This window comes from Anabaena sp. FACHB-595 (assembly GCF_048568275.1).
In the GTDB taxonomy this organism is placed as follows: domain Bacteria; phylum Cyanobacteriota; class Cyanobacteriia; order Cyanobacteriales; family Nostocaceae; genus Trichormus.
This window is the reverse complement of the sequence record NZ_CP183473.1, coordinates 4,638,843-4,754,185: the sequence shown is the minus strand read 5'-3', so window position 1 is coordinate 4,754,185 and position 115,343 is coordinate 4,638,843. Positions and strand designations below refer to the sequence as shown.

Here is a 115,343-nt window from a genome sequence, read left to right as displayed (position 1 = left end):
GGGAGCTAAAATTGGTTGACTACTAACCAGAACTAAAGTAGAAGTATTTGTTCCTGGCTTATCCCCTAGAAAACTCCGATAACGTTCTAATAAAGGTTGGGGATTAACATCAATTAACTGAGCCAGCTTTGCTGTAATTTCTTCTAAAGACTTCCATGTATTTATTTGAGTCAGTAAGGTGGGAATACCTAATTGTTGGAGTCTTTGAATTGGTTGATTAGAAAAACCTTCTGCACCAATGACTAAATCAGGCTTGAGCGCCACAATTTTTTCCAAATTGGGGGGACTTTGACCTTCGCTGATACGGGGTATATCTTGGAAACGGGGGTCATTTTTGAATAATGAGCTACCAGAAATACCTACAAGCTTTGTTTTATCCAGTTGAAAAATAATATCTGTGGTTAGAGAAGAGAGTGTCACAACTCTTTTAGCAGATAATTTTGCTAATTCTTGAGATGGAGTATTAGGTGTTGTAATACTTTGCGTAGCTTGTGCTTGTGGCTGCTGAGTATTTGTAGTATTACACGCGATTAAAATTATGCTCAAGAAAATTCCAAAAGTAAATAATATCCCGCGACGCAGCATATAATAATTCCTTTTTGACTAAAGATATAACTATCAGCCAGTTATATAGCAATGCTAGATCAAAAGTCTATCTGGATATGACAAATTTCGGTATTACTCTGCCTACAAATCACGTAACACCGCTATATTACAAATATAAAAAAGCGAGTATAGACACTAGTCAATGTCTTCAAAAATAAATTCTGATGACTGTGCTACTCGCTGTGAGATATACAAGGTTTTTGAGAAAAGCTTTACTTAATATATAGTAAGAAACCGAAAATTAGATGTTAGATAGATAACAAATCATGATTTTCTTGAAAATTTATTAAGTATAATTTTTTACTTTTGCCAACAGAGTATGACAGTTTAGTATTTTCAGCCTCATGAGAAGAGGAGCGAACATTCACAAATTCCAATTACGGCGCAAATAAAAGAGATTCTCCAACCAATCTTGCCAAGCTGTGTTGTTATTGAACCTGTGTTGGCTAAAATCTCGTGCTGTTTGTTCTAAAAGTTCTGAGAAACTTGGATAGACAGCAGATAAATTCCCTAAGTGTTTGACAGAAATATTGCGAGACATTGCCAAAGCAATGAGATTAATTAACTCTCTGGCTTGTGTACTAAATATAGTAGCTCCTAAAATTTTTCCGTTGCCTAGCACCACTAATTTACAAATACCTGTAATTTCATTTTTCAGTTGGGCTGCTGCTATGGATTTATAGTAATGCCTCAAGACGATAACTTCTTGTTGACTAAATTGGCGTTTTGCCTGGTTCTCCGTCACCCCAACCTGGGCTAAAGTTGGGTGGGATAATATCGCCCAAGGAGTATTTTGGTAATTAACTTGCAACCTGGGAAGAAACAGAGCATTGTTCAAAGCAATTCGAGCTTCGTAATTAGCTACGTTAGGCAAGTCGTAACCGCAAATGACATCACCACAAGCATAAATTCGGTGATTGGTAGTCTGTAGTTTTTCGTTGACCAGTAAACGATGCTGCTGCCATTTCACTCCTACTTCTGGCAAATTCAAAGATTCAATATTTGGTTTCTGGCCAATTGCTACTAGAATCTCATCAGCTTCTATTGCTTTTTCTCCTGCCTGAACCCATTTTTTATCGTCGATTCGCTTGACTTGTGTCACCATTTTTTGAGTTAGGATGCGTACACCATCGATTTCTAACTGTGCTTGAAGCAACTGGGCAATTTCTGGGTCAAGCTGAGGTAGAAGATGAAGAGATTTAACTACCAAAGTGATACTGCAACCCAGTCTGGCTAAAGTTTGCGATATTTCGATGCTTTGAGGAGTACCGCCAATAATTACCCAATTTTGGGGTAGTTCCGAAGATGGAGAATGTTGTTTGTATAAATATTGCCAAATATTTGCTGGTGTCAGGTAGTCGGTAGCTTGTAATCCTTCAATTTTGGGAATTGCTGGTAGGGAACCACTAGCAAGTAGATAAGTGCGACCGCGTAGTAGGCGCTGACCTACAACAAAAGCTAAATGGGGTGAGCGTTGAAATTGTCCACTGTCAACAATGACATCGACTCCTTGGGCTGACAAGTGAGCAAGAGACATTTGTTCTTGGACGTTAGCGGCAATACCTTGAGCCGAAAACAATGCTGCTGCCCATTTTAGGGAAATTTGGCACTTTTCAGAAGTATCAGGGTGTACAGCATCGATGCCACAGCCAGCCAAATTATGCAAATTTTGGGTTAGGTTGGCAATTTCCCCTATGGCTTGGTGAACAATCAAACTGTTATTTAGCTGGGATTCTACCAATGCCACTTTAGCCCCCATTTGGGTGGCGGTAAGGGCGGCATAGCGTCCTGCGAGACTGCCGCCAATAATCACGACATCGTAGTCAATAGTCATTAGTCATTGGTCAGTAGTCAGTGGTCAAAAGAGTTTTGGACTATTGCGCTTAGTGCTTTTGTTAAGCGTTGATTGTCTGTGTGAGAACGGACGGCGACGCGGAAAAAACGATCGCCTAGTTCTTTAAAGCTAAGACAATCACGAATTAAAATCTGGTGCTGCTGGAGTAATTTTTGCTGTAAGTCTAAACTCGATTGTTGTGTTTCCACCAGTAAGAAGTTAGCAGCGCTAGCTTGGGGTATTAATCCTGGGATGGCGGTTAGGCCTTGGAATAGTTCCTCTCTTGCAGGTGGTAGCCATTGCCAAGTTTGTGCTTGGAATTCTCGATCCTCAAGGGCAGCTATCGCCGCCGCCGCCGCCAAGGTATTGACCGGCCAGGGGTCACGCCATAATTGCCATTTTTGCAGACGATCAGGGTGAGCGATCGCATATCCTAATCTCAGCCCTGGGAGACTGTAGAATTTTGTCAGCGATCGCAATATCACTAGGTTAGGATATTCTGCCACTACTGGAATCAGGCTTTGTTCCTCATCAGGAGGGACAAAATCCATAAATGCTTCATCCACCACCACCAAAGCAAACTGTTCCAGCAGAGGCAAAATCGCCTCTCTTGTGAATAGCTTTCCTGTTGGGTTGTGGGGATTGTTGAGTAACAAAGCATAGTTAGTGATGAGTCCTGAGTGCTGGGTGTGAAGTTGCGTTAAGTGACACTCTGTACCCAATATTCGTGACTCAGCACTAACAAGGGGAAACTCCAGTACTTTAGCGTGGTACGCCCTTAAGGTGCGGTAGTAATCGCCAAAGGCTGGAGTGATTAAAATTGTTGCGGCTAATTGAGCTAATTCCCTACCTGCGAGAGTAAGTAATTCTGCTGAACCATTGCCCGGCAGAATCCACTCTAAAGGTAATTGATGGAAATGACTTAGAGCCAGCCTCAGTTCACGGTAATCAGGGTCTGGATAGTGCCTAAGATTACTAATTTGTGACTGAATAGCAGCGATCGCATTTTGAGGCGGCCCCAACGGGCTGATGCTAGCAGAAAAATCTACAATCGCATCCGCAGGACAACCAGCCAATGCTGCTGCCCAAGCTAAATTTCCCCCGTGATTTGGTTGCCGCATCAAATTCAGATTCCTAATACTAGAACCTATGCTTTTGGGGGTGCTACTTTTTCTCTGAACAACTTACCGGCAGAGAAAGCAGGAACCCTTGTCGCTGGAATTTCCATCTTTTCGTTAGTTTTGGGGTTACGACCTTCACGAGCTTTACGTTCCCGTGATTCAAAAGAGCCAAATCCTACCAGCGTAACTTTATCGCCAGAAGAGACAGCTTCAATAATCGTTTCCAAAGCAGCTGTTAAGACGGCATCAGCTTGTTTTTTAGTAACACTAGCTTTTTCAGCTACGGCATCAACCAATTCACCTTTGTTCATTTGGAACTCCTTAATGTTTACTTGATATTCAGTACAGTTGCACCTTGTCGCATCTTTACTGAAGTCTCTGTTTGGAGAGATACAAAAGTCATCCTTTGGGAGTATATATACTCAAAATGGCTGTACATCCCATCGGCTCTACTTTTCAATGAATCATTCTAAGGTGTTGTAGCCAGAAGTGGATAGATGAAACCATTAATTTATATGGATTTCGGCATTTTTTTTATTTTTTAGCTCATTGTTGCACTCAAAACCACCCCAAAAGTAGGAAAAAATACCTAGTAAATACCCTTGTGGCTAGGGGAACTTCGACTAAAAAACGTTGCCAATCATCTGAATTTAAAATTCCAAATTTAAAATTCCAAATTTCAGAAAGCTAGATTTACTCTGAGTTTCCGGGTTTAAAGTTCTCATCCTTTTTGAGCAAATTGTGATGACAGAATAGGTTACTCAACTACTGAATGTTAAATTGTGTTAACAAAATTAATCTCTGTCATGTTTAACCAGGGTCATTTGGCGATCGCCAAGCCTTGTCATCACCTAATATTTAGTACATATGCACTAAATCAATGGTTTCGCCAAAATAAGCGCACTGCTGAATAAACTGCCGGGGAATTTCTCCACTCTCTCCCCAGTGAAGGTGAACGTAAGAGGCATGGATATTTTTCGGGAAACCCCATCCTTCACAACCCATATTTTCTGGACAATCATAGCGGTAAGTTTCAAATAAGGGCTGAGTGGGCGCTGTAATCAGCCGTGAGCGATGAAACTCGTGTCCGTAAATGTGGGTGCCTACATTCACTAACAAGCTATCTTGCAAGGCTACAGCACGGCGATATCCCAAAGTTAAACGTCCACCCATTGCCGCAGATGTTGGTAAAACTCCCACCATCGGCCAGGATTGCCCCTCAAAATCGATAATTTGCTCACACAAATACATCAACCCCCCACATTCAGCAATCGTGGGCATTCCTGCGAGAATAGCTTGTTTCACCGCATCACGGGCGCTACTATTTTCGGCTAGCTGTGAGGCAAACACTTCTGGAAAACCGCCACCAAAGTACATTCCCCGTACACCAGATGGTAGTTCCCCATCTGTTAAAGGACTCCAGAAAACCAGTTCCGCCCCCAACTGCTGCAACAAATCAAGATTGTCTTGGTAATAGAAGTTAAAAGCGCGATCGCGGGCAACGGCGATTTTAGGGGGATGGGGGACTGGGGATTGGGGATTGGGGATTGGGGATTGGGGATTGGGCGAAAATCTTGCAGTCAGTTCTCCCCCTGCCTCCCCTGCCTCCCCTGCTCCCTGCCCCCTGCTCCCTGCTCCCTGCTCCCTGCCCCCTACCTCTTTCGCCTGCAACAGAGGTAATAAATTTTGCCAATCGAAACAAGTATCACCTAAATCAGCAAGACGATTGATGACGGCATTTAACTCTGGTAGTTCGGCAGTGGGGATCAAACCGAGATGGCGATCGGGAATGGTAATGTCATCTTGACGACGTAGTACACCGAGTATAGGTAATTGCAGAGGTTTCAGGGCATCTTGGAGGAGAGAGAGATGGCGATCGCTGCCCACGCGATTTAACACCACCCCAGCCATTTTAATGCGCGGATCAAAAGAGCAGTAACCGTGGGCGATCGCTGCCACAGAACCAGACAAGCGACTACAATCAATCACCAAAACCACCGGCAAATCTAAAAGCCGCGCCACATGAGCCGTACTAGCAAAGTCAGTAGTGAGTGCTGAATGGGAAGTACTAAAGTTATTCTCCCTGCCCCCTGCCCCCTGCCCCCCTGCTTCCTGCCTCCCAATTCCATCAAACAACCCCATCACTCCTTCAACCAGAGCATATTCACTCTCTTGGTAATGACGAGCAAAACATTGCTGAACGTAAGCTTCTGAAGTTAAAACTGGATCTAAATTGCGGCAAGCACGACCAGTAACATAGGTGTGAAACATCGGGTCAATATAGTCTGGCCCGACTTTGAAGGATTGCACTATGGCACTACGCCGACATAAAGATGCTAAAAGGGTGAGCGTGACTGTTGTCTTGCCCACCCCACTACGTTCCCCAGCAATAACTAAAGCCATAACAGGATAGAAGTCTTGATTCGCTTAAATCTTAGAAGAACGTGAGTTCGACAAGCCTTTTTTGACCTCTCCCCCAACCCCTCTCTCTTGAAAAGTTCTGAGCGGAGGAAACCTGCGCTCAGACTTTTCGCTCCGACGCGGAGAGGGGAGTAAAGACCATGACATATTGACGAACAATAAAGGTTCTGAAGCCTCTCTCCTTGCAGGGGAGCCAGTGCGTTGGGCGGCTTTGCCGACTTGAAGCAACTGGCGTGAGAGGTTTGGAGAGGGGTTTTTCCAGCCGTCGAACTCACGTTAAAAGAGTAGTATATCGTCCTAGCTAAAATTCTGACTTGGCACTACTTAGTCATTATTTGCGTCAACTTCATAGTTAGGGCTTGCCTAAATCTTCAAGTCCTGACTAAAAACTATGTAGCGCAGCAATCAATAGATTGTTGCCTTGAATCAAAATATTCCCAATTAAGCATCAATTTTGAGCCAGTAATGCCAATTGAATTCCAACCCCAAAGCATTCGAGTTAACACTTGGTTAACTAAGTTATTATCCATACCTAAAAAATTGCTTTTTGTTCTTCAAGGTTGGCGGTCAATTAAGCGACTTCTTCCAGTCTTGTTTGCACTGTCATTTACCACAGTACTGTTACTACAAAACCTCACGCCAGCAACGGCTCAATTTTTCCAATCACCACGCCAAGAAATTCGGGGAGTTTGGCTAACAAATAATGACTTTGACATCCTCAGAAATCGCGCTAAAGTGCAGGACACACTTGCTCAATTGCGGCGGTTGAACTTTAATACAATTTATCCTGTTGTTTGGAACGATGGCTATACCAAGTATCCCAGTGCTGTCACCCAACGCATGGGCATTCCTTATTTCTTTCGAGGGACAGAAGGGCAAGACGTAATTGCAGACATTATTAGTCAAGCGCGTAGTCAAGGTTTACTAGCTATACCTTGGTTCGAGTTTGGTTTTATGGCTCCCTTAACTTCCGAACTAGCATCCCAGCATCCAGATTGGCTAACGCAAAAGCGGGATGGAACCCAAACCTCCATTAGTGCTGCGGGTGAAGTAGCTTGGATGAATCCCTTCCACCCAGAAGTACAGCAGTTTATTACTGACCTGGTAGTAGAAATCATTACCAAATACAACGCTGATGGGATTCAATTTGATGACCACATGAGTTTACCCGTTGATTTTGGGTATGACAAATACACAATTAATCTGTATAGACAGGAAACTGGGAATCCGCCGCCGTCTAATCCTCAAGCCCAAGCATGGGTCAAATGGCGGGCCGATAAAATTACAGCTTTCATGGTGCAACTAAATCAAGCTGTGAAAGCCAGAAAACCCAATGCCATTTTTGCGGTTTCGCCTAATTACTATGACTTTGCATACAAATTGCAACTACAAGATTGGCTCAACTGGGTCAGGTTGGGTGTTGTAGATGAGTTAGTCGTCCAGGTTTACCGGAATGATTTGCAAAGTTTTAATAGTAAACTCATCACTCCAGAAATTATCGAAACACAGCAATTAATACCTACTGGTATAGGTATTATGACTGGCTTAAGAAATCGCCAAGTTTCCATGTCACAAATTCAGTCGCAAGTCAGGGCAGCACAAGAACGTGGCTTGGGAGCGGTTTTTTTCTACTACGAAAGCCTTTGGGACTATGCACCAGAACCAGTGGCGCAACGACAGGCTTCTTTTCAACAACTGTTTCCCAATCCGGCTAGGCGTGATACTTCTCAAATCACAGCCCGAAAGCCCAGTTTTAATACTATCTCAGTTCCCTTATATACAAAAGGTTCTGTCGGTCAACGAGAGCGGGGTTATTTTCTCGAACTAGCAGTTGCTGGTGGTCAGCCAAGGCGTGTTCTGATGGATACAGGCTCTGGGGGGCTGAGAGTGCCGAGAGAGTTTTTAGGCAATGCCCCTATCACTAGAACTGGTCAGATAGTCAGAGAAGTGCTAAACGATGGCACTATCCTCGAAGGAGAGTTAGTTTACACAAGTATGCGTATTGGGTTAATTGCCACTGAAGAACCTGTGCCGGTGCAAGTTGTCACCAGTCGCCAATGTATAGCCCAAAAACCTAATTGTTCTGCCAGAGGTAACACACCATTCTCTGGTATTATCGGTGTCAACTATGCAGAGCGCTCACTGCCCTACAATCCTTTCAGAAAACTACCAGGGAATTTAAGTAACGGATTCATTATTGCAGGCGATCGCGCTAGTGGTAACAGTAGCCTCATCCTGGGTTTAACAGCACCGAATCGAGGCGGGTTCAATCTAGCTTCCCTGACTCAACAACCCGTGATGAATAGTATTCCAGGAAACAGATGGGACTCTAGACTCAACGGAGTTTGTTTAACTATTTCTGGCAGTGCTATGAAAAATACCTGTAATGCCAAAATGATAGCGGATACTGGCATAATCAGTAGTTTTATTGACTTCAAGTCTGCTTCCCTCATGGGTAAACTAAAACCCGGCAGGTTGAACCCAAAAAACACACTCAAGTTATCCATTCCTCGCATCTTTGACTACAGCCTCACCCCAGGAAATCGCAACGGGTTAAATGTATGGAATCTCCATGTGTCACCACAGCTAGATCAAGCTATGGTTGTGAATAGTGGCATAGCACTTTTTGACCGATACAATGTACTTTTTGACCCGGTGAATGGACGGGAAGGTTTTCGTCCTCGCAGTTAAGTAGAGATTTGGTAATTGGTAATTGTGTAAGGCCATTACCAATTACCTACCAAAGACCGGAAATACTATAAGTTTTCAAGCACAGATGATACTATTCGTATGCCTTAGCAGGTACCCTAAAGGCTACATACTTCCATTCATCACCCTCTAAATATTCAATTTTAAATTCGCCTTTAGTTAATAAAGTTAGATCTGGGAATTTGAGAGTTCCATTTTCTCCTAATACAACACAGTCTCCATTACTAGGAGTAGCTTGACTAGAAGTTGTACCTATTTGATTGATGATTTTGCGCTGCAATTCTTGATATTGTGGTTCTGTGATCAATTTGGAATCATACAATCTTTTAATTTCCCGTAGTTGGTTTTCTGTATCTGATCCACCTTGGGTTTGTGCATTATTTATTTCACAAGAATCTGGTTTAAAGGCAATTTTTCTTACTGGATGATCCCACCATTTAGAAAACTGAGTTAACCAATTGGTGGTTCTTGTAGTGTGTATTACTCTTACTTGACTATCCCCAATTTCTAAACGAACCCAATCAGTAGACCTTTTTTGGATCAAGCCACCAAATCCCCAAGTGATTATGCTACCGACTGAAACACCACTATCTGCTAAACGAAGTTTAATAACTCTAGGTGGTAGAGCCTGTGTAATTTCTGTATGCTTTTGATTGAAGGAGCCAGGATTATTAACAATCAACCCACTATTTTTTGCTGTAGCAGAGGATGAATTTACTACTATAAAATTAGCCAACAATGCTATCGCTATCAAAATTTTCACTTTCATGACTTATTATTATTTTTTATTTTGCATAATTTTATACTCTTAGAAAGAGTACAGTATGCCAGATAAAACAGCAATAACAAGTAGATAAATCTCTTCTACCGTCAGCATAGTAGTTTCTTATCAAGATTATGTGATTGCGACCAATGAAGCAATCACATAATAGAATAATCAAAAGCTCTAGATTTGGATATAAACGAGGTTGATTCGCTAACACCCAATCCCCCGGTTTGGCTATTAGTCCCGTCTAAACAAACCAAATATAGGGGCAAGAATTATGCCAAACACAAAACCACCAATGTGCGCCCAATAAGCGACACCCCCTGTTTGTACACTCATGTTAGCGGCTGCTTGTAGGCTGACAAGACCGGATATAACATTTTGCACAAAGAAAATGCCGATAATCACTAGGGCTGGAACACTGATTGTTGTTACAAAGAAACCTAAGAAAATTAACGTTGTCACCCTAGCTTGGGGAAAACGAATCAGGTATGCACCGAGAACCCCGGAAATGGCACCACTAGCACCCAAGGAAGGAATGGTGGAAGACATACCAATAAACCACTGACACAAGGCAGCTAAAGCACCACAAGCCAAATAAAAAATTAAATATTTGAAATGCCCCAGGCGTTCTTCAATATTGTTGCCAAACACCCAAAGAAACACCATATTCGATATCAAATGCCACCAACCACCGTGCAAAAATTGCGAGGTGAATAACGTCGGCCATTCACCAGCTAAATTGGAGGTTAACTCTTGAGGGACTACTGCATACTGACTGAAAAACTGATTTAATTGAGCATTAGACAGACTCACTTCGTGAAGAAAAACTAAAACGTTCATCCCAATTAAACCGTAGGTGAAATAGGGGGTGATTCGCGTCGGATTTTCGTCGTAGAGGGGAAACACTAGTGTTTTTCCTAATCATTGATAACTGCAATATAGCTTGAATGCTTAGCAGTTGTTTAGTCTAGGTAATTAGGCTTACGCGGCTAGCAGGACTACTGTAGCGAAAAAAAGCAAATATCAGCTGAGTGTGTTCTCTATAAAGTCTTTGCTATTTGCTGTGTGTAGTCAGACAGTACCATGTTTGCACTCCCACTATTCCATCAACTGTTAAATTTTGTTGCTCCTGAAAGGCTTTTACAGCAATTTCTGTGACTGGCCCAAAAACCCCATCGACTGGAATAGGATAGCCATTAGCCACTAATAACCGTTGTAATACTCTGACAGATACACCTGAATTACTAAAACTTAGATTAGGTGATATTGGGTTCGTCAACGTTTGAGAACTGGCAATCACAATATTATTAATATTTCGTTGTTTGCGTGCTAACTCTTGACTATTAGGAAAACTTGACTTTTTAAATTTTGTAAAATTGAACTGAACTCTGCGTCGTTTTGCTATTAAGTTTTTTCTTTTAGCAAACTTATTTTTTAAAGATGCAGAAGAATCTAATTCAGAAAAATTACCTAAATTCTTGGCAAACATTTTCTTTATTTTTGCTATTCTATTTTTTTGAGGATGGGATTGAGGTGTTGCTGAAATACCAGATGAATCATTATTTTTCCAAATAGCATCAGATGACTTAGCCTGAGCCTCTGATAATAGTTGATATGATTGGCTCTCTATCAAGTTTTTCTTATTTGCATCTATCTGAATTACAGATAGGTTGGGCAAATTTGATGATGCCAGTTGATTTGTCATCAATAGCCCTGTCATTAACATTGTGATATCACTCATTTGACTTTATACCTAAATTTCAACTATTCACATAAAAGATCGGTAGATGTTTCGGTGAAGACACAGAAATTGTTGATGTAGCTACTAACTCATTAAAGCCATTATATGCTTCACGTTATAGTTTATAAGGGAGAAAAATGCTAAAGTGTATGTTCTCTAAGAGTGACAGCTTTTAAATTCTGATAATGAAATACCTAGTTATTCCGAACGGAATTAGTAAGTGCCTCATTACTCAAATCAATACAAATCTTTGTATTGGAATCTGATTTAATTATTGTTGGTTTAGCCTGCGCTTGTGCATAAATATCTAGGTATCTGTAGGGTGTAGGCGATGCCCATTGCCACTTGCTCCAAGTCAGGGAACCCGTCCAAGGCAGTGGTTCACCTACGTATAATTCACCAATCAAATACCATTCCTATACTAAAATCAACTGTAATTCTGCGTATTCACAGAAAATAAAATTCTTCAACCACTTATAAGCGCTTTATGGCTTCTTTGAAATAGACTTATATTTAGTTGTGCTTATTAAACTTTTCAAACAACCTCTCAGCTCGACTTTATCAGAGATTACGAACTTGGTGTTCTTTATCCGGCAAAAACCCAGACTTTTTTGCAAATATTTTTTCCACATCATAGATTATCAATGAAATGAAAAAAGTAAGAGTCCCGTTATATAAAGGTTTCAGTGATAGCAATCACGTTACGAAAAAAATGGATAAAGCCAAGCTCAGATTTTAAATGAAAAGCAGCTAAGTAAGTGGGCATAATTAAACATAAGATGTCATGGCGAGGAGTAATGACAAAGCAGTGGCAGTAACTGGGATGGCTTTGCTACTCGCTATGGCAGCCCAGATGATATTTATTTATACCCATCTAGTTAGTTACTGGATGGAAATTAATACTGCCTTAAAAAGTGATTTGTCAAATGAATTAATTATTTGCCTTGTAGGGGGGTTTCGCTGTAATTGTCAGTATGTACTACGATAAGATAAGGCACCAAAAACTAGTTATCAAAAATCTTTATAAAACAAGCTCGGACTTTTGATAGGCAATTTATTTTTCTTTCCATCAAACTCTGATGAACCCGGCGTATGGACAATACCTTTCTCCGAACTGATATCCTTTATATAGATTGCTTTCCAAGATATGGGGAGCCTTCTGCTACATTAATTTCACCTCCCAAGTATTTCGGGCAACGCATCATTAATGTTTGGAGATGTCTATTACTCAATAAGGTTTTTTCTCAGAGAATTAGTCAGTTATCTATCTGCAAAGTGTTGGAGAGGTAGCATGAAAAGATTTAGATTAAAAAATATATTAGCTGGTATCGTGGCAACTGTAGTTGCGTTGAGTTTCGGATACTTGGCAGTTCAATATTTGGGAAAACACATGATGGTTGTTATCAGTGTAGGAATGTGTGGTTTAAGTATAGCTGTACATCAAATGCAGAAATCATCGCGTAAGAAATATCTACCAAAAACAACGATTTTAACAGAAACTCAACCCAGTTTTACACACTTAGAAAAAAAAGTTAAAAAGCCGGATAATGCTTCAATTACAACTGCGTCCAAGTCTTTTAGGCATGGATCAAAAATTATAAAAGTTACGAGTAAGCCTCAATCTTATGGCTACTGTCGCAAACGCCTTGCACTATGTCATAGAGCTAAGATTGAGTCTGCAAAAAAATATATTCCCAAAGACTAGAAATATTTGCATCTCCTACTAGCAGCATTATAATTATCATACAGGCTATTTTTTATACTTAAAAGGTACTGCAAAATTAACTTGCTATTCTTAAAAAGATTTTACAAGGGAAATATTTAAATTGGGTACCTTGAAGAAGGTAGAAAGTCTTAGGCAGAGAAATGAACAGTCTGTCAAAAGTAAGCCATCTATATTATATTGATTGATGACTGTGACATAATTTTGTCAAAGCTTAACAATTGAAGGGAATGTGGGTGCGTCTGATGAGTCCAGAACAGATGTTATTAACAAAGTGGCAATCTCTTTCGCAGGATAAACAAAAACAAGTTTTAGTTTTTATGGATTTTCTTTGCTGGCAAGATGTTCCGAATGAAAATTATCCTAGTAAAACTTTTGTAGAGCAACGCCTTCAGCAAATTCGTACCAAGATTATCAACTATGGGAAACCATATTATACGAATTCTGATGTCTCTGAATGACAAGATTAATGGTGCTATGGGTTTGAACTTGCAGATACTAGGTGTTAGCGCTAAATCTATACAAACGAAGTTTCCTGCTATTTTATGTAAGCCTAAATATTAAACGTAAAATTAGGCTCTTGGCAACTTTTGGTGATCAATGAAGGCCTAGTTTAGGCAGAGGGCAGAGAGAGGTCTGACGGCAGAAGGTTTAAGAAAGAAAAATTTCCTAAATTATTGCGGTGCAAGCCTTACAAAATATCTGCCTGACAATCTCGTGTTTAAACTGGAACAAAGTCTTTGTCACAAGTTCCACCTAATATAAACCAAAAGAGAGACAAAATGTTTACAACCCTTGTGCCTCCTGTCTTCTGCCTTAAAGTGCGTAACCGGACATCATTACCAAAATCTGACAAGACCCAAAAATTATTGCCATTAATTAAGAGAAGGTGAGGGAAGATGAGTTCCTTTTTCTCCTCTCTACTTTTAGACTCACCATGTTTATGCGGGTTTATCTCCATAACTATATGTATTGGCACGATATGATAGAATTTAACTTGTTTTAAATCTTTATATATGATATTGTATCTGACTAAAGAAGTATTGATAAAATTTCTCTATATTTAAGCTCTTCAATTCATGAGCTATAAGATTTATACTTAATTCCCAAAATACACGTAGGTAGGCATTGCCCACGCTAACTACTAATACTTAGACTCACTCAATAATAAAATCGGATTCCTGTATGTCTTCATCATGGCAGATGTACTTCCAAATATACCTGTCAAAAATCAAACTAAAATCCTAGACATAATATAATCTTCAATGGGAGAATACTTAAGGACAGGTGCTTTATAAAGTCAAGATGAAATTCTCTAATGTTTTGAGCTGCTGTGCCATTACTTTTACAAAAAACTATCTATATTTCAAGAGGTATGGTTTCCAAAAAGTAAAATTTGTACGTACACAGACTAGACGAGTTCTTTACTTTATAAATGACCTCTCAATAAGAGAAAACGTAAGAGAACAAAAATTCATTCATACCGACATGGTATCGGTCAGGCAATTATTATTTTGTTAAATGTATCTGAAACAAAATATTCCATCAAGCTAATAGAGAATAATTATTCATGAATACATTATTAATTGGAGACCGGATAGTTAGTTCTTTATCAAAAATTACTGGTCAAAATATAAGTAAAAGCGATGCTACGCCACAAGTGATATTTATAACTAATCTGATTGTTGTCCTGTTAGGATCAATGTTTATTGATGGCATCGGTACGGATAAGCAAAAACAAAAAATGCTTGAAATACTGTATCGCTTTATTGAACCAGAAAGTGATACATATAAGTTAGCATATTTAATAATCAAAGGAGTAATAAAACATCAGATTTATCGCAAATTTGATGAGTTAGTAATTATAAGCAGCCTTCTTTCTGAATCAGAAAGGTTGTTACTAATTGGGCTTGGTTATGAAATGTCTACAAGTGATAATAAATTGGGTTTACGTGAACAAAGGTATTTAGAGATTTTGGCTCATTATTTGGGCGTTAAAACAGAATATTTGGCAGTTCTGGCATCTGCATTTAGACCCCAAGAGAGTTTAGATATAGCAGTTTTGAATGAGGTGGAAATTTTACTAGATACACCACGTAATCAAGGATTTAAAAATGTAGAGATTAAACCACATTCCAATAATTGGAAGACTCTGATTTCCAACTCTAAGACTAACACAAATCAGCCGCGTGTTTCTATATACTATGAAGGGTTGAAAAAATTTCAAGAGTTTAACCAACAGTTAGGTAATTATTGCAATCAGATTTCTCAAATAGTTCAAACTTGTCATGAACTTGGATTTCTAGCTAAAGATTTAATTGACGAAGTGAATGGGTTATCTAAAAAGTTCCAATTACATCGGTTTCGATTGGCTGTTATTGGTGAGTTTAGTCAAGGAAAATCAACTTTACTAAATGCTTTACTAGGCGAAGAAATTCAACCAATGCGAGAGATTCCCTGTAATGGGAATATAGTAGTCTTGAAGTATGGAACGCAAAAACGTGTAATTTACCGCTATAAAGATGGAAGCGAAAAAGAAATACCATTTGATGAGTATCGACAAAAAGTAAGTATTTCTGAAGATATTGCTCTTAACTCTTTAAATAAAGAACTCAAACAATCTGATATTAAAGAAATCATAGTTGAACACTCTAATCTGGCATTATGCAATAGTGGTGTAGAAATCATCGATTCACCAGGATTAAATGAGAATCCAGAACTCACAGCTATTACTCAAAACTTACTTCAAGATATAGATGCTGCAATTTTTGTTACTAATGCTTCACGCTCACTGACGCAAGGTGAACGTCAATCATTAAATGAATTGAGGCTTAAACTCAATGGTGGTAAAGATCAAGAGCCAGCAAATAACTTATTTATCGTTGTCAATTTTATGGATTTAGTGAATACAGAAAAAAGTCGTGATCAGATAAAAAAGAGAATTTACAACTTTGTTGAAGGTGAAAAACCAATAATTACCGGAAAAAATCGTGTTCACTTTATTTCAGCCCAAGCAGCCTTGAGATCGGTTATGTATGGCTATGAAGACGAATATAAAAAAAGCTTTGATACTTTTATTAAATCAATTGAAAGATTTTTGATCCTCGAACGTGGAAGGCTAAAACTACAGCCATTACCTGATCAACTTAATAAAATAATTCAAAGAATTATTAATAATTTGAGAGAATTTAAAGATGAGTTAGAATCTAAAATAAAAATTGCTGAGGAAGGAAAACGTAAAATTTTAGAGCAAATTGGAGAGTTTAGTGGACGTGATGTAAAAATATGCTTATTGACCATTCAACTAATAGAAAAATCCCTTGAAAAAGCAAATGTTTCATGGGGTGAGTGGTATGAAGGTTTAGAAGAGCGTATGTTATTGAAAAGTGAACGTTGGAATTCCGAATATAAGCTCTTTTGGAAACAAGACAAGTTAGTTCGTGATTATATTCAGTGTTTTGTTAGCGATTTATCTGATGAAATTGATGACTGGGTTAATAGTCAACTTAAAAATATAATATTAGAAGAAAATTTACAAAATTTAAATCGAAATATCAAGTATGAGTTAGATGCAATTCAAGCAGAATTTAATTTATTAGACATGAGAGATAATACTAAATTCAGCGAAAAGTTAAAGCTTTCTATTAATGAGATTTCTGACCAATTAATTGAATTAGATAATATTGATTTTAGTACTCCATTAAAGGGGGAATTAATGGAGTTTACAAGAATTGGCTTTATCCCGACAGCACTAGCTAATGTTAGTGCTGTAATAGGTAATTCTTTTGCATCTATGATGATGGACAGCGATAAATTCCATAGCGAAATTAAATTGTCTGTCTTAGAAATTGGGTTGGAAAAGTTTGACGAATCCTTTGATAAAGTTTACGAAAAAATCCAGGAAAATATCGAGATATTTTTTGATACTAAGGTTGAATCAGTAAGTCGAGTTATTGAAGGAGCTATATATATGTATGAAAAACTTTTAGAGCAGCAAGAAAAATCTAATCAAGCAATGCTAGAGCAACATTATGCAACTAAATCTTTGATTTTAGATAAGTGTGAAGAACTTGAAAAACTAAACAGTAGAATTAGCAAAGATATTGCACTTTGGTATTCAGAGGAAATTAATAAAGTAGTTATTAAAGCAGCGCATAATTGACAGTGCTTAATTACGCTTGCGTCAAGTAAGTTGAGTATTTTTGTATATCACTAACTTGAAATTCGCCATAAGTTATGACGAAATTAATTTCGCCAAAAAATCAGCAATGTTGTACGTCTAATTTGTACTTATACTAACGGCTTGATTAATTTACTTGCCAACAAGCCCTAAATTTTTTAGAGAGATTATGCTGTTATTGCCTCTAGAGTTTCTTCTATATTAGATTCATCTCTTACCTTAAAATAGTAATAAAGATTTGCAACAGTCATATCAGAGACTTGTTGTAGGTTTTTGGGAATTAATATCTTATGACCCGCCGCTTGAGCTTGTTGATTGATATAAACTTCGTACTCCTGACGTAAAACAGGCTTAAACATAAATATCATCTGATCAAGCAGAGAGTAAAAATGGGATTTTTCTGCTAAATCTTCATATACTAATTGTTCGGGTGGTACTGATAACACAATTTTAGTTTGATTAGTAACTAAAGTATCTGCAAGTTCAGAATCGTTGCAATTGTTTTTTGCTAAAAGTTTTATCTCCACTGGCGAAAGTGACCTGAGCCAATCAACTCGTGCTTGCCATACTTCCAAAATAGGTAAATCATGTTTACAAACGCGACTTATTTCGGGAAACAGAAAATTCAGCTCATCGTAGGTTTCACAATTGTTAATCACTGTACAGATGTGTTCTTTAATTTTATCGCGGAGATGGCAGAGGCGATCGCTAACAAATGCCACCTGATTCTGTACTTGGTATGTGATAACAATTGCTTGTTCAATTGCCCAAGCACATTCAAATCTGCGAAGTTGTCCCGGCGCGGAGACTTTTTCCAATATTTGAGGATTAATGTAATCGGCTAAAACCTCAAGGAACATTTCTCTTGCACTATCAATTTCGGACTTTCTTTGACTGATATCTGGTGATTCCATCGCTGATTGTAACCGATTACACGCCTGCATAAACAGGCTATAGGCACGTCCTAAAACTGTACAATGTTGTTCAAAATTAATATCATGGACTACTTCTTTGACTATTTGTCTAACTTCTGCTCCTTGAGCTTTGAGAGCTTTTTGCAAATCAATAAAGCCGTTTTTAAGTTCAAGTTGCATTTCTTCAACTTCTTTTTTAAGCTTGAGTGTCTGGCGTAAGTTGACTGCTTCTAATGCGACACTCGGTATTTTACCTAATTCAATCAAGGCTATAGTTGCTTGCAGAACGCTTATATTTGTTTGAAGTGATTTTAATACAGTTTGTAGAGAACTACTTTGCTGATAACTTTGTGGAAAAGCTATGTAATCCTGTACCATATTTACTCCGGGGATTAGGAACTGAATAGGTACAGTTAGTGGTAGTAAAGGATGATTACTAGCTATAGCACCAACCGCATAAGCAAGAAAACTTCCACTTGTAGTATCACGTACTATACCAATGGGTATCCCATTACTCAATATTTCCAAGTATTGACCAGAGTCAATGCCCGCTTTAATAGTAGAGATAAATTCAAACAGCATATTTTACTTTATGAAAGGTAGATGTTGCACCTGAACCGAAAAACCCTGAAGAAGCAACCAGACAGTAAAAAACTGTGATCACAAATAAAATAATTACTAATACAAATAAAAACCACCGTATAAGCACGGGATCGATGCCATACATACTTACTAACGGAACTTAATAAAAAAGAAAGATGGAAAAAGTATAAAGCTTTTTCGGCACAGCTTTCACCTCAAAGTAAATACCGTCGAAAAAGAATACTGCCATAGTAAGTCCGTCTTCAACAACCTTTGTATGTAAGTTCTGGGACAAGCAATCAAGTAATGTATACCCAGGCTAAAATACCGAAATATTATTAAGAGCGTCCCTTGCCTTTCCTCAATACTCTGACTACATGATCGCCTCAGTTGGTAAATTCTCTGTGTTGCAAAGCATACGCTTGAAGCCTTTACCAGGCGATACAAATTTACCCATTGACTCCATTATCTCGCTAGTCTGCTTGTCGCGGAGTGTTTTTGGCTAAAGCGATCGCGCTCTGAGACATTACCTGCTAGCTTTGACCGTTTTCTCAGCAAGGATTATGAGCATCTCTCTGAAATAAGTGATGCTGTTGTGAGTTGTATTATGCTGCGTCGTCTAAAGGTTTATTTTATAAATGGTCTCTAAAATAGGGAAACCATAGTAGAGATGACCGAATTTGTATTTTTCGCTTGTGGATTTTGGTTTGAGAGTAAATTATATTTTTCGCGTCTCATATTATTGATTTGAGTTAATATGACCTCATCTCGTTGTTGCCAAACTGAAAATATGTTTTGCCTCTCATCGTTAAATGTCTCTAAATCAATTTGATAAATATTGTTAACTCTTTTCAATCTCAATCCCAACAAATTGAGTAACCGGCTAAGAACCTTGATTGCTGTAATTTTTTCTTGGCATCTAATAAAGTCAAGACCCAAAACTCTTTTAATATGCCTACTATGTTGAAAGACCACATCTTTCAACCAGATTAAGTCAGAGGCATTTTCAGTAAATTCTCGTTCTATGTCAATAAATTGTGGCATTCCTAAGGCTCTCATTGCCTCAACTTCTAAAGTATACGTTTTTAAATCTGGCAGAAAAACTTTACCATTACCCCAGGATAATTGTTGATGCCATTCTTTTTGGTCTCTGATTTGAAAGTACTCACTTTCATGGGTCAGGTAGTAATGAATTAACAGTTGAGTGTAATATCCTTGGTCATCTCTTAACTTGAGCGAAGGAGTGACTAAGATACCGTATCTTTGGTGGAGATTATATTTTTGAATTTGATGGCGTTCTTCATCAGTTAGAGAATGCTTGCCTGAAAGATGTTCGTATTCTAAATAATCAATATCTTTAGCATTGGCTACATTAGTGGCTGCGGTTATTTGATTTTGCTGCTTAATTTTCTTAATCTGACGCTTAATTTCTTTACCCTTTTGCCTTTTCTCTACCCAATCCTTCTGGACTTTGACAATTTCTAAAACTAATCTTTGACGTTCTCTTAAATCACCTGGCTCAGTTGCGAGGAATGCCAAGCGTAAATCTCGGATAATATTATTGTGAACTGCATTACTCCGCAAGCGAATTTGATGCCCATCTGTAGTTAATCCCTCTTCCATCGATTGGCGATAGAGACGAATAGAAGAATTAACCCTTGCCGACAATTTAGCCCATGTTCGTAAATGAATAGGGTCATAAACTAAGGGTAAGTCTACATCTATTTTATGTAATGGACTAAGCAAAGCTAAATTTTCTTTTTGATTTTCCTGATACCAATCAGATAGTAAACGATAATTTGTACTACCACTACCAATTAAACCAATTCCCCGTTTAGCACACCAGACAATTCTTGGCACATTATCCCTAACTCTAGCTAATGCTTGTCGTGCTTCTGAATCAGGAATTACGCCTTGGAAAATGCCATATACGCGGTCAAAATGCTGCACATCAATACTAATACCGGTTCCCAAACTAGGAGTTACAAACACATTACTATATTCAGTAATTTTTTCGTTAATAGCTGCAACAAAATCGACAGCCGCATGACCGGGAGTATTAGTTGTGTGGCTATTCACTACTAGGGTTTTGGGAAACTCATATCGCAATTTTTCTAAACGTTCCTTGAGATAACGTTCAATAGTTTCGCAGCTATAACGTCCAGCACGGCTATCAGTAGTTACGTAACATTTACGTCCTGCAAGTAAATCTAATTCCAACTGCTGAATTAAGGGTATAGGGTTAGGAGAATCATAAAAGGTTACTTCCCATCCTCGTTGTGGCTTCCATTGATTTACTAATACCCAAGGTATGATTTTACAGCCTGATAAACCTTGTAAATATTCTAAAGATACATCCGATAAATCAGCATCTTGGGCAATTACTAAGCCACCTGTCGATAAAACTAGAGAAATTAATTGTTGAAATAATTTTAAAATTCTGACGCGTTTATGTTTACAAGTATTACTGTTGAGGAGATGCCACAAAGACTGCTCAACTTCGTCTAAAATAATAATTGCCCCTTGCCACTCTTCTGGGCGTAATTTCCAGATAGAGTCAACGCATAATCCTACAGATTGTGGCTCTATTTTTCTTAGCCAATCCCTATTTTTTGTTAAACCTTCTGCATGATTAATAAGACCCCATTGAATACCAATTTTTTCACAAAGGAAACGCCCTAACTGAATTCTATGAGTAATTAATAATACAGGTCTATTTATACTTTTAGCTTGCTGGACGACCGCTTGTAACGATGTCGTTTTTCCTGTACCTTTCGCTGATTTGACACCAACTAATCCAGAGTTAGGGAAGGGGATTTCTTCTAAATATGGGCGATTTACTGTGATGGCTGCTGGAATCGTTAATTCGCTGTGGGGTTTGATTTGAGCGAGATAAATTTCTAAATCCACACTTTGACGATAAACTTTTTCAAAAACACTTGCGCCTTTAGCAACAATTAACTCATCTACACCCTTTTCTAAACCTGGAAGTTCGATAACTTTTACAGGACATTTTTTTGCTTGGAATAAACAACCAAGCTGGGAAATAGCGTTACTAACAGCTGCTATTTTTCTCTGTTGAGTTTCATAATCAAAGCAGATATAAAAAGTACGCTTTATGGTTGTAAATGCAGCTAAATCAGGGATTAGCTGGCGACTAGTGACTTTACCAAATTTATCTTTAACAACTCTATAACCACTGGTAATCCCCGGAATAGCGATCGCCACATATCCCTGAGATAATAATGTTGCAGCTTTCTTGGCTCCCTCGCAAATGATGACTGGTATGTTGCGTTCCATCACCCATTGCCAAAAGCCTTCCGCTTCACCTTGGGAATTAATTGTGATATCTCCAGGGATAGGAAAATTGTAACGCCCTGAGACTTGTCGCCATATCTCTAATGTCACTCGTAGACAGAATATCCGTGTTGCTGTGCTGGGGGGATGTTCATATTTAATAGACTTGCCATTTTGATTCGTGCGCGGTTGATTTGGCTTAAAGCACCCCCATTCCATACCTTGCCAATTGTTGAGAGGATCTAACCCAGAACACCACCAACCTCCAGCCGTAACATGACTATAACGCTGCAACCAGCCACTTTTCACCATTCCCGTGTTGGTACGGGGTAGGTGTTCGGAAATTAATAGATGCTCATAGGCGCTTACGCCTTGGAGGGATCTAAAGTTAAGCTGTGACAAGTGTAATTCTATACCACTACCCTTGACTAATTCTTCCAGGTGTTGTGGGTGTAAATCTAGCAGACGCATGAGGCAAACCGCGAACGGAATTAGGAATGAATTTAAAACTTAGCACGCCTTGACTAGTTTGTTATGGAAGAAAATATGATCAATACTAGATATTTTTATTACACAGTCTTGTGAAATACATCGGTATAGGTGACAGTGGTTGATTTTGTCAGATCCCATTGCTCAAGTAATAAGTTTGTATTGTAATATTTAATTCTATTAAATTTTATAATTCAGTAATTTCTCTAGTTAAGTTCAAATAGCATAGACTTATAAGCTTTGTCAATTAAAAGTTTTCCAAAAATAGTAGATATAGATGGGTTACTCAAAGAATTTATTCTTTAATACAAAAAAATCAATATTCATACTTATGTCAATAAATAAAACTCTGGTGAATTTACTTGACAAAATTATTTATACCTAAGTACAAAACAAAAATTCACGTAAGACATTTTACGAGAGATGAGACGGCAAGCTGTATAATGTCCCAGTGATTTGATTGACGATGGCACAGCACCCAAATATGAAAAGTTTCAGAAAAAATAGTTTGTATCAGGGAATAAAGATTACCGTAATTATGCTAGTGGTGCTATGTATATTATTGTTGGGATTTTTATTCTATACTGTACGGCGTTCTTTCCCTGTAGAAAATGGAGCGATCGCTTTATCCTCAATCAAATCTGAAGTTACCATCAAACGCGACCAATGGGGAATCCCCCACATCTACGCCAGCAATTCCCATGATTTATTCATGGCTCAGGGCTATATTCATGCTCAAGACCGCTTTTGGCAAATGGACTTTTGGCGGCACATCGGGTCTGGGCGACTGGCAGAAATGTTTGGTGCTTCCCAGGTGGAAACTGATAAATATCTACGCACGATGGGCTGGGGAAGGGTAGCGCAGCAAGAAATCCAGCAGATGGATGCAGTAATGAAGGCTGATTTGCAAGCCTACGCTGATGGTGTCAATGCCTATATCCAAGAGCATCAAGGTAGCGCCCTGAGTTTAGAATATGCCGTATTGCAATTACTCAATCCTGGTTACAAACCCGAACCCTGGCAAATCTTGCACTCCCTGACTTGGGGTAAGGTGATGGCTTACGACTTGGGGCGAAATTTTCAAAGCGAAATTGAACGGACAATTTTGCTGAAAACTCTCACCCCTGCTCAGGTAGAAGAACTTTTTCCGCCTTATCCCGCAAATTTGCCAGTAATTTTGCCTGATTTACAAGCTCAGGCTTTGCCGGAGAAACAACTAATTACAACTGTCATCAAAGAAGTTGGTGAAATTGCTCCTGTCTTAGAATCAATCAAAAAACCGATGGTGGCGTTAGAAAAACTCATCGGCCATACAGGAGTAGGAATTGGCTCGAATAACTGGGTAATATCTGGTGAACGCACAGCTACAGGTAAGCCGATATTGGCAAATGATCCCCATCTAGCAGTACAAATGCCTTCTATTTGGTACGAGGTAGCACTACACTGCATAAAACAAACGGATGATTGCCCCTACAACGTGAGCGGGTTTTCTTTTCCTGGTATGCTGGGCGTGATTGTGGGACATAGCGATCGCATCGCTTGGGGTGTGACAAATACTCAAGGCGATGTTATGGATTTATACATTGAAAAAATTAATCCCAACAACCCCAACCAATATGAAGTCAATGGCAAATGGGTAGATATGCAGGTTTTGCCAGAGACAATCAAAGTTGCTGGGAAAGAGTCTATTGTGCAGACAGTTCGTTACACCAGACACGGGCCGATTCTTTCGGATGTTTCACCGAATTTAAAACAGTTTAATCAAAAATCAACTGTCAACTTACCACAAAATTATGCTGTGGCTTTGCGGTGGACAGCTTTAGAACCATCAAACTTAGCATCTGCAATTACCCAAATAAATCGCGCCCAAAATTGGCAAGATTTCCGCACTGCTGCTAATAAATTTGATATCGCTGCTCAAAATTTAGTTTACGCTGATATTGAAGGAAATATTGGTTATCAAATGCCAGGAAAATTTCCTATTCGGAATAAGGGAAATGGACGTTATCCTGTTCCTGGTTGGACAGATGAATATGAATGGCAAGGCTATATTGATTTTGAAAAGTTACCTCAAAGCTTCAATCCATCATCAGGTTATATTGTCACTGCAAATAATTTAGTCGCCAATCAATATCCTTATGTAATAACTACAGACTGGGTTTATGGCTACCGAGCAAAGCGGATTGTAGATATGATTGCCCAGCAAGATAAACAGATTTCGCTGCCAGATGTACAACAGATACAAGGTGATAATTTCAATTTAAATGCACAGAATATTGTGCCGATACTACAACAAATATCATTTAATGATTCCCGGTTGCAAACAGCACAAAAATTATTTCAAAATTGGAACTTACAGCTAGTAACTCAATCATCTGCTGCTGCTTTATTTGAAGTATTCTGGAAACATTTGTTAGCAGATACATTCCACGAACAACTACCAAAAGAATACTTTCCTGATGGAGGCGATCGCTGGTATGCTGTCATCGAGAATATTATCCAACAACCTAACAGTAATTGGTGGGATAATCGCCAAACTAGTCAAGTAGAGAACCGTGACCAAATATTTCGTCAAGCCTTTACAAAAGCTGTAGACGAACTAGAACGCCTCCAAGGTAAAAATCCTCAATCTTGGAATTGGGGAAAGCTGCACACCATCACTTTTCGTAACGCCACCTTGGGTAAGTCTGGAGTTGCACCAATCGAAGCTTTATTTAACCGTGGTGCCTTTACTACGTCGGGTAACGGAGAAACCGTCAATGCCAACCGTTGGCGAGCAAATCAATCCTTTGAAGTCACAGATATTCCTTCACTGCGGATAATTGTAGATTTAGCAAATCTCGATGACTCAGTAGCTATTCACGCCCCTGGACAGTCAGGTCATGCCTTCCATCAACACTATGACGACATGATTGAGTCCTGGCGCAAACTTGAATATCATCCAATGCTTTGGCAACAGCAGACGGTAACAGCTAACACGTCGGCAAAATTGCAGTTAATGCCCAAATGAGTTACTGGATACCTGACTTCTTGAAGAAGTCGATTATCTGACCATAATCATCAAATCTATCTATAGAGCAATGCAAAAATAGCATCAACTATTAAATAAACAGCCTATGTTAATATCTTGTTGAACTAACGTCCCAAAACCAGTCTATAGGAGGACACACAACACAATTGTTCACCAAGTGTATCCTCTCTTTGTAGCAATCTATGTATAATTATCTTCCACCACTTTTGGAAATCTAACACTAGTCAGTACGGTATTTATATGGCACGTACTCGTTCTAAATCTGACCTGCCTACAAAAATTTGTCCGGTATGTCAACGTCCCTTTACATGGCGGAAAAAATGGGAAGATTGCTGGGACGAGGTGAAATATTGCTCAGAACGTTGTCGCCGTCGCCGTTCTGAGGCTAAAACCGGGGATTGAATCAGTTGACAGTTAACTGACACACCCAATATTCAAACTAAAACGCAAATAGCACAGGGTATAAATGAAGTCACAGGTGCAACCAAAATTAATTATTCATGGGGGAGCAGGTAGTTCTCTCCACGGCAAAGGTGGATTAGAAGCAGTGCGCCAAACGCTTCATGCAGTAGTAGAGGAAGTCTACGCTCTATTATTGTCAGGAGTGAATGCTTCTGTGGCAGTGGTACGCGGTTGTCAACTGTTGGAAGATGAACCCCGCTTCAATGCTGGTACTGGTTCGGTGCTGCAATCTGATGGGCAAATCCGCATGAGTGCTTCCATCATGGATGGTGCATTAGGACGCTTTAGTGGTGTAATAAATGTTTCACGGGTAAAAAATCCGATTGAGTTAGCACAATTTTTACAAAATTCTCCAGACAGAGTGCTGTCAGATTATGGTTCGGCTGAATTAGCCAGGGAAATGCAAATCCCTAGTTACAATGCTTTAACTGAGCTGCGATTACAAGAATGGATACAAGAACGGCAAGATAATTTTAAAAGAACAATGGCTGGGGTAATAGCCGAACCAGAACTATTGGAAACTAGTAATGCTGGGCGCGGTACAATCGGTGTAGTAGCTTTAGATACCTATGGTAAATTAGCAGTAGGTACTTCTACAGGTGGCAAAGGCTTTGAGCGCATTGGGCGCGTCAGTGATTCTGCTATGCCAGCAGGTAATTATGCTACTAGTTATGCCGCAGTCAGTTGTACTGGCATCGGTGAAGACATTATTGATGAGTGCCTAGCCCCCAAGATTGTCATTCGTGTCACAGATGGATTGTCCCTCCAAGACTCTATGCAGCGATCCTTTGCCGAAGCACACGACAACAAAAGAGATTTCGGAGCGATCGCCTTAGATGCCAATGGTGCGATCGCCTGGGGTAAAACTTGTGACATCATCCTCGCCGCCTTCCATGATGGCGAAAAGATTGGCGATACATTAGAACTTGCGGTTGGTACGCAGGTGGGTAGTATCAGTTAGGGACTGGGGATTGGGGACTGGGCGAAAATCTTTAAGTCAGTTAGGGATTGGGGACTGGGGACTGGGCGAAAATCCTGAAGTAATTTCTCCCCCTGCTCCCTGCTCCCTGCTCCCTGCTCACGATTCCCCGCTCTTCCTCCGCCATCCCAGTTTTATCACCTGACGAGTCCGGGCAATTACTAAGGAATCATTGGGTACATCTTCGGTGACAGTTGAACCAGCTGCTACATAGACATCATCACCCAAGGTTACAGGGGCAACCAAGACACTATTAGAACCTGTTTTAGTGCGATCGCCTATTTTTGTGCGATGCTTTTTCACGCCGTCATAATTGGCAGTAATTGTCCCTGCACCAATATTTACCTGTGTTCCCGCAGTAGCATCACCCAAATATGATAAGTGCGCTACGTTGGTGCGATCGCCTAATTCTGTATTTTTCAACTCGACAAAATTACCGATACGGCAATTAGCACCGACTTGAGCATGACCGCGCAAATGGGCATAAGGGCCAATTTTAGTGCCATCTTGGATGGTACTATCTGTCACCACAGAATAGTGGACTGTGACATTTGCACCCAACTGGCTATTTTCAATTAAACTTCCCGGCCCGATGCGGCTCCCGGATTGGATCACAGTACTGCCCCGGAGGTGCGTTTGGGGTTCAATAATCACATCAGGCTGTAATTCTACAGTGTCATCAATTGTGATGCTATTAGGGTCTATCAGAGTGACACCAGCCATCATCCATTGTTCTTTGACTCGCCTCTGCAAAATTTCGTAGGCTGTAGCTAATTGCAGGCGATCGTTAATCCCCAAAATTTCTTGATAATCTTCTACATCTACTGCCATCACCTGACCAACTTGAGTAACAGCGTCTGTCAGGTAATATTCCTTTTGAGCGTTGTTTGCTTCCAGATGGGGTAGAACTTGCGCTAAATTTTCCCAACGGAAGCAATAAATCCCGGCATTAATCCGGTGATTTTGCCTCTGGGCTGGAGAACAATCTTTGTCCTCAACAATTTGCTGCACAATATTGTTACCGTTACAAAAAACTCGTCCGTAGCCTTTGGGGTTAGGTAGGTGGGATGTCAGGATAGTAGCGGCGTTCTGATTTGTTTGGTGAGTTTGTAATAGCTGTTCTAAGGTTTGAGTGCGTAACAGTGGCACATCACCATTGAGTACTAGCAAATCCCCTCTGTAACCCTCAAGGTGGGGGAGCAATTGTTGGATAGCGTGACCTGTTCCTAACTGCACAGTTTGCTCCACAAACTCCAGATTAGGAGACTGGAGACCTGTTTTAACTTGTTCAGCCTGATAACCGACAATGACGAGTCGCCGTGAAGGTGAAAGCGGTTCTACACTGTCAATAACTCTTTCAACTAGCGATCGCCCACCCAAAGAATGTAAAACTTTGGGTAAGTCCGATTTCATTCTTGTGCCGCGTCCTGCTGCTAGTATTGCTACGACTACCATAATTAGCTATTAGCTTTCAATAAATAGCGCTTTTGCGCTTGGTACTTTGAGATTTAGGCTCAAATCATACCAGCTAATGAGGGAGCATGGGGACTAGGGATAATTCCTTACTCAGCATTCACTACTCAGCACTCCCCGAATCCTTATGGTGTGAGAGAATAAACTCCGCAAACTGCTGCATCAATTTAGGATTACGCCATCCCGTTTCAGTTTCATCCAGCATTATACACAATGCTTCTTCTGGAGTATAAGCTTTTTTGTAGGGACGTTCGCTAGTTAACGCATCATAAATATCAATAATCTGAAAGACTTGCGCCAAGTAAGGAATTTCATCCCCTTTGAGTCCATCAGGATAACCTGAACCATCCCAACGTTCGTGGTGATGACGAATGATGGGAACTACACCCTGCATACTGCGTAGAGGTTGACAGATTTTTTCGCCGATTAAAACGTGTTGCTTCATAATTACCCAATCTTCAGGGGTAAGTTTGCCTGTTTTTAGCAACACAGCATCGGGAATTCCTACTTTGCCGATATCGTGAAGATAGCCACCCCACATCAAATCTCGAATTTGGTGGCGCGAAAGAGTGAGGTACTCACCAAAGGCTTGTCCTAAGGTAACTAAGCGTTCGCAGTGGTCGCCAGTATTGGGATCACGACTTTCAATAGCGCTAGCTATGGAAAATAGTACTTGTGCTGCATGGTCTAAATCTTCATTCAAACGCTTTTGTTGCACCAAAGATTTGACACGCGCTACTAATTCCACTCGGTCAAAAGGTTTACTTAAGAAATCATCTGCACCTACTTCAATACCTCGGATGCGCGATCGCCTATCATTCAAGGCCGTAATAAAAATTACGGGGATCAATCGAGTATGTTCATCTTGCTTGAGTAATTGGCATACTTCAAACCCGTCCATTTCCGGCATCATTACATCCAGCAAGATCAGATCAGGTTGTTGTTGTCCTACCAGTTTTATCGCCGTAGCACCACTATCTGCTTCAATTACTGCGTAGCCTTCCATACCCAAAAGAGCAGCAGCCGTCATCCGACTAGCACTGTGATCATCGACTACTAAAACTTTTGGCGATTCTGCATCAAAGCCTTTCACTTGAGAAATTTGGGCTTGTAAAGTTCCAGAGATTAAAGAGTTGTAACCAGAATTAATCCCACAGGTCAGCCAAGTAGTACTTTGCGTGCTTTCACTAACCAGAAAATCTTCTTTGGACAATGCTAAGGAACTATCTTTGGCGTTTTGTACTCCGGAAACGCGATTTGAACTAATACTATTTAATTTGTTTGGGGGGTCTGACCCACTAACATTATGTTCAGTAGAGGTTGTATTATCACCACTCCTTTTAATCACAGAAGTACCCCAATCGTTTAAAAAATTAATAGCGCCCGACTTCAAACCAAACTGCGTAGCCGAATATATCCAGCCGACTTTTCAAAAGTTTTAGATTCTATGTAAAGCTGACTGCTTAAGTTAACACACCAGAATTTTTATGCGAGGTCAAAAGCCAAAAAATGTACTGAAAATAATTCTTCTACTAACTTCCCTATTTCTAACTCCAGTATGATGAATTATCGCAAATGTTAAATCAGGTTTTTTACTGATATTTACTAACATAATAGCGCCAGAAAAATTCATAATTGTTCAATCCATATACAGGTTGGGAGGTTTGAGTTTCTTTGTTTCTATTTCGATGGCACAAAATCGGTGTTTATTTTCTTTTAAGAGCGTTAAGTAAATCATCACATAATTTCAATTCACAGGTAATATTGTATATTACAATACATAAATTATACAAACTTAATATGCACACCTCAATTTATTTAGGAAAATTTGGAAATCTTGTTGAAATTTTTACATTTGTTCTCGGCAAATCTTTTTAAACTACAACTAGTTAAGTATTACTACTGAATTGATGCCTCTGAATATATTAGAGGCCACTGGACATAATTTCCGGGAATTTACCCAGAACTTATAGCTCAGGACTCATTACGGATCGCGGTAAACACCGTTTCCGCCAACGTGATGTAGGTTCCAGGGAACTGGCTTGTTGTTCCTGTCTTCGGCGCGCCACTATTACATGAGCAGGATCATTAAGTTTTGGATCGCGGTAAGGAATTGCTGCGCGAGTTAAAAGGTGTTCCTCTTCCGCTTGAGAAAGGGGAGGAAGTACTGAGTGGATATTGCATTCAAAGCTGTTAGGGTGCGCTGCAACAGTACCAGGCGATCGCCTACCGACTGGTGGAGTCGAACCTATATGCAATCCTGCCATTAACAGTGCTGTACGTACCGCAGCTGCACAAGAATAAGTTGCTAACAAGCCACTCGCGTGTAAACACAGTGCTACTTGCTGAATAAATTCCACACTCCATAATTGCGGACATTGAGGAGGTGAAAAGGGGTCTAAAAAAATAGCATCAGCTTGAAAATTTAAATGATTTACTTCACAAATAGCATTTCTAGCATCACCAATGATCAGTTTTGCTTTGAGGCAATCTGTTTGCACCTGTTGTTCAAAAGCTAACCTAGTCAAAATATCTGTGTAGGGGTAGTTCCAGTTATCGAATAACTGATGCTCAATAGCTGCTTGGGGTACAGAGAGATTCAGTTCTAAACCAATTAATTCAACAGAACAACTGGGATTCACTTCCCAAATTGTCTCCAAAGCTGCAGCTGTGTTGTATCCTAGTCCATAACAAATATCTAATAAGCGCAAAACTGGTTGGTGAGCAGCTATAGCCAACTGAGTAGGACTGACAAACTTGAAAAAACTTTCCTGTTTGGCTCCGAAATGGCTGTGAAAAGCCTCATTAAATTCTTGGGAGAAAAAAGTAAAAGAACCATCTCCTGTAGATTGGGGTATAAATTTTTGCAATTCTGACATGAGTAGATAAACGTTAATATTTATAGTTTAGATAAAGCAGGAGACCATACTTCAGCACTGCTCAGTAAACAGGATATTTTTTAGTGGAAAAGTCCCTTATGACAGATACTCAATTGGTTGTTTCATCGAGTTGGCTTTTGCAAAACCTTCACAATATAGATGTTGTGATTGTTGACTGTCGCTTTTCTCTAGCCGACCCACAGTTAGGAAAACAGCAGTACCAAACAAGTCATATAGAAGGAGCCTATTACCTAGACTTAAACTTGGATCTCTCAAGTCCTGTGGGTGAGCATGGTGGAAGACATCCTTTACCCAACCCGGATGAGTTAGCGCAGAAGTTAGCAAGTATGGGGATAGAGTTTCAAAAAACTTTGGTTGTTGCTTATGATGACTCCCGCTTTGCTTTTGCTTCTCGTCTTTGGTGGTTATTGCGCTATTTAGGACATGAGCAAGTTGCAGTATTAAATGGAGGTTTTAGCCAATGGGAACAAGCTGGCTATCCTATTACTGATGTTATTCCTCAACTCAAAACAGCTAATTTTGTGCCGCAAATACAAACACAACTGTTAGTAGATATTGAAGATGTCAAAAATCGTAAAGATTTACCGACGGTCGTTTTGGTAGATTCAAGAGAGAGCGATCGCTACCGAGGTGAACGAGAGCCAATTGATAAAATTGCAGGCCATATTGCTGGCGCAGTCAATTATCCTTGGATGGAAGTTACAGATAGTAGCGGCTACTCAATTCCTCTAACAAAACATCAACAAAGATGGCAAAATCTGGCGACCGCCGAAGAAATTTTAGTTTACTGTGGTTCGGGTGTAACAGCTTGTGTGAACCTTCTCTCTTTGGAAGTAGCCGGGATTCATACAGGTAAACTGTACGCAGGTAGTTGGAGTGATTGGATTAGTTATTAGTCATTGGTCATTGGTGTACAACCTTTGAATTGACCAAATCTAAAATTCCCCAATTTTCAAATGATAGTTAATATTCAAAAACCAGCTTTCAAAATCAATGTTACTTGCTGTAGAATCACCAAAACTAAAGCCAGTCTGAAGATTCAGGCTACTAGAACCAGATACACGGTAAATAATGCTGCCATATAAGCGATGATATTGATCGGTGCGATGGGCTACGCCCTGGCGATCGCTCTCCGTAAAATCTGATAAGTTTAACTGATAGTTCAACCCAACCTGTAAAGGCTTTTGCAGGGAATAACTTAAAGATAACCAGAAGGAGTTCATGATCCGACTACGATCATCCGGGTCAGCTAACTTCCAACTCAATTCGTAAAAGCTATCTAGCGTGAGTTTGTCGGTGAGAGGATCTCTCCTTCCTAAAGATAAATGCAAGGAATTTTCATTTAGGAAGCGATCGCCCACTTGGAAGACATCGCTATTTTTAGCATGAAAAAACTGTTGATTACTCCAACCGATTTCACCATACATTCGTTTGGAAAACTGTTGATAAATCCCCAAGTTAAATACTAATTGGTTGTAATTGTACTTTGGTTGATCTACATAACGAATCAAGTTGCCATCAATCGATCCACTTAAATAAGTACTCCTTCCCAAGGGGAAATATGCTGAAGCGAGTCTTAACCCATAAAAAAATAACCCATCTTCTATAGGTGAAGTATCAGACGAAAAAATATTATCTGTATGAAAATAGCCTACATAAGCTTGTAACGAACCTATGGGCTTAAACTTATCTCTAGGTCGCTCTGTCGGAGGTTGTGGAGGTTGTTCAATCGGTGCTGGTAATGCTCTCTCTCTCACCCTTAATCCTAATTCCCGGTAACTTTCCGCTTCCGAACTTGGCTGTTTTGCTTTCCGCAACCTTTGTCTGAGTCTCTCTAACCTTTCACTATAATTTAGTGGAGGTGAGGTTAATAAAGGTTCCATCGGTTTCTGGTTAGGTTGAGGAACAAACCCAGGTTGTCCTTCTAACTGCGGAGATTCATTATTTTGCTGACTAATACTAAGATTAGGAAGTTCATAAGCGGGAATAACCTCAGGCGTTAGCGATTTTGCAGCTATGACATCTAACAGGATCTGTCGTGTAGATACCCTATCAAACCCATCTAACTCAGACAAAGACGAGTTAGTGCTAACTTGGCATATCGTTGAATTTGTGTTTTCAAAATAAAAATTTTTTTCTTCGTTGCCTATCTGATTCTGACAATATAATCTATCAGACTGTTTAACCTTTGCTGCATCTGCTTTGATGCAAAAGCCGCTTCCGCTAATAGAAGCAACCACAATCGTCAGTAAAAAATGTTGCCAGCCTTGAAGATACATCTTGATGAATCGATGTAAAGATGAATCTTAATATTATACTTAAATGTACACAACCTCATATTATATTTAGTAGATAAAAACGAGAGAACTTATAGTCAAAACGAACTAGAATATAAAATTCACAAAATCATAATTTAAAAAACTAAGTTTGTTTTGCGGGGTTAGTTTCAGTTAAATTTTCTAAATTCAAAATTATGCGCTTGAACCTTATCCCATTATTTTGCTTTGGATTGTGCGGGGTGATGGTATTGATTTCGCCACCTCAAGTAAATGCCAATACTCCCTTAACTCGTGCTGAGATTCAGAGCATTCGTAACTTTGTCCAATTAATTCAAAGAGCATCTAGAAATAAACGTCCAGCACAAAAATCGGATGCAATTATTCCAGGGGATGGGTTATCAACTGGTCGAGCTTCTTTAGCGGACTTGCGTTTCAACGACGGTTCTCTGGCAAGGGTTGGTGAACAAGCAGTATTTCAATTTATGCCCAGGACGCGGAATTTTCGATTGTCTAATGGGACAGTATTACTGCTAATTCCACCAGGAAGAGGACAAACACGTATTCAAACACCAAGTGCAACAGCCGCCATTCGTGGTTCCGCGCTATTCATTCGTTATGACCAAAAAACGGATACGACGATTATTGGTGCGCTAACAAATAGTGGGATAGCAGTGTCTAACAAAGACGCATCTCAAACTCAACCGCTAAAAGCAGGACAACTTTTAGTTCTTGTCAAAGGCAAAATTCAGAGTTTATATGATTTTGATCTACAAAATTTCTATGAAACAAGTGATTTGACTGAAGGTTTGGATTTAACTGGCAAAAACTCTTCAGCAACACTAGATCCAGCTATGATTGCTGTTCGAGAGGAAATTAAGGCCGCCTTGGCAGCACAGTCACCTGTTGCGGGTCAAGGGGTGATGGAAAACCCAGCTTTTTTAGAACTAAGTACTACCTCCTCTGAGGTAATAGATGAAGATAATGACGAAGATGATTTCATAACAAATGATTTTCCCATCAATTCGTTAGTAGACATAGGAGAATTTCTATTTCAGAATGGTCAACAATTAGGTAATGATGGCGATATAAACGATATCAATAACAATATCAATAACGTACAACCAGACCCGCCACCGCCATCAGACCCACCACCACCGCCAGACCCACCGCCACCGCCAGACCCGCCACCGCCAGACCCGCCACCGCCAGACCCACCACCACCACCAGACCCACCGCCACCGCCAGACCCACCGCCACCGCCACCGCCAGACCCACCACCGCCACCAGACCCACCACCGCCAGACCGACCGCCACCACCACCACCAGAACCACCACCACCGCCCTAAAAAGTTGGGACAAGGATTAGGAGACTGGGGACTAGCAAAGCCTAAGCACCGCACTACTACGGCGCTCTAGCTGCTATTCCCCTGGTGTTCGCATATAAATTACTTGATCTTGGACATTATAAATAAACAGAGGCAAGTTGGCGTTTTCGCTAATTACTGTTAAAGCTTCTTGTAAGGTTTGCCAATGATTAGTAATGCCAACCGCAAGAGAAGAATCTTGAGCATTATTATCGGAAATACTACTTTGTAGTACTTGTTCATATTCAGGGGTAATTTTGACGATGATTCCTTTATCGTCTACGGTAAAGTTACAAATCCTAATTTCACTAGAACAAGTTTTATTTAAGTCAGCACGGGTTTGTTGCCAACTATTATTTAAAATTAGTTTTTCCTGTGCCTGTTGAAGGGAAGCTGAGTATGGTGTGATTAAACTCTGAGCTTGATTGTAATACAAGCTATTGTTAGAAATTTGTTTAGCTGCCTGTAAAGCTTGTTGCCAATAAATAACAGCTGCCTGCCATTCTTGTTTTTGCTCATAAGCTTTAGCTTGGCTGGCTATACCAAGAAGTTGTTGGTAGCTTTTAGCTGCTAGTTGTTCGATGGTAACGCGATCGCGCGCTCTTGCAAGTTTAGGTTTATATTCTAGTAATAGTTGTTGTGCCTCTTGAGATGCCGGACTCGACTGAGGTATAACATTCAAGGCATTAATTACTACTTGCCAAGTAGACTGCACCCTTTGCCAATCTTTCAAAGATTTGGCTGTTGTTTCCCACTTATTGGCTACACTGGCCACGCCCTTAGCATCTGCTAACTTTTTCACCCACTTTTCTTGAGCGAGTAATTGCTGATTGATGGTTTGTAAATGAATCCGATATTTAATTAATTTTGGCTGTACCAGTCTATAGAGTTCATGATTAGGGCTGATTGCTTCCAGGGGCGTTATCGCTTGTCGCCACAGTTGTTGTCTAGCTTGTAATTCGTCTTGACTAGTAGCAGGAGTTTGCATTTTTTGCTCTGCAACTGAAGCCGCCTGCAAAGCTTTGTTGACTTGGCTAATTTTTTCGGAACGTCCAGACAGATTAGTTTTGAGTTCTGCTGCTTGTTGGGAATAAGATGACCAAGGAGGGATTACCCCTAAGGCTATGCTAGTCGTTTCTAGCTGTTGTTGTAATGTTGTCAAATCTTTTTCTGACCTGGCACGACTGATCAATTGCCTAAATTGAGTGTTGAGTTGCTGGGCAGATTGGAACTCTTGACACACAGACATCACACAAGGACGAGTTACTAGGTAAGCACCACCACTACCTAAGAGAGAAATTCCCACCACAGCCCCTAACAGAATCTTTTTCAAAGGGCGCTGAGACGGGTTTGTTAATAAATCTGGTGTACCAGCTAAGGGGTCAAATACTCCTTCTTCATATTCGACGGCATCTGTTGCAGTTGAATGACTTAAAGGTAATGCCAACGATGAAAACGACGTTGCTTCCTCGTCTTCCTGGTCTTCATCATCTTGTTGAATGATAGGGCTTTCCGTCTTTCCGTATCCCTTCATAGTCAGGGAACGTTTAGCGTAAGGGAGTTTTTCCCCCACAATTCTCAGAAAACATTGGACTTGCTGATCCTGATAAGGTGGTAATGATTGCAGTGCTTCCTCAAGTACTGCAAAAATTTCCTCTGTATTAACTTTTACGCTAACTGGATGTTGAGTTAGGATCATTAACTCATCTTTGTTGACCGCACACTTAATCTGGAAAAATTCGCCAGAGGGAACTTCGGCAAGAAATTGTTCTTGCAAAGTTCTGCTTAATAGCTGTAAATCTTCCTGCTGGACTGCTACTCTCATAGAGTCTTCCTGCTGGTCTTCTAGACTATTTCCTGTATCGGTGAGAACCGAAAAAGAAGGGTGTTTGTTTGTTGAATACAGATGCACAGTGTAACCAACCATAACCGTAATATCTGATAGACCAACTTTTTAACACAATTTCTGAGTTTTCACCAAAAGAAAAATAATCCTCCAGGACTTAGTGCTATTAGTGTTTGAGAATGTTGATTATTAAATTTTATAATCTGACTTGTAATAGAAATTACAATTCAAAAATGGGAATAATAAATTTTCTGGGAATTAAAACCGGGTATCAGGAGGAGGAATATTATCGATCATTCTCTACTCCCTATTTTTAAGCTGATTTGATTGTGCAACTGTATATTTACTGATAGGATTAATTACTCCAGGTAGACACAAGCTTATAGTATGTTGAGCAAGTTTTGTCCGCGTTAGCATCTCCGTAGGAGCAAGTCATAGCTTGTTTGCCTGTAGAAGTATGGAGGCATAAGCCTTTTTGTAGAGTACCTCTGATGTGAAAGTAGTGAGTAAGCAATAAGGAGGGGGATACACGACTTTCAAGTCTTTTACCTTCCAGGAAACAAGTCTAGAGCCTTCTGAGCGTTTGATGTTAATAACAATAATTTTAAAATATTGCTTTAGGAGTTAATCCCAGAAATTAATTTGACCTATTTAGGGAATTCGATAAAATTGATCCGTAAAAAATAAGTTTTAATAGTAGGACAAGACTTGATTATGTGATGAAGGTGCGGTAAAAAATGGAGAATAGCACCAGAGAAATTTTCTAAACGTATAAATTAAGGTGCATAGCAATGGATTTATTGGAGTACCAAGTTAAAGAATGGTTTGGGGAAATAGGCATTCCTGTATTGCCATCCCAAAGAATTGACCATCCTACAGATTTAAAACGCTTAAAAATTCGCTACCCAATTGTGCTGAAATCACAGGTTCATGCGGGGGAGAGGGAAAAAGTCGGTGGTGTGAGAATGGTAGAAACCACAATCGACGCGATCGCCGCAGCTCAAACTATCTTTAATCTATCAATATGGGGCGAATTACCAGAAGTTTTATTAGCAGAATCTAAGTATAATTCCCACCAGGAATTTTATTTAGCTGTCGTTTTAGATACGGCTGTTTGTCGTCCGGTACTTTTAGGTTCCACAGAAGCGGATATTGATTTAGAATTAGCTGATCAAAAAATGCAGTATGTGGTTGTTGAGCAAGAGTTTTCACCTTTTTATGCTCGTAGGTTGGCTTTAAAAATGGGTCTGCAAGGTACACTGATGCAGTCGGTCAGCACAGTATTAGAAAAAATGTACCAGCTATTCGTGCAGAAAGACCTGGATTTAGTAGAAATAAATCCTCTGGGTGTCAACCTTGCTGGTGAGGTGATGGCTCTCAATGGTAAAGTTGGAGTCAACGAAAGGGCTATCGGGCGACATCCAGAAATTGCCGCAATGGCAGCCAAAATAGTCCCTCGCCATTATGATAAAAGTTTTAGTAATGGGCGTGACTGGAATAATTTAGAAAAACAACGCAGAATTAGTATTTTAGGTAATGGTACTGGTTCTATTTTGGCGACCTATGATTTAGTTGCTAGTGGCGGCGGTAAACCAGGAATTTGCCTAAATCTCCGCCATGCGGCAATTACTGATCTGTCACCAACTAAATTTGGCGATCGCCTCACTAAAGGTCTAAATACCTTGTCTGCTGACAAAAACACTCAGGTGATCTTGATTAACCTACTAGGAAGTATTCCTCAACCAGAAGAAGCAGCACAAGCGATCGCTCAATTTATACAACAGAACAAAGGTGAATATCCGCCATCAATTGCCAAGTCTAATGGTAAAAACCTTAGTCAACATCAGTCACCACAATTAGTCATTCGTCTAGCCGGTTCAGAGTTGAATGTAGCTAAGGAGGTTTTAGCGGCTCTACAAACCCGTGAAGAGGGACTGATATTAGTAGAAGATTTAGACGAAGCAGTCGCCACCGCAGTTCGTTTGACTAAATCACACGCGTATAAAAAAGTTTCCTGAGTGGATGAATTATAAGTGCTATAACATGGCGTTGAGCAGCTTCCTGAATGCTGAGTTAAGAAGATATCATTAATTCGTATGTTCCCCTCTGCTCCCTGCTATCCTTCCCCAATCCCCCATCCCTGACCTTATGAACTTAACGCCAGATAGTAAAGTTATTATTCAAGGCTTCCATGAATTCATTTCTGAAAATCATATCGCCCAGATGAAAGCCTATGGTACAAATTTGGTAGCTGGTGTTCAGCCTGGATACGGTGGACAGGAACTTTATCATCTGCCAGTTTTTGATTTGGTTGAGGAAGTAGTAGGGCAATTTGGCAGTATTGACACCACAATTATCTGTGTCCACCCTTATCAAGTACTAGATGCGGCCTTAGAAGCGATCGCCTCTCATATCCGACAAATTATTATTATTTCTGCTGGTGTGCCACCCTTGGATATGGTGGAATTACTCCGCAAAGCTGAAGCGGGTGAAACGCTGGTAGTCGGGCCCAACAGTCCCGGAATTATCGTCCCAGGCAAAATCCTCTTGGGTACTCAACCAAGTGAATTTTACACACCTGGAGTAGTGGGTATTGTTAGCCGTAGTAGTACTTTGACTTATGAAGTGGCGCGAGAATTAACTCAAGCTGGCTGGGGACAATCAATTAGTGTGAGCATTGGTAGTGATGCAATTGTGGGTTCATCGTTTCTGCAATGGTTACAAATTCTCGATGAGGATGAAACAACTGAGGCGATCGTTTTAGTAGGACAACCAGGCGGGGGTAGTGAAGAAGCAGCCGCGCGATACATTGCCGAAGCAATCGATAAACCAGTAATTGCTTATATCGCCGGCAGACAAGCACCACCGGGAAAAACTTGGCGACAAACGGGGACTTTAGCTACTGTTGTCGGTCGTCCACCTAATTTTGGCACTGCTCAAAGTAAAATTACAGCTTTTGAAGCCGCCGAAGTTCCTGTTGCAGAACGTCCTTCTTTGATTCCCCAATTATTAAAAAAAGCAATTCATTAAGTAATTCAAGATGACGGATTTATGAGTTGCTTTTCAGTGAACAGCATAGCAATTCCTTTCTCGTAATAAGCGGCTTCGTTGATAAATATGGGGTAAACTGTTGATGTACCTTCGTAGGCGATCGCCTTACCATCTAAGGTTAAGAATAAAGGGTCGCCAGGATTTAGAGGTTCATAATCTCGAAATTGAATGTCTGGATGAATCATCCCTTGAATGTCACCATTTTCATTTCTGGGGTAATCAACAGTACCCGTAAATTTATACAGAGCTAGTAGATTATTTATTTTTGGAATATTGCCTCGATTATATTGTTCTAAATAATCCAAAATCGTATATATTAATTGTTCAGTTTTTTGGAATAATTCAGCATTTAATACACCTTGAGCTACAGCCCCTACCTCAATCACAAAACCCAGTTTATTAAGAGAGCGCAGAAAATTACTACCCTTTTCGGGGATAGTATAGCAAACCTTTACTAAAGGGTTGATGTCACTTAAATAAGCACATAGCTTTAATAAAAATGGATCTTGGTTACCTAAAATAATACTCAATCCCATATTTGCAGTTGTACTGTGTAAATCAATAACTACATCTACGTTGGGTTTATTCTCTGCTCCTAAAACTCCGGCTATTTGTTTTGCCCTGATGTCTTCATAACTAGAAAGATTTGTATTTTGCAAACTTTCGGTTAAAAAGCAACGGTTTAAATCTTTTTCTATATAGCGCTTACCAGCCTCGAAAGCTTTGGGATTACCCAGTATTGTTAACGTTTCAAAGCTAGGTTTTTGGATTACCTCTGGAAACTGCTGAAATTTTTTAACCAGGAATGCGCCTGTAAATTCATTCCCATGAGTACCACCAACAATAGCAACACGATTGATTTTGTTCATAGACAGGTTATATCATTTTGGATTTTAGACTTAGAAGTCCATCTGTAGATAGAGATCCCAGCCATCCGGACAAAACCCGCGCAGGCGGGTTGAACAAAGCTTGATTTTTTTGTTAGTCCACCTGCGTAAACTTCTTATCTACAACCCTAAACGATCCAAAATAAAAGCATACTCAAAAGCAAGTTCCCGTAGGCTTTCATAACGTCCAGATGCGCCACTATGACCAGCATCCATATTAGTTTTTAACAACAGAACATGATGATCTGTTTTAAGTTCTCGCAATTTAGCTGTCCATTTGGCTGGTTCCCAATATTTAACGCGAGAATCATTTAAGCCAGCAGTAATTAACAAATGGGGATAATCTTTGGCTTCGACATTATCATAGGGTGAGTAAGATTTCATATACTCATAGTAGATTTGATCATTAGGATTACCCCATTCTTCCCACTCCATTGCTGATAAGGGCAAAGATGTATCTAAAATTGTTGTCACTACATCTACGAAAGGTACATCGGCAACTACAACTTTAAACAATTTGGGACGCAAATTAATCACCGCTCCCATCAATAAACCACCTGCGCTACCGCCTGTAATAGCTAGGCGATCGCTTGTTGTCCAACCTTCTTTGATTAAATACTCAGCACAGGCGATAAAATCTGTAAAGGTGTTCTTTTTCTGCAAAAATTTGCCATCTTCATACCATTTACGCCCCATTTCTTCACCACCACGAATGTGGGCAATAGCAAACACTACTCCTCGGTCTAGCAATGCTAGTCTAGCTGATGAGAAAGATGCCGGGTAAGATGCACCATAGGCTCCATAACCTGTCATTAGTAAAGGATTTTTCCCATCTTTTTTAGTAACTTTTTTGTAAATAATTGATATGGGAATTTGCGTACCATCTTCAGCAGTAGCAAGTAACCACTCACTCTGATATTGATTTTTGTCATAGTCCCCCAGAACTTCTGTCTGTTTTTTTAACTCCTGTTCGTGGGTTTCCATATCATAATCAAATACAGATGGCGGTGTAATTAAAGAAGTGTAATTAAACCGCAAAATATTAGTATTAAATTCGGGGTTATTCCCTTCATAAAATTGATAAGTTGGTTCTGGGAAAATAATATTACTTTCACTACCTGTAGATATATTTTGCACTCTAGCAGTTTGTAGTCCATCTTTTCTTTCATAGATGACTAAGTGATTAATAAACAGGCTCACTCCAGATAACAGCACATCTTCACGGTGGGGAATAACAGTTTGCCAATTCTCCTTGGATGGCATAGTTAATGGAGTTTTTACTAATTTAAAGTTTGTAGCAGCTTCATTTGTGACTATATAAAAGTAATCACTATGATGCTCAACGTCATATTCTACTCCAGGTTCTCGTGGATAAATTATCTGAAAATTACTCTCAGGATTGTTGGCATCTAAATAGTGAACTTCTGTAGTGATGCTGCTTTGCAAAGTCATCAATATATATGCTTGACTGCGGGTTTTCCCTACATATAAAGCATAAGCATGATCTGGCTCGTGGTAGATTAATTCATCTTTTGTAGGTGGCGTTCCTAAAGTGTGCTTAAAAAGCTGGTAAGGGCGATTTGCTGCATCAATTTTTGTATAAAATGATGTTTGATTATCGTTACACCAACAAAAAGAAAAATAAGTATCAGCAATAGTTTCTGGATATAACTCACGGGTCGTTAAGTCAAGAAATAAAAGCGTATATTGCTCCGAACCACTGGTGTCATAGGAATAAGCTAGTATCTGATGATTGGGGCTAATAGCAAATATTCCTAATTCAAAAAAATCATGTCCGGCGGCTAATTCATTTTCGTCTAAAATGACTTCTTCTGGAGCATCTAAATCGCCTTCTTTTCGGCAATGAATTCTATAGTCTTTGCCTGCTTCTGTTCGAGAGTAATAATAATAATTATCCTTGCGGTAAGGTACGGATAAATCAGTTTCTTTGATTCGTGAGAGCATTTCATTATAAAGAGTTTTTTGCAGCGTTTCTGTGTGCTGCATCATGACTTTTGTATATGAATTTTCTGCTTCTAGATATGCAACTACTTTTGGGTTATCTATATCGCGCATCCAAAAGTAATTATCTACTCGGCGATCGCCATGCAATTCTAAAACTTGGGGCTGTTTATCGGCAATGGGTGGCGTGATTTGATTTTGCGAAATCTTGTCCTTATTCATCATATATGCAACCTGTACTCTAGATCCAGCAAATAGCCACTTAAGATGAGCTAGTAATTCCGATTTTCCGATGAGATTTTCTTCTTAAACTACATAAGCCAATTGCCGGGATAATTCCTAGAATAATAGCGGTAAATCCTTGTTGACTCCAATACAATATAGGAGTTCGGTAATTTTCGGGAAATAAATTTTGCCCCAAAGAAAGCAACCAAACTAACACACTGATACACAAGAAAGAAATGGAAGGGAAAAAAGACCACCACCAAGATTTAGCCGTATAGCGTCGAAGAACTAACCATTGAAACAATCCCAGCCAAATTCCGGAAAAAATGTATAAAAATGTTGACAAAAAAGCCAAGATAAAGGTTATTTCTAAGGTTAAACTTTCCTTGAGGGAAGTTGCAATAGATGAAATATAATTATTCCAACCAGTCGCCACACTATGGGCAATCAACCAACCTATGCTGGTAGCCAGCAGCCACAAGCGTCCAGAAATATAACGGCGGATAACTAAAGCTTGATCGGCAGCAAAAACTACAGCAAAAACAACATTACTTAGTAATTTTACCCAAAAACTCCAAGTTTCCGGTGCAGAAGCAAAAGCATTCGGTAGGCTTTCCCAGAGAACTTTTTCTAAAGCGATACTAGCAATACCACCTACAACCCAGCCCATAAGAGTCATCAAGGTAAATTGCAGAAAGAATATCCGACGTTGGGAACGTGGTATCAATAACTTACTTACGTAGGAATTAGTGTTAGCTGATGCAACACGAGGTGAGCTATGAAAATTGGCTGGCATATTAAGTTTAGTAAAGCTATTAAAAAAGGCAGAAGCTAGAAGACAGAGGACAGAATTTGACTAAAGAGATTTATAACTCAACTACTGAATTTCCCTTTTATCAGCGTTTTCAAGTTATTTTGACTTAAGCAAAAAAGCAATACTAAACCACAAATTTATTTCCCATCTCCTGCCTCCTGCCACCTGCGCCCTAACTCCCTTCGATAAAGCGTAATCCCAGAATGATAAGCTAAACAGTGACATAAAAAAGTGACTTAGGATGAAGTGTTAAATGGGTGTTACTTCAACGGCTCCTCACCTTTTGCGGGCTGCTCGTGGTGAAATTGTAGATCGTCCCCCTGTATGGATGATGCGCCAAGCAGGACGATACATGAAAGCTTATCGGGATTTAAGGGAAAAGTATCCTTCATTTCGCGATCGCTCTGAAATTCCAGAGGTAGCGATTGAAGTTTCCCTGCAACCTTGGAAAGCCTTTCAGCCAGACGGAGTAATTTTATTTTCCGATATTGTCACCCCCTTACCCGGCTTAGGGATTGAAATGGACATTGCGGAAGGTAAAGGCCCCATCATTCATGCGCCCATTCGCACTCAAGCACAAATTGAACAACTGCGCCCCTTAGAACCAGAAGCAGCTTTACCGTTCATTAAAACCATATTGCAGGCTTTACGCCAAGAAGTAGGTAATCAATCAACGGTATTGGGCTTTGTAGGTGCGCCTTGGACGCTAGCCGCCTATGCTGTGGAGGGTAAAGGTTCCAAAACCTACTCCATCATCAAAAACATGGCGTTCTCAGACCCTACGATACTGCATCAACTGTTAAGTAAATTAGCAGATGCGATCGCCATTTATGCTCGTTACCAAATCGACTCCGGCGCACAAGTAGTACAGATGTTCGATTCTTGGGCAGGGCAACTCAGCCCCCAAGATTATGACACCTTTGCCTTACCCTATCAGCAACGAGTATTCCAGCAAATCAAGCAAACCCATCCTGATACACCCTTGATTTTGCTAGTTAGTGGTAGCGCCGGCGTACTAGAACGCATGGGACAATCTGGTGCTGATATTGTCACTGTAGACTGGACAGTGGACATGGCTGATGCTAGAGCCAGATTAGGCAAACAGATGAAAGTACAGGGCAATCTTGACCCTGGTGTACTTTATGCCTCTAAACAGTTTATCCGCGATCGCATCATCGATACCGTTCGCAAAGCTGGTAACTGGGGTCATATTCTCAACCTTGGACACGGTGTACTACCAGACACACCAGAAGAAAACGTCGCCTTCTTCTTTGAAACAGCCAAGCAACTAAATGTTTTGGTGTAGTCAGTTGTCAGCTGTCAGTTGTCGGTTGTGAGCCAGTGCGGTCTTGGGGGTTTCCCCCATAAGCAACTGGCGAACCCGAAGGAACAGTTGACAGTTGACAAACTCTCTTATTTTCTCTCTGCGCCTACCCTACGGGTTCCGCTTGCGGTATGCGTCTCTGCGTGAATAAATCATACTTAGGAACTTAGCGTATTTATTAGTTGTCAATTTATCACTACAACTAATAACCAAACTGCAAACACATGACCAAAAAAAGAATTTTTGTGACCGGTGCTAGTGGCTGCATAGGTCATTATATTAGCGAAACCTTAATTCAAGAAACCGATTACGAACTATATTTACTAGTTAGAAACCCCAGTAAATTACAAGTTGATACTCAGGTTCGTCCGGGTGTCACCGTCTTACAGGGTGATATGCAAAATATTAGTCAATTTGCTGATTTATTATCCACAATTGATATAGCCATCCTCACCGCAACCGCTTGGGGTGGTGAGCAAACCTTTGATATTAATGTATCTAAAACTATAGAGTTACTTAATCTATTAGACCCTGACCGTTGTCAACAAGTTATTTATTTTTCTACAGCCAGCGTTTTAGATAGTCAAAATCAGCCACTTAAAGAAGCAGGGGAAATCGGCACAGATTATATTCGTTCTAAATATGAATGCTTACATAAAATATCAGAATTAGGTATTGCCTCTAAAATCACCACAGTTTTTCCCACATTAGTGTTAGGTGGTGATAGCAAAAAACCTTATTCTCATCTCACATCAGGTATCCCCGAAGTTACCAAGTATGTTAATTTAATTCGCTTTTTACAAGCTGATGGTAGTTTCCACTTCATCCACGGCAAAGATATTGCCAGCGTAGTTAAATATTTAATAGCCAATCCTCCTCAAGAAAATACATCACGTAGATTAGTATTAGGTCAAAAGCGTTTAACTGCTAACCAAGCAATAGAACAACTTTGCTCCTATCTAGGCAAAAAGATTTCCTTCCGTATCCCCCTATCTTTATCATTGGCAAATCTCATCATTGCCGTCTTTCGCATTCAGATGGCAGATTGGGATAGATTCTGTATGAACTATCGCCATTTCACATACAACACTGTGATTAATCCCGATAGTTTTGGCTTGCCAAATTACTGTGCAACTATGACTGATGTTCTAAAAATTAGCGGTGTTGATGCTTCTCACCAGTAATTCTCAATCTATGCAAAAATTGGCTGTAAATTTAAAATAAAACCAGGAAGAACATTTTCCCCAGATAAACTTATAGGAGATTGTAATACTTCTGGTGCTTGATGAGGACGATAAATTATCACTAGCTTATCTTTGGGGTTAATTAACCAACCAAGTTGTAAACCATTTGCTAAATATTCCAGCATTTTGGCTTGAGTATCTTCTACATCATCAGTTTCTGAAACCAACTCCACGGCAAAATCTGGACACAAAGGAAGATATTTTTTTCTTTGTTGTGGTGTGAGAATCTCCCATCTTTCCATCTTGACCCAAGAAGCATCAGGAGAACGGGTTGCACCATTGGGAAGTTTAAAACCAGTGGAAGAATCAAAAGCTTTACCTAAATTATTCTGACTGTTCCACCACCATAGTTGACCCAATAAATCAAAATTGCGGTTTCCTGTTTCCCCCCCAGTGGGTGACATGATGACCAATTCCCCTTCCGCAGTTAATTCCAAACGCAACTCTTGATTTACAGCCACAATCTGTTCAAATTCCTCATCCGTAAATTTGAGATGAGGCGGTAACTGTAATGTTAAAGCAGTCATAATTCATTCCACTCTACTAAAATTCGGCGTTGCGGCAAACCCAGATGCAGTCAACGAGGAAGATTTAGGCTCTACCTCTACTTTAAAAAGTATCGTCAATAAATGCCTGCTTTTGCCAGCTAACTTTTGCCGATGCTGCCGACTTTGGTGAAAATACGCCACGGTTTTGAAATAATACAAACGCTGCTACTGCTAGGAGAAAATAGCCAAAACTCTTTTGCAATTGCGTCGCTGGTACAAACTGAGTCAAGTACGCACCAACTAAAGTCCCACCGCTAGCAGCGAGGATAAAACTAAATATGAGACTCCAGTCTAGGGTGATGTGTCCCAGGTAACCAAGAAATCCAGCGATCGCATTCATGGCGATAATGAATAAAGATGTGCCAATTGCTGCCTTCATCGGTAATTTAGCGAGTAACACTAAAGCTGGAATAATCGCAAACCCGCCACCAACACCAACTAACCCCGTCAAACCACCAACGATAATTCCTTCACTCATCAACCACAACCAGCAATGTTTACATACTGGTGGTGGGTAAGGTAACTCATCATGAGTTGTTTTAGTTCCCATACTGCGTTGAATCATGATGATACTAGCCACCAACATCAACAGCGCAAACAGCAACATCTGGATATTATCGGTAATAAATGGCAGAGTTGCCAACCTAGCACCGAAGAAAGCCCCTAACATTGTCGCCCCACCAAAAATATAAGCAGTTTTCCACCGGATATTTCCTGCACGCCAATGGGAGATACTTCCTAATAAACTAACTGTACCAACAATTACTAAAGTCATAGCGATCGCATTTTTTGGGGCAATTCCCATGACATATACCAACACAGGTAAAGCCAGCACCGAACCACCCCCACCCAGTAGCCCCAAACTAATGCCAATACCAACGGCGAGAAGATGACCAATTATCCAAGTCATATTTACGCCATCCGACGGTTATAAGGTAGTTTCGCCAGTAAAATACCCATCGCACAGGTATTCGTCACCCCAGCAAACACCAACCCAGCACCAACAAACCCACTCAAAATTAAGAACCAAGGTGAGACAAACGCACCTAATACTGTTCCTAGAAAGACTAAGGAACCTGCAACAATTTGTACTTGTCGCATCAAGCTAATAGGGGCGCTGAGGTTAATTTTTGTGGGTAAACCTGCTGCTTTCCAGGTGGGTAGACCGCCTTGGAGTTGATAGACGTTGCTAACACCCGCATCTATCAATTTCTGCAAAGCTTGATTGGAACGATTCCCTGAACGACAATATAAAACGATGTTTTCACTTTGTGGTGTTACTTGGTCAGCACGAAAATTAGATAAAGGAAGTAGCTTTGCATCAGGAATATGTTCTGCTGCATACTCCGCCGCTTCGCGCACATCAATTAATATAACTGTATTATCCTCTATCCATTGCTTAAGTGTGATTGCATCGATTTCCGTCAAATTTTTAGTGTTTGTCATTGTTTTAATTCCTTGTCAAAAATACTAATCTCTAAACCCTGAAACTCAAAGAGTAGTCATCGCCACATTGCCGCAGCGCTGGTTTGCTGGCACAGCTTCCATAATTTTCTGCGGATTTGGCAGATTTAAATTGCCCATCAACTCGATAAATTCTGAACGACTGCGCCCAACCAATCGCAGATTAAACTTTTTCTCTTCGCCAATTGTGGACACTGTTTGTCCGTGATAATCGTGACCTGGATAAACGAGTGTCGTCTCAGGTAGTGTCCAGAGATTTTTGGTAATACTGTCGTAAAGTACTGCTGCACTACCACTTTGAAAATCCGTGCGTCCACAGCCACGAATCAGCAGGGAATCTCCTGTGAGTAAGTGGGTTTTATTGACCAAATAAGCCAAGTGACTATCCGTGTGTCCTGGTGTAGCAATAGCTTCAATGACAACTGACCCAAATTGCAGCACGTCACCAGGCTGCATTTTTTTGTTAGCACAGGCAGCATTTGCGCCAAAAGGCACAATGTTTTCACATCCTATTTTCTCTCGCAGTTTCCCCGCACCTGTGATGTGGTCAGCGTGGATATGTGTCTCCAAACAGTAGCCTAGTGTCAAATCCAGTTCTGTCAATAACTTCTGGTCACGTTCTACTTGTTCCAGCACTGGGTCAACCAATGCCGCAGTTTTAGTTTCCAAGTCTGCAATCAAATAAGTGTAAGTGCTGGTCTCTGGGTCAAAAAGTTGCCGAAATAACATAGTTTTTGATAAATAGGGGCTTGTGTCTACTATACTACTATATAGTAATATAATATTTATGTTTTATAATGCTTTAATATAAATTGTCAATCAAAAATATACTGAAATTGCTCTCAAGTATGATCGAATCGTCACCAACTGCACTCGCACCAGTAGCCGAGTATTTCAAAGTATTGTCTGAAGTGAGTCGTTTACAAGTATTGTGTGCGCTTAAATCTGGTGCAAAAAATGTGACTGAAATTATAGAAATTACCCAACTTAAACAAGCTAATGTTTCCAAACACCTGCAAATTTTGGCGCAGACTGGTATTATCAAACGTCAACCCCAAGGGGTGAGTGTCTTTTATGAAATTGCTGACCCCATAATTTTTGAATTGTGTGAGTTGGTTTGTCAGCGATTGGCACTGCAATTATCAGAGAAATCGCAGCAACTAAAACAACTAGAAAATAGTGCATTAGGACTCAAAGATGGAGTGACCGCACAGCGTAGCTCATAGCCAATATCACATAAAATACTTTTTGTCAATTATAAATGACTTGAATTTTGCCATCTTCATGGAACACCACCCTGTGAGATCAAGTCAGATACGTAGTGTATTGTTTGAATAATTGCCAAGCAAAAGCATTAACGGTAAACTGAAGCCAATTTAGAAAACAAGTTAATAAGTAATTATTTTTGTTAGCGTGGGATCACAATCACAGCGTGAGGATTGATACAAGATGCGAATTCTACTAGTTTATCCAGTATTTCCAAAAACCTTTTGGTCATACGAAAAAATTCTAGCCTTAGTTGATCGCAAGGTGTTGTTACCACCCTTGGGTTTAGTAACAGTGGCAGCGATTCTGCCCCAGGAATGGGAATTTAAGCTGGTAGACCGCAATATCCGTCCAGCCACCGAAGAAGAATGGGCTTGGGCTGATATCGTCATTTTCTCAGCGATGATTGTCCAGAAACAAGATTTACTTGAGCAAATTCAAGAAGCAAAACGGCGTGGTAAGTTAGTAGCTGTCGGCGGCCCCTATCCCACCTCCACACCTCATGATGTGCAGAACGTCGGGACGGATTTTCTCATTCTCGATGAAGGGGAAATCACCCTACCCATGTTTGTGGAAGCAGTACAAAGGGGGGAAACTTCTGGGACTTTCCGCACCGCAGAAAAGCCAGATGTCACAAGCACACCCGTACCCCGGTTTGATTTACTAGAACTGAATGCCTATGACATGATGTCGGTGCAGTTCTCGCGCGGGTGTCCGTTCCAGTGCGAATTTTGTGACATCATTGTTCTCTACGGACGCAAACCACGTACCAAAACCCCAGCACAGTTATTGGCAGAGTTAGATTACCTCTACGAATTAGGCTGGCGGCGTGGTGTGTTCATGGTAGATGACAACTTTATCGGTAACAAGCGCAATGTGAAATTGTTGCTGAAAGAGTTGAAAGTCTGGATGGCTGAACATCAATATCCCTTCAAATTTGATACAGAGGCTTCCGTTGACCTAGCACAAGACCAAGAAATGCTAGATTTAATGGTCGAGTCTGGCTTCTCTGCGGTCTTCTTGGGAATTGAAACACCAGATGAAGATAGCTTACAACTAACCAAAAAATTCCAAAATACCCGCAGTTCCCTAACAGATGCAGTGCAAACCATCATTAAAGCTGGACTGCGCCCAATGGCTGGGTTTATCATCGGTTTTGATGGTGAAAAAGCAGGTGCAGGCGATCGCATTGTCCGTTTTGCTGAACAAGCCGGCATTCCCTCCACCACATTTGCCATGTTGCAAGCCTTACCCAACACAGCATTATGGCATCGCCTGAAGAAGGAAGGACGACTACGGGAAAATCAAGATGGTAACATCAACCAAACAACGTTGATGAATTTCCTCCCCACCCGCCCCCTAGAAGATATTGCCAGGGAATATATTGAAGCATTTTGTACTCTATACGACCCGGTAAATTACTTAGACCGCACCTATCGTTGTTTCCTCATGTTGGGTGCGCCACGTTACAAAACACCATTTAAAATGCCGGAATTGGTAGTAATTAAAGCCTTGTTAATTGTCATTTGGCGACAAGGTGTCAAACGGGAAACGCGCTGGAAATTCTGGCATCACTTATTTAGCATCCTCAAGCGTAACCCTGGAGTTGTTGAACATTATATTTCCGCCTGCGCCCACAATGAGCATTTTCTAGAATATCGCCAAATTGTGCGCGACGAAATTGAAAAACAACTAGCTGAATATCTAGCCCAAGGTGCGGAGAAACCTTATGTTCTCCCTCCTGTAGAGACACAAGAGACAAAAGCTGAGGCTGTAGTTAGTTAAATAAATAGAAAATAATAAGCGATCGCTCTCTAATTATCACAGATTAGAAGGCGATCGCTTTCATCTTTAATTGGGACTAAGACTAATCTTGCTTTTGCGTACCTTAGGCAGGCTCAAACTTTAACGATACACCATTCATACAGTAGCGCTTACCGGTGGGGGCAGGGCCATCATCAAACACATGACCTAGATGTCCACCACAACGACTGCAATGTACTTCAACTCTAGTCATGAAAAACGACCTGTCTACAGTAGTACCAATTCCACCTTCAATGGGGTTGAAAAAACTAGGCCAGCCAGTACCACTGTTAAATTTAGTATCAGATGTAAACAAGGGCTGATCACAAGCAGCACAAACATAAGTCCCCTGACTATATTCTTTATCGAGTGGACTAGTAAAAGCCCTTTCAGTGCCATGTTTCCGCAATACACGGAACTGTTCAGGGGTTAATATTGTTTGCCATTCTTGTTCAGATTTAGCGATTTCAAACTTGGTATTAGAAGTTGCCATGATGCTTGACCTGTGGAAAATATACGGTGGTAACAAAGCTGTGCCAACTAATGCAGCACTAGTTTGTAAAAAATAGCGTTTTTTCATATGCGCTGGATAGTTTTAATCAATATTAGAGACCATAGGTGATAGAAAGCAGGGAAAATGATTAAAAATTGCTTGGTGTCGGTATTTGTATGATGGGCGACTTCTTGGATTATGAGTTTTTAACAAGTCGGCGCGGTCTTTTGTACAGGATGCTTGTACAAACAAATGTGACTCAAACCCTGACTAGAGAGCCTATAATAATTTTACATTACTTAACATAATTTAATTTATTTCCATTGACTTGAAAAGCTGTGAGTGCTGAGTTGTGAGTAAGAATCGTTGCTTTTTCCTCCTCCTGCCTCTCTCACAGGTGTAGGTTTTTAATCAAGTGATGAGTGACGACTCTCACACTAACGAAAGAATAATAGTTTGCTCAATCCCTATACCCCTACACCCGTATTTTGAGGGTGAAGTGTCAAAAACCTACATCTGTCAGATCCTGCCTCTTCCACGCCACTACTGATTAATAGACTTGGCAATTACCCCCAATTGCAACCCTGGCGGATAACTACCCTCTTCTTTGATGCGCTTAATTTCTGCGTCAGTCATACGCAAACCTAATTTTTGTGCCAATGCGCCGACAATATCTCCTCGGTCAATGATTCCAGCAACAGCGCCAGCCGGAGTAAGTACGGTGACACGCGGTAACTGTTCATTTTCTAACTTGTTGATGACTCCAGCTATGGCAGTTGATTCCGCGACTGTAGGTATTTCGGTTAAAGGATGGGCGATGCTGTGGAGAGTTTGAGTTTCCCATTCGCTTCTTTCCACCAAGCGTAAATCCTCAATGGCGACCATACCGCGATAACGTCCATCGGAAGCAGCAAAATAAACTTCTGGGTTGCTAGTTGCCAATAGGTAAGAATCAGCAAAGGAACGTAAGGTCTGGTTGGCATCAATGACACGAAAATCACGAGTCATGGCATCCACAGCTTTTACCTCCAGCAAGGTTTCTTGTAATGTGGTTACGCGGTCGTAGCTGTTGGCATTGCGAACCCCAAACCAACCCAACAGGGCAATCCACAAGCCTGTGACTAATTCTCTTGTAAAGAAGTCTACGGCAAAACCTAAGGCGATCGCACCATAACCTAAAATTTGTCCGGCTTTGGCTGCCCAATGTACCGCTTGAAAACGATCTCCGGTAATTTGCCAGAGTGCAGCTTTCAACACTTGACCCCCATCTAAAGGTAAACCAGGAATTAGGTTAAATAAGGCAACAACTAAGTTAATCCGCGCCAAATCACCCACCATCATACTGACTGGGCTACTATCAGATACTACTGTACTCCCCAACCTTAAGAGTAAGAATAAGCCGATACTCACCAAAGGCCCAGCAATAGCTACTTGAAACGCTTTACCCGGAGTTTTGGATTCTTCCTCAATGGCGGCAATCCCACCAAACAGAAATAAAGTAATAGAGTTAACTTTAATCCCTTGCGATCGCGCTGCCAAACTATGACCCAACTCATGTAATAACACCGAACCAAATAGCAGCAACGACATAATCAGCCCAGCCGTCCATGCTGTCACCGTTCCCCATTCTTGGTAAGCCACGCCAAAGTTCAGTGTTGCTAAACCCAAAATCACAAACCACAAAGGATCTAAAAATAGGGGAATACCAAATAAAGACCCGATTCTCCAATTTGTCTGCATCACATTGTCCTGAAACTAAATATTTTTATTGAATACATCACATATACTATGTGTGTTTTTTTGTATACGATTTTTCTATTTTCTTCATACCAGTAGGTGGCGTAAACTCACAACTATCTACCTATAGGAGTAACAAAATCATCAGTTACTAATTGATCTGCCCCAGATTCTAGAATAGACAACGCCACCTAATTGATCATGCAAAAAATAGAAAAATACAAGTTCTCAGTTATGAGTTACATCGGTTTTAATCTATGGCGATCGCCTCATACTATTGCTCTTGAATCTGGCTAATGTATAGCCAAACACAGTAAATTTATTTGTAAATAAAAAGAAAGCTTGATATCTTAAAAAGTTGATATCTCATTATGAATGTAGTTAAAATATATTTGCCAAGCACTAACATATATTTGCATTATATATTATAATGCAAAACTCAACTCTTAATGAGCTGAGATTGTGCGAGTGGTAGACGGTTAAAAAACTCAACCATAGATATTTTTAGATTGAACGTTATTGCTTTTTTTAAATCACCAATCCAATCTACACGTAGTTTGTGGCGTATTGGACAAACGGTATTGGGTATTATATTCCGTCATCCCATTACGGGAACCAGTATCATCCCAATACTATCCGATGGTCGGATTGTCTTAATTCGTAGGCGAGACGATGGTTTATGGGCATTGCCCGGCGGTATGGTGGACTGGGGAGAAGATATTCCTACTACAGTCCGCCGTGAGCTTTTGGAGGAAACTGGCCTAGAATTGACAAAAATTAGGCGTTTGGTGGGAGTTTACTCTTCACCAGACCGCGACCCCAGAATCCATTCGATTTGTGTTGTGGTTGAAGCCGAAGTAGAAGGGAAAATGGACATTCAGGATACCTTGGAAGTCATGGAAATCGAGGCTTTTACCCCTAGTTCCCTACCCCAAGGGCCAATGTCTCATGATCATGCTCGACAAATACAGGATTACTTAAACGGATTAACAACGCTAGCATAAAAACTTATGTGAAATTTTGGGTTAAAGTTAACGATTCTGGATAAAGTCTGAATATTCTAATTAAGAATCGCAAATCCACAGAAAGATAAACACTACATTAAAAATGGATACGCTATTACGTAACGCCCGGAGAAAACTATCTCAAGGGCTATTATTCTGGCGTGAAGCTGGTGAGGGGATTCCTGTAGTTTTGTTACATGGGGCTTGGCATGAGAGTAGCCAATGGGTGGAAGTAATGGAATCGCTTTCACAGAGTTTTCATTGCTTTGCGCCAGATTTATTAGGTTTTGGAGAATCAGAGAAACCTAATATTAATTATTCAATTGATTTAGAAGTAGAGTGTATAGCTGAGTTTTTCCAAGCTTTAAAGCTAGAAAAAGTCTATCTATTGGGAGATTCACTAGGTGCTTGGATTGCCGCTAGTTATGCCTTAAAGTATCCGGAACAAGTCTATGGCTTAGTTTTGTTAGCGCCAGAGGGTGTAAAGATAGAGGGACAAGTACAAAATTGCCAGAAAATGCGGCAGTTAATTAAGCGATCGCCATTATTATTTAAAATAATGCGATCGCTCAGTTTTTTAACTAAGATTTTTGGGCTAGACAAAAAAATAGAACAAGATTGGCAAACACGCCAAATATTGCTGCAAAACCCTACAGCTGCCAAGCTATTATTTCAACGGCAGCAACCAGAAATCGAAGCAGAATTATTGCAAAGCTATTTATCTAAATTAGAAATCCCAGTGTTAGTTTTGCAAGGTGGCAAAGACACGCCAGATGCCTTAGCTAGAAGTCAGGTTTATACTAAACTGATTCCTCAAGCAGAGTTAAAGATCATTGCTCATGCTGAAAGTAACTTACCAGAATCCTGTGTTGGGCTTGTAGCTGGAGAAATTCGGGAGTTTATCACCAATTCCCAGTCCTATCCCTGCTGAATTTCCAGAGGACACATCGAGTCCATAATGGAAGCACCACCGTCCACATGAATGATTTGACCTGTAATAAAGCTAGCTTCCTGCATACATAAGAGCATAGCTGCATTAGCAATATCATCTGGAGTTCCCACCCGTCTCATGGGTGTCCATCCACTCTCATGCCAATTTTGAGTGGCTTCCTGTGCTGCTGTTGGTAAAGAACGCAAGACTCCTCCTTCCAAGGGGTTTGGTTCACCAAAGATAACTCCAGGGCTAATTCCATTAACAGTAATACCACGGGAACCAAGGGCAACGGCAAAATAGCGACAAAGCGATTCTAAAGCAGCTTTAGCCGTTCCCATTGCCATCCAAGGCTGCCAGCTACCAGTACGCCCACTTGGTGAATAGGTGATGGCGATGATTCTGCCTCCATCTCGCATCAGATTGGCGGCTTGTTGAGTTCCCAATAGGAAGGCCTGCGCTTGAGAATCCATAGCCGCACGCCAGTGGTCTAATGTCATCTTCATGGGAGAACTGTAGAAAGTTGCTAAGTCTGGTCTGGCACAATTGACAAAGATATCTAGACTGCCAAATTTATCCTTAACCTGACTAAACATCCGATTAATATCTTGAGGCTGTAAAACATCGGCTTGCACGATAAAGCCGTCTCCACCTTGTTCTCGTATTTGTACTAGGGTATTGTTCGCCGCTTCATCATTTTTGTGGTAGTGGATAGCTACTTTCACCCCTTGTTCGGCTAGTTTTAATGTGATTGCTCTACCGATACCGCGTGAGCCTCCGGTAACTAATGCGTGTTTACCGTTAAGCGACATCTCAAAACCTCATGTACATGACAATAATTTCAATCTAGTACGTAATAGAGGCTAATATGATTTCCTGGCGATGATAATACCTTAAATTTTCTGTTAAGCAACACCTGCTACTATTGTTTGCATACCCCAAAAAATTAGGTTTGGTTCCACTATTAAACGCGCTGCTAGGTCAGGATAGAGAGCTTGGAGGTAGTTTAATAGTAAGATGCGATCGCCTCCTTTAATTGCCACCTTCCCATCAGGAAATAGAGACAACCACTCTTCCGTAAAATCCCTCATTCCCGCTATTAAGGTATAAATCACACCGCTTTGGATTGCTTCTGTCGTATTCAGCGCAAAACGTGGAGGTAGAGACTTGATGGCTTCCATCTCTACTTGCGGTAATTGTCCAGTTTGTTGACCTAAACTCGCAAATTGTAAACCCACCCCCGGCAAAATTGCCCCACCAACCAAATTTTTTCCACCATCCGCAGCCGTGAAAGTTAGCGCCGTCCCCGCATCAATCACCAACACCGGAAAACCCCAACTCATCCCCGCACCCCACAAAGCCAAAGCCCGGTCAATTCCCAAGGTAGGATATATATTGTTAAGCGGTATCTGGTCTAAAGTAATTACGCGAACATTAAGGTAATTTTCCCAAAGAACAGTTTGCTGCGGAACAACAGAGGCGATGAAAAGAGGTAGGGGGCAGGGGGCAGGGGGAAGGGGGAAAAAAGTAAAGAAAATTTCCTTTTCCTCGCTTCCCACTTCCAATTTTGTCTCACCGTTACCTAACTGCTGTATAACTGACTCAGGTAGATATTCTGTATCCCACGTAAACTCAAGGGATTCGCCCATGAATAAAGCCCAATGTAGCCGGGAATTACCGATTTCCAAGGCTAACCACTGATTTTCTATGTGTTTTGCAGACTGCTGTGATATCACTTTTTTATATTTTTTAAGTTATCTATAGGTTTTTTAATAAAAATTTACAAATATTCCGTGTCACAATAAGACTAGAGGAATAAATACTCATTGTGTAAAGGAGAGAGTTATGGTAGCACTCACCGAGAAAACTGAAAAACGGCTCACCATACAGACTGCGGACATTGCTCAAGATACTACGGCAATTCGCTCTCTAGATTGGGAACGCGATCGCTTTGATATTGAGTTTGGTCTGCAAAACGGTACTACATATAACTCATTTCTCATACGCGGTGAGCAGATAGCCTTAGTTGATACGTCTCATGAAAAGTTTCGTCAACTTTACTTTGATACTCTGACAGGGCTAATCAATCCCACAGAGATCAATTATTTGATTATTAGCCACACTGAACCAGACCACAGTGGCTTAGTCAAAGATTTGTTACAAATGGCTCCAGAAATTACAGTGGTTGGCTCAAAAGTTGCCATCCAGTTTCTAGAAGATTTAGTACATCAACCATTTAAGCGGAAAATTGTTAAAAATGGCGATCGCTTAGATTTAGGTAACGGTCACGAATTTGAGTTTGTCATCGCCCCCAATTTACACTGGCCAGACACCATTTTTAGCTTTGACCACAAAACCCAAACCCTATACACCTGCGACGCTTTCGGAATGCACTACTGTTCCGATATTGTCTTTGATGAAGACTTAAAAACCATTGAACCAGACTTTCATTATTATTATGATTGCCTGATGGGGCCGAATGCGCGCTCGGTACTATCTGCCCTCAAGCGTATGGGAGAATTGCCAAGCGTGAAAATGATCGCTACTGGTCACGGCCCATTACTCTACCATAACGTTGAGGAACTCACCGGACGTTATCGCACTTGGAGCCAAAACCAAACCAAAGCAGAAACCAGCATAGGTGTATTTTACGTTTCGGAATATGGGTATAGCGATCGCCTAGCCCAAGCAATTATTAACGGTATTACGAAAACTGGTGTGGGTGTAGACGTTGTAGATTTGGGTGCAGCCGTAGATTTACAAGAACTACGCGAACTAGTTGGGCGGTGTACTGGACTGGTAATTGGGATGTCTCCGGCTGCTAGTGCTGCTAGTATTCAAGGCGCACTCAGCACCATTTTAGGGTCTGTTAACGAAAAACAAGCCGTAGGTATATTTGAAACTGGTGGCGGCGATGATGAACCCATAGACCCGTTATTAAGCAAATTCCGCAACTTGGGCTTAACAACCGCTTTCCCCGCCATTCGCATTAAACAAACACCCACGGAAAACACCTACAAACTGTGTGAAGAAGCAGGCACAGATTTGGGACAATGGGTAACACGCGATCGCAGCATCAAAGCAATGAAATCCTTGGGTGCTGATTTAGACAAAGCACTAGGGAGACTGAGTGGTGGCTTATATATCATCACAGCCAAAAAAGGCGACGTTTCCAGCGCCATGTTAGCCTCCTGGGTAAATCAAGCCAGCTTCAAACCCTTAGGATTTTCCATTGCCGTAGCTAAAGATAGAGCAATTGAATCACTAATGCAAGTAGGCGATCGCTTCGTCCTCAATGTATTAGAAGAAGGCAATTATCAACCACTCATGCGCCACTTCCTCAAACGATTCGCCCCTGGTGCAGACCGTTTTGAAGGAGTCAAAACCCAACCCGCCGAAAACGGCGCACCCATCCTCGGCGACGCTTTAGCATACATGGAATGCGAAGTAGTCAGCCGTATGGACTGCGGCGACCACTGGGCAGTATACAGCACAGTCTACGCCGGACGCGTTTCCAAATCCGAAGCATTGACAGCCGTTCACCACCGCAAGGTAGGTAATCATTATTAGTGAAACGCGACTCCATTTATTGCACTTCACGTGTCAGTTGTTAGTCGTCAGTTGTCAGTTGTGGAAATGATCTGGTCTAATACCCCAACCCCTAATGGGTGGTTTTTACATATCTTTGCCACTGACTACTGACCACTGACCACTGACAAAACTCTATCCCCTTGTGGGTAGAGTTTTTATATCATCGCTTTTTTACCGAGTCGCTAACCTATTTGTACCGTAATCAGTCCCAGTATGATGACTGGTATTGTGTGGTGATTTTTCCAACTCGCAGTCTGGAACCAAGGGACACAATAACTCATCGCATATTTTTAAACAGCGACCAAGTGCAGCGCATTTATTTGGATGAATTAGTTACTTCTGATACTCTGCCAATCAGCATCAACTTAATGCTGTTAACAATTGCATCCTCTGAAACAATGGCAGAGCAAGCCAAGCAACTAATTCAACGAGTAAAATTAGAAGAAACAGGTAGGCTACCAAAAAACGAAATCATCGAAATTATTACGACAATTGCTGTTTACAAGTTTTCGTCTTTGAGTCGACAGGAAGTAGAAGCTATGCTAGGAATAACTTTAGAGCAAACAAGAGTATATCAAGAAGCTAAAGCTGAGGGTCGAGAAGAAGGTCGAGAAGAAGGTCGAGAAGAACTGTTGAAAGTTGCTGTCCCACTGTTACTAAAAACTGGGATGAGTGTAGAACAGATTGCTCAACAATTTAATATTGCTGTGGAATCTGTAGAGAAATACAGATAAGATTACCTTTGATGAGTCATGGCGATCGCACTTTATCTTACCTAATAATTGACTAAACAGCCGCCAAGAGCGATCGCCTTCACATTTGGCGTATCAGTAATATCACCACTAGAATATATACAGACAAATTTTGACGCTATTTTAGCCTATTTATAGTGGATATATGACCATTGAGAGCTTATTGATTGCTGTAGCTACCGTATTTTGGACTAAAGCACAAGAGAAAATCGGCGAAAACATTGGTGATGTTTTATGGAATGCTCCTGGTCAGTTGATAGAGTTGCTACGCCGAAAGAATCAAGCACCATCTCTTACCAGTGATGAACCGGAGAGATTAGATTACGGTCAAGCAGTGTTAGAACTGACACAAGCAGCACAAGACCCCGAAATTGCTCAAGCTGTCGTGGATGTAGAAGCAGTAGTTAATAATGACAAGTCTGAGGCCGCTAAGGAAATTAAAAAGTTAGCAGATGAAATCAAGTCACACCCATCAGTTGTTAAAAATTTTACTAAGATGGCAGAGACAATAAAAGCAGAGAAAGGTGCTACAGTTGCTCAAAATATCGAACATTTCACACAAAACAATACTTACAACTGACCGCAGTCGTCTCCAGGGGAGGAGGGGACAAAGTTAACTCCCGATGACTGGCGTGAAATCTGTTGTGAAATAATTGCAGAACGGCGCAAGCTGACTACAAATCCTCTGACATCAACGGAAGGCGTAACGCTCCAAGTTGATGATGTTTATGTACCACTGGGATTAGTTGAGCGTAAAAAACAGCCTAAGCCTCAAGGTGATATTTCTCCAGAACAGGGTTCAGAACTGTACAAGGAGACAGAAATCACCAAAACATTTGAGCATGATGCTTTTTTAGAAGAAGTTCTCAAACAGAAGAACACGCCTAAAAGTCAAGGTAAGCGAATTGCAATTATTGGTGAACCAGGTGCAGGAAAGACAACACTCTTACAGCAGATTGCTAATTGGGTATCTCGTGAGATTCCCCAGTCGATTGTCATTTGGGTATCTTTAGCAGATTTGCGAGGAAAGGAACTCAAATCTTATCTGTTGGAAACTTGGTTGACTCAGGTGGCTGAGAAAGTAGATAAAGCTGAAGCCACTAAGCAACTAAAGGAGAATTTTGTTGCTTTATTTAAGCAAGATAATGTGTGGCTGCTGCTAGATGGGTTAGATGAAATGTCTGCATCTAATCCTCTAACAGAGATTGCACGGCAATTTCGTGAAGCAGGGTTAATTTCTCAAGCGCGAATTGTGCTGACTTGTCGAGTTAATCTGTGGGATGGCAGCATTAATGCACTTGATGATTTTGATACCTATCGCAGTTTAGATTTTTCTTATCCAGAACAGGTAGAGAAATTTATTCACAGATGGTTCGCTGCTATTCCCGAAACTGGAAAGCAGTTATGCACTGCTCTAAAAGAATCAGGTAAAGAACGGATTCAGGATTTAGTAAAAAATCCTTTGCGGTTGACGCTGCTGTGTTTAAATTGGCAATCAGGAGATGGCAAATTACCCGATACTCAAGCGGGACTCTATCAGCAATTTGTTAATGACTTCTACAAGTGGAAAAAAGAGGAATTTGCTACAACATCTGACCAGCATCAGCAACTCAATATCAAACTAGGGGAATTGGCTAAAGCAGCAATAGATAAAGAAGCAACCCGTTTTCGATTGCGGCAGGATTTTGTTAGTCGGTTTTTGGGAGATGCTGAAGATGAAAAATCACTGCTGAAATTGGCACTAAATCACGGCTGGCTGAACCGTGTAGGGATAGATACAAATAGAAAACCTGTTTACGCTTTCTTTCATGCTTCATTTCAAGAGTACTTTGCTGCTAAAGCTATCAATGACTGGCATTTCTTTCTCAACCACGTTCCTAATACTCCCAATCAAGGAACTTATCGCATTTTTGAACCGCGATGGAAGCAAACAATATTACTTTGGTTAGGGCGAGAAGAGGAAAACCTCAAATGGCAAAAACAACAGTTTATCAATGCTTTAGTTAGTTTTAAAGATAGATGTGGCAAGCGGAATAGAGAAGATATAGATAAAGGATTTTATGAATATCGCGCCTATTTTTTAGCCGCCGCAGGAATTGCAGAGTTTAAAGGTTCTTATAGAGACAATGAAATAGTAGCGCAAATTGTCAAGTGGAGCTTTGGTTATTTAGATAAAAAGAAAGAGTGGAGCAGCTTTCCCAAAGCAATTGAAGAGGAAGCTAGATCAACATTACAAAAAATCAACCGTACAAAAGCGATCGCAGCTTTGTTGCAACTCCTGCAATCAAAGAATGTGAAAAACTACACCCGTTGGCAGGTGGCAGAAAGCTTAGGGAAAATCGGCAAAGGCAATGAAATTGCGATTACAGCTTTGTTGCAACTTCTGCAATCAAATAATGTGGATAACGGCATCCGTTGGCAGGCAGCAGAAAGTTTAGGGAAAATCGGCATAGGTAATGAAAAAGCGATCGCAACTTTGTTGCAACTCCTGCAATCAAAGAATGTGGATGACTTGACTCGTAGCCTAGCAGCACATAGCTTAGGGCAAATCAACCCTGGCGATGAAATTGCCATCGCCGTCTTGCTACAACTGGTGCGATCAAAGAATGTGGCTGTGTTGACTCGTAGCCTAGCAGCACATAGCTTAGGTCAAATCGACCCAGGCAATGAATTTGCAATCGCTGCTTTAGTGCAACTACTGCAATCAAATAATCTGGATGACGACACCCGTAGTCAGGTAGTATACAGCTTAGGTCAAATCGACCCAGGCAATGAAATTGCAATCGCTGCTTTAGTGCAAGTGCTGCAATCACCTGATGTAGATAAATACACCCGTATGTCCGCAGCATCAAGCTTAGGGAAAATCGACCCAGGCAATAAAGAAGCGATCGCTGCTTTATTGCAACTGCTGCAATCAAAAAGTGTGGGTGACTTCACTCGTAGCCTAGCACCAGATAGCTTAGGGCAAATCGCCACAGGCAATGAAAATGCGATCGCCGCCTTGATGGAACTGCTGCAATCAACTACTGTAGATGACTACACCCGTAGGCTGGCAGCATCAAGCTTAGGGAAAATCGGCATAGGCAATGAAAATGCGATCGCCGCCTTGATACAACTGCTGCAATCAAAAAGTGTGGATGACTTGACGCGTTGGCAGGCAGCAAAAAGCTTAGGGCAAATCGGCGCAGGCAATGAAAAGGCGATCGCTGCTTTGGTAAAATTGCTGCAATCAAATAATCTGGATGACTCGACCTGCCAACGGGTAGCAGAAAGCTTAGAAAAAATCGACCCAGGCAATGAAAATGCGATCACTGCTTTGGTAAAATTGCTGCAATCAAAAAATGTGAAAAATTACACCCGTAGACAAGCAGCAGAAAGCTTAGGGAAAATTGGCACAGGTAATGGAAAAGCGATCACTGCCTTGATGCTAGTCGTACTATTAAATCATGTGGATGACGACACCCGTAGTCAGGCTGCATTTAGCTTAGGGAAAATTCTACAAGACAATAAGTATTTCTTTGAGGCAGTCAAAACTTTAAGTGGTTATCGGCGATTGTATGGTGATAACTACGATTTAGCCTGGGAATGCGCCCAGAATATGCCTTACTCCAAATTCTATCAAGCTTGGCATCAGCATGATATTACTACTCGTACAATGCAAAGCTTAAAGCAAATCCTCTTCAGAATCATTTAAGCACTTTTACAACAGTGACGTTACAAATCAAGTTCTTGTGGTAACAACAGCTTGTTCATTTGTTACCAACACAGAAACAGACGTTACGAATAAAGTTTTTGTCGTTACCACAGCTTGTCCGTTCGTTACGAACACAACTTGTGTCGTTACGAACGTTTATCTATTTGTGGCAAATGCTTATGTTGTCGTTACGACAGCTTAAGTAAAACTTATAAATCAAAGCATCGTGTCATCTCACCAGAGTTCATTTGCGTTTGCGGATTTTTTTCTGGCGCAATAGTCATAGGATGGATACGGCATCGAGTATGGTTTTATTTTAACAGCGTTGTTTGAGGCGATCGCTTTTTTAATAGATGATGTAGGGTGCGTCAGTGTCAGAAAACCTCACTACACCAAGAAATTATTCATACTGACGCACTCTACTAAAACTATAATCGCTCTCAGTGGACAGAAATAAGCCTAGCGGAGTGGAAAGACGCGATTAATCACGAGATATCGGGAATAATTACCCTGCCACAAGCCTACTCTTCTAACAAAAGTGAAGATTATCTTATCCATAATAAATACCGCAAATTCAAACAAACAAATTAGGCTTTAATTGTAAATGTGTAGTTATTTGTAGCAATTGCCGTTTAATTGCTAAAAAATGTTTAAAAACAAAGCACTTATTTAAAAACTATGTCACAAACCAAACCACGAGACGTTCAAGTCCTACCCATTGGTACAAATACTACAGTACTGCGATCGCGCAGTTGGACAAGATTAAGATTTGAAATTGAGTATGCTTTAGCTAAGGGAACCACGGCTAACTCTTATTTAATCCAAGGTGATAAGCTGGCTCTGATTGACCCGCCAGGGGAAACCTTCACGCAGATTTATCTGGATGCGTTGCAGAAACGACTAGATGTCACAGAAATCAATTATGTTATTCTCGGTCACATTAACCCCAACCGTGCGGCTACCTTAAAAGCTTTACTAGAAATAGCACCACAAATTACCTTTGTCTGTTCTAATCCAGGGGCGATTAATTTGCGTGGGGTGCTAGAAAACCCGGATTTACCAATGCTGATTATGCGGGGTGAGGAAACCCTCGATTTAGGGAAAGGGCATAATTTACAATTCATCCCCACACCTAACCCCCGCTACGCCGATGAATTATGTACCTACGACCCCCAAACCGAAATTCTCTATACAGATAAGCTATTTGGGGCGCATATTTGCGGCGACCAAGTATTTGATGAAGGTTGGGCAACAATCAACGAAGACCGCTGTTACTATTATGATTGCTTGATGGCTCCCCATGCCAGGCAAGTGGAAACAGCTTTAGATAAACTTGCCGATTTCCCTACACGCTTGTATGCAACTGGTCACGGCCCCTTGGTGCGTTACGGCTTAATTGAACTTACCCACGCCTACCGCGAATGGAGTCAACAACAAACCTCTGCTGACTTGACAGTCGCATTGATTTATGCGTCAGCTTATGGAAACACAGCGACATTGGCACAGGCGATCGCTCGTGGTATTACTAAAGCTGGTGTCGCGGTAGAATCAATTAACTGTGAATTTGCCGACCCGGAAGAAATTCGCGCCGCAGTCGAAAAATCTGCTGGTTTTGTTATGGGTTCCCCCACCCTTGGCGGTCATGCACCCACACCAGTGCAAACAGCTTTAGGTATAGTTTTATCAACCGCCACCAATAACAAATTAGCTGGCGTGTTTGGTTCCTTTGGCTGGAGTGGTGAAGCGGTTGATTTAATTGAAAGTAAACTCAAAGATGCCGGTTATAGATTTGGTTTTGACTCTATTCGCGTCAAATTCAAACCCAACGAAGTCACCTTGCAAATGTGCGAAGAAGCCGGAACCGACTTTGCCCAAGCCTTGAAGAAAGCCAGGAAAGTCCGGACTCAAAGTGTACCAGCCACAAATGTAGAACAAGCCGTGGGACGAATAGTCGGGTCACTTTGCGTTGTTACCGCCAAGCAAGGGGAAATATCCAGCGCCATGTTAGCCTCTTGGGTGGCTCAAGCCAGCTTTAATCCGCCTGGCTTAACCATCGCCGTTGCCAAAGACCGTGCAGTAGAAACGCTGACCCATACCGGGAATAAATTTGTTCTCAATGTTCTAAAAGAGGGTAATCACCTGGGATTGATGAAACACTTTCTCAAACCATTCGGCCCCGCACAAGATAGATTCGCTGATGTGGCGACAGCCGAAGCTGAAAACGGTAGTCCTGTACTGCAAGATGCTCTAGCATATTTGGAATGTTCAGTCCAAAACCGTATGGAATCAGGCGACCACTGGCTGGTTTATGCAACTGTAGAAAATGGCAAAGTCCTAAATCAGGACGGTGTTACAGCCGTGCATCATCGCAAATCAGGTAACCATTATTAAAGACTGTTTTAATTACTTTTTGGATTGAACTAAGCAGTGTTAATGAAGAGAAAAACACTGTAATTTGTATTTTGAAAAAAAGGTGATACAACCCTGACAGCAAAATTAAACCTACAATTCGTAATTACGAATTATCAACTCAGCTACAGTTAACTGCTGAAGCTGAACTTACGCTTCTTAAGTTGGCTGCAAATGCAACTGTGTATTTAAAAGGTGATGTACCAGAACAATTCATGCGAGTTTTATCACGACGGCGAGGAGACCACCAGGAATCAGCTTTCACCGTCAAATTTGTGCCATTCCATGCCAGACTAGTAACCGCCAAAGAGTTACTTTTACCATCCATCTTGATAGCAGATAGATAAGTCGCCGAGGTAACACTACCATTGCTGGGATTAATCCGAGCGATTACCGCCACTTTTGCACCGCCACCTCGACCATAGCTAGTCAACCAACCTTGAGTAGCAAAACGACGAAAATCGTTGCCTGTTTGAGTACCTGTAGAAGTGAAAACACCATACAGATTACTTCCTCCATCCCAATACAATCCGTAGCCTGTACCGTCGTCCCCTGTAGTTTCATAGTCACTACGACACCATGTTCTAAAACCATTATCAAAACGGATAATGCGTGGGTCTTTGTTATTGGATGATACTTGCTGATAACCGATGTAAATATTTGTCAGTCCAATCGTCACCTTAGGACCTTTTTTGGCCTTGATAGTCGCCTCAGAGTCATTGCAGGTGAAGGTTACAGCCTTACCAACAGATGATTTGATAGTCGTTTGGGCAATAGCTGAAGGAATTGCTAAATCAGTTCCCAAAACTGCGGCTGAAGATAAAACAGCCAGATACTTTGACCATTGGCGATATTTAATCATTTAACCTGTCCTAATTATTTTCAAAAAAGAATTTAAGAGTCAGGAGCCATAAGTAAACAGATAGTCTGTCGCCGCCAGCTATCCTAACTCTTATGGGTTTAGAGTGTAAAACAAGACCTTAACATAATTTTCACAAAAGGCAAAACTTTTTATAGTTTGCTATTTTGTATTGATATGCAAGCTTCTCAAAACGCTTATATATGATTTTACACAGTATTTACACTTAAGTGTTTTACGGGCTGTATCTGAGTGTTGATAGTTTTATCTCAGTAATTAATTCCTCTCATACCCCGCTTTTTTATCCTAAATTCAAGGGTTTCAATCCCCGACTCCAACTGTCTTTAATTTTGAATTTTGAATTGTTAAGGCTAGTTGCCATTGACACAACCAAATTAAATGGGGTAGGATTGTATGCTGTTCAAAGATTTATGACAGCTAAACTAGGCCAGAGCTTTATCAATAACGTTTGTGGCTGATATTCTCTAAAAAATGCCTAGCAGCCATTTTTTGTTGTTTATTAACGAGGTGAATATGGCAAAGCGCCGTAACCCGAAAAAAGAAAAGGCGCTACGGAACCAGGCATACGCCAGAAAGTTTCGTAAACGGACTACAACGGGAAGAATGCAAAGAAGGTTCCAACAAAGAACACCTAAGAGTGAGGAAGAAGAAGGCGCAGCAGCAGTTGATGCTGAATAATTCGTCTATTCAGATTTTGATTCTTTAAGTGTTTTGTTTTTTAGGGTGTACGTCTTGTACACCCTTGTTTTTTATTCCGCTTTGCGTGTCAGTTGTCAGTTGTCAGTTGTGTTTGGATGTACGCTAATAACCCCTACACCCCTATTCTCCAATTTCCTTACGCGCCGCGCTGACGGCTTTACTCACCTGGGCAAAACCAGTACCACCGTAACTGTTACGTGCAGCTACAACTTGACGAGGGGAGATGGCTTCATAAATATCGTCGGCAAATTTTGGGTGTATTTGTTGCCATTCTTCTAAGGTTAAATCCTTTAAAAGTTTGCCAGCAGCAATACTGGTTTTAACGACTTTACCCACGATATTATAAGCTTCGCGGAAGGGAACACCCCTGGCTGCTAGATAATCTGCGACATCGGTAGCGTTAGAAAAATCTTGTGTGACAGCTTCAGCTAGGCGCTGAGTCCGAAATTCCAAGCCTTCCTGTAGCAAGATTGTCATGGCTTCCAGACAAGCCTTAACTGTGTTAACGCTGTCAAATAAACCTTCTTTGTCTTCTTGCAGGTCTTTGTTATATGCCAAGGGTAATCCTTTCATGATTACCAACATTGCTTGGAGATGACCAAATACACGCCCAGTTTTTCCCCTGACTAATTCCGGTACGTCGGGGTTTTTCTTTTGGGGCATAATGCTGGAACCTGTTGCACAACTATCTTTGAGGATGACGAAGCGAAATTCTTCCGATGCCCAAAGAATAATTTCTTCAGAAAGACGGCTGAGGTGAACCATAATCAGACTAGCCGCACACAAAAATTCAATGGCAAAATCGCGATCGCTCACTCCATCCAAGCTATTCTCGTAAATACGCTCAAACTGCAACAATTCGGCTGTGTAGTGGCGGTCAATGGGAAAAGTCGTACCAGCTAAAGCACCACACCCCAAAGGCGAAATATTCACCCGGCGATAAACATCCCCTAAGCGTTCCCAGTCCCGTTGTGCCATTTGGAAGTAAGCCAACAAGTGATGAGCTAAACTCACAGGCTGGGCGCGTTGTAGGTGAGTGTAACCAGGAATTAGAGTTTCCACGTTTTTTTCAGCTATATCTAATAAGACCCGTTGAAATTCCCGTAATTGGGTTTTGATTTGTAAAATTTGGTCACGTAGGTAAAGTCTTGTATCCGTACCGACTTGATCATTACGCGATCGCGCAGTATGTAATTTCTTACCTACATCTCCAACAATTTCTGTTAACCGTCGCTCAACTGCAAAGTGGACATCTTCCGCATCGATACCAGGTTGAAATTTGCCCTGGCGATATTCTTCACGAATTTGTTCTAAACCTGCAACTAGTTGTTCTCCTTCTGCCGGCGAAATAATCCCCGTATGCGCCAACATCTGGGCATGAGCTTGAGAGCCTGTAAGGTCGTATTCTATTAATTCTATGTCAAAACTTATACTGGCATTAAAAAGAGCGATCGCTGGATGTAGAGCAGATTCAAATCGCTGACTCCAAGTTTGTTTTTCGGTCATAAATACAAGGGGACTGGGGATTGGGGGACTGGGGGCTGGGGATTGGGTAAATTTTCTTTCTCCTGCTCCCTAACCTTTCAGCTTACTATTTATCGTTATTCCCTACTCCCTACCCCCTAGCCCTCACTATTGTCAACCGTACTTAGTCAGGTTACGGAACATATAGCCAATAACTAAACCAATCAACAGCGCCCAGACTTGACCTGTCTGGATAAAATGATTCCAGGTTTTTTGGATCTGACCAACAACGTTAGGGTCGGTCACATTCTGCGCCAGCATAGGGAAATTAACAGAAAAATACCCAACAGTCTCAAATATTAAATCGTTAAAGTAGTTCATCTGAGGTAACTAAGGTAAAGCCTAGAGGTTGGAAATTATTTTCAAACCCAAAATCCATGTAAAAATTTTGAATTTTGCGGAAAGTGGGCGGTGTCGGTTTCCGTCCCGCCCAACTTTCCAAGACGAATTTTGAATTTTGAATTTATTTCCCCCAATTACCTTGATGTCATAACTCAAGATTCTTGTGATGCCAACCGCAATTTCTCGGCTGTCCGCAAAATTTGCCCAGCCAACACGGCTGCACCAAAACCATTATCTATATTGACTACGCCTACACCAGCTGCACATGAATTGAGCATTGTCAATAAAGGTGCTAAACCGCCAAAACTAGCACCATAACCCACACTAGTAGGCACAGCAATTACAGGACAACTAGCTAAACCAGCCACCACACTGGGTAACGCGCCTTCCATCCCCGCGACGACAATCAACACTGATGCTGATTCAATCAGATGGCGATTACTCAGCAAGCGATGAATCCCTGCAACACCCACATCCCAAAGACGCTGTACACGAAAACCAGACAGTTCGGCTGTCACGGCTGCTTCCTCAGCCACGGGTAAGTCAGCAGTACCCGCAGAAAGAATACTGATAATTCCTGCAAAGCGTGGTTCGATAGTCGGCGGAATGATAGCGCAAATTCTTGCCAATTCGTAGTAACGTAAATCTCTAATTTTTGGTTGCAATAGAGTATAAACGCTTGGTTCAATGCGGGTAGCCATCACTACCGGATTGCGCTGACGCATCACCTCCATAATCTGCACAATTTGTTCTGGTGTTTTACCTGGCCCCCAAATTACTTCTGGGAAACCAGTTCTCAGATGACGGTGATTATCAATTTTGGCAAACTCACCCACAGGTTCATAGGCTAAGTCTTTGAGAGAGTGTAAAGCCTTATCTGGGGTAACTTTACCATTGGCAACCGCCTCTAGGAGCGATCGCAAAGCTTCAGGTTGAGTCACGGTAATTTTGGGTAATGTGGTGATGGGTAATGGGTGATGGGTAATGGGTAAAAGTTTTCTTGCTTACCAATTACCAATTACCTACTTAACTATTTTGATTTCGTACAAGTTCCAGAATGCGCCACCTAGTGCTGAGAAGCGAATACCTGCAAAGCGATCGCGTACTGCGGATAATGAATATGGATTTACCAAGTAAATGAATGGTAAGTTCTCTTGAGTGATTTTTTGGGTTTCGGCATAGATTGCTTTACGTTTGGTTTCGTCTAACTCTCTAGCACCTTGAATGTAGAGTTGACCGATTTTCGCTTCCCACGGTGCTACTTCCCAACCTGTAATGGGCTTTTGTCCTGCTTGGGGCTTTTGGTTAAACATATGTAATCCGCCTTCAGGATTCCAGACATTAGCACCATCATTTGGTTCTAAACCGCCAGTCAAACCCAGCATGGAAGCTTCCCAATCTAAAGTATTCGCCAGCTTGTCTGTATAAGTATTCCATGCCAAGGGTGTAAAATCTACCTGTATGCCGATTTTGCTCAAATCTTGTTTAATCTGTGACCCCATTGCCTCACGAATTTTGTTACCAGCATTCGTCAGCAGTGTAAAGCGGACTCGATTACCTTCAGAGTCTAATAACTGATTTTGAGCATTATATTTAAAGCCCGTTTTCAATAACAATTGCTTGGCTTTTTCTAAATTGTAATCGTAAACCTTTAACCCTTCTTCGGGCGACAGATAATAAGGACTTTGTACAGAAATTGGGGAATTTTGCGTTTGACCCAAACCCCGATAAATATTATTAATCATCGTTTGGCGGTCAACTGCATAAGCCACAGCTTGACGAAACTCTACTGTATTAAACCAACGGGATTTTACCGGATCAACTAATGGTTTACCGTCTCTTTTACCCTTATTCAAGTTAAACAATATAAAAGTTGTCCCAGCCGCCGGGCCGCCATTATATATCTTAAAATTACCTTGCTTTTCTTGCACCTTCAGCAGAGAAAAGTAGTCTGGGGAAACACCAATACTATCCAAACCACCAGAACGAAACTGTAGTAACGAGGTATCTGTTGATTCGACAATTTGCCAGACCAATCGTTCAATATAAGGTTGAGATTCACCTTTTGGGCCTTTACGCCAATAGTAAGGATTGCGTCGGAAAACTACACGTTCACTGGTGTCATAACGCTCCAATTTGTACAAACCATTCACGACAATTTGGTCTGGCGGTGTATCTACCCCCCATTTTTGTAAAAACGTGGGCTTACCCTCACTATCTTTGGTTTTTATAGATTCTCGTAGTGCATGGGCTGGTAAGATTGCCGCACCTGTCGCACTGCGTAAAAAAGGCGCGAACGGTTCGGGAACAGCAAACTCAACTCGACGAGTATCAACTTTTCTCACAGTTGGCAATTTCCGACTTTCACCAATCCTCATAATATCTCTGATATCTGTAGGAATGGCTTCGTTAAAGTAAATGTCATTGTAAGTAAATACAACATCATCTACAGTTAGTGGTTGCCCATCCGACCACTTTAAACCCTCACGAAGAGTAAAAACAATTTTTAATTTATCTTCAGAAATCGTCCAAGATTCTGCTAAAGCTGGCTCGACTTCACCAGTATCATAATTTTCGCTAATTAACCCCTCATAAATCAACCCAAAAACATTAGGTGATTCCGAACTTAAAGGATAGTTGAATGTTTTAGGATCACTGAGAATACTAGTTACTAATTGCGGTATCTGAGCAGCCGAGCTTCTAAAGTTAGATGGGTTACAAGCTGCAACTGTAACTGCTGTAAATGCAGCCAGAATTATGAGTATCCAAAAACGCTTAATTAAGGAAATGAGATTATTTGTATATGGCATAAATTTAGATGCACTAATAGTTGATTTAATATTTTAGCTATGTTGCATTTTTGCCTGCATTCTCCATCCTCCAATTTTGAGTTAACTAATCTCATCAGAACTTACCAGCAAGACAACAGCATAAGCACAAATACCCTCTTCTCGTCCCACAGGCCCTAATTTCTCATTAGTTGTAGCTTTGACACCAATTTGATTTGGTTCTAATTGCAAAATATCGGCTAGTTTGTCACGCATGGTTTTAATGTGTGGTTTCAATTTTGGACGTTCTGCAACTACTACCGAGTCAATGTTACCTATACGCCAACCTTGAGTGCGGATTAACTCATTTACCTGACTTAACAAAACTAAACTATCTGCCCCAGCCCATTGGGGATCAGTGGGGGGGAAATAATGACCAATATCCCCCAAAGATAATGCCCCCAACATGGCATCCATAATGGCGTGAGTGAGGACATCAGCATCACTATGCCCCAATAAACCAAGTTCATGGGGAATGTGGACACCACCCAAAATCAAAGCGCGATCGCTCACTAATCTGTGAATATCGTAGCCGTTACCAATTCTTATACTCATAGTCATTAGTCAGTTGTCAGTCGTCAGTTGTTATTTCTCCCCCTACTCCCCCTGCTTCCCTTGCTCCCTGCTCCCTGCTCCCCTGCTTCTTCTCCTGTTGCCATTTTTCTAGCAAATCAGGGCGGCGATCGCTTGTTCTTTTAATCTGTTGTTCATAGCGCCATTGGGCAATAGCGGCGTGATTTCCAGATAACAAAACATCAGGGACTTTCCAGCCGCGAAAGTTTGCCGGACGGGTGTACTGGGGATAATCTAATAAACCTTCCTCAAAACTTTCCGCAGTCAGGGATTCTGTTTTGGCGACAGTTCCAGGTAACAATCGCACCACACCATTAATTAATGCCATTGCCGGAATTTCTCCCCCTGTGAGGATGAAATCTCCCAAAGATACTTCACGGGTGACTAAATGTAATACCCTATCATCTACCCCTTCGTAATGCCCACAAATTACTACTAATTGCTCATAATTGCTGACCAATTCTCGTAATAGCGGCTGATTAATTGTTTGACCTTGGGGACTCATCAAAATAACTTCTCGGCGCTCTAAAATCGGCAGCGACTCTACAGCACTAAAAATTGGTTCTGGTTTCATCAACATCCCTACACCGCCACCATAAGGTTCGTCATCTACCTTGCGGTGTTTATCTGTAGTGAAATCTCTGGGATTTACCAAATTCACTTGGGCAATCTGTTTGGCAAGAGCTTTACCCAGCAGGCCAGAGCTAAGAACTGAGGTAAAACAGTCAGGAAAAAGTGTAACTATATCAAAACGCACAGTAATTCGTATTCGAGAACACTAATCTTAGATTTGAATGACTATCAAACACAAGATGCTTACACAGGGTAAAAGTACAGATGAGCTTTCACAATAGTATCTAAAAGTACTAGAACTATTGCTTTTTCTTGGGATCAAAAGTTTTTCTAATTACTTAATTTATGTTTAAATATTGTGACAACTACCATTTAAATAAATAATCTAACCAGGTTAACAACTTACAGGATGCGTCGAGCCAGCCTCAGAAAATGTGTGTAATGACCTGCTCACTCTTAGCCCAGATGGGAAAACTAATTCCTAGCGCCAGAGGGGAACCTGAACCCCAAGCACTAATGAGCCAGTCTGGAAAAAGTGGACAGGTGAAGAACAAGGCGCTGGCTTTGGGGACACGGGACATACAAATCATGAGGCTTTGTGTGTATATGTTGCAGTGTCCTCAGGAAAAAAGCAAAGTGCAAACATCATCAGGCTCCTAAACCTTGTTAAATTCACACGCCATTCGCCACAAGCCGGGAAAACTAACCGTCCACAGCGATGGCTCACGCCATTCGCTACAAGCCGGGGAAACCGTCCAAGGCGATGGCTCCTAAAGTTGTTGACAGGAGAAACACAATGCCGCAATTACAAGCTAAATCGCTGGAAATGAGGACACCCCAAGCAACTAAGACCGCCGTTCTCGTAATCGGAGGCGCAGAAGATAAAGTTCATGGACGCGAAATCCTCAGAACTTTTTTTGGACGAGCTGGTGCAAGCAAAGCCTATATTACAATTATTCCATCTGCCTCCCGCGAACCTGCAATTATTGGTGGACGGTACATTCGCATTTTTGAAGAAATGGGTGCTGAAAAGGTCGAAATTTTAGACATCCGTGAACGGGAACAATGCGAATCTTCCCAGGTAAAGGCATCCCTTGAAGCCTGTAGTGGTGTTTTCTTAACCGGAGGAGACCAACTGCGCCTGTGTGGTGTACTATCTGATACACCAGTAATGGAAATAATCCGACAGCGAGTGAGAGGCGGGCAACTGACTCTGGCAGGTACAAGTGCTGGGGCAGCAGTGATGGGGCATCACATGATTGCTGGCGGCGGTAGTGGTGAAACACCTAATCGTTCCCTAGTGGATATGGCAACAGGTTTGGGGTTAATTCCCGAAGTGATTGTTGATCAACATTTCCACAACCGCAATCGGATGGGTCGCCTAATTAGTGCGGTCGCTGCTCACCCCGATAGACTAGGTATTGGCATTGATGAAGATACTTGTGCTGTATTTGAACGCGATGGTTGGCTCCAAGTCTTGGGTAAAGGCAGCGTCACCATTGTCGATCCCACCGAACTCACCCACACCAACGAACCCCACGTTGGCGCGAACGAACCTTTAACCGTGCATAACTTACGTCTGCATATCCTCAGCTATGGCGATCGCTTCCATCTGTACCAAAGGACTGTATTGCCTGCCGTACACCGGATCTCCAGCTGACGGAATAGAGTACCTGAGGTTAGACTGAATTGATCTTTAATTTATTTCCTGCTGTAGAAAAACCAGAGGAATACCATGTAAAAAGATAAAAACTGTTTTTCATGAACAGTTTAGCGATCAATTCCAGTAAGAAACTAGAATTTTGGTTCCGAATCTCCATCTACCTATTCCCATGAGAATCCTCAAGATCCAGACCTTACGCGGCCCAAACTACTGGAGCATTCGACGCCACAAACTGATCGTCATGCGCCTCGATTTGGAAACCCTTGCCGAGACGCCATCAAATGAAATCCCCGGATTTTATGAAGGATTAGTAGAGGCGCTGCCAAGTCTGGAAGGTCATTATTGCTCGCCTGGCTGTCATGGTGGTTTTTTGATGAGAGTGCGAGAAGGCACCATGATGGGTCATATCGTGGAACACGTAGCCCTAGAACTCCAAGAATTAGCTGGAATGCACGTGGGCTTTGGTCGTACCCGTGAAACTGCCACACCTGGAATTTATCAGGTAGTAATCGAGTATTTAAACGAGGAAGCGGGACGCTATGCTGGACGAGCAGCTGTCAGGTTGTGCCAAAGCATTGTAGATCGCGGTCGATACCCCAAGGCAGAACTAGAGCAAGATATACAAGACCTGAAAGATTTATGGCATGATGCTTCCCTGGGCCCCTCCACCGAAGCAATTGTCAAAGAAGCAGAGAAACGTGGCATCCCTTGGATGCAGCTGAGCGCACGCTTTTTGATTCAACTAGGCTATGGCGTGAATCATAAGCGGATGCAGGCCACAATGACCGATAAAACGGGTATTTTAGGCGTAGAACTAGCTTGCGACAAAGAAGCAACCAAACGCATCTTAGCCGCATCTGGTGTGCCGGTACCCAGGGGTACAGTCATTAATTTCTTGGATGATTTGGAAGAAGCCATCGAATATGTCGGCGGTTATCCGATTGTCATCAAGCCCCTAGATGGCAATCATGGACGCGGTATCACTATCGATATTAGAAGTTGGGAAGAAGCTGAAGCCGCTTACGAAGCAGCCAGACAAGTTTCTCGCTCAATAATTGTTGAGCGATATTACGTTGGGCGCGACCACAGAGTCCTAGTGGTAGATGGTAAAGTTGTGGCCGTTGCTGAACGTGTACCAGCTCATGTGATTGGTAATGGCAGATCCACTGTCGCCGAACTAATAGAGGAAATCAACCAAGACCCCAACCGTGGCGACGGACACGATAAAGTCCTTACCAAGATAGAACTAGACCGTACCAGTTACCAACTACTCGAAAGGGCAGGTTACACACTCAACAGCGTGCCACCAAAAGGCACGATTTGTTATTTAAGGGCAACTGCCAACCTGAGTACAGGTGGTACTGCTGTAGATAGGACAGACGAAATTCACCCGGAAAACGTCTGGTTAGCCCAAAGAGTAGTCAAGATTATCGGTTTAGATATCGCCGGACTAGATATCGTCACTACCGACATTAGCCGCCCCTTAAGGGAATTAGACGGTGTAATTGTCGAAGTCAACGCTGCACCCGGCTTTAGAATGCACGTAGCCCCTAGCCAAGGCATTCCCCGCAACGTTGCCGGTGCAGTTATGGATATGCTCTTCCCCAATGAACAATCCGGCCGCATTCCCATCCTCAGCGTTACCGGCACTAACGGTAAAACCACCACTACCCGTCTGCTAGCACACATTTACAAGCAAACAGGTAAGGTAGTAGGCTATACAACTACTGACGGAACTTATATCGGGGATTACTTAGTTGAATCTGGCGATAACACCGGGCCTCAAAGCGCTCACGTCATTTTACAAGACCCAACCGTCGAGGTTGCAGTTTTGGAAACAGCCCGTGGCGGTATTTTACGCTCTGGGTTAGGCTTTGAGTCTGCTAATGTGGGTGTGGTGTTAAATGTTGCGGCTGATCACTTAGGAATTGGTGACATTGACACCATTGATCAGTTGGCTAACCTGAAGAGTGTGGTGGCGGAATCTGTGTATCCTGATGGCTATGCAGTACTCAACGCCGACGATCGCCGCGTCGCCGCAATGGCAGAAAAAACTAAAGCTAATATTGCCTATTTCACCATGAATTCCGAGTCGGAATTGGTGCGGAAGCATATCCAGAAGGGCGGAGTAGCAGCAGTCTATGAAAATGGCTATCTGTCAATTGTCAAAGGCGACTGGACACATCGCATCGAAAGGGCAGAACAAATCCCCTTGACAATGGGTGGACGCGCACCATTTATGATTGCTAACGCCTTAGCCGCTAGTTTGGCAGCCTTTGTACAGAACGTCTCCATTGAGCAAATTCGTGCTGGCTTAAGAACCTTCCGGGCTTCAGTAAGTCAAACCCCAGGACGGATGAACTTATTCAATTTGGGCAACTACCATGCCTTAGTTGACTATGCTCATAACCCAGCTAGTTACGAAGCTGTAGGCGCGTTTGTACGTAACTGGACAAGTGGACAGCGCATTGGTGTAGTCGGTGGGCCTGGCGATCGCCGTGACGAAGATTTTGTCACCTTAGGCAAACTAGCCGCCGAAATTTTTGATTATATCATCGTCAAAGAAGACGACGATACCAGAGGCAGACCAAGGGGTTCAGCCTCCGAATTGATTACCAAAGGCATCACCCAAGTTAAGCCAGATGCTCGTTATGAGTCCATTCTGGATGAAACCCAAGCAATTAACAAGGGCTTGGATATGGCTCCTGCGAACGGTTTGGTAGTCATCCTACCGGAAAGCGTTAGCCGTGCTATTAAGTTAATTAAACTGCGTGGATTAGTCAAAGAGGAGATACAGCAACAAAATTCCTCGACAACCGTTATAGATAACCAAAATGGCGTAGCATCTTCTTCAGTAATTAATACTTTGCTGTAGTCGATAGTAGAGATGTGGTGATTCCCATCTCCACTATTGACCGTTGCTGAATCTTCTTAATTGGAATTTATTATTTTTCTTCTTCCGGGTTGGTATCCTCACTAGGAGTTTTCAACTCGTCTTTGAAACCTCTCAAGGTTTTACCTAGTGCGCTTCCCAGTTCGGGAATTTTTTTTGGGCCGAATATGACTACGGCTACAACGACGATGATTGCGATTTCCGGCCATCCTAGTCCAAACATAATTATTATTCCTATAACTTTCTTAATTGCGTTGGCGTTAGCTAGCCGCAGGCTATTGTGAATTGGGAATTGGTATAACGCGATATTATCACCATTGAACCAGGAAAACACAGTGGTATTCTATTGTATACAAGCCAAGACTAAGTAAAATGTGTATTAACCTTGATCAAAGGCATAATCGTGGAAATTCAAGAATTAAAAGCATTGATTAAAGATACTACGTGTAGGTAAAAATAGAATTATTTTTACAGTTGATATGGATTCCAAAGACATATAGCGTTTACGCTATTGGAGCGAGAGGGGATATTTATAAATAGAGATTCATTCTCGCTGGATGGGGATATTTAACCAATCACTTAATTCCTGGGCTAGCCATTCTAGTTCTGTTTCTGATTGAATGGCTGTGTTAGTTCCCAGTTGATATTTTTGTACTCCAGCCCAAATCTCTAATTGTGCTGGCACTTGAGTTTTAGCACCTTCAGAATCTTTGGTTAAATGTCTAGCTATATAAACTAATTTAGTAATACTTTCTCTTGATGCAGGGCGAGGACGATGGAATTTAAAACCAAATAATTCATGGGTGAAAGTAATTTTTTCTCTATCCAAGCGTAGATGGTTACGCCCAAATAAACTGAGGAGAAAAGTGTAAGCCATAAAATAGCCAGCACCCCAAAAAGGCAGGGAGAATAAAGCGAAAGGGATGTTAACAGGGAAAGGGGCTGAGAGTGCGCCTATAGTCCAAAATAAAATAAAAGAATTCCAGGCGATCGCAAATAATCCCATAAATACCATCGATGGCTGAAAACCAACGGGGGGAATCAGTATTTCTAGAGAATCTGCATCTTTAGTTAATTGAATTTTGCTCCAGTCTGGCCTGTTAATAACTAACTGACTCTGAGTGGGAAGGTGTGAACTTTCTAAGGCTTTGAGTGCTTGCTGTGGTGAACTGAAGCGCCTTTCTACACTGGGTTCAGTCATTGTCTTTAACCAAGCAGCCAAACCCGGACTGAGATTAGCTACTGACTCAAACTGGATACGAAAATCTTTTTGGGGTAAATCAGCAGGGTGAGTACCTGTTACCAAATAAATTAATGTTGCCCCTAAGCTATAAAGATCAGAGGCTGTGACTGTACGTCCACCAAATTGTTCTGGGGGCATATAACCGTAGGTTCCTACTACAGTCCTTGTCCCACCTTCTGCACCCAAAGCTGTCTGTACAGAACCAAAATCTATTAGATACACTTGACCGACATTATTACCAGAACGCTCTCCCAACAAAATATTGCTAGGCTTAATATCACGGTGAATAACAGGCGGATACAATCCATGTAGATATATAAGAATCTCTAAAATTGCTGTGGCTATTTGTTTAATATCAGATTCACTAAAACTACGCCCAGATTGTAAGTATTGCTCTAAAGTTTGGGCTGAGATATAACTCTGTACAAGGGCAAACCCTTTGATGGTAGGGGGATTTACCTCAAAATAGTCCAAATATCGCGGAATATGGGGATGAGATAAAGACTTGAGAGTTTCAGCTTCACGCTCAAACAGCTTGAGATCATCCCACTCAAAGTCACTACTAAAAACCAGCAGCTTGACAATTACTAATTCGCCAGTGACAACATCTTTAGCAAGTAGTGTCCGCCGCCCAGCTTTTTTTCCTAATAGCTGTTGAATTTCGTAGCGAGTGTGGAAAATTTCTTCAAGCATAATGATTGCTTATAACGCTACGTTGCCAAAAGTCTCATCGATTATAACTTGCCAAATTAAACAAACTAATACCCCTAATATATTGTATCGTTCTATGCCTTCCCAACTTTGGCCTTATGTTACCCCTGGTATCCCCGATGAATTCTTTGAGCATTTGCCAGGAATCCCCCTTACCCAGCGAGAAATCAGGCTGTTGTTAATTTCTCAGCTACGTTTAGAACCTGACTCGGTTTTATGGGATATTGGGGCGGGGACAGGTACAATTCCTGTCGAAGTGGGGCTACTATGTCCAAAAGGACAAATAATTGCTGTGGAACGAGACGAAGAAGTCGCAAATTTAATTAAACGCAATTGCGATCGCTTTGATGTCAAAAATGTGGAAATAGTCGAAGGTAGCGCCCCCGAATGTCTACATAATATTAAAATTGCTCCTCATCGCGTCTGCATTGAGGGAGGACGACCGATTCAAGAGATTTTACAAGCAGTCTGGCAATATTTACCATCATCAGGCAGAGTTATCGCCACAGCCGCTAATCTCGAAAGCTTGTATGCTATTTCCCAGAGCTTTTCCCAATTACAAGCGAGAAACATTGAAGTTGTTCAGTCCGCAGTCAATCGCTTAGAAACGCGAGGATTTTCTCAAACCTTTGCCGCAGTTGATCCCATTTTTATCCTCAGTGGTGAGAAACTAGACTAGGGATTGGGGAATAGGGACTGGGTACTAGGAAGAGTAGATGAGAATGGAGAGTAGGGGGAGCAAAAGAGAAAACTAATCCCCAACCCCCAGTACCCAACCCCCAGTACCCAACCCCCAGTACCCAGTACCCAACCCCGAATACTTCTATGCCTTGGTCTCGGATTATTAGTGGAATTGTTGCGATCGCCCTTGCTTTAGTTGCTGTCCTGTTGGGGGGTTGGTATTTTACCATCATGCTGGCGATCGTTGTTTTCTTAGGACAACAGGAATATTTTGATTTAGTTCGCACTAGAGGCATTTTGCCAGCCGCGAAAACTACTTTATTCCTTAGTCAAGTTTTACTAGTTACTTGTACTTTGGACAGCAATTTAGTTGATGCTGTCATGCCCATTGCAGGTACATTTATTTGCTTTTATTTACTATTTCAACCGAAAATGGCCACAATCGCCGATGTTTCGGCATCGATTATGGGACTATTTTATGTAGGGTACTTGCCGAGTTATTGGGTGCGGTTACGGTCAATTGGTAGCACGTCCATCAGTAATTTACCTTTAGGAGGCTACTGGCCAGGAAGTTTGACAGATATTCTCGAAGAAAGAAATTTTGCCTCTCTACCCCAAGGGTTCAAAATTACAGTGCTGACATTTCTGTGCATCTGGGCAGCAGACATCGGTGCATATACTATCGGTAAATTCTTTGGCAAAACCCGCCTGTCTGATATCAGCCCGAAAAAAACAGTTGAAGGTGCTGTTTTTGGTATCAGTGCTAGTCTAGCCGTAGCCCTGGCTGGTGCTTTCTATCTTCACTTACCCCAATTTCTTTTGACTGGCACAATTTTAGGCTTACTAATTGGCTTGGCTAGTCTATTAGGCGACCTCACCGAGTCAATGCTGAAGCGCGATGCTGGTGTGAAGGACTCCGGACAATTGATCCCCGGTCATGGTGGCATCTTAGATCGCACAGATAGTTATATCTTTACAGCTCCTTTGGTTTACTATTTCGTCACGCTCATTTTGCCATTACTTAGTTAATAGTCAGTTGTCAGTGGTCAGTTGTCATTCTTCTTTACTTCCCCTGATCCCCCTGCTCCCCTACCTCCTACCCACTCCATCATCACGGATTAACGTTCACTTGTCCGCGACAAACTAACTGTCCAGGGGTGAGCTTTAGTTCTTGGATATCAACATCTGATCCAAGATCCACATTGTGGGTATTACTATCTTCTAATAGGGTGACTTGGTTTTGTTGAACTCGGATTTGTGATAACTGCAATTCCTGCCCACTGAGTAACTCTAAGTGTAAGCAAATTTCCAGGGGTATAGGTTCACTTGCAGATGTTAGGATAGCATTCAGTTTGATTTGCTGATGATCCAGAATAATTTTTTGCCAAAGAATATGCTTGGATTTTGACCAATATTCTGGTAAAAGTTTATCCAGTACATCATTTAAAGCAGTCGATAATAGCCCAGATGAGAGGGAAGTATTCAAATCTGTCTCATCTATGATTAACTCACCACTTACGGGTACTACCTGTAATAATTGCAGGGGTTGACCTTTGAGTACTTGACCAATGTTAATTTGAATATTCTCTGCTGCGAGTTTAATTTGTGTAATATGGAGGTCTTGATAGATGGCATGACTGGCAAATATAGAAACCCAGGGAATGCAACCGGAGAGAAGTTGGCGATCGCTGGCTTTTATTTCTACTTCCAGATCAGAGATTTGACTAACTTGCGATCGCAACCACAATTTTAAAGCTGTGGTCAACACGTTCGTAATAATGCGGATCTTGTTTAAACCTCTTTTTTGGGAATTATTCTCTGGCATTTAACAACTCTATAAATGCGTATTTGCTGGGTAATTAACCGAACTTTAAATAAGCCTTAACTGTAACATCTATGGCTAATATCTACAAAACGCCAAGATTATGATTAATGTTTAGGCTCTAAAATTATCAACAGTAATTTATCGTAAATTCAAGGGTTTAAGACCCTAATCAGAAACAGGTAGTCTCAGTTGAGTAAAGGACTGTTGCCCGAACTCTAGCTGTTTTGAATTTTGTAGCGCTTGCGTTTCCCGTAGGGTATTTTGAATTGTCAAATATGGAGGCTAGGTTACAAAAAGTTCTTGCTCAATGGGGTATCGCCTCTCGTCGGGAGGCAGAAGAAATGATACGGCGATCGCGTGTGCAGATAAATGGCACATTGGCTGAATTAGGTCAAAAAGTTAACCCAGAAAAGGATATAATTACAGTTGATGGCAAGTCAGTATCGGCTCAGAGGCATCCCCGTCTAACGTACTTATTATTAAACAAACCCACCGGAGTAGTTTCTACCTGCTACGATCCACAGGGTAGAAAAACTGTGTTAGATTTACTGCCAGAGGAATTACGTAAGGGTCCGGGTCTTCACCCAGTTGGTCGCCTAGACGCAGATTCTACAGGAGCATTAATACTGACCAATGATGGAGATTTGACATTTAGGCTGACTCATCCAAGTCATAGTATTCCCAAGACTTATCAAGTTTTAGTGAAAGGTCATCCCCCGAAAGCAGTGCTAGAAATGTGGCGGGAGGGTGTGCTGTTAGATGGGAGAAAAACCCGCAAAGCCAAGGTAAGCTTGCTAGAAAGCCTTGCGGAAAAAAGTCGTTTAGAAATCGTTTTGCAGGAGGGACGCAATCGTCAAATTCGCCGTGTAGCAGAACAATTGGGATATCCAGTAATTAAATTACATCGTACGGCGATCGGTTCAATTCAATTACAAACATCAAAACAACCGTTATTGCGTGCTGGAAATTATCGTATCCTTCGAGATGACGAGATTCGTAGTTTGCAGGAACAGGTAAAAAATATTCCTACGAAACGAATCAACTTTCAAAATCCCCAACCCTAGAGATATTTAGTTATCAACTGTCAACTGTCAACTAACACTCAATCCTATTAAGAGATTCAGCTGAGGTAAGGAGTTTAGATAAGTCATGAAATGGCTAAGAAGAAAGCAAGATGAGCAACCGCAACTTTCGTTAGACCAACAAAGAGCCGAAAAACTAGCCGAATTGGGCGCTCAATTATGGGCTTCCCGACAAGAAAAGGGTTTATCTCTGGAGGAAATGGTCGCCATCACTAGAATTCCTCGGCGATTGTTGCAAGCAATTGAAGAAGGTAATCTCAACGATTTACCAGAACCAATATATATTCAAGGTTTGATTAGACAATTTGCTGATGCACTTGGTTTTCATGGTGTGGAATTGTCTAGCCAATTCCCTGTTGTTTCTGAGCAAAAGAAACCTCAGTTTGTAGGCGAATCCAAATCAATGGGTTTATTACGGCCTATTCATCTTTACTTACTTTACATACTGGTTATTGTCTGCTCTGTTAGTGGTTTGTCGCAATTATTAAATAACGCTGCCCTGCGGGCAACCGATAATGAAAATACCCCACAGATTAATAAGGAAACAGTAGCCGATTCCCAACAGAAATTAATTAAAACTGAACCTGTAAGCGATCGCAGCAGTAGAGAGAAAAATCATCAATCAGTACAGATTGGTGTCACTCTCAAAGCATCGTCGTGGATTCGCGTAGTAGCTGACGGTAAAACAGAATTTGAAGGGACATTACCAGAAGGTTCTCATCGAGTTTGGAAAGCCCAAGAACAACTAACGGTAAAAACCAATAACGCTGGTGGTGTGCTGATGAGTGTCAATCAGCAAGCAGCCAAAAAAATGGGAGAACTAGGTGAAGAGGAAGAAATCAAAATTGCAGCTCAACCTGGATTGTAGAAGAGATATAGGGGTATGGGGGTATAGGGGTGTAGGTATTCAATCTACACCTCTACACCCTCAAACCCTAATTAGGAATTAGTTTCCCTATTTACCTTGAGGTGCGCGACCATAGAGTTTAGTGAGGATTTTTAAGCGATCGCTTAATTCATCTGTTAACACGGCAAAATCATAGCGCCACGCCCAATTTCCCTCAGCAATACTAGGAAAATTCATTCGCGCCTCATTACCCAAGCCTAAAATATCTTGTAAAGGAACAATGGCTTGATTCGCTACAGAACTCAAAGCCAAGCGAATTAAATCCCAGTGGATACCCTCAGGACTAATACAACCTAAATAAAGTAACAGATTGTTTTTCTCATAATCATTGGCTGTGTTAAACCAACCTACAGTTGTGTCATTATCGTGAGTCCCTGTATAAACTACAAAATTACGGCTGTAGTTGAAAGGTAAAAAAGGATTTCCAGGGTCAGAACCAAAAGCAAACTGCAAAACCTTCATCCCTGGGAATTCGTACTTGTCTCGTAGCGCTTCTACTTCTGGTGTAATTACTCCCAAATCTTCCGCCAAAACAGGTAATTTACCTAGTTTTTGCTTAATCGCATCAAAAAGTTCTTCCCCTGGTGCTGTTACCCACTCACCATTCATAGCTGTTTCCTCACCTTGGGGTACAGTCCAGAAAGCTTCAAAGCCTCGGAAGTGGTCGATACGAATCACATCAACGTAATCGAGCATCGCCTCAAAACGTTGTACCCACCACTTAAAGTCTTGTTTTTGCAACTCCTCCCAGTTGTAAACCGGGTTGCCCCACAATTGACCAGTAGCACTAAAATAATCTGGTGGGACACCCGCCATAAGTGCAACTTCCCCCGTTTCTTCATCAAGGCAAAATATATCAGGATTCGCCCAGACATCAGCACTATCATGGGCTACATAAATCGGGATATCACCGATAATTTCGATCCCCCGCATATTGGCGTAACTCTTCAACTCTGACCACTGGCGGAAAAATTCATATTGAATGAACTTGTAATAAAAAATCTCATCCGTCAGTTGACGCTGAACCTTCTCCAATGCGTCTGGTTCTCGCTTTGCTAGTGCTGGTTCCCAAGTGTGCCAACTGGAGCTATCTTTAGTATCCTTCAGCGCCATGAATAAGGCATAGTCATCTAGCCAATAGCTTTTAGTTTCACAAAACCCCGCAAACCCTTTCTGTTGTAAGGGTGATGCTTTAGTCTTAAAATTCTCACAAGCTTTTTTGAGGAGTTGAATTTTGATTGGTGCAACCTGATCAAAATCTACTTTTTCATTGGGAAAATTTGGGAGATGGGCAAAATCTTCGTCAGATAGCAAACCTTCATCTAGTAATTTTTCTGGGCTAATCAGCAGATGATTTCCTGCCAAAGCTGAGTAAGACATATAAGGAGAATTACCATATCCAGTCGGGCCTAAGGGTAAGACTTGCCAATATTGTTGATAGCTCTTTTCCAGGAAATCAATAAATTTGTAAGCTTCCAAACCTAAATCCCCAATGCCAAATCGACTAGGACACGAGGTAGGATGCAGTAGAACACCGCTTGATCTAATAAAAGGCATATTTATACTTCAAATACAGGAGGGAGCGATCAGCTACGCTGGGCGGAACGCCATCGCCTACGGTGGGACGTAGCCAATCGCATCGAATGTATCATGCTAACGTCGCCTTGGAAAGCTATCGGTAGATAGGGGAGCAGGGGAGAAAACAATTCAAAATTCAAAGGAAAGAGTGGGGAGTGGTTGTGAGCAGGGGAAGCAGGGAAAAATTATTGGCAATTGACAACTGACTAATGACAATGACTTATAGAAATCCTACACCTACGGTTGATATCATCATTGAATTGGTGGACAGACCACATAGACCGATAGTATTAATTGAGCGACTAAATCAACCTTTGGGCTGGGCGCTTCCTGGGGGTTTTGTAGATTATGGGGAAGCGGTGGAAGTGGCGGCGCGACGGGAAGCGGAAGAAGAAACGGGTTTACAGGTGGAGTTAGTTGAACAGTTGTTAGTGTATTCAGATCCCAGCCGTGACCCGCGTCAGCATACGATTAGTATTGTATTTTTGGCGACAGCAACGGGAGAACCGAAAGCTGGAGACGATGCTAAAGGTGTAGGCGTTTTTGAGTCTTGGCTTGTACCTAGTAATTTATGTTTTGACCACGATAGCATTTTGCGGGATTATTGGCGTTATCGGCATTATGGGATTCGTCCAAGATTGGGTTAGGAACGGACATCACAAAGGCATGGAAGCATAGACAAGAGCAAAATACCTTTGACAAAAATTACTAGATTATACTTGGTAAGTGGTATTTAAAGATGCTTTATGGATGCTGAGGAAATTTTGGAGAGATACGCTAATGGAGAACGAAATTTTTGTAACGGAAATCGCCAAGGTATAGACCTTAGTGGTACAGATCTGAGTGAGATAAACCTATCTAAATCCAATTGGAACGGGGCTGATTTAAGTGAGGCAATCCTCACTCATGCGACACTTAATAATACAAACCTCAGTAGAGCATCTCTAACCAATGCAAATTTGAGTGGAATAGAGGGTTCTTATCTCAATCTTAGTTGGGCAGACCTAAATGGTGCATACTTAAGTGGTGCAAAGTTGATTGATGCAAATCTTGTTGGAGCGGATTTGTGTGGAGCAAACTTGACTTCAATAAAGCTAATTCAAGTAAATTTTCATGGTGCAAATCTTCAGAGAGTTAAACTTCGGGGAGTCACATTCGAGAGATGTGATTTATCAGAGGTAAACTTAACTGAGGCGGATTTAGTTAGGGTTTTTTTAGGTCAGGCGAATCTCAGAAACGCCTATTTACAAGGAGCAAATTTAGAAAGAGCTGATCTAGCAAATGCAAATTTAATCAAGGCAAATCTGGATGGTGCAAATTTAAGGAAGGCAAATTTAAGTGGGGCGAATATATATGGAGCCAGCTTTGAAGATGCAGACCTGACTGGTGCGATAATGCCTGATGGAGAAGTTTATAAGCCGATCGCTATTGAGGTAGAAATCGGTAAACAAGAAGTATCGTTAGAAAAAGTGATATCTATGGCTCATCAAGTTATTCGTACAGATAAAGCACCTGCACCAGTGGGGCCTTATAATCAAGCGATCGCCGCTTCTGGTAAATTACTATTCGTAGCTGGACAAATTGCGATCGATCCCCGATTAGGTGATGTTGTCTATACTGATGATGTAAAAAAGCAAACTGAACAAGTATTCGCTAATATCCAAGCAATCTTACAAGCTGCTGGGATTAAATTTTCTAATGTGGTCAAAACAACTGTATTCCTCGCGGATATGAATGATTTTGCTGCGGTGAATGCAGTTTACGCCAAATATTTTGAGGAAGCCACAGCGCCGGCTCGTGCTTGTGTAGAGGTATCACGCTTGCCAAAAGATGTTTTGGTGGAAATTGAGTGTATTGCTGTGATTCCTGAAAGATAATTCAAAAATCCCCGACTTTTCCCAAAAATCGGGTATTTCAATCTTTGTTCTGATTTGAGGATAAGAATTTTCAACCATATCCTTTGAAAAGCGATCGCTTACCTTTGATGTGTTGTGCTACCCGCAACCCTGATTGAGATAACACCCGATCTATATCTTGTAGGACTTGCAAGCAATTCATATCAATAGCATCATCTTGTTACAATCAAGCAAAGATTGCTTAAGGGAGCAGGAGATAATCTTATGGAATCAAAACCACGCATCTTCAAACAAACTGCTAAAGAAACAGCTCTACTGTTTGCAGGGGGATCTGGTGCTGGACTAATCATCTTTGCCCTGTTCGGCGGCCTGTGGCAAGTCACTCACTTTTGGTGGGTGATGGCCGCAACTACAATATTCTGCGGTTTATTAGCTGTAGTGTTCCGCCAAAAATTCCAGCAGATGTTAAATGCTTTGATAGACAATGCCCCGTGGATTTAGTGTCAATACCCCACCACCTGATCCTTACCAATATTTCTATTGTCTTGATTTAGTCAAGCCCAATTTCTTTTAAAGCTTGGAGTAATTGTATAATCTCTTCCACAGAATTGTAGTGTACTAAACCCAGGCGCAATAAGCCGCCATTGCTTTCTACACCTAGTTTCTCAGTCAGATTCAAGGCATAAAAGTTACCATGCCAGGAGAAAATACCGCGATCGCCTAATGTCCTCGCAATGCTTTCTGGGCTTTTACCCTGGAGTCGAATTGCTACTGTTGGTGTCCGCCAAGCAAAGCGTTCTGGATCTGTAATGCCATATAAAGTTAAGCCAGGAATTTCTAGCAAGCCGGAAATTAGCTTATAGCTCAATTCTCTTTCGTATTGCTGAATCGCTGACATGGCTGCAACTATTGCCGCCCGACGACTGTGATAAGCCGAGGCAATTTCATGTGATGGTTGTTCTGCTGATGTTAAAAATCGGGGACAGTGGAAGTGTTCCAAACCTTCCTTATCAGCCTCAATCAATGCTGAAACTAACTCTTGGTCAACTGTCGGGGAGACATGACAACCTAATTTTGCCAAATAGTTAACCGCCGCGACTACACCCGCCAATCCTTCATAATTTAGGGTTCCAGTTTCCCAACGAGATGGGACTTCATTGGGTGCTGGTTTGACTTTATAAGGTTGCAGATTTGCAAGATGTTCCCGCTTACCATACAAAATCCCAACATGGGGGGCAAAGAATTTGTATGCAGAACAGGCGAGAAAATCACACCCCAAAGCATGAACGTTTATCGGCCCATGAGGAGCATAATGGACTGCATCGACAAACACCAATGCACCTACAGAATGGGCTAGTTTGACGATAGTGGCAATATCGTTAATCGTCCCCACAGCGTTGGAAGCATAAGAGACGGCTACTAACTTGGTACGGGAATTGATTTGTTGCTCCAAATCATTGATATCTAAAGTGCAATCATCAACTTTGACATCGACATAACGAATCACTGCACCTTGTTCTGCCAACGCTTCCCAAGAAGAAACATTAGCCGAATGGTCAAGGCGTGTCACAATAATTTCATCACCCGGTTGCAGCGTTCGTCCAATAGCGCGACTTAAAGTAAAGGTGAGCGTCGTCATATTAGCGCCGAAAACCACCTCATCACTGTGGCAACCCAAAAAATCAGCGATCGCCGTCCTAGCTGCAATAATTAAAGCATCCGTCCGCGCACTCGTAGCAAAAGCCCCGTGAGCATTAGCATTTGACCTAACTAAATAGTCACTGATAGCATCTAAAACAGACCCAGGTACTTGTGTTCCACCAGGGCCATCAAAAAATATAGCTGGTTGTCCGTTAATTTTTTGTGTAAGTGCCGGAAACTGCCCACGTATCCATTTCAAGTCTAAAGCTTCCATGTCAGACTCCTTAGTTGATGGTGTTGACATACACCTTAGCTTAGTTGTAGGGGTGTAAGGGTGTAAGGGTGTAGGGGAAGTAACAAATGACAACTGACAACTTACAAAAAGGATTCATTAATTTATGTCTTCTCTGTCCCAAACTGTGCCTATTCATGATGTCCGTCAATTGGGTATTAACCTTAATCATTGGTATGTAGTTGCACGTAGTCATGAAGTCACAAGTAAACCTTTGGGAGTGACACTTTGGCATCAGGTGATCGCACTTTATCGAGATAGTGAAGGACAAATTCACGCCCTAGAAGACCGTTGTCCCCACCGTCAAGTTAAACTCAGTCATGGTCAAGTCATCGGCAATGAATTGGAATGCGCTTATCATGGTTGGCGCTTGAATCATCATGGTGAATGTGCAACCGTTCCATACTTAGCCCCAAATCAGAAACTACCAAACTGCACAATTCGCCCTTACCCAGTCAAAGAACAAGACGGTTTTATTTGGTTATTTCCCGGTGATGGAGAACCATCTTTAGAGCCTCTGGGCTTGCCTGAGTGGGATCATTTAAATTACATTGCTAGTGTTGCCATTATTAACTGTCAGGCTCACTATTCTTATTTAATTGAAAACCTGATGGATATGTATCACGGACATTTACATCAGGATTTACAAGCTTGGGCGCAAGCTGAATTACAAGATATTGAGGAAAATGATCAACGTGTAGACGCTCATTATCAAGCCCAAAGCTATTACAAAATAGATAAAATCTGGTCTATCTCCCAATTATTTTTCCCAGCTTTGCGCCGCTTACATCCTGAACCCTTGGATGTGAGTTACATTTATCCCCACTGGATGTCTACATTGGGTAAAGATTTTAAAATTTACTGCTTATTGTGTCCGGTAAATGAGACACAGACAAAAGCTTATTTAATTCATTTCACATCTTTAAACGCTTTTTGGCGCTTGCATAAATTACCTGTATGGTTTCGCCGCTTTGTCAAAGATAGTTTGTTTGGTGCAGCCCAAAAATTCCTTGATGGTTTGGTGATTAAAGATGTGCAGATGATTGAAGAAGAACAGCAAGCTTATTTACAGAATCCCCAAAGACGCAATTATGAGTTGAATCGGGCTTTAGTCAGCGTGCAGAGGTTGATGAAGAATCAAGTAGTAGAGAAATTGAGGTGAGGTTTCAAGCAGGGATCTATAACGATCGCTCACAATAGAAAATAAAACCCAGATGAACCAGGTAGACTACCTCCGTATTAGCTTAATAGATCGCTGCAATTTTCGTTGTCAGTACTGTATGCCAGAGGGGTCAGAGCTAAACTATATCCTCAAGCAACAATTATTGACTGATGAGGAATTGCTCACTTTAGTTCAAGAAGTATTTATTCCTGTTGGTTTTAGACAATTTCGGTTAACGGGGGGAGAGCCGTTACTGCGTCCCCACGTTGTGGATTTGGTGGGGGCGATCGCATCTTTACCCCAAACGCAAGACCTCTCCATGACTACCAACGGCTTTTTACTCGCACCCATCGCCCAAAATCTTTACGATGCTGGTTTACGGCGGATCAATATCAGCTTAGATTCCCTTGATCCCCATATCTTTGATCAGATTATCGGCAGTCATGGACGCCCTCGCTGGCAACAAGTTTGGGATGGTATTCAAGCTGCCCATCGTGTAGGTTTTGACCCATTGAAACTAAATGTAGTGGTAATTCCTGGTGTCAACGACCACGAAATTCTGGATTTAGCTGCCTTAAGCATCGATAAACAATGGCACGTCCGGTTTATTGAATTTATGCCCATTGGTAACGGAGAATTATTTGGCGATCGCGGTTGGGTATCTTCCGCCGAATTACGCCAGCAAATCCGCGATCGCTGGGGCTTGACAGATGCTCAAGTTCGTGGTGCTGGCCCGGCGGATGTTTTTCAAATCCCTGGTGCGAAAGGCACACTAGGATTTATCAGTCAGATGTCAGAGTGTTTTTGCGATCGTTGTAACCGGATGCGTCTCAGTGCCGATGGCTGGCTACGTCCTTGCTTATTAAACGAAACAGGTCAACTCGATCTAAAAACATCTCTACGCTCTGGTGTAAGTATCCACCAGTTAAGAGAACAGGTGAGACATTTATTAGCAATCAAACCAGAAATTAACTATAAAGGGCGCGATTCCGGGACTACAGGAGTCTACAGCCGTACAATGTCACAAATTGGAGGTTAGTCAGTTATCAGTCAACAGTCAACAGTCAACCCCATCTTTACGCAATACTACCTCGCTTCCTCGCTTCTTTGTAAGAAGTCCCGACATTTTTCAACCCAGCTTTAATCATTTGTTTTTCCAGTAGAGCAAAGAAACGGGTTTTATCACCGCCCCTGACTACTGCTTGATTATGCGCTTCGGCGATCGCCACTGGATAACCATATCCTTTCTGCACCTGTGCCAACATCAGCCCTAATGCTTGGTCAAACATCTCTGTATCTTTAGCTACCCAGGCAGGTACTTCTATCCGCGCAATTTCTGTACCAACATGGACGTAGCAAAAGTATATAGCTTGGTCTTCATAAAGGTCTAAAATCCGGGCATTACTCCGCCACAAAGGCCCCCGTTGTCCTGGCTGGAGTTGAGTTGTCCACAATGCTGTATCCCGCAAAGGGTCAAACACCTTACATGGCACTTTTTCTAGTTGATTCGGGCAGTAACTAGCGCAATCAGGCGCAGGATGAGGACACGCCATCAAACGCAAAAAATTCACCGCTTCCACATTTCGAGAAGCACTTACATAACCCATCAAAGGAATTTTGGCAGCACGCATTTGCTCCCAAGCTTCCAATATAGGGGGTAAAATACAGTTACGTGCATCTACGGGTAACTGTTCCAAAAACCAGTAAATTAAGGAACCATCCACCATTGCCAGAGTCGGGGGAGATGAAGAAGCCCCCGTATCATGGACACTACAAGCCAACTCCGCTAAAACGATCGCCTCGCTAGCAGTGCGGCGGAAACTCATCCATTCCTCAGTTCTAATTCCCCACTGACGAGACGCATATAAATCTTCTGGGCGGTAAAATACCTCTGGCAAACTATCCAGTAAAGGGTAGCGATTCTGTCCGTAGTGTAAAACTACCCTACCGATATTTAACAGGTAACAATAAGCAATTTCGTGGTGACTGGGGGCAATTTGCGAACCATCGGTAGCGATGACAGAATGCACCTTGGGGGGAACGGGAATATCTAAGCAGGAGTTAAGTGGCTCTAGGGGTGTAGCATTAGCAAAGAGAATGCGATCGCGCCACTTTTCCTGACGTTCTACTAAATTTTGTTGACAATCGAAAGCCTTTCTCAGATTTTGCTGCGCCAACTCTAAACGCTGGCGACTAGCCACAGCCTCCAGAGATAGATGCTGACTTAAACCCTGCATTTGTCGCGCTAATTTCGTCAGGTCAAGCATATTTTAGTCATTGGTCAGTTGTCAGTTGTCATTACTCATCACTCATTACTCAACAGTCCATAGTTATTCTTCCTTACTTCCCCTGCTCCCTTACACCCCTACACCCTTACACCCCTTTCTCACACCCACCCAGGAAAATCTTTAGCAAACTGAGACAGGGATAATAGTTGAATTCGCGGATCACTTTGGGCTGCTTTTCTCTCTGATTGGGTATTATAGCCCCAGTCTGCCAAGAAAAGCTTGACATCTTCAAGGTCTGACTGCTGTTGAACGAGCTGTAATGTTTTGATTCTGTCTTCTACAAACCATAAACTCACTGGTTCATGGTCTGCTGCTTGAATTAATTCGCGGATAATTTCATACTTAGGACGCTTGACTTCTTTACCAAAAATTGCATCTCGTGGTAAATCTACACCTTCCTGATGCAACAACTGCTCTACAAAGCGTCCTTCTTTGGTAGTCACAATATATAGCTTGACTTCACTGGCAACAGCGATTTTCAGTTTTTCAATTACACCCTGATAAAATCTATGCAGACTCAACCAACCATCTAAATCGTTAGCAATCCACTCATCACGCAAGCCATCTAATTTCGTAGCAATTTCTTTTGCTTGTAGCTTGTCATCTAATAAAATCTTGGGGGTAATGCTTGTCCATTCCTGAAGAATCTGGTCATCAGAATTTCCATCTACTAAAGCTTTGATTAAAACAGGCATTTCCCAACCTGTTTCAATTACAGGTCGGAGTCGATAAAACCTCAAAGCCAAATCATCTGGTGGTGTGTTCTCAGCAGGCGACCAAATTTGACAGTAGGTGCGCCAAGCTACTTCAAAATATTCGATTAGTCCATCACAAATTACCCCATCAAAATCCAGGGCTAAAATTGTAGGATTACTTGCGGTCATTGTTTAGAAAATGAATACTGCTTTTGCCAGCTTAACTGATTCAGTATTTATTTTCTGTAATCACGGAAGCGATTAGCTTTAGGGGTGTGGGGGTGTAGGGGTATGAGGGTGTAAGGGGTATGAGGGAGCTGTACAGCGATAGAGCTATAGGTGTTGAACACCCTTGCACTCTGCCATAACTAAGAGTTAAGAGTTATGTGGTTGCATAAGCCCTAAATATTTTCTTCTACCCCCACACCCCTACACCCCTATACCCCTATACCCCTAAAAGATTGAGTTTGCAACCTTGACGCTGTTGTAAAATAGACAATAGATGGATTCGGGGGGCCAGTAAACTGGTCGAAACGCCTATAGAAACTATTATCGGTAATCTTCAGGGTTTAAAGTCCAGTCAGCTGAAGCAACTACAGCGACTGTACCACCAGCGCATACCAGGCGATCGCATCACTACGCCTGAGTTTTCCCAGCGTCTGGCAGCAATCAGCACGGAAATTAACCTCCCTGTGTGTGCCTATGTCAACCGTCGCGGACAAGTGATTCGTGTTGGCGTAGGCACACCGCGTCAAACGCAAATTCCGCCAATGGAATTGCCACGTTATGGTGCAGAACGTCTTAGCGGTATTCGTTGCATCGCTACCCATCTCAAGACAGAACCGCCCAATGAAGCGGCTCTAACGGCAATGGCAATGCAGCGTTTAGATGCTTTAGTAGTCATCAATATAACTGGGACAGGCTTTACCAGGCGCGGTGGAGGAGCCACAGGATACGTTAAAGAAGCTTATTTAGCGCACCTAGTCCCGCAAGATGCTAATGCCTTGATACCTAGTGGAGCGATCGCATCATCAAATAATGGTCAATCTCCCAGTTGGAATATATCACCACCATTGGATTTAGATGATCTTGGACAACAAGATTTCATCGATTTGGTGGAAGGACTAGAAGCCGAGTTCAGCCGGGAATTCATCGCCGAGGAAGTAGATGCTGACCATGACCGTGTGTTAATTGTGGGTGTCATGACTGATAAAATGTCACTCCAACAATTCCATGACACCTTGGTGGAATTGGCGCGGTTAGTGGATACAGCAGGTGGAGAAGTATTACAGACAGTACAACAAAAGCGATCGCGCATACATCCCCAAACCGTAATTGGTGAAGGTAAGGTGCAAGAAGTTGCCCTCACAGCCCAAACCTTGGGATGTAACCTCGTCGTCTTTGACCGCGACCTCTCACCCTCCCAAATCCGCAACTTAGAAGCGCAAATTGGTCTCCGGGTCGTTGACCGCACCGAAGTTATCTTAGATATCTTTGCTCAACGCGCCCAATCTCGCGCCGGGAAATTGCAAGTCGAACTGGCGCAACTAGAATATATGCTGCCCAGACTCACCGGCAGAGGTCAAGCAATGTCTCGGCTAGGGGGTGGTATTGGGACTCGTGGCCCTGGTGAAACCAAACTAGAAACCGAACGCCGCGCCATTCAAAAACGGATTTCTCGACTGCAACAAGAAGTTGACCAATTACAAGCCCACCGTTCCAGGTTAAGACAACGGCGACAACATCGGGAAGTGCCTTCAGTCGCTCTCGTGGGTTATACCAACGCCGGTAAATCCACCTTATTAAATGCCCTGACAAATGCTGAAGTTTACACCGCCGACCAGTTATTCGCCACTCTTGACCCCACTACCCGCCGCCTAGTTATCCCTCATGCAGAGACTGGAGAACCCCAAGGAATTCTGATTACAGATACAGTAGGGTTTATTCACGAATTACCTGCGTCATTGATGGATGCTTTCCGCGCCACCTTGGAAGAAGTGACAGAAGCCGATGCCTTACTGCACCTAGTTGATTTATCTCATCCTGCATGGTTGAGTCACATTCGCGCAGTTCGGGAAATATTGGCACAAATGCCAGTCACTCCTGGCCCCGCCTTGGTTGCTTTTAACAAAATTGATCAAGTAGATAGCGCTACTCTAGCTTTAGCCCAAGAAGAGTTTCCTTTAGCAGTGTTTATTTCTGCTAGCCAGCGTTTGGGGTTAGAGACCTTGCGTCTGCGGCTGAGTCTCCTGATTCAATATGCTGTTGACTCTCAGTGAATATCTAGGTCTTTCTGAATAAACTTCCTACAATTTTTATCAAATATGTAGTCAGTAGAAATTTTGGCAACTCCTTAATCAGAACAACGATATTTTCACTGACTCATATTGAGATACATCGATATCCATTAATATTCATTCTTTGCCAAGCCCTTATAATAGGGCTTTATTTTTTAGCTATTATCAACATCTCATACCAATTCAAAATTCACTCATAGCCTACGGCAAGGCTACGCCAACAAAATACCCTTCAGGTTCTCCGCAAGAGTACAAAATTAGGAAAGCCTAACAGAATAAGGGTTTGGTAATATCTATCTGTTGCATTCTTTTTTCAAATTGGTCTCAAATACTTTTAAAATCATGAGATGGCTCTCATGGGAATTTATAGCTATATTACTCAAATCTTTAAACAGACTTTATATATTTTTCAGTAAATACAACATCGTATTTATTCTCATATCTATTGGCAATAAATAAATGTTTTGTTTACTTGATTTTTTGATTTAATGCCTCTAGCTCACTGCGACCTATGATGCTCTAGTATTTTACATAGTTTTTTATGGAAATGTTATCTACCGTATGCGGTTAAAACGTAAGTATTTGTCACGTTTATGTTTTCAGAAAAAATACTTGACTTACATTCATAAGCATTCCATGATTCTATAATTTATGGCTATTTTTTAAATCTTTAGTAGTAGATAAAGATATAAACAATTTACTTTATTTTTATACTAAGACAAAAAAAATATAAGATAATTGGGCAGTCTTTAGCTAGAAAACCGAAGAAGATGTTGGTAATTTTATCCAACAAAAAGAAACAGGAAGAATAAAAATGTCCAAAACTTTTTCAAAGTTATTTTTTAGGTTATCGATTACATCCTTGGTAGGAATTTCTTGTTTAGCTTTAGCTCCCTCAGCTTTAGCAAACGGTAACAAAGACAAGCCCAAGCAAAATCAGACTCCCAGCACTACTACAACTAATACATCCAGTACGTCTTGTAGTCTTACAGATGTTTTGATTGGAACTACCAACACTACCAAAGCAACTGCTTGTAAAGGCCCCTTTACTGGTAATGACACTGGAGCGCAAAGCACTTTACTTGATGACTTAAATAAAGGGCTGTTTAACATTGGTGCTAATGCCACTTGGGAGTTAATTGGAAAATCTGATAGCTCAGACAACTTTGGCTTTGAAGCACAAAATGGCAAGAGTTCTGGGACATGGAGTTTAGGTAAAGCACTTGGTAATGGTCCAACTACATTTGTGGTTAGCCTCAAAAGTAGTACCTCATACAGCACCTATCTGTTCAAAGACATTGACTTCTCTAAAACAGGTTTAACAGGACTCTTCAATACAATCGGTGTCGCCCTCAACGGTAATGGTTCACAAGGTAAGGATCTTTCCCATGCCTCCATCTTTAAAGCCACTTATGCCAAGACTCCCGAACCACCGCGTGCCAGAGTACCAGAACCAACTGCTAGCATAGGTCTTGGTATCGTTATGGGTGGTATGGTCATTAACCGTCGGCGCAAATCAAAATAGCGCCGTATTGGACAAGAAACTCAAAAGGTTACAGAATTCACGATGAACATGGTTCTTTAGAGCAAGATAAAACCCAAGTTGCAAAAGAAAAGAAGACTGGGCAAACATAATATTTCTTTGCACACTTCTATTTCTTTTTGCTTTCCTACTCAAAAAGCCCAAAGGCAGACAGATTGTTGTTCTTCTGCTTTCTAACTCCAGCATTTTTATTGCAAGTTCACCAGTATATTTCATACCAAGCAGCAAAAGCACAGTTTATAACTACTATTAAGCATCTACCATCAGTACCAAAGTTCTAAAATTAGTTATGAGATCATGTTGAGGACATTATGGCTGCCACAGTAGAAATTTACACTTGGAGAACTTGCCCTTTTTGCATTCGAGCAAAAAATTTGCTCAATAACAAGGGTGTTGAGTTTGTTGAATACAGTATCGATGGTGATGAGGAGGCAAGGGATAAAATGGCTCAGAGAGCCAATGGTAGACGCTCATTACCACAAATTTTTATCAATGATCGCCATGTGGGTGGTTGTGATGATATCCATGCTCTTGAACGTCAAGGCCAACTTGATGAGTTATTAGCATCTAGTACTAGCCTCTAGAAACTTAAGCAACAGGATTACGCTTTTTTCCTCACCACTAATTGTCAATCTGTCAGGATATCGAGGGATAATTTATCTGAGAATTTCCTGGCGTTGAGGCAAAAGGCGTGAAACTGGCTTTTATTATAGATCCCATCCATCAGTTAGACCCATGCCATGATACCAGTGTGGCGCTGATGGAAGCAGCGCAAATTTTAGGACATGAAGTTTGGGTAACTCAGGCTAATTGGTTGAGTGTAGTAGACAGCAAAGCTTGGGCTATATTGCAGCAGGTAGAACTTGTACCAGTGCAGCTAATAGATGGACGATGGGTGGCAGCAAGTCCTTGGTATACATTAAATACTCGTTCCTTCAGTTCTTTGGAGACGATGGATGCTGTATTCATGCGGACAGATCCGCCCGTGAACGATGCCTATCTTTACGCTACCTATGTTCTAGATTACGTTGATCAACGTAAAACTTTGGTAATTAACAATCCCAATGGTATCCGTGGGGCAAATGAAAAAATGTATGCCCTTCAATTTACCAAGGCAATTCCCGAAACCATCGTCAGTGCAGATAAAGATTTTATCCGGCAATTTGTCGAAGCAAAAGGCGCTACTGTTCTCAAACCCTTGGGTAACAAAGCTGGGGAAGGGATTCTATTTCTACAAGCAGGCGATCGCAATTTTAACTCCATCGTCGAACTCAGCACCCAGCAAGGCCGATTACCCGTAATGGTACAAACTTATCTACCAGAGGCCAAAGAGGGAGATAAGCGGATCATTTTACTTAATGGTGAACCCATTGGCGCTCTCAATCGTTTGGCAAGTGGCAGTGATTTTCGTAATAACATGGCCACTGGTGGGACGGTTGCAAAAACCGAAATTACCCCACGAGAAGAAGAAATTTGTAGCCAAATCGCCGCAAATTTACGCCAAGATGGGTTAATCTTTGTGGGTATTGATGTGATAGGTGGCTATCTCACAGAAGTTAACGTCACTAGCCCAACTGGGATAAGGGAAATCGACCGACTAGATGGTACTCGCCTGGCTCATCAAGTAATTCAATGGGTTGAAAAAAACCTACAAATTCAAAATTAAACACAGGTAATCAAAGGAAAACTACAGGAGGAGGACGTGAAGATTTCTCTTTTCGGTCTCACTCCTGTGTATCACAAATACACAATTAGGCGTAAAAGTCAATAAACTATCGCCCAAGTGTATTCTGTTTTTGAATAGTAGCAATTTATTTCTAACAGCAACAAGATTTACCTGAGGTAAAAAACATACCTCTGAACTTGAAAATTAGCAGTTTTTATACAGCATTTAGCCTGACTAGAGACTACAAATTTTAAATAATCTCAAATCTAAAACCGCTTAATTTTTGGGTGGTCGCCGTCTCTGAAGAAAATCAGGGATATCCAATCCAGATTTCTCTTTTGGTTCAGGAGTAGGTGCAGGAGAATTAGTTAGTGGTGTTTGTGTGGGTGTCCGTTTTGGGGGAGCAGATACAACTCTTGCATTAGCAGCGTTTTGTTGGGGAGCAGCTTGTATTTCCCCAGTAAATCCAGTAGCAATGACGGTAATTCGCACCTCTCCTTGCAACCTATCATCAATCACGGCACCAAAAATAATGTTGGCGTTGGGATCAACTACTTCATAAATCGTTTCGGCGGCAGCATTTACTTCATGTAGAGTGAGGTCACTACCACCAGTGATGTTAAAAACAACACCTCTAGCACCTTCGATAGAACATTCTAGCAGTGGTGAAGATATAGCGGCGATCGCAGCTTCTCTGGCTCTAGATTTTCCTGAACTCACACCAATACCCATCAATGCTGATCCCGCATCGGCCATGACAGCCCGCACGTCAGCAAAGTCTACATTTACCAAACCAGGAATAGTAATGATGTCGGAAATGCCTTGTACCCCTTGACGTAGTACGTCATCTGCATAACGAAACGCTTCTTGGACTGGTGTTTGTTCTGGAATCACTTCCAATAATTTATTGTTAGGAATAATAATTAAAGTATCAACTCTACTTTTTAGCCCTTCAATTCCTTGTTCTGCCTGACTAGTCCGGCGACGACCTTCAAAAACAAAAGGACGTGTTACCACTCCAACAGTAAGAGCGCCCATTTCCTTTGCCACTTCCGCAACAATTGGTGCAGCACCAGTACCAGTACCACCTCCCATCCCAGCAGTGATAAATACTAAATCAGCACCTTCTAAGGCTGTAGCAATTTCATCGCGTGATTCTTCAGCTGCTTTTTGACCAATTGCAGGATTACCACCTGCACCTAAACCCCTCGTGAGTTTCTGCCCGATTTGTAAACGACTAGGAGCGCCTGCCAAGGTCAAAGCTTGAGCATCAGTATTAATTGACCAAAACTCTACACCAGAGACATCAGATTCAATCATGCGGTTAACAGCATTACCACCACCACCGCCAACACCAATTACTTTGATATTGGCAACGCGCCCAGGAACAATCTCGCCAATACGGTTATTTTCCACAGAAATCTTCTTACTGTCGTTATTTTGTCCAAAATTCAGCCCAGAGTGATTGAAAGGGTTGCTTGAGTTAACTGCCAGTGAGAAACCTGGCTGTCCCAACGATTGGGAATTTCTATAGGTAAGCTCTTGGTTATTATCAAGTGTCATTGGATTCGGGAAGGTAGATAAACGACTTTTTTAGGTGTTACACATCTAGGAGTCAACTATTAAGTTTGACAGCACTAAAAATTTTGGCACTCTTCTTGATTGTTATCACTACTGCCAACCTTAACAAGATTGTAAGTGTGAAAGTCTGCTATGAGACCAAACACCAACATTTGGACTGGGCTTCGCCTTACCTTAGATGTTGGATGAGCATACCCAGGAGATAGTGTTTGGCTCACCATAGGTGAATGCACAGCTAATTCTAGAGAAGTATACATACATTTACTTAAAATTGATCTGTATAACTTCCACAACTTATTAATATTGTCTCTACATGGCAATTTTTGCATAGTATACCTTTGGGATGCAGGAGACACAGCTAATACTTCTGTTGATGATTTTGATGAGTTATTCATCTGGTTACTAACTGTGTTTGTCTTCTGAGAAGAAGTTTTAAATACTGAAGGCATTTTGTATATTTTGTTATCTATTTAATTTCTGCTACTGAGAATTTGAGGTATCTATTCTGGGATAATTAGTTCTAACGGCTAACTCTATGCAATTAAACCTACACTTAATAAAAATACAATATATTACACAACTCATAGTTCTCAGCAGATTACTTCATGCGAGAAATATAGGTTATGGCAAGTCTTCACTGCCTTAATAATATAGTTGATAGGTTTCAAAATTGGGGATAATTACAACTCTAACCATACAATTAGACTTCCATAAGGCATCCCATTTAAATTTTGTTGGTGAAGGAGTGACCATCCCCTAGATACACAAGTACCTATAGCTATGCCACACTGCGCCAACAGAAATCAAAGTCAACTCCTATCTGTGTTATTTATTGATGCGAAAATTTAAAGATAACAAAGGAATAAAAATCTGACTGATTAATTAATTTGTTACTTTTTGTGACCAAACTGAAACTTAATAGCAATACTATCTAAGCCTATCAAGCTGTTCAGTCGTAAAGTCAATCAGTTTGAATATCTGCTACAGACTGAACAATTGCCACTGGAAACGTACTACACGGTGAGCGCAAGTATCCAGAAATCATTTTTGTCCCTAAGTTCTAAGCGTCTGGAAAAGAGCTTTTCACAATTTCTATGTAAAGCGTAGAGTAAACAATAATATTGTTTTATAAAATAAAATTCATTAATATATAAGGAATTTTTGACACATGATTATGGCGTTTGATTTTTAATTGTCTCTTTATTTTGGATCATATGTACTAAAGGCGATTCAGGATTTTTTAAATCAATATAGTCTATCTCCGAAGGATTTAGTTTTGTATTGATGTGGCGTAATTGTGCTAGTAAATTAATCTGGTCAGCTAATTGGGCGCTTGTAGCACCAAGATAAACTGTTCCTAATTCAGTTTTCAAAATTAAGTTATTTGGGTCTTGGTAATCAATTTCCGTAATTTTTATGGAACTTTGGCTGATATAGGGATATAGTTTACTCCAGTAGGGAGCATATTGTTCTGGTAATCCAATTACCTTAAGTGTAGGGAGTTTGAACTGAGGATTTACTAGTGTATATTTTTCCAGAGGAATCCAAACTCCATTGGCATCGATTAAACCTGTGTGTGTTTGTTTGTTACTAGTACTATTAGATTGTTCTCTCCTCCTTTGAGCCACTGCGACAGGTATTCTTTCTTCGATTTCGATAATTAAACCTGGTGGAAAAAGACGACGATTGACAGTTGCTTGGGCAATGGTTGGTTGTTTCTTCAAAGAGTCAGCGATCGCCGCAGGTTGAATTCGCCATAAAGATTGAGGATAAGATAAAACTAGCAAAGACTTTATCGCTTCTTGCGACAGTAATTGATTGTCAGATTTCATCAATACTTGCTCAGGAGTTTTCAGCACCCATATAGGTTGGAGTGCGACCCAAAGCAACCCACCTGCCAGACCGCTAATGGCTATCGTTTGCCAAATAGCCTGAATAATTTTCATCTGACGCTGCCGACGTAATTTTTTACGACGTTGAGCTAATTCCTTTTGGCTAACCGACGCTATACCAGGCATCAATACCTCTTTTTTGGCTCCAGGTTAAATTCCTTCACTAGGCTTGTGTCTGTTGGTTAATTTCAGCAGCACTGCTGGAATTAACGAGCTAGTAACACTTTACAGCAAGCACATCAGAATCATGGCATAAGTTCCATATATCTTGCCAGAAAAAAAGTTATCAAAAACAACAACATACTCTTGTCGTGACCATTCTATCTTTACTATTTTTCTGTAAGTAGCCATGAAAAAAAGTCACAGCATTTGTAGTTAATTCAAACAAAATTCAGCAATAGCACTTAATAAAGAATTACTTGTATTGTGGGTATTAGGTGTTAGTTTTAGCCCGACTGAAAAATTATTGGCTTCTGCTGGTTGGGACAACACAGTCAGTTTATGGCGACGAGATGGGACTTTGTTGCAAACCTTGTTAAAAGGCTTGAGCGACAGCGTTAATGCTGTGAATTTTAGTCCTAATGGTGAAATACTTGCTGCTGCTAATTGGGATAGTACAGTCAAATTGTGGAGCCGTGAGGGCAAATTAATTAAAACCCTCAACGGACACGAAGCTCCTGTGTTGAGCGTCAGTTTTAGCCCTGATGGACAGACGTTAGCTTCAGCTAGCGATGACAACACAATTATTTTATGGAACTTACATCTTGATGACCTACTGAATCGTGGTTGTGGCTGGGTCAATAATTATCGGAAGCGCAACAACAATTGTAGATGAGCGCGATCGCTTGCTTTGTGATGATGTCAGCGATCGTATCTAAGAACTAATCTGTAATTAAATTAACTATCCATGCCAAAATCGACGAAACACTTAGTTTGTAGTGATTTTGAATTTTATAGCACTTGCATTAGCTGTAGGGTATCTAAATTCCACCTTGCGGTATCAGCTCCAAGAGCGATCGTCACTTAACAATTCATCACTACTTACCTGTTGCTTGCTTTCTTCCGTTTCTATTTCTAGTAAGTTGCTTAAAAAAGCTTGTAATCTCATACGTTCAATATAAGGCCAACCCCCCTCAGATTCAATGTCTTTCAACATAGCGTAGAGATGCTGGCGATTATTAGGTAAACTTTCTTGGAATGTTCCATCACGAATCTCTCTGTGTAACTGCTCTAACTGGCGCAACAATTTTAGAAGAGCCGTAGTATTTCCTTGGCAACTTTTAGCCGCATCTTGGACTACATCCGTAATATTTTGTAACTTATCTGAAAATTGACTTGATTCCGTAATGCTGTTGTTGCTCATGCAACCCTCTCTGTTTAAATTAAGTCTACCCAAATTTACCGAATATAGTCGTCTTTCATCCCTTAAGACAAATTTACACACATATTCGTAGAATCTTTTGTCAATACCTTATCCCCAGGGGGGACACACCTTCCTTAATCTCAATACCTTTAATACTAAAGTGGCGCAGTGACGATTCACACAGACTCATAGGAAGCCTTATGGGATCAACACTAGTTACTCAAGACCAGAAGTGCTTTGATTTTGAGTTAAAAAAAATCGTATGATCTGGCTGATTTCCCTAATAAAGCAAGCGGCTGTATTTAGTGGTAACACATACATAATACAGAACGACTTGGGCAACCCTGCCAACACCACAGGTATTGGCACAGCGCGAAGCCAAATCCAACTTTCGCGTTATTTGAGGTAAGTAGTGATGCCAATTTGCCGCAAAATGTACTTATCACTATGCCCAAACCCTTTATATATCGATTTTTGACATTGAGGTTGATCATGAGGTATCGCGCTTTAATTGTTGCATTCTTGGCTGTGTGCTTGGGGCTACTCACTGCTTGTAGTGACGCTCCAGCTTCTAGTACTAGAGATATACTGACTTACGAACAAATTCGAGGCACTGGCCTGGCTAACAAATGTCCCCAACTGACAGAAACCAGCCGTGGCTCCATTCCCTTGGATTCCAGTAAGTCCTATGTCCTCAAAGAACTTTGCTTGGAACCAACCAATTTCTTCGTCAAAGAAGAACCTGCTAATAAACGCCAAACAGCAGAATTTGTGGCTGGAAAATTGTTAACTAGATACACTTCCACCATTGATCAGGTATCGGGTGATCTTAAGTTCAACGATGATAGCAGCTTGACCTTTGTGGAAAAAGATGGTCTTGACTTCCAAGCCATTACTGTGCAATTACCTGGTGGTGAGCGAGTACCCTTCCTGTTCACCATTAAAAATTTAGTTGCACAAACACAACCTGGCTTAAGCAGTCTGAATACTTCCACAGACTTTGAAGGTACATTCAAAGTACCTTCCTATCGTGGTGCTGCATTCTTAGATCCTAAAGGTCGGGGTGTTGTTAGTGGCTATGATAATGCCGTTGCTCTTCCAGCCCAAGCCGATGATGAAGACCTTACTCGTACTAACGTTAAGCGTGCGGAAATTCTCAACGGCAAAATTTCTCTACAAATAGCTAAAGTTGATAGCTCTAGTGGTGAAATTGCTGGTACTTTTGAGAGCGAACAGCCTTCAGATACTGATTTAGGCGCTGATGAACCCAAGGAAGTGAAGATTCGGGGTATATTTTACGCTCGTGTTGAATAAACCCAAACGTGCCTAAATTTTCTTGATTGCCAAAGCTGTCTGGCACTGGAACCATTCTTTGCCTATTATCAAATTTCTGATTGAACGTTAACCCATACCCCCTAATTTTCCTGAGGTGCATGGTTTGACTACTCGCTTAACTAACGCAATTTTCGGGTTGATAAAATCCCGTGAGGACAGGGAGTTGGGAAAAATGCAGTTCAATCAGTGGTAAAAAGCTGTTAATACTCTCAAAAAAAATCACAGAAAGGGGCTTCTAGCCCTTTTTTTATTGGGTTGGTCAACATCGCTGAGATCCAGCCAGACTTCCAGCCTGAGAAGCTATCAGATTCATGCAAGAGGTCTAATGTTATTAGGACTTACGTACCCAGGTTGTCTGCAATGAGTTTTTTATAAAAAATAATAAACTTTCTTAATTTTATTTCAGTATTAATTACTTTTTTAAGTGTTGCACTGATTACACCCAATTTTTTTACCAAAATCTTTATTAAATAGCTCAATTTACAATTCCTTAATTACTTATCCTAAAGTTTACATAAAGCTCCAAGAAAATAGCCGTAAATATACTGGAGGTTTTGGTCTTTGTGTTACTCAAAATATATTAAAAATTCAGCCTTAATACTTATTAAGAAAGTTAGGTAAAATTTCGGTTTCAATTTTACCTAAAAATTCTATATTTTGTCTGTATGTAGCTCTGATAAAGCTCCAAAAAATACAAAAAAAAATAAAACCACGATGCAATTCTTATTAGTTTAAATTCTGTTTGATTTTCGGACTCTTGGCATTTTGATAACACCAAATGTGAATCAATCAAAATTTTCACAGAGCAAATAATTTGACATTTGCGTTGATAGTGCTTAATCGCAGCATTCTTTAAAAGCGATTACTCAAATAATTATTTACTTAATAAATGCGGTGCTATGCCTACAACAGCTACCAACGAATTGAAGTATGAAATTTGGCAGTTGTTACGAGAATATCAGCAATCTCGATCAGAAACTGTTCGTAATCAACTAGTAAAACTGAATCTTGGATTAGTGAGGAAAGAAGCTCACTACTGGATGAATCAATGCCGGGAAAACTATGATGATTTGGTTCAAGTTGGTTGTTTAGGTTTAATCAGAGCGATTGAAAGATTTGAAATTGCCAAAGGCCATGCTTTTAGCTCCTTTGCCATACCTTATATCCGTGGCGAAATTCAACACTACCTCCGCGATAAAGGTGTAACAGTAAGAATTCCTCGTCGCTACTTGGCGATACAACAGCGAGCAATCGGAGTTTCGCGTTCTTTGCGGGAACAATACAACCGCCAACCAACTGACTCAGAATTAGCAACAGCACTGGAAATTTCCCCAGATGAATGGCAGGAAATCAAATTAGCGTGGGTAAACCGCGCTCCTTTGAGTTTAGATGTACCCGTGCAAGATGGTGAAGAAGGAGCCACTAGCCTGGGAGAATTGGTTCCTGATCATCATTACCGCAGTTTTCAGTTGGCACAAGAAGACCAAATTCGCTTACAACAAGCATTGTTTCAGTTAGAACAACGCACTCGTGAAGTTTTAGAGTGTGTGTTTTTACAAGACTTAACGCAGAAACAGGTGGCAGAACACTTAGGAATCAGCGTCGTCACAGTTTCCAGGAGAGTAAAAAAAGGGTTGGACTTGTTAAAGCATCTGATGTGTGTGGCAGATGATTAAAGTTCCATTAAGTCATCAGCATTTATTCTGAATGCTTGGTGCCAAAAACAACTCTTTAAATCCCAAAAAATTAGGTTATAAAGGAAACGACAACAATGCCTGAAATACAAACAGGCATTTTTGCCTTTTATCAATAACAGTTTCCTATAGCGTTTGAGAACGGCTAATGGGCAGAAAATCTAAAATTTTACTTGCAAGTATTGTAACCGTGGCGATCGCCGGATGTGCCTCGGAAGATACACCACCAATTGCTAATCCTAGTCCCCCCCCAACTGCTGCGCCTGTAGCGAAAGCGCCAGTTAAGGCTGAATCCTTTAATAATCCGGTGGTGTCTCCTAATGCGTCTGTAAAGGTTGCCTCTGGGACTCCTAATTTAATTCAATTGACCAATGGTACTGAACGGGCAAATTTAGTTTCTAAAGGACGGATTGACCCCTTTGCTCAAATTATCGGACAGCCAATTGCCGAAATGCCAGCAAATACACCTGTTAAAACAGTCCCCTCTTTACCACCTCTACCCCCTGGTACTACGCCAAAAAGGGTAAATGTGAAAAACAATGCAAATTCGACTACAAACAAGAAAACACTGATAGCAAAATCACGCCCCAGTTTAATGCCGGTTTTGCCTAAAGTTTTACCTCAAGTCGTACCCAATCCGACTTTAGTTTCAGTATTACCACCACCGGCACAACCTGATTTAGCTAAAGCAGTTGTGGTTACTGGTGTAGTGATAGTGGGTAGAGAACCCCAAGCCATAATTAAAATACCTAACGAAATCGCTAGTCGTTATGTGCAAGCAGGACAAAGACTAGCAAATGGTCTGTTGGTGAAACGAATTGAAATGAATGCAGGTTCCAATCCGATTGTTATTCTGGAACAATATGGTATTGAAGTTGCCAGAATGGTGGGTGAAGCGCCTGTTGGAACTATACCAGGAAGCACAAGCCCTACTGGTAGTCCGGTTTCAGTTGTAACACCTACTACTAATCTTCCTGCTGTTGGAGCCTCATAAAGATGGAGACTAAAGAGAAAGTCGAATTTGCGGGTTTACCCTTGGCTGTCTATCGAGAGATAGCAGCTCATCTACGTCAAGTCGAAGGGGTAGAAGTCAGTTTAATTCCCCAATCATCCCAACAGTTTGATTATTATCAAAGTCAAATTGAGGGCTTGTGTATTGCTTGGAACGCAAACACTAATGCTGAGAGTCGGCAACGGGTACAGCAAATTTTGACATACTATAAAAATCGTTATGGCGTTTTTTGACTTGGCTCTATGAGCCATAGTTACAACACTGGATTTTTCATCTTTGATGTCTAATCAAAGTTTCGTTGGTAATGAAAAGGCTTTGATGATCTTTGTGGAAGAGATTTGTCATATTCTGTTTCCCCCGGTAGTTCTCTTTTCTAGTAACTGTTGGGGGCTTTAATTTTGATGAAAAACGGTTTTGGTTGTGGGCAATAGGTACAGAAATAGCTGTGCTTATCAACACGATAAGACGCGGACACGGATGACATCTGCCTCACTCGACTGGGTAAGGTGCAGCAAGGTCAAGTAAGTATCAGCTTTAGAACTTGATATTTAAGAATCACACTCTTAAATAAAATTATTATTTAGCCGGAGTTCTTTACAGTTTTTGAATCGAAACATTATATTACATTCATGAAATTACAGATTGCTGAGGTAAACTTGCAAGAAAAATAACGCAAACTACTACTCAGCTGCTCTTCAGTCTGGGCATCACTCACAATGGAACACTGGCAATTTCTGATTCAGAAGCAAGGCGATCGCTCTTGGCACGCCTTGGAATCGCCAAACACAGAAATCGTAGAGGGTCGGTATAGAGTTTTAGCTCGTTCTAGCCTTCCCAATCAAGATGTGGAAGTGCGCGTAACTTACTTCTCGCCCCAGGAAGTGCCGCCAAAGCGGCGGATTCAAAAACGACTGCGCCGCACCAATTCCGAAGGCTTAATGGCGGTAATTCCTTTCACATACCTCAAACCGGGTATTTGGGAATTGCGCTGCTCTGGCGACTTGATATCAGATATTCTTGGTAAATCTTGGCAATATGGTGTTCATCTGCAAGTAAATTCTCAGGCAGCAGATGAGGTAGAACAGGAACTAGAGATAGAAAATACCTTAGAAATCGATTCATTTCATCAGCCAGACTCCCTATCTGATGGAAATTTGACATCAAATTCTGGAACAGAACTAACAATTACTAATGAGAGTTACTTTCTCAGTACCCGGTTTTTCCCTAGACCAAGAAGGTACAGTAATTGATGAGCCTGTAAATCCAGTTTGGGTTAAAGGCGAAACGGCAGAGCAAATTTTACAAAATTTAATTGACTTAGCATTACCCACTTCTGAACTTTTATTAGAAGACGCAAAAGTTGAAGATTCGCCAACCTCGGAACCATCCCTACCCCTATTGCTGACGCTGGATCGAGAAACATACATTACTCGATGGGGACATTTGTTAACTATTCATGGGAATGTAGAGTTACAAAAAAATCTAGAACAGGCAGATAAGACGGTCAGTACAGAAAACCTCCGTGCTTTGGAACTCCGCATTGAGTTGCGATCGCCTCTAAGCTCAGGAATATTAACTCAATTACGTCAATCTCTAGGAGAAAAATCATTACCTATAACTATCCGTTCGGTGATAGATATTCCTGCTGACTGTGAATCTAAGCTAATTTTGGCAGATATCAAATTATATGGGGTGATGGGCTACGCCGTGGCAGAGGCTAAAGCTAATCCTGAAGCAGTGACCTTACTGGCTAGTCACTCTTTCACAATTACGGCAGATGTGGCTGATTTGCTGGCGGTTAAAAATGCAGTCAAGGCTAGCCCAGTAGATGAGCAAAATGGCACAATTTTAGGAATATCCACGGCTGAAGCCCCTATAAGTTTGGATTTGGAACTGTTTAACCTAGTTAAAACCTCATCTCCAAGAAAATTACAGCCAACTATTCCATCTATAAACACGCCTTTACCGGGGCAAATTGATTCACAATCGTTAAATAAATCAGCCGATTTCCGTTTCCCACAATTACCAAAATTACCCGATAATCCCACTGATGGCATCGCTCCAGCTGATTTAGTGACAGAACTGACCTTAGAACTTCCTCTCTTGGAACAGAATGATACAACTGTCCCCCAAGCTCCCGCTCCCATCAACTTGGATCAGTTGCTCATCAAAGCACGTCGCTCACGGATTCTGGGCAGTACTTTACCTTACTTAAAGCGCTTACCAAGCGAGCCTAGTAGTAGCGAAGTGAAAACAAGCCAAATTGCTGACGAATTAATCGAATCCGTTGTACAGGAATTGCCACAGGTTGATAACTTAATTACTGAGCCGGAAACTAATTTAGAAGATGTGCTGAGTGATATAGAGGTTCATGATGAAGTTGTGGCAGAGCTAGAGTCTCAACCAATGGCAGAAGTCATTGAGACTCTAGAAACTAACACATCGGCAACAGAATTAGCAGCAGAGCCTATAACAGAGTTAATTGATGAAAATGTATCAGCAATATCAATTTCTCCATCACTTCCCTATTCATCGCCTTTAATTCGCAAGTGGATGGAGCGTCAAGGATACTCCTTACCTGAATTTGTCACAAATACAAGTGATTTTCCACAGGAGCAGCCCGCGCCAGAAGAACCTGCTATCATTCCCCTGAGTCCTGCAACTCTAGAGTTTGACGATAGCTTGTCATCTCTCTTAGATGTGCAAGCAGAGGCAGTGGAGACAGATTTAATCACTCCAGAGGAAACAGAAAAACAGATGTCTGTGGGGATAGAAGACATCTCTCCAGAATCATCGGTGTTACAACTCGAATTACCTTCGACAGAACCCACTTACACAGCATCAAGTTGGTTAGCTCAAGAATTTGTCGTAGATGACAGCGACAATGAGCCGGAATTGGAGACAAACAATAATCAATTACCAAAAACCGAGCAGCAGGCGATCGCAAATACAATTGACGCTCCCCAGGAAATTCTGGAACCCTTACCGATTCCCCAACTGTATGTACCAGATGGGGAACTGATTGCTGGTACTTTAGTGAGGATACGAGTAGAATTGCCACAAGTATCCCCACAAGTTGTAGTCAAATTGTGGGTGGAAGACTGTCAAACTCGCTGGTTGTTGGATGGGCCCCACCTACTAAAAGAGTTGTTACAGAACTCCTCAGGTAACCTGGAAGCGATGACTCAACTCAATATTCCCTTTGGCTGCATGGAGATTCGGATAGAGGCGATCGCTCTCAATACAGCTACCCAGCAGGAAAGTCACAAGGTCACAATAGTAAAAACTGTAATTCCTCCTGATTTGCCTAATGTTAGCCTAAATGACTTACTTGGTATGTGAATACCATCTGAATGAGGGTGTGTTAAAAATCTTGAGAATTTAAAAAAACTGGCTGAATTTGCAGTAAGCTCGTCTTGAATTGTAGTGTGATTTAAGAGGAAACTTTACTATGGCAACTGCATTTTTGCCTTCTATCTTGGCTGACGCTTCTTTCTTGTCCTCTATCTTCGTTCCCGTAATTGGTTGGGTTGTACCAATTGCCACCTTCTCGTTTCTATTTCTATATATTGAGCGCGAAGATGTTGCTTAATGGAAGCGGATGTAACGGGTAATACGTAATTTGATACTAACTTAAGTTGTTAGTAGTCAATTTAAGAACTGGTAATGGGTAGTGAGCAATAATTTATTTTTAGTTACTTGTTACCAAATTTTACCTATTGCCTGTTATCAAATGTTCAACTAATTGGTTTTTAAGTTCACAAAACAAAATACCGCCTATCTTTTGGAGACAGGCGGTTTTTTAATGCTGTTTTCTAAACAAGAGCTAGAAAACCCAGACTAAATTATATTGAAGAACCGATTCCAGCGTAGGCTCCATAGAAGAAGATACCTACAACCGTAATTACACCTAAACCTGCGATCGTAGCGACGACCCACAGGGGAATTCTCCCACTTCCAGCAGACACAGCTTTCTCCTCCCTTAACAACAAATCAACACAGGTTGAATAAATGAAAATTCACAACAAGAGTTCCAGTTAGTTAAAGAAGTAACTGGAGAATAGAATACCTAGAACAAAAACTAGTAATAGTCCCAGGTAAAGTGAAGTCCGGTTGAGTTCTACCGGTTGATTATTAGGATTGGGCGTTCTTTCCATGATTTACTCCTAGTGTCGAACTAGCGTTGAATAAACTGCATTGAGGCGATCGCGCCCAAAAAGAATACGGTAGGCACAGCTAGTGTGTGAACCGCGATCCATCTCACCGTAAAAATAGGATAGGTAACTGGTTGATTGATGTTGTTCCCGCTAGTCATGATTTCAAACTACTTTTGGATAAGTTGTTCAACTTGTTTTTTCGCTTCAAAACGATTGTTCACAATTGGCAGTTCTTGCCGTGCTTGTGTGTAATACTCATCAGGACGAGGAGTGCCAAACACATCATAAGCCAGCCCGGTGCTGACGAATAACCAACCAGCAATAAATAATGCTGGAATGGTGATGCTGTGAATTACCCAGTAACGAATACTGGTGACGATATCGGAAAACGGACGTTCTCCAGTAGTCCCTGACATTTAGATTCCCACCTTCACAAAGATTGTTATTGAGTTTATTATCCTACAAAGTTAAGAAAGAGTTACAAGTTGCAACTTTCTTCTCATAAAAGTTAGGAAAACTACCTAAGCAGCTGGTTCTGTTGTGGCAGTTTTTGCTGCCTCTGGTTGATATTTTAGTAAAACACCGCGATCGCCAATCACAAATCCCTGATCGGGCTTGAGAAAGACAACCTTGTAAAAATTAGCTGCCACTTCTTCTACATCTCGGTCTTTTTCCCAGGTTTTGCCGCCATCAGTACTTACCAATAAGTTACCACTACCGCCGCCAATCCAAACTTCGTTTGGTGTGCGATAGGCCATATCCAGTAAACCCCAACTGGTCGCCAGCTCAGGAGTTTCGGCATCTAACCACTCATCCGGGTTAGCTGGGTCGCTAAATTGTACCTGACCACCCCTAGCGAGTAACCACAGCCCATCCTGTGAAAATCCCATATTTTCTACACGGCGAGAACTATTACGGTTGTGGGGAACCCAAGCATTTTGTCCTGCTTCCCAAGTAGAGTAGAAACTACCCTTTGCAGAAACAGCAACATACTTACCATCCACAGAACGTTCCAAGTTCCGCACTACCCCTACAGCAGCCTCTACTTGGGCTTTCCAATTTTTTCCGCCATCAGTAGTTTTATAGATAGCACCTACATCTGTAGCCATCTCAGCTATGTCTGTTCCCAAAGCTTGGATAGCGATGGGATTACCGGGGAGTTTCTCACTCAAGGGAATGCGTGACCAAGAACGACCCTCATCTGTGGTGTGCAATAGCAAAGAAGGTTCACCGACAATCCAGCCTTCTTTGCCAGCGAAACTTACTGAGTCAAAACGGTATCTATCATCATCCAGTGCCAAATTCAGGGGCTGCCAATTATTACCACCATCATTGGTTTCTAGCAAGGTGGCACTACTACCTACTAAAAAACCATGCTGAGGATTTTCTGTAAAAGCAATATCCAGTAATTTGGCCTCTGTTGGCAAAGAAACCACTGCCCAAGGGTTGTAGCTGGTAGAGGGAACCTTACTACAACCAATACACAAGAGTAAGACCACCAACAAAGTAAATATTTTTTGCCAACTTTTCACAATAACCATCGATTTCTTTATTTGTTTCTGAATTTGTGTAAGGTTTTTCTAGAAGGTTTACCTTAAGCAGATTGAAAGACTAATGAGTGCTGAGTAAAAAAAGCTGATTTTTATACCCCTACACCCCTAAACCCTTACACCCCTAAACCCCTATCTCCAGCATTACTGCAAGCCATAAAGACTGATAAAGAACAAGAATCCCAAAGCTAAAGCACCAAAAATGAGGATATTTTTTTGTGCTGGGGTGAGCTTATTGACACCTAAACCATAACCGAGATTTTCTCTGAAACCGGAGGCTGTACCTGCCGGGCCGATGTTCGTGAAAGCTGCCTTTTTCGCTGTACAAACTGGACAGCGCCAATTGATTGGCAGTTCGGCAAATGGTGTCTCTGGCGCAATGTCATGCTTATTGTCCCCTTTCTCAGGTTCGTAAACATAACCGCAGGAGCGACACTCAAAGCGGTCTAACACTGTATTTTCAACAGCTTGTTCGCTCATGGTGAAAGTCTCACAGAAAAGAAATATTAAATATACGTTAAAAATTATGACATACCCGTTAGACTTTTCTATCAATCATAGAAACGAATCAAATACTCGAAATGCGTTTGTTGCGAAGATTTCAGAAAAGATAAAAAGATATAATGTGAAATAAAGTAACAGCCTTATTTACACCATAAGCGGTAGATATTCATTGTGTTTGTCCTTAGCGGTTACGAGTACCTTCTAGGCTTTCTCATTATCTGTAGCCTAGTTCCTGCATTAGCGCTTTCCGCGTCCAAGCTCCTGAGACCCACTGGTAACAGCCTGGAACGCCGCACCACTTACGAATCTGGGATGGAACCAATAGGGGGAGCCTGGATTCAGTTCAATATCCGCTACTATATGTTTGCCCTGGTCTTTGTCGTCTTTGACGTGGAGACTGTGTTCTTATATCCTTGGGCAGTTGCTTTTCACCGTCTGGGGCTATTGGCATTCATTGAAGCGCTAATTTTTATTGCAATTCTTGTAGTCGCCCTAGTTTACGCATGGCGTAAAGGAGCATTGGAATGGTCTTGAATTCTGATTTAACTACTCAGGACAAAGAGCGAATCATCAACCCCATTGAACGTCCTACAATCACTCAAGACCTGTCGGAAAATGTGATTTTAACTACGGTTGATGACCTCTATAACTGGGCTAGGCTTTCGAGCCTGTGGCCGTTGTTGTTTGGTACAGCTTGCTGCTTTATTGAGTTTGCAGCATTAATTGGTTCGCGTTTTGACTTTGACCGCTTCGGGTTAATTCCCCGTTCCAGTCCCCGTCAAGCCGATTTGATTATCACAGCTGGGACAATCACCATGAAGATGGCTCCTCAATTGGTGCGTCTTTATGAACAAATGCCCGAACCTAAGTATGTAATTGCGATGGGTGCTTGCA

94 protein-coding genes and 3 pseudogenes (2 of these 97 cut by a window edge) are annotated in these 115,343 nt (G+C 41.4%); 47 read left to right on the top strand and 50 right to left on the bottom strand.

Going from position 1 to position 115,343, the window contains the following annotated elements; translation table 11 throughout:
* From ACN222_RS19695 to ACN222_RS19675, 5 genes are all read right to left on the bottom strand, one after another.
* Nucleotides 1-585: the 5' portion of an ABC transporter substrate-binding protein gene (locus ACN222_RS19695; RefSeq protein ID WP_010998079.1), read on the bottom strand. Its footprint begins 339 nt before the window's first position; the window shows 585 of its 924 coding nt (coding positions 1-585); it begins with the start codon at nucleotides 583-585; the stop codon falls past the left edge of the window.
* Nucleotides 586-970: 385 nt separating this feature from the next.
* A complete protein-coding gene (locus tag ACN222_RS19690; RefSeq protein WP_010998078.1) occupies nucleotides 971-2,440 on the bottom strand; it encodes a dihydrolipoyl dehydrogenase family protein in 1,470 nt (489 codons plus the stop codon).
* 17 nt (nucleotides 2,441-2,457) lie between these two features.
* On the bottom strand, nucleotides 2,458-3,561 hold the full coding sequence (cobD, locus tag ACN222_RS19685; protein WP_044522000.1) for a threonine-phosphate decarboxylase CobD: 1,104 nt from the start codon (nucleotides 3,559-3,561) through the stop codon (nucleotides 2,458-2,460).
* A 26-nt stretch (nucleotides 3,562-3,587) separates the two neighbouring features.
* The gene (locus ACN222_RS19680; RefSeq protein ID WP_010998076.1) at nucleotides 3,588-3,872 is read right to left on the bottom strand and encodes an HU family DNA-binding protein; all 285 of its coding nucleotides are present in this window, start codon (nucleotides 3,870-3,872) and stop codon (nucleotides 3,588-3,590) included.
* 547 nt (nucleotides 3,873-4,419) lie between these two features.
* Entirely contained in the window at nucleotides 4,420-5,964 is a 1,545-nt protein-coding gene (locus tag ACN222_RS19675) for a cobyrinate a,c-diamide synthase (RefSeq protein ID WP_010998075.1), read from the bottom strand.
* Nucleotides 5,965-6,447: 483 nt separating this feature from the next.
* Here ACN222_RS19675 and ACN222_RS19670 point away from each other — a divergent pair, with 483 nt between their 5' ends.
* Nucleotides 6,448-8,673 carry a glycoside hydrolase family 10 protein gene (locus tag ACN222_RS19670; RefSeq protein ID WP_010998074.1) on the top strand — a complete coding sequence of 742 codons (2,226 nt, stop codon included), beginning with the start codon at nucleotides 6,448-6,450 and terminating at the stop codon, nucleotides 8,671-8,673.
* A gap of 91 nt (nucleotides 8,674-8,764) precedes the next feature.
* On the opposite strand, the gene ACN222_RS19665 is transcribed toward ACN222_RS19670, so the two are convergent.
* The 3 genes from ACN222_RS19665 to ACN222_RS19655 all read right to left on the bottom strand — a co-directional run bounded on the left by ACN222_RS19665 (nucleotide 8,765) and on the right by ACN222_RS19655 (nucleotide 11,201).
* Nucleotides 8,765-9,460, bottom strand: coding sequence for a hypothetical protein (locus ACN222_RS19665; RefSeq protein ID WP_010998073.1), 696 nt, complete (start codon nucleotides 9,458-9,460; stop codon nucleotides 8,765-8,767).
* Nucleotides 9,461-9,694: 234 nt separating this feature from the next.
* A complete protein-coding gene (locus tag ACN222_RS19660) occupies nucleotides 9,695-10,366 on the bottom strand; it encodes a rhomboid family intramembrane serine protease (RefSeq protein WP_010998072.1) in 672 nt (223 codons plus the stop codon).
* Nucleotides 10,367-10,514: 148 nt separating this feature from the next.
* Complete coding sequence (locus ACN222_RS19655; RefSeq protein WP_010998071.1) at nucleotides 10,515-11,201, bottom strand: peptidoglycan-binding domain-containing protein; 687 nt, start codon at nucleotides 11,199-11,201, stop codon at nucleotides 10,515-10,517.
* 1,291 nt (nucleotides 11,202-12,492) lie between these two features.
* Between ACN222_RS19655 and ACN222_RS19650 the strand changes: the two genes are divergently transcribed.
* From ACN222_RS19650 to ACN222_RS19640, 3 genes are all read left to right on the top strand, one after another.
* Nucleotides 12,493-12,906 (top strand): hypothetical protein, encoded by a 414-nt coding sequence (locus ACN222_RS19650; RefSeq protein WP_044521996.1) that lies wholly within the window; start codon nucleotides 12,493-12,495, stop codon nucleotides 12,904-12,906.
* A 263-nt stretch (nucleotides 12,907-13,169) separates the two neighbouring features.
* The gene (locus ACN222_RS19645) at nucleotides 13,170-13,385 is read left to right on the top strand and encodes a hypothetical protein (RefSeq protein ID WP_044523213.1); all 216 of its coding nucleotides are present in this window, start codon (nucleotides 13,170-13,172) and stop codon (nucleotides 13,383-13,385) included.
* Nucleotides 13,386-14,494: 1,109 nt separating this feature from the next.
* Nucleotides 14,495-17,086 (top strand): dynamin family protein, encoded by a 2,592-nt coding sequence (locus ACN222_RS19640; protein ID WP_010998068.1) that lies wholly within the window; start codon nucleotides 14,495-14,497, stop codon nucleotides 17,084-17,086.
* Between the two features lie 185 nt (nucleotides 17,087-17,271).
* On the opposite strand, the gene ACN222_RS19635 is transcribed toward ACN222_RS19640, so the two are convergent.
* Together ACN222_RS19635 and ACN222_RS19630 are read right to left on the bottom strand one after the other, a co-directional pair.
* Entirely contained in the window at nucleotides 17,272-18,600 is a 1,329-nt protein-coding gene (locus ACN222_RS19635; protein ID WP_010998067.1) for a hypothetical protein, read from the bottom strand.
* Nucleotides 18,601-19,245: 645 nt separating this feature from the next.
* Entirely contained in the window at nucleotides 19,246-22,368 is a 3,123-nt protein-coding gene (locus ACN222_RS19630) for a plasmid replication protein, CyRepA1 family (RefSeq protein WP_044521991.1), read from the bottom strand.
* A gap of 502 nt (nucleotides 22,369-22,870) precedes the next feature.
* Here ACN222_RS19630 and ACN222_RS19625 point away from each other — a divergent pair.
* The 3 genes from ACN222_RS19625 (at nucleotide 22,871) to ACN222_RS19615 (ending at nucleotide 26,840) form a co-directional block, all read left to right on the top strand.
* Nucleotides 22,871-25,396 (top strand): penicillin acylase family protein, encoded by a 2,526-nt coding sequence (locus tag ACN222_RS19625; protein WP_044523212.1) that lies wholly within the window; start codon nucleotides 22,871-22,873, stop codon nucleotides 25,394-25,396.
* 261 nt (nucleotides 25,397-25,657) lie between these two features.
* Nucleotides 25,658-25,819: a DUF2256 domain-containing protein gene (locus tag ACN222_RS19620; RefSeq protein WP_010998064.1), complete on the top strand. Its 162-nt coding sequence runs from the start codon at nucleotides 25,658-25,660 to the stop codon at nucleotides 25,817-25,819.
* Nucleotides 25,820-25,883: 64 nt separating this feature from the next.
* Nucleotides 25,884-26,840: an isoaspartyl peptidase/L-asparaginase gene (locus ACN222_RS19615; protein ID WP_010998063.1), complete on the top strand. Its 957-nt coding sequence runs from the start codon at nucleotides 25,884-25,886 to the stop codon at nucleotides 26,838-26,840.
* Nucleotides 26,841-26,957: 117 nt separating this feature from the next.
* Here ACN222_RS19615 and glmU read toward each other — a convergent pair whose 3' ends face one another.
* The 3 genes from glmU to ACN222_RS19600 all read right to left on the bottom strand — a co-directional run bounded on the left by glmU (nucleotide 26,958) and on the right by ACN222_RS19600 (nucleotide 31,210).
* Nucleotides 26,958-28,313, bottom strand: a complete 1,356-nt coding sequence (gene glmU, locus ACN222_RS19610; RefSeq protein ID WP_010998062.1) for a bifunctional UDP-N-acetylglucosamine diphosphorylase/glucosamine-1-phosphate N-acetyltransferase GlmU — start codon at nucleotides 28,311-28,313, stop codon at nucleotides 26,958-26,960.
* Nucleotides 28,314-28,434: 121 nt separating this feature from the next.
* Complete coding sequence (locus ACN222_RS19605) at nucleotides 28,435-29,679, bottom strand: response regulator (RefSeq protein WP_010998061.1); 1,245 nt, start codon at nucleotides 29,677-29,679, stop codon at nucleotides 28,435-28,437.
* Between the two features lie 619 nt (nucleotides 29,680-30,298).
* Complete coding sequence (locus tag ACN222_RS19600; RefSeq protein WP_010998060.1) at nucleotides 30,299-31,210, bottom strand: tRNA (5-methylaminomethyl-2-thiouridine)(34)-methyltransferase MnmD; 912 nt, start codon at nucleotides 31,208-31,210, stop codon at nucleotides 30,299-30,301.
* Between the two features lie 98 nt (nucleotides 31,211-31,308).
* Here ACN222_RS19600 and ACN222_RS19595 point away from each other — a divergent pair, with 98 nt between their 5' ends.
* The gene (locus ACN222_RS19595) at nucleotides 31,309-32,127 is read left to right on the top strand and encodes a sulfurtransferase (RefSeq protein ID WP_044521989.1); all 819 of its coding nucleotides are present in this window, start codon (nucleotides 31,309-31,311) and stop codon (nucleotides 32,125-32,127) included.
* Between the two features lie 39 nt (nucleotides 32,128-32,166).
* Here ACN222_RS19595 and ACN222_RS19590 read toward each other — a convergent pair whose 3' ends face one another.
* On the bottom strand, nucleotides 32,167-33,510 hold the full coding sequence (locus ACN222_RS19590; RefSeq protein ID WP_010998058.1) for a hypothetical protein: 1,344 nt from the start codon (nucleotides 33,508-33,510) through the stop codon (nucleotides 32,167-32,169).
* A 242-nt stretch (nucleotides 33,511-33,752) separates the two neighbouring features.
* Between ACN222_RS19590 and ACN222_RS19585 the strand changes: the two genes are divergently transcribed.
* Nucleotides 33,753-34,856 (top strand): FecR family protein, encoded by a 1,104-nt coding sequence (locus ACN222_RS19585; protein ID WP_231865481.1) that lies wholly within the window; start codon nucleotides 33,753-33,755, stop codon nucleotides 34,854-34,856.
* A gap of 73 nt (nucleotides 34,857-34,929) precedes the next feature.
* Here ACN222_RS19585 and ACN222_RS19580 read toward each other — a convergent pair whose 3' ends face one another.
* On the bottom strand, nucleotides 34,930-36,801 hold the full coding sequence (locus tag ACN222_RS19580; protein WP_010998056.1) for a hypothetical protein: 1,872 nt from the start codon (nucleotides 36,799-36,801) through the stop codon (nucleotides 34,930-34,932).
* A 710-nt stretch (nucleotides 36,802-37,511) separates the two neighbouring features.
* Here ACN222_RS19580 and ACN222_RS19575 point away from each other — a divergent pair.
* Nucleotides 37,512-38,738: a succinate--CoA ligase subunit beta gene (locus ACN222_RS19575; RefSeq protein ID WP_010998055.1), complete on the top strand. Its 1,227-nt coding sequence runs from the start codon at nucleotides 37,512-37,514 to the stop codon at nucleotides 38,736-38,738.
* A 130-nt stretch (nucleotides 38,739-38,868) separates the two neighbouring features.
* Nucleotides 38,869-39,750 (top strand): succinate--CoA ligase subunit alpha, encoded by an 882-nt coding sequence (locus ACN222_RS19570; RefSeq protein ID WP_010998054.1) that lies wholly within the window; start codon nucleotides 38,869-38,871, stop codon nucleotides 39,748-39,750.
* A 5-nt stretch (nucleotides 39,751-39,755) separates the two neighbouring features.
* On the opposite strand, the gene ACN222_RS19565 is transcribed toward ACN222_RS19570, so the two are convergent.
* The 3 genes from ACN222_RS19565 to ACN222_RS19555 form a co-directional block, all read right to left on the bottom strand.
* The gene (locus ACN222_RS19565; RefSeq protein ID WP_010998053.1) at nucleotides 39,756-40,640 is read right to left on the bottom strand and encodes an aspartoacylase; all 885 of its coding nucleotides are present in this window, start codon (nucleotides 40,638-40,640) and stop codon (nucleotides 39,756-39,758) included.
* A gap of 138 nt (nucleotides 40,641-40,778) precedes the next feature.
* Nucleotides 40,779-42,842, bottom strand: a complete 2,064-nt coding sequence (locus ACN222_RS19560) for a S9 family peptidase (RefSeq protein WP_044521986.1) — start codon at nucleotides 42,840-42,842, stop codon at nucleotides 40,779-40,781.
* A 40-nt stretch (nucleotides 42,843-42,882) separates the two neighbouring features.
* Entirely contained in the window at nucleotides 42,883-43,641 is a 759-nt protein-coding gene (locus ACN222_RS19555; protein ID WP_010998051.1) for a hypothetical protein, read from the bottom strand.
* 271 nt (nucleotides 43,642-43,912) lie between these two features.
* Between ACN222_RS19555 and hemE the strand changes: the two genes are divergently transcribed.
* Both hemE and ACN222_RS19545 read left to right on the top strand, forming a co-directional pair.
* Nucleotides 43,913-44,965, top strand: coding sequence for a uroporphyrinogen decarboxylase (gene hemE / locus ACN222_RS19550; RefSeq protein WP_010998050.1), 1,053 nt, complete (start codon nucleotides 43,913-43,915; stop codon nucleotides 44,963-44,965).
* 242 nt (nucleotides 44,966-45,207) lie between these two features.
* The gene (locus ACN222_RS19545; protein WP_010998049.1) at nucleotides 45,208-46,167 is read left to right on the top strand and encodes an NAD-dependent epimerase/dehydratase family protein; all 960 of its coding nucleotides are present in this window, start codon (nucleotides 45,208-45,210) and stop codon (nucleotides 46,165-46,167) included.
* An 8-nt stretch (nucleotides 46,168-46,175) separates the two neighbouring features.
* On the opposite strand, the gene ACN222_RS19540 is transcribed toward ACN222_RS19545, so the two are convergent.
* From ACN222_RS19540 to ACN222_RS19525, 4 genes are all read right to left on the bottom strand, one after another.
* On the bottom strand, nucleotides 46,176-46,754 hold the full coding sequence (locus tag ACN222_RS19540) for a Uma2 family endonuclease (protein ID WP_010998048.1): 579 nt from the start codon (nucleotides 46,752-46,754) through the stop codon (nucleotides 46,176-46,178).
* An 82-nt stretch (nucleotides 46,755-46,836) separates the two neighbouring features.
* Nucleotides 46,837-47,685 (bottom strand): sulfite exporter TauE/SafE family protein, encoded by an 849-nt coding sequence (locus tag ACN222_RS19535; protein ID WP_010998047.1) that lies wholly within the window; start codon nucleotides 47,683-47,685, stop codon nucleotides 46,837-46,839.
* Between the two features lie 2 nt (nucleotides 47,686-47,687).
* Nucleotides 47,688-48,221 (bottom strand): rhodanese-like domain-containing protein, encoded by a 534-nt coding sequence (locus ACN222_RS19530; protein WP_010998046.1) that lies wholly within the window; start codon nucleotides 48,219-48,221, stop codon nucleotides 47,688-47,690.
* Nucleotides 48,222-48,266: 45 nt separating this feature from the next.
* Nucleotides 48,267-48,968 carry an MBL fold metallo-hydrolase gene (locus ACN222_RS19525; RefSeq protein WP_010998045.1) on the bottom strand — a complete coding sequence of 234 codons (702 nt, stop codon included), beginning with the start codon at nucleotides 48,966-48,968 and terminating at the stop codon, nucleotides 48,267-48,269.
* 119 nt (nucleotides 48,969-49,087) lie between these two features.
* Here ACN222_RS19525 and ACN222_RS19520 point away from each other — a divergent pair, with 119 nt between their 5' ends.
* Nucleotides 49,088-49,465: an ArsR/SmtB family transcription factor gene (locus tag ACN222_RS19520; RefSeq protein ID WP_010998044.1), complete on the top strand. Its 378-nt coding sequence runs from the start codon at nucleotides 49,088-49,090 to the stop codon at nucleotides 49,463-49,465.
* A gap of 223 nt (nucleotides 49,466-49,688) precedes the next feature.
* Complete coding sequence (locus ACN222_RS19515; RefSeq protein ID WP_010998043.1) at nucleotides 49,689-51,290, top strand: B12-binding domain-containing radical SAM protein; 1,602 nt, start codon at nucleotides 49,689-49,691, stop codon at nucleotides 51,288-51,290.
* Between the two features lie 103 nt (nucleotides 51,291-51,393).
* Here ACN222_RS19515 and msrB read toward each other — a convergent pair whose 3' ends face one another.
* Together msrB and ACN222_RS19505 are read right to left on the bottom strand one after the other, a co-directional pair.
* Nucleotides 51,394-51,888 (bottom strand): peptide-methionine (R)-S-oxide reductase MsrB, encoded by a 495-nt coding sequence (gene msrB, locus ACN222_RS19510; RefSeq protein WP_010998042.1) that lies wholly within the window; start codon nucleotides 51,886-51,888, stop codon nucleotides 51,394-51,396.
* A 456-nt stretch (nucleotides 51,889-52,344) separates the two neighbouring features.
* The gene (locus ACN222_RS19505; protein ID WP_044521983.1) at nucleotides 52,345-53,541 is read right to left on the bottom strand and encodes a site-2 protease family protein; all 1,197 of its coding nucleotides are present in this window, start codon (nucleotides 53,539-53,541) and stop codon (nucleotides 52,345-52,347) included.
* Nucleotides 53,542-54,047: 506 nt separating this feature from the next.
* Between ACN222_RS19505 and ACN222_RS19500 the strand changes: the two genes are divergently transcribed.
* Both ACN222_RS19500 and ACN222_RS19495 read left to right on the top strand, forming a co-directional pair.
* Nucleotides 54,048-54,542, top strand: a complete 495-nt coding sequence (locus tag ACN222_RS19500; protein WP_044521981.1) for an NUDIX hydrolase — start codon at nucleotides 54,048-54,050, stop codon at nucleotides 54,540-54,542.
* 103 nt (nucleotides 54,543-54,645) lie between these two features.
* Nucleotides 54,646-55,473: an alpha/beta fold hydrolase gene (locus tag ACN222_RS19495; RefSeq protein ID WP_010998039.1), complete on the top strand. Its 828-nt coding sequence runs from the start codon at nucleotides 54,646-54,648 to the stop codon at nucleotides 55,471-55,473.
* On the opposite strand, the gene ACN222_RS19490 is transcribed toward ACN222_RS19495, so the two are convergent.
* A complete protein-coding gene (locus ACN222_RS19490; RefSeq protein ID WP_010998038.1) occupies nucleotides 55,461-56,285 on the bottom strand; it encodes an SDR family oxidoreductase in 825 nt (274 codons plus the stop codon). The two genes, ACN222_RS19495 and ACN222_RS19490, sit on opposite strands and share 13 nt — an antisense overlap.
* 93 nt (nucleotides 56,286-56,378) lie before the next feature.
* Nucleotides 56,379-57,209, bottom strand: a complete 831-nt coding sequence (locus tag ACN222_RS19485) for a pantothenate kinase (protein WP_010998037.1) — start codon at nucleotides 57,207-57,209, stop codon at nucleotides 56,379-56,381.
* 109 nt (nucleotides 57,210-57,318) lie between these two features.
* Here ACN222_RS19485 and ACN222_RS19480 point away from each other — a divergent pair, with 109 nt between their 5' ends.
* From ACN222_RS19480 to ACN222_RS19460, 5 genes and pseudogenes are all read left to right on the top strand, one after another.
* A complete protein-coding gene (locus ACN222_RS19480; protein ID WP_010998036.1) occupies nucleotides 57,319-59,043 on the top strand; it encodes a diflavin flavoprotein in 1,725 nt (574 codons plus the stop codon).
* Between the two features lie 170 nt (nucleotides 59,044-59,213).
* Nucleotides 59,214-59,798 (top strand): annotated as a pseudogene (locus ACN222_RS19475) (Rpn family recombination-promoting nuclease/putative transposase); the annotation flags it as partial.
* Between the two features lie 163 nt (nucleotides 59,799-59,961).
* Entirely contained in the window at nucleotides 59,962-60,396 is a 435-nt protein-coding gene (locus ACN222_RS19470; RefSeq protein ID WP_010998034.1) for a hypothetical protein, read from the top strand.
* Between the two features lie 57 nt (nucleotides 60,397-60,453).
* Nucleotides 60,454-63,510: a HEAT repeat domain-containing protein gene (locus ACN222_RS19465; protein ID WP_309295002.1), complete on the top strand. Its 3,057-nt coding sequence runs from the start codon at nucleotides 60,454-60,456 to the stop codon at nucleotides 63,508-63,510.
* A 678-nt stretch (nucleotides 63,511-64,188) separates the two neighbouring features.
* Nucleotides 64,189-65,901, top strand: coding sequence for a diflavin flavoprotein (locus ACN222_RS19460; RefSeq protein WP_190449643.1), 1,713 nt, complete (start codon nucleotides 64,189-64,191; stop codon nucleotides 65,899-65,901).
* Between the two features lie 139 nt (nucleotides 65,902-66,040).
* Here the strand turns inward: ACN222_RS19460 and ACN222_RS19455 are convergent, their stop codons facing one another.
* Nucleotides 66,041-66,781: a hypothetical protein gene (locus ACN222_RS19455; RefSeq protein ID WP_010998031.1), complete on the bottom strand. Its 741-nt coding sequence runs from the start codon at nucleotides 66,779-66,781 to the stop codon at nucleotides 66,041-66,043.
* A gap of 531 nt (nucleotides 66,782-67,312) precedes the next feature.
* On the opposite strand from ACN222_RS19455, the gene ACN222_RS19450 reads away from it, so the two are divergent.
* Nucleotides 67,313-67,477 (top strand): hypothetical protein, encoded by a 165-nt coding sequence (locus ACN222_RS19450; protein WP_010998029.1) that lies wholly within the window; start codon nucleotides 67,313-67,315, stop codon nucleotides 67,475-67,477.
* 141 nt (nucleotides 67,478-67,618) lie between these two features.
* Here ACN222_RS19450 and argH read toward each other — a convergent pair whose 3' ends face one another.
* From argH to trmD, 6 genes are all read right to left on the bottom strand, one after another.
* The gene (gene argH / locus ACN222_RS19445; RefSeq protein WP_010998028.1) at nucleotides 67,619-69,004 is read right to left on the bottom strand and encodes an argininosuccinate lyase; all 1,386 of its coding nucleotides are present in this window, start codon (nucleotides 69,002-69,004) and stop codon (nucleotides 67,619-67,621) included.
* A 132-nt stretch (nucleotides 69,005-69,136) separates the two neighbouring features.
* Nucleotides 69,137-69,343 (bottom strand): hypothetical protein, encoded by a 207-nt coding sequence (locus ACN222_RS19440; protein WP_010998027.1) that lies wholly within the window; start codon nucleotides 69,341-69,343, stop codon nucleotides 69,137-69,139.
* A gap of 173 nt (nucleotides 69,344-69,516) precedes the next feature.
* Complete coding sequence (gene larB, locus ACN222_RS19435; RefSeq protein WP_010998026.1) at nucleotides 69,517-70,305, bottom strand: nickel pincer cofactor biosynthesis protein LarB; 789 nt, start codon at nucleotides 70,303-70,305, stop codon at nucleotides 69,517-69,519.
* 81 nt (nucleotides 70,306-70,386) lie between these two features.
* Nucleotides 70,387-72,174, bottom strand: a complete 1,788-nt coding sequence (locus ACN222_RS19430) for an ABC transporter substrate-binding protein (RefSeq protein ID WP_010998025.1) — start codon at nucleotides 72,172-72,174, stop codon at nucleotides 70,387-70,389.
* A gap of 81 nt (nucleotides 72,175-72,255) precedes the next feature.
* Entirely contained in the window at nucleotides 72,256-72,753 is a 498-nt protein-coding gene (ispF, locus tag ACN222_RS19425; protein ID WP_010998024.1) for a 2-C-methyl-D-erythritol 2,4-cyclodiphosphate synthase, read from the bottom strand.
* Between the two features lie 10 nt (nucleotides 72,754-72,763).
* Complete coding sequence (trmD, locus tag ACN222_RS19420) at nucleotides 72,764-73,522, bottom strand: tRNA (guanosine(37)-N1)-methyltransferase TrmD (protein WP_010998023.1); 759 nt, start codon at nucleotides 73,520-73,522, stop codon at nucleotides 72,764-72,766.
* A 612-nt stretch (nucleotides 73,523-74,134) separates the two neighbouring features.
* Here trmD and ACN222_RS19415 point away from each other — a divergent pair.
* Together ACN222_RS19415 and cphA are read left to right on the top strand one after the other, a co-directional pair.
* On the top strand, nucleotides 74,135-74,998 hold the full coding sequence (locus tag ACN222_RS19415) for a cyanophycinase (RefSeq protein WP_044521962.1): 864 nt from the start codon (nucleotides 74,135-74,137) through the stop codon (nucleotides 74,996-74,998).
* Between the two features lie 172 nt (nucleotides 74,999-75,170).
* Nucleotides 75,171-77,876, top strand: coding sequence for a cyanophycin synthetase (cphA, locus tag ACN222_RS19410; protein ID WP_419756869.1), 2,706 nt, complete (start codon nucleotides 75,171-75,173; stop codon nucleotides 77,874-77,876).
* A gap of 70 nt (nucleotides 77,877-77,946) precedes the next feature.
* Here the strand turns inward: cphA and tatA are convergent, their stop codons facing one another.
* Together tatA and ACN222_RS19400 are read right to left on the bottom strand one after the other, a co-directional pair.
* A complete protein-coding gene (gene tatA, locus ACN222_RS19405) occupies nucleotides 77,947-78,117 on the bottom strand; it encodes a twin-arginine translocase TatA/TatE family subunit (RefSeq protein ID WP_044523208.1) in 171 nt (56 codons plus the stop codon).
* Nucleotides 78,118-78,438: 321 nt separating this feature from the next.
* Nucleotides 78,439-79,830 (bottom strand): serine/threonine protein kinase, encoded by a 1,392-nt coding sequence (locus tag ACN222_RS19400; RefSeq protein WP_010998018.1) that lies wholly within the window; start codon nucleotides 79,828-79,830, stop codon nucleotides 78,439-78,441.
* Nucleotides 79,831-79,924: 94 nt separating this feature from the next.
* Here ACN222_RS19400 and cbiT point away from each other — a divergent pair, with 94 nt between their 5' ends.
* On the top strand, nucleotides 79,925-80,527 hold the full coding sequence (gene cbiT, locus ACN222_RS19395; RefSeq protein WP_010998017.1) for a precorrin-6Y C5,15-methyltransferase subunit CbiT: 603 nt from the start codon (nucleotides 79,925-79,927) through the stop codon (nucleotides 80,525-80,527).
* 146 nt (nucleotides 80,528-80,673) lie between these two features.
* Entirely contained in the window at nucleotides 80,674-81,558 is an 885-nt protein-coding gene (locus ACN222_RS19390; RefSeq protein ID WP_010998016.1) for a phosphatidate cytidylyltransferase, read from the top strand.
* 82 nt (nucleotides 81,559-81,640) lie between these two features.
* Here the strand turns inward: ACN222_RS19390 and ACN222_RS19385 are convergent, their stop codons facing one another.
* Nucleotides 81,641-82,354: a DUF2993 domain-containing protein gene (locus tag ACN222_RS19385; RefSeq protein WP_010998015.1), complete on the bottom strand. Its 714-nt coding sequence runs from the start codon at nucleotides 82,352-82,354 to the stop codon at nucleotides 81,641-81,643.
* Nucleotides 82,355-82,629: 275 nt separating this feature from the next.
* Here ACN222_RS19385 and ACN222_RS19380 point away from each other — a divergent pair, with 275 nt between their 5' ends.
* Nucleotides 82,630-83,418, top strand: coding sequence for a pseudouridine synthase (locus ACN222_RS19380; protein ID WP_010998014.1), 789 nt, complete (start codon nucleotides 82,630-82,632; stop codon nucleotides 83,416-83,418).
* 85 nt (nucleotides 83,419-83,503) lie between these two features.
* Entirely contained in the window at nucleotides 83,504-84,304 is an 801-nt protein-coding gene (locus tag ACN222_RS19375) for a helix-turn-helix domain-containing protein (protein WP_010998013.1), read from the top strand.
* A gap of 87 nt (nucleotides 84,305-84,391) precedes the next feature.
* Here the strand turns inward: ACN222_RS19375 and malQ are convergent, their stop codons facing one another.
* On the bottom strand, nucleotides 84,392-85,900 hold the full coding sequence (gene malQ, locus ACN222_RS19370) for a 4-alpha-glucanotransferase (protein ID WP_010998012.1): 1,509 nt from the start codon (nucleotides 85,898-85,900) through the stop codon (nucleotides 84,392-84,394).
* A gap of 236 nt (nucleotides 85,901-86,136) precedes the next feature.
* Between malQ and ACN222_RS19365 the strand changes: the two genes are divergently transcribed.
* From ACN222_RS19365 to ACN222_RS19355, 3 genes are all read left to right on the top strand, one after another.
* The gene (locus ACN222_RS19365) at nucleotides 86,137-86,568 is read left to right on the top strand and encodes an NUDIX domain-containing protein (protein WP_010998011.1); all 432 of its coding nucleotides are present in this window, start codon (nucleotides 86,137-86,139) and stop codon (nucleotides 86,566-86,568) included.
* 99 nt (nucleotides 86,569-86,667) lie between these two features.
* Entirely contained in the window at nucleotides 86,668-87,798 is a 1,131-nt protein-coding gene (locus ACN222_RS19360) for a Rid family detoxifying hydrolase (RefSeq protein ID WP_010998010.1), read from the top strand.
* 243 nt (nucleotides 87,799-88,041) lie between these two features.
* Nucleotides 88,042-88,278, top strand: a complete 237-nt coding sequence (locus ACN222_RS19355; protein ID WP_010998009.1) for a hypothetical protein — start codon at nucleotides 88,042-88,044, stop codon at nucleotides 88,276-88,278.
* Between the two features lie 49 nt (nucleotides 88,279-88,327).
* Here the strand turns inward: ACN222_RS19355 and ACN222_RS19350 are convergent, their stop codons facing one another.
* On the bottom strand, nucleotides 88,328-89,692 hold the full coding sequence (locus ACN222_RS19350) for a cysteine desulfurase-like protein (protein ID WP_044521961.1): 1,365 nt from the start codon (nucleotides 89,690-89,692) through the stop codon (nucleotides 88,328-88,330).
* 124 nt (nucleotides 89,693-89,816) lie between these two features.
* Between ACN222_RS19350 and ACN222_RS19345 the strand changes: the two genes are divergently transcribed.
* Nucleotides 89,817-90,872: an aromatic ring-hydroxylating oxygenase subunit alpha gene (locus tag ACN222_RS19345; RefSeq protein ID WP_010998007.1), complete on the top strand. Its 1,056-nt coding sequence runs from the start codon at nucleotides 89,817-89,819 to the stop codon at nucleotides 90,870-90,872.
* 52 nt (nucleotides 90,873-90,924) lie between these two features.
* Nucleotides 90,925-91,911 (top strand): GTP 3',8-cyclase MoaA, encoded by a 987-nt coding sequence (moaA, locus tag ACN222_RS19340; protein WP_010998006.1) that lies wholly within the window; start codon nucleotides 90,925-90,927, stop codon nucleotides 91,909-91,911.
* 37 nt (nucleotides 91,912-91,948) lie between these two features.
* On the opposite strand, the gene ACN222_RS19335 is transcribed toward moaA, so the two are convergent.
* The gene (locus ACN222_RS19335; protein ID WP_010998005.1) at nucleotides 91,949-93,139 is read right to left on the bottom strand and encodes a DNA double-strand break repair nuclease NurA; all 1,191 of its coding nucleotides are present in this window, start codon (nucleotides 93,137-93,139) and stop codon (nucleotides 91,949-91,951) included.
* Nucleotides 93,140-93,258: 119 nt separating this feature from the next.
* On the bottom strand, nucleotides 93,259-94,044 hold the full coding sequence (locus ACN222_RS19330) for an HAD family hydrolase (RefSeq protein WP_010998004.1): 786 nt from the start codon (nucleotides 94,042-94,044) through the stop codon (nucleotides 93,259-93,261).
* A 503-nt stretch (nucleotides 94,045-94,547) separates the two neighbouring features.
* On the opposite strand from ACN222_RS19330, the gene hflX reads away from it, so the two are divergent.
* From hflX to gshB, 4 genes are all read left to right on the top strand, one after another.
* On the top strand, nucleotides 94,548-96,134 hold the full coding sequence (hflX, locus tag ACN222_RS19325; protein ID WP_010998003.1) for a GTPase HflX: 1,587 nt from the start codon (nucleotides 94,548-94,550) through the stop codon (nucleotides 96,132-96,134).
* A gap of 832 nt (nucleotides 96,135-96,966) precedes the next feature.
* Nucleotides 96,967-97,677 carry a PEP-CTERM sorting domain-containing protein gene (locus ACN222_RS19320; protein ID WP_010998002.1) on the top strand — a complete coding sequence of 237 codons (711 nt, stop codon included), beginning with the start codon at nucleotides 96,967-96,969 and terminating at the stop codon, nucleotides 97,675-97,677.
* Nucleotides 97,678-98,006: 329 nt separating this feature from the next.
* Nucleotides 98,007-98,279: a glutaredoxin 3 gene (grxC, locus tag ACN222_RS19315; protein ID WP_010998001.1), complete on the top strand. Its 273-nt coding sequence runs from the start codon at nucleotides 98,007-98,009 to the stop codon at nucleotides 98,277-98,279.
* 107 nt (nucleotides 98,280-98,386) lie between these two features.
* The gene (gene gshB, locus ACN222_RS19310; protein ID WP_010998000.1) at nucleotides 98,387-99,361 is read left to right on the top strand and encodes a glutathione synthase; all 975 of its coding nucleotides are present in this window, start codon (nucleotides 98,387-98,389) and stop codon (nucleotides 99,359-99,361) included.
* Between the two features lie 276 nt (nucleotides 99,362-99,637).
* Here the strand turns inward: gshB and ftsZ are convergent, their stop codons facing one another.
* The 3 genes from ftsZ to ACN222_RS19295 all read right to left on the bottom strand — a co-directional run bounded on the left by ftsZ (nucleotide 99,638) and on the right by ACN222_RS19295 (nucleotide 102,960).
* Nucleotides 99,638-100,924, bottom strand: coding sequence for a cell division protein FtsZ (gene ftsZ, locus ACN222_RS19305; RefSeq protein ID WP_010997999.1), 1,287 nt, complete (start codon nucleotides 100,922-100,924; stop codon nucleotides 99,638-99,640).
* A 74-nt stretch (nucleotides 100,925-100,998) separates the two neighbouring features.
* Nucleotides 100,999-101,199, bottom strand: a complete 201-nt coding sequence (locus tag ACN222_RS19300) for a hypothetical protein (RefSeq protein WP_126987216.1) — start codon at nucleotides 101,197-101,199, stop codon at nucleotides 100,999-101,001.
* Nucleotides 101,200-102,114: 915 nt separating this feature from the next.
* Nucleotides 102,115-102,960, bottom strand: coding sequence for a cell division protein FtsQ/DivIB (locus tag ACN222_RS19295; protein ID WP_010997998.1), 846 nt, complete (start codon nucleotides 102,958-102,960; stop codon nucleotides 102,115-102,117).
* Nucleotides 102,961-103,261: 301 nt separating this feature from the next.
* Between ACN222_RS19295 and ACN222_RS19290 the strand changes: the two are divergent.
* Nucleotides 103,262-103,712 (top strand): annotated as a pseudogene (locus ACN222_RS19290) (WD40 repeat domain-containing protein); the annotation flags it as partial.
* Nucleotides 103,713-103,834: 122 nt separating this feature from the next.
* Here ACN222_RS19290 and ACN222_RS19285 read toward each other — a convergent pair.
* The gene (locus tag ACN222_RS19285; RefSeq protein ID WP_044521955.1) at nucleotides 103,835-104,197 is read right to left on the bottom strand and encodes a hypothetical protein; all 363 of its coding nucleotides are present in this window, start codon (nucleotides 104,195-104,197) and stop codon (nucleotides 103,835-103,837) included.
* Between the two features lie 492 nt (nucleotides 104,198-104,689).
* Between ACN222_RS19285 and ACN222_RS19280 the strand changes: the two genes are divergently transcribed.
* The 6 genes and pseudogenes from ACN222_RS19280 (at nucleotide 104,690) to ACN222_RS19255 (ending at nucleotide 111,830) form a co-directional block, all read left to right on the top strand.
* A complete protein-coding gene (locus tag ACN222_RS19280) occupies nucleotides 104,690-105,511 on the top strand; it encodes a photosystem II manganese-stabilizing polypeptide (RefSeq protein WP_010997995.1) in 822 nt (273 codons plus the stop codon).
* A 920-nt stretch (nucleotides 105,512-106,431) separates the two neighbouring features.
* The gene (locus tag ACN222_RS19275) at nucleotides 106,432-107,208 is read left to right on the top strand and encodes an RNA polymerase sigma factor SigF (RefSeq protein ID WP_010997994.1); all 777 of its coding nucleotides are present in this window, start codon (nucleotides 106,432-106,434) and stop codon (nucleotides 107,206-107,208) included.
* A gap of 166 nt (nucleotides 107,209-107,374) precedes the next feature.
* Nucleotides 107,375-108,220, top strand: a complete 846-nt coding sequence (locus ACN222_RS19270) for a hypothetical protein (protein ID WP_010997993.1) — start codon at nucleotides 107,375-107,377, stop codon at nucleotides 108,218-108,220.
* A gap of 2 nt (nucleotides 108,221-108,222) precedes the next feature.
* Entirely contained in the window at nucleotides 108,223-108,471 is a 249-nt protein-coding gene (locus ACN222_RS19265; RefSeq protein WP_010997992.1) for a hypothetical protein, read from the top strand.
* 483 nt (nucleotides 108,472-108,954) lie between these two features.
* Nucleotides 108,955-111,580 (top strand): annotated as a pseudogene (locus ACN222_RS19260) (hypothetical protein).
* A 109-nt stretch (nucleotides 111,581-111,689) separates the two neighbouring features.
* Nucleotides 111,690-111,830, top strand: a complete 141-nt coding sequence (locus tag ACN222_RS19255) for a photosystem I reaction center subunit VIII (protein WP_010997990.1) — start codon at nucleotides 111,690-111,692, stop codon at nucleotides 111,828-111,830.
* A gap of 253 nt (nucleotides 111,831-112,083) precedes the next feature.
* Here ACN222_RS19255 and ACN222_RS19250 read toward each other — a convergent pair whose 3' ends face one another.
* The 6 genes from ACN222_RS19250 to ACN222_RS19225 all read right to left on the bottom strand — a co-directional run bounded on the left by ACN222_RS19250 (nucleotide 112,084) and on the right by ACN222_RS19225 (nucleotide 114,425).
* The gene (locus ACN222_RS19250; protein ID WP_010997989.1) at nucleotides 112,084-112,206 is read right to left on the bottom strand and encodes a photosystem II reaction center protein J; all 123 of its coding nucleotides are present in this window, start codon (nucleotides 112,204-112,206) and stop codon (nucleotides 112,084-112,086) included.
* Nucleotides 112,207-112,275: 69 nt separating this feature from the next.
* Nucleotides 112,276-112,395 carry a photosystem II reaction center protein L gene (locus tag ACN222_RS19245; RefSeq protein WP_010997988.1) on the bottom strand — a complete coding sequence of 40 codons (120 nt, stop codon included), beginning with the start codon at nucleotides 112,393-112,395 and terminating at the stop codon, nucleotides 112,276-112,278.
* 20 nt (nucleotides 112,396-112,415) lie between these two features.
* On the bottom strand, nucleotides 112,416-112,553 hold the full coding sequence (gene psbF / locus ACN222_RS19240) for a cytochrome b559 subunit beta (protein ID WP_010997987.1): 138 nt from the start codon (nucleotides 112,551-112,553) through the stop codon (nucleotides 112,416-112,418).
* 9 nt (nucleotides 112,554-112,562) lie between these two features.
* Entirely contained in the window at nucleotides 112,563-112,811 is a 249-nt protein-coding gene (gene psbE / locus ACN222_RS19235) for a cytochrome b559 subunit alpha (RefSeq protein ID WP_010997986.1), read from the bottom strand.
* A gap of 105 nt (nucleotides 112,812-112,916) precedes the next feature.
* Nucleotides 112,917-113,936 carry a photosynthesis system II assembly factor Ycf48 gene (locus ACN222_RS19230; RefSeq protein ID WP_010997985.1) on the bottom strand — a complete coding sequence of 340 codons (1,020 nt, stop codon included), beginning with the start codon at nucleotides 113,934-113,936 and terminating at the stop codon, nucleotides 112,917-112,919.
* A gap of 153 nt (nucleotides 113,937-114,089) precedes the next feature.
* Complete coding sequence (locus ACN222_RS19225; RefSeq protein WP_010997984.1) at nucleotides 114,090-114,425, bottom strand: rubredoxin; 336 nt, start codon at nucleotides 114,423-114,425, stop codon at nucleotides 114,090-114,092.
* Between the two features lie 195 nt (nucleotides 114,426-114,620).
* Between ACN222_RS19225 and ndhC the strand changes: the two genes are divergently transcribed.
* Nucleotides 114,621-114,983, top strand: a complete 363-nt coding sequence (gene ndhC, locus ACN222_RS19220) for a photosynthetic/respiratory NAD(P)H-quinone oxidoreductase subunit C (RefSeq protein WP_010997983.1) — start codon at nucleotides 114,621-114,623, stop codon at nucleotides 114,981-114,983.
* A protein-coding gene (locus ACN222_RS19215) for an NADH dehydrogenase subunit K (RefSeq protein ID WP_010997982.1) crosses the window boundary here: on the top strand, nucleotides 114,974-115,343 show its 5' portion. The gene runs 368 nt beyond the window's last position; only the first 370 of its 738 coding nucleotides appear in the window; the start codon lies at nucleotides 114,974-114,976; the stop codon falls past the right edge of the window. Before ndhC ends, ACN222_RS19215 begins: the two co-directional genes overlap by 10 nt.

What these genes read in the sequence shown, in the direction of transcription:
- ACN222_RS19690 (WP_010998078.1), bottom strand. Translation starts at nt 2,440, where the DNA reads ATGACTATTGACTACGATGTCGTGATTATTGGCGGCAGTCTCGCAGGA.
- cobD (WP_044522000.1), bottom strand. Translation starts at nt 3,561, where the DNA reads ATGCGGCAACCAAATCACGGGGGAAATTTAGCTTGGGCAGCAGCATTG.
- ACN222_RS19680 (WP_010998076.1), bottom strand. Translation starts at nt 3,872, where the DNA reads ATGAACAAAGGTGAATTGGTTGATGCCGTAGCTGAAAAAGCTAGTGTT.
- ACN222_RS19675 (WP_010998075.1), bottom strand. Translation starts at nt 5,964, where the DNA reads ATGGCTTTAGTTATTGCTGGGGAACGTAGTGGGGTGGGCAAGACAACA.
- ACN222_RS19670 (WP_010998074.1), top strand. Translation starts at nt 6,448, where the DNA reads ATGCCAATTGAATTCCAACCCCAAAGCATTCGAGTTAACACTTGGTTA.
- ACN222_RS19665 (WP_010998073.1), bottom strand. Translation starts at nt 9,460, where the DNA reads ATGAAAGTGAAAATTTTGATAGCGATAGCATTGTTGGCTAATTTTATA.
- ACN222_RS19655 (WP_010998071.1), bottom strand. Translation starts at nt 11,201, where the DNA reads ATGAGTGATATCACAATGTTAATGACAGGGCTATTGATGACAAATCAA.
- ACN222_RS19650 (WP_044521996.1), top strand. Translation starts at nt 12,493, where the DNA reads ATGAAAAGATTTAGATTAAAAAATATATTAGCTGGTATCGTGGCAACT.
- ACN222_RS19645 (WP_044523213.1), top strand. Translation starts at nt 13,170, where the DNA reads ATGAGTCCAGAACAGATGTTATTAACAAAGTGGCAATCTCTTTCGCAG.
- ACN222_RS19640 (WP_010998068.1), top strand. Translation starts at nt 14,495, where the DNA reads ATGAATACATTATTAATTGGAGACCGGATAGTTAGTTCTTTATCAAAA.
- ACN222_RS19635 (WP_010998067.1), bottom strand. Translation starts at nt 18,600, where the DNA reads ATGCTGTTTGAATTTATCTCTACTATTAAAGCGGGCATTGACTCTGGT.
- ACN222_RS19630 (WP_044521991.1), bottom strand. Translation starts at nt 22,368, where the DNA reads ATGCGTCTGCTAGATTTACACCCACAACACCTGGAAGAATTAGTCAAG.
- ACN222_RS19625 (WP_044523212.1), top strand. Translation starts at nt 22,871, where the DNA reads ATGAAAAGTTTCAGAAAAAATAGTTTGTATCAGGGAATAAAGATTACC.
- ACN222_RS19620 (WP_010998064.1), top strand. Translation starts at nt 25,658, where the DNA reads ATGGCACGTACTCGTTCTAAATCTGACCTGCCTACAAAAATTTGTCCG.
- ACN222_RS19615 (WP_010998063.1), top strand. Translation starts at nt 25,884, where the DNA reads ATGAAGTCACAGGTGCAACCAAAATTAATTATTCATGGGGGAGCAGGT.
- glmU (WP_010998062.1), bottom strand. Translation starts at nt 28,313, where the DNA reads ATGGTAGTCGTAGCAATACTAGCAGCAGGACGCGGCACAAGAATGAAA.
- ACN222_RS19600 (WP_010998060.1), bottom strand. Translation starts at nt 31,210, where the DNA reads ATGTCAGAATTGCAAAAATTTATACCCCAATCTACAGGAGATGGTTCT.
- ACN222_RS19595 (WP_044521989.1), top strand. Translation starts at nt 31,309, where the DNA reads ATGACAGATACTCAATTGGTTGTTTCATCGAGTTGGCTTTTGCAAAAC.
- ACN222_RS19590 (WP_010998058.1), bottom strand. Translation starts at nt 33,510, where the DNA reads ATGTATCTTCAAGGCTGGCAACATTTTTTACTGACGATTGTGGTTGCT.
- ACN222_RS19585 (WP_231865481.1), top strand. Translation starts at nt 33,753, where the DNA reads ATGGTATTGATTTCGCCACCTCAAGTAAATGCCAATACTCCCTTAACT.
- ACN222_RS19580 (WP_010998056.1), bottom strand. Translation starts at nt 36,801, where the DNA reads ATGGTTGGTTACACTGTGCATCTGTATTCAACAAACAAACACCCTTCT.
- ACN222_RS19575 (WP_010998055.1), top strand. Translation starts at nt 37,512, where the DNA reads ATGGATTTATTGGAGTACCAAGTTAAAGAATGGTTTGGGGAAATAGGC.
- ACN222_RS19570 (WP_010998054.1), top strand. Translation starts at nt 38,869, where the DNA reads ATGAACTTAACGCCAGATAGTAAAGTTATTATTCAAGGCTTCCATGAA.
- ACN222_RS19565 (WP_010998053.1), bottom strand. Translation starts at nt 40,640, where the DNA reads ATGAACAAAATCAATCGTGTTGCTATTGTTGGTGGTACTCATGGGAAT.
- ACN222_RS19560 (WP_044521986.1), bottom strand. Translation starts at nt 42,842, where the DNA reads ATGAATAAGGACAAGATTTCGCAAAATCAAATCACGCCACCCATTGCC.
- ACN222_RS19555 (WP_010998051.1), bottom strand. Translation starts at nt 43,641, where the DNA reads ATGCCAGCCAATTTTCATAGCTCACCTCGTGTTGCATCAGCTAACACT.
- hemE (WP_010998050.1), top strand. Translation starts at nt 43,913, where the DNA reads ATGGGTGTTACTTCAACGGCTCCTCACCTTTTGCGGGCTGCTCGTGGT.
- ACN222_RS19545 (WP_010998049.1), top strand. Translation starts at nt 45,208, where the DNA reads ATGACCAAAAAAAGAATTTTTGTGACCGGTGCTAGTGGCTGCATAGGT.
- ACN222_RS19540 (WP_010998048.1), bottom strand. Translation starts at nt 46,754, where the DNA reads ATGACTGCTTTAACATTACAGTTACCGCCTCATCTCAAATTTACGGAT.
- ACN222_RS19535 (WP_010998047.1), bottom strand. Translation starts at nt 47,685, where the DNA reads ATGACTTGGATAATTGGTCATCTTCTCGCCGTTGGTATTGGCATTAGT.
- ACN222_RS19530 (WP_010998046.1), bottom strand. Translation starts at nt 48,221, where the DNA reads ATGACAAACACTAAAAATTTGACGGAAATCGATGCAATCACACTTAAG.
- ACN222_RS19525 (WP_010998045.1), bottom strand. Translation starts at nt 48,968, where the DNA reads ATGTTATTTCGGCAACTTTTTGACCCAGAGACCAGCACTTACACTTAT.
- ACN222_RS19520 (WP_010998044.1), top strand. Translation starts at nt 49,088, where the DNA reads ATGATCGAATCGTCACCAACTGCACTCGCACCAGTAGCCGAGTATTTC.
- ACN222_RS19515 (WP_010998043.1), top strand. Translation starts at nt 49,689, where the DNA reads ATGCGAATTCTACTAGTTTATCCAGTATTTCCAAAAACCTTTTGGTCA.
- msrB (WP_010998042.1), bottom strand. Translation starts at nt 51,888, where the DNA reads ATGAAAAAACGCTATTTTTTACAAACTAGTGCTGCATTAGTTGGCACA.
- ACN222_RS19505 (WP_044521983.1), bottom strand. Translation starts at nt 53,541, where the DNA reads ATGCAGACAAATTGGAGAATCGGGTCTTTATTTGGTATTCCCCTATTT.
- ACN222_RS19495 (WP_010998039.1), top strand. Translation starts at nt 54,646, where the DNA reads ATGGATACGCTATTACGTAACGCCCGGAGAAAACTATCTCAAGGGCTA.
- ACN222_RS19490 (WP_010998038.1), bottom strand. Translation starts at nt 56,285, where the DNA reads ATGTCGCTTAACGGTAAACACGCATTAGTTACCGGAGGCTCACGCGGT.
- ACN222_RS19480 (WP_010998036.1), top strand. Translation starts at nt 57,319, where the DNA reads ATGGTAGCACTCACCGAGAAAACTGAAAAACGGCTCACCATACAGACT.
- ACN222_RS19470 (WP_010998034.1), top strand. Translation starts at nt 59,962, where the DNA reads ATGACCATTGAGAGCTTATTGATTGCTGTAGCTACCGTATTTTGGACT.
- ACN222_RS19460 (WP_190449643.1), top strand. Translation starts at nt 64,189, where the DNA reads ATGTCACAAACCAAACCACGAGACGTTCAAGTCCTACCCATTGGTACA.
- ACN222_RS19455 (WP_010998031.1), bottom strand. Translation starts at nt 66,781, where the DNA reads ATGATTAAATATCGCCAATGGTCAAAGTATCTGGCTGTTTTATCTTCA.
- ACN222_RS19450 (WP_010998029.1), top strand. Translation starts at nt 67,313, where the DNA reads ATGGCAAAGCGCCGTAACCCGAAAAAAGAAAAGGCGCTACGGAACCAG.
- argH (WP_010998028.1), bottom strand. Translation starts at nt 69,004, where the DNA reads ATGACCGAAAAACAAACTTGGAGTCAGCGATTTGAATCTGCTCTACAT.
- ACN222_RS19440 (WP_010998027.1), bottom strand. Translation starts at nt 69,343, where the DNA reads ATGAACTACTTTAACGATTTAATATTTGAGACTGTTGGGTATTTTTCT.
- ACN222_RS19430 (WP_010998025.1), bottom strand. Translation starts at nt 72,174, where the DNA reads ATGCCATATACAAATAATCTCATTTCCTTAATTAAGCGTTTTTGGATA.
- ispF (WP_010998024.1), bottom strand. Translation starts at nt 72,753, where the DNA reads ATGACTATGAGTATAAGAATTGGTAACGGCTACGATATTCACAGATTA.
- ACN222_RS19415 (WP_044521962.1), top strand. Translation starts at nt 74,135, where the DNA reads ATGCCGCAATTACAAGCTAAATCGCTGGAAATGAGGACACCCCAAGCA.
- cphA (WP_419756869.1), top strand. Translation starts at nt 75,171, where the DNA reads ATGAGAATCCTCAAGATCCAGACCTTACGCGGCCCAAACTACTGGAGC.
- tatA (WP_044523208.1), bottom strand. Translation starts at nt 78,117, where the DNA reads ATGTTTGGACTAGGATGGCCGGAAATCGCAATCATCGTCGTTGTAGCC.
- ACN222_RS19400 (WP_010998018.1), bottom strand. Translation starts at nt 79,830, where the DNA reads ATGCTTGAAGAAATTTTCCACACTCGCTACGAAATTCAACAGCTATTA.
- cbiT (WP_010998017.1), top strand. Translation starts at nt 79,925, where the DNA reads ATGCCTTCCCAACTTTGGCCTTATGTTACCCCTGGTATCCCCGATGAA.
- ACN222_RS19390 (WP_010998016.1), top strand. Translation starts at nt 80,674, where the DNA reads ATGCCTTGGTCTCGGATTATTAGTGGAATTGTTGCGATCGCCCTTGCT.
- ACN222_RS19385 (WP_010998015.1), bottom strand. Translation starts at nt 82,354, where the DNA reads ATGCCAGAGAATAATTCCCAAAAAAGAGGTTTAAACAAGATCCGCATT.
- ACN222_RS19380 (WP_010998014.1), top strand. Translation starts at nt 82,630, where the DNA reads ATGGAGGCTAGGTTACAAAAAGTTCTTGCTCAATGGGGTATCGCCTCT.
- ACN222_RS19375 (WP_010998013.1), top strand. Translation starts at nt 83,504, where the DNA reads ATGAAATGGCTAAGAAGAAAGCAAGATGAGCAACCGCAACTTTCGTTA.
- malQ (WP_010998012.1), bottom strand. Translation starts at nt 85,900, where the DNA reads ATGCCTTTTATTAGATCAAGCGGTGTTCTACTGCATCCTACCTCGTGT.
- ACN222_RS19365 (WP_010998011.1), top strand. Translation starts at nt 86,137, where the DNA reads ATGACTTATAGAAATCCTACACCTACGGTTGATATCATCATTGAATTG.
- ACN222_RS19360 (WP_010998010.1), top strand. Translation starts at nt 86,668, where the DNA reads ATGGATGCTGAGGAAATTTTGGAGAGATACGCTAATGGAGAACGAAAT.
- ACN222_RS19355 (WP_010998009.1), top strand. Translation starts at nt 88,042, where the DNA reads ATGGAATCAAAACCACGCATCTTCAAACAAACTGCTAAAGAAACAGCT.
- ACN222_RS19350 (WP_044521961.1), bottom strand. Translation starts at nt 89,692, where the DNA reads ATGGAAGCTTTAGACTTGAAATGGATACGTGGGCAGTTTCCGGCACTT.
- ACN222_RS19345 (WP_010998007.1), top strand. Translation starts at nt 89,817, where the DNA reads ATGTCTTCTCTGTCCCAAACTGTGCCTATTCATGATGTCCGTCAATTG.
- moaA (WP_010998006.1), top strand. Translation starts at nt 90,925, where the DNA reads ATGAACCAGGTAGACTACCTCCGTATTAGCTTAATAGATCGCTGCAAT.
- ACN222_RS19335 (WP_010998005.1), bottom strand. Translation starts at nt 93,139, where the DNA reads ATGCTTGACCTGACGAAATTAGCGCGACAAATGCAGGGTTTAAGTCAG.
- ACN222_RS19330 (WP_010998004.1), bottom strand. Translation starts at nt 94,044, where the DNA reads ATGACCGCAAGTAATCCTACAATTTTAGCCCTGGATTTTGATGGGGTA.
- ACN222_RS19320 (WP_010998002.1), top strand. Translation starts at nt 96,967, where the DNA reads ATGTCCAAAACTTTTTCAAAGTTATTTTTTAGGTTATCGATTACATCC.
- grxC (WP_010998001.1), top strand. Translation starts at nt 98,007, where the DNA reads ATGGCTGCCACAGTAGAAATTTACACTTGGAGAACTTGCCCTTTTTGC.
- ftsZ (WP_010997999.1), bottom strand. Translation starts at nt 100,924, where the DNA reads ATGACACTTGATAATAACCAAGAGCTTACCTATAGAAATTCCCAATCG.
- ACN222_RS19300 (WP_126987216.1), bottom strand. Translation starts at nt 101,199, where the DNA reads ATGTATACTTCTCTAGAATTAGCTGTGCATTCACCTATGGTGAGCCAA.
- ACN222_RS19295 (WP_010997998.1), bottom strand. Translation starts at nt 102,960, where the DNA reads ATGCCTGGTATAGCGTCGGTTAGCCAAAAGGAATTAGCTCAACGTCGT.
- ACN222_RS19285 (WP_044521955.1), bottom strand. Translation starts at nt 104,197, where the DNA reads ATGAGCAACAACAGCATTACGGAATCAAGTCAATTTTCAGATAAGTTA.
- ACN222_RS19280 (WP_010997995.1), top strand. Translation starts at nt 104,690, where the DNA reads ATGAGGTATCGCGCTTTAATTGTTGCATTCTTGGCTGTGTGCTTGGGG.
- ACN222_RS19275 (WP_010997994.1), top strand. Translation starts at nt 106,432, where the DNA reads ATGCCTACAACAGCTACCAACGAATTGAAGTATGAAATTTGGCAGTTG.
- ACN222_RS19270 (WP_010997993.1), top strand. Translation starts at nt 107,375, where the DNA reads ATGGGCAGAAAATCTAAAATTTTACTTGCAAGTATTGTAACCGTGGCG.
- ACN222_RS19265 (WP_010997992.1), top strand. Translation starts at nt 108,223, where the DNA reads ATGGAGACTAAAGAGAAAGTCGAATTTGCGGGTTTACCCTTGGCTGTC.
- ACN222_RS19255 (WP_010997990.1), top strand. Translation starts at nt 111,690, where the DNA reads ATGGCAACTGCATTTTTGCCTTCTATCTTGGCTGACGCTTCTTTCTTG.
- ACN222_RS19245 (WP_010997988.1), bottom strand. Translation starts at nt 112,395, where the DNA reads ATGGAAAGAACGCCCAATCCTAATAATCAACCGGTAGAACTCAACCGG.
- psbF (WP_010997987.1), bottom strand. Translation starts at nt 112,553, where the DNA reads ATGACTAGCGGGAACAACATCAATCAACCAGTTACCTATCCTATTTTT.
- psbE (WP_010997986.1), bottom strand. Translation starts at nt 112,811, where the DNA reads ATGTCAGGGACTACTGGAGAACGTCCGTTTTCCGATATCGTCACCAGT.
- ACN222_RS19230 (WP_010997985.1), bottom strand. Translation starts at nt 113,936, where the DNA reads ATGGTTATTGTGAAAAGTTGGCAAAAAATATTTACTTTGTTGGTGGTC.
- ACN222_RS19225 (WP_010997984.1), bottom strand. Translation starts at nt 114,425, where the DNA reads ATGAGCGAACAAGCTGTTGAAAATACAGTGTTAGACCGCTTTGAGTGT.